Below are 112641 nucleotides of genomic sequence, written 5' to 3'. Positions count from 1 at the left end.
AAGCGGTGGGCTTCACCGGCTCGCGCGGCGGCGGCTTGGCCTTGATGGAAGCGGCGGCCCGCCGGCCCGAGCCGATCCCGGTCTATGCGGAGATGAGCAGCATCAACCCGGTATTCCTGATGCCGGCAGCATTGGCCGCGCGGGCCGAGGCGCTGGGCAAGGGCTTCGTGGCCTCGCTGACCATGGGCGCCGGCCAGTTCTGCACCAACCCCGGCATCCTGCTGGGCGTCGACGGGCCGGACCTCGACCGCTTCACCGCCGCCGCGCTGGACGCGCTGGGCGGCAGCGCCGCCTCGACCATGCTGACCCCGGCCATCCACGCCGCCTATGATTCGGGGGTGGCACGGCTGTCCGGCAGCGCCGCCGTGGCGACACTCGCCCGCGGGCTGGCCTGTTCCGGCCCCAACCAGGCGCAAGCCGCCCTGTTCGGGACGACGGCCGACGCCTTCCTCGCCGAGCCGGGTCTGCAGGACGAGGTGTTCGGGGCGGCGTCGCTGCTGATCCGCTGCCCGGACGCGGCGGCGATGCGGACCGTCGCCGAGCGGCTGGAGGGCCAGCTCACCGCGACCGTGCAGATGGAGCCGGCGGACGGCGACGCCGTGGCCGCGCTGCTGCCGACGCTGGAGCGCAAGGCGGGCCGCATCCTGGCCAACGGCTGGCCGACCGGCGTCGAGGTCTGCCACGCCATGGTCCATGGCGGCCCCTTCCCGGCGACCTCGGACAGCCGGACCACCTCGGTCGGCACCTTGGCGATCCGGCGCTTTCTGCGCCCGGTCTGCTACCAGGACATTCCCGCCGCCCTGCTGCCGGAGGCGCTGCGCGACGGCAATCCGCTCCGCCTGTCGCGACGGATCGATGGCGTGCCCGGACAAGGGTGAGGGAAGGACCGGCAAGGCTTTGCCCGCATCGGGCGATCATGCCGGTTTCGGTATCGCTTCGGTCGAGAATCGTATTGGACAGATATGGTTTTCGATGCCTAAAGTTGGCACAACGAACAGATACGAGCGGGCGCCGCCCGGATCGATGACAAGACACCCCAGGGGAGTGAAACGGTATGTCCAGGACATGGCTGATCTCCGCCGCTGCCGCCGCGGCCTTGTTGATCGGGCTCGGCGGCGCGCAGGCCGCCGACAAGAAGCTGGTGGTCGGCTTCTCGCAGATCGGCTCGGAATCGGGCTGGCGCGCCGCCGAGACCAAGACCGCCAAGACGGAGGCGGAGAAGCGCGGGATCGACCTGAAGATCTCCGACGCCCAGCAGAAGCAGGAAAACCAGATCAAGGCCGTGCGCTCCTTCGTCGCCCAGGGCGTGGACGCCATCTTCATCGCCCCCGTGGTGGCGACCGGCTGGGATTCGGTGCTGAAGGAGGCCAAGGAGGCGAAGATCCCCGTCGTCCTGCTCGACCGCCAGATCGAGACCAGGGACCCCGGCCTCTACATGACCGCCGTCACCTCCGATACGGTGCTGGAGGGCCGGGTCGCCGGCGAATGGCTGGCCAAGCAGACCGGCGGCACCTGCAACGTGGTCGAACTCCAGGGCACCGTCGGCTCCTCCCCGGCCATCAACCGCAAGAAGGGCTTCGACGAGGTCGTCGCCAAGACTCCCGGCATGAAGATCGTCCGCACCCAGTCCGGCGACTTCACCCGCGCCAAGGGCAAGGAGGTGATGGAGAGCTTCATCAAGGCGGAGAACGGCGGCAAGGGCATCTGCGCGGTCTACGCCCACAACGACGACATGGCGGTCGGCGCCATCCAGGCGATCAAGGAGGCCGGGCTGAAGCCGGGCAAGGACATCCTGGTCGTGTCCATCGACGGCGTGCCCGACATCTTCAAGGCGATGGCCGAGGGCGAGGCCAACGCGACCGTGGAGCTGACGCCGAACATGGCCGGCCCGGCCTTCGACGCGCTGATCGCCTTCAAGAAGGACGGCAAGGCGCCGCCGAAGTGGATTCAGACGGAGTCGGCGCTGTTCACCCCCGACACCGCCAAGGCCGAGTACGAACGCCGCAAGGACGCCTACTGACCCGGCCGTCCCACGGCACCGCCGGCGAGGCCCCCCGCATGACGGACCCCACCCCCACCGCGTCGTCGCCGCTACTGGCGGTGCGCGGCTTGTCCAAGGCCTTCCTGGGCGTCCAGGCGCTGGATGGCGTCGACTTCACCGTGCGCCACGGCGAGATCCATGCCCTGCTCGGCGAGAACGGTGCCGGCAAGTCGACGCTGATCAAGACGCTGACCGGCGTCTACCAGCGCGACGCCGGCACCGTGACGCTGGAGGGGCGGACCATAGCCCCCCGCGGCGTGGAGGAAGCGCAGCGCCTGCACATCGGCACCGTCTATCAGGAGGTGAACCTGCTGCCGAACCTGTCGGTGGCGGAGAACCTGTTCCTCGGCCGGCAGCCGATGCGTTTCGGGATGCGCTTCGGCTTGGTCGACCGCGGCGCCATGCGGCGGCGGGCGCGGGCGGTGCTGATCCCCTATGGCCTGACCCTCGACGTGACGGCGCCGCTCGGCCGCTTCTCGGTGGCGACCCAGCAGATCGTCGCCATCGCCCGCGCGGTGGACATGTCGGCCAAGGTACTGATCCTCGACGAGCCGACCGCCAGCCTCGACGCGCAGGAGGTGGCGGTCCTCTTCAAGGTGATGCGGACCCTGCGCTCGCGCGGCATCGGCATCGTCTTCGTCACCCATTTCCTCGATCAGGTCTACGCGCTGTGCGATCGCATCACCGTGCTGCGCAACGGCCGTCTGGTGGGGGAGCGGCGCACCGCGGAGCTGCCGCGCCTCGACCTCGTCGCCATGATGCTGGGGCGGGAGCTGGAGGCGGCGGCCCACCGCATTGCCCCGCCGGTCGACGACGCCGAGGAGGACGCCCGGCCGCCGCTGGTCCGCTTCCGCGGCTACGGCAAGGCGCGCAGCGTCGAGCCCTTCGACCTCGCCATCCGCCCCGGCGAGGTGGTCGGGCTCGCCGGTCTGCTCGGCTCCGGACGGACGGAGACGGCGCGGCTGGTCTTCGGTATGGACCGCGCCGACCGCGGCGAGGCGGCGGTGGACGGCCAAGCGGTGCGGCTGCGCGGGCCGCGCGACGCCATCCGGCTCGGCTTCGGCTTCTGCCCGGAGGACCGCAAGAAGGAGGGCATCGTCGGCGCGCTGTCGGTGCGCGAGAACATCATCCTGGCGCTCCAGGCGCGGCAGGGCTGGCTACGGCCAATCCCGCGCCGCCGCCAGGAGGAGATCGCCGACCGCTTCATCCGCCTGCTCGACATCCGCACGCCGCACGCCGAGCAGCCGATCCAGCTGCTGTCCGGCGGCAACCAGCAGAAGGCGCTGCTCGCCCGCTGGCTGGCGACCGAGCCGCGCCTGCTGATCCTCGACGAGCCGACGCGCGGCATCGACGTCGGCGCCCACGCCGAGATCATCCGTCTGATCGAGCGGCTGTGCGCCGACGGCATGGCCCTGCTGGTCGTCTCGTCGGAGCTGGAGGAGATCGTCGCCTACAGCCGCCGCGTCGTCGTGCTGCGCGACCGCCGCCATGTCGCGGAGCTGAGGGGAGGGGAGGTTGCCGTGGACCGCATCGTCGCCGCCATCGCGTCGGAGTCCGTTCCCGTGGAGCCGCGCCCATGACGCGGTCGGCCCCCGGCCCGTCGCGCAACCTGCCGCAATACGGCGCGCTGGCCGCCGTGCTGCTGGCCAACTGGCTGCTCTTCCCCGACTTCTTCTCCATCCGCCTGCAGGACGGCCGGCTGTTCGGCAGCCTGATCGACGTGCTGAACCGCGGCGCTCCGGTGGCGCTGCTCGCCATCGGCATGACGATGGTCATCGCCACCCGCGGCGTCGACCTGTCGGTGGGCGCGGTGATGGCGATCTCCGGCGCGGTCGCCGCCACCCTGACCCAGGCGGGCTGGGGGTTGCTCCCGGTTCTGGCAGCGTCGCTGGGCGCCGGCCTGCTCTGCGGCCTGTGGAACGGGTTGCTGGTGGCGGTCCTGCGCATCCAGCCGATCATCGCCACGCTGATCCTGATGGTCGCCGGCCGCGGCATCGCCCAGCTGGTCACCGAGGGGCAGATCGTCACCTTCACCAGCCCCGGCCTCGCCTTCATCGGCAGCGGGTCGTTCCTGACCGTGCCGATGCCGGTGGTCATCACCGCCGTCCTGCTGGGGGTGACCGCGCTGCTGGTCCGGATGACCGCGCTGGGGCTGATGATCGAGGCGGTCGGCGTCAACCGGCTGTCCAGCGCCGGGGCGGGCGTCAACACGCCGGTCGTGCTGATCGCCGTCTATGTCTGGTGCGGCCTGTGCGCCGCGGTTGCCGGTCTGGTGGTCGCCGCCGACATCCGCGGCGCCGACGCCAACAACGCCGGCCTGTGGCTGGAGCTGGACGCCATCCTGGCGGTGGTGGTCGGCGGCACGTCCCTGCTCGGCGGCCGGTTCGGGCTGCTGCTGTCGGTGGTCGGGGCGCTGATCCTCCAGGCGATGAACACCGGCATCCTGCTGAGCGGCTTCAAGCCGGAGTTCAACCTGATCGTCAAGGCGGGCGTCCTGATGGTGGTCCTGCTTCTGCAGTCGCCGACCCTGACCCTGTTCCTGCCGCGCCCGGCCGGCCCCCGGCCCGCCCAGCCGCCGGTCCGGCCGCCGACCCCGCCACGGGCCAAGCCCGAGAGCCCAAGCCCGAGCGCGGGAGCGTGACGCCATGATCCACCGTTTCCTTCCCCTGCTGGTGACCAGCGCCGTCCTGGTGGTCGGCTTCCTGCTCTGCGCCGCGCAGTTCCCCGCTTTCGCCTCGCTGCGGGTCGTCGGCAACCTGCTGACCGACAACGCCTTCCTCGGCATCACGGCGGTCGGCATGACGTTCGTGATCCTGTCGGGCGGCATCGACCTGTCGGTGGGGGCGGTGATCGGCTTCACCACCGTCCTGCTGGCGGTGCTGATCGAGCAGGGCGGCTGGCACCCCGTCTCCGCCTTCGCCGCGGCGCTGGCGGTGGCGGGCGGCTTCGGCGCGGCGATGGGCGCCGTCATCCACGTCTTCCAGATGCCGCCCTTCATCGTCACTCTGGCCGGCATGTTCGTCGCCCGCGGCCTCGGCTTCGTGCTGAGCACCGATTCCATCCCGATCAACCACCCGCTCTACGCCGAGCTGGGCGATCTGGCGCTGCGTTTCGACGGCGGCGGCAAGCTGACCCTGCCGGCGCTGCTGATGCTGGGGGTGGTTGCTGCCGCGGTGGTCTGCGCCCACTGGACCCGCTTCGGCGCCAACCTCTACGCGCTGGGCGGCAACCGCCAGTCGGCGGAGCTGATGGGCGTGCCGGTCGGCCGCACCACGGTGGCGGTCTACGCCCTGTCGGGGCTGCTGGCCGGGCTGGCGGGAATTGTCTTCTCGCTCTACACCGGGGCCGGCTACTCGCTGGCGGCGACGGGGGTGGAGCTGGACACCATCACCGCGGTGGTGATCGGTGGCACCCAGCTGACCGGCGGCTACGGCTACGTGATCGGCACCTTCATCGGCTTGCTGATCCAGGGCCTGATCCAGACCTACATCACCTTCGACGGCAGTCTGAGCAGCTGGTGGACGAAGATCGCCATCGGCGTCCTGCTGTTCGTCTTCATCCTGCTGCAGAAGGGCCTGCTGGCCGTCTGGACCGGCCGCGGCGGCACCCCGGCGGAGGCGTGACCCCTCCGGTTTGGTGACCGTGGCGACCAACGTTTCCAATTCTCGGGCGTAAGGCCCGCCAGATCGGGCTTTACGCCCGCCTTCCGTTCCTTGCCGCAAAACGAAAATGAGAATTCTTCGCATTTGACCGTGAGGCGACGGGTCGGTCCGGTCGTCTGGAGAGTCGGAGCGGTGGTTCCTTGCGGATGAGGACGAGATGAGCGTTGGCAAGTCGCGCACGCGGCTGTGGTTCCTGTGGCACTCCTGGCTGGCCATGCCCCTGTGGGCCTTCCTGTTCTTCGTCTGCCTGACCGGGACCGTCGCCGTGGTCAGCACCGAGATCATGTGGCTGGTCAACCCGGCCATGCGGGCGTCGGGCGCCGGGGAGCCGCTGCCGGCCAGCGCGCTGATCGCCGCCGCCGAGGCCGCGGCGCCGGGCGGGCGGGTGAGTTCGCTGAGCTGGGGCGGCTCCCACATGGCGGTCAGCGCCCGCATGTCGATGCCCGACGGCACCTCCACCACCGCCTGGGTCAACCCGGTCAGCGGGGCGGTGCAGGGGCTGTCCACCGGCAACTCGTTCCAAGCCTTCGTCCGCGCCCTGCACGGCTGGCTGATGACCTTCCCCGTGGGCTGGTACCTCGTGACCCTGCTGGCCATCCCCCTCGTCGGGTCGCTGGTCACCGGGCTGGTGGTCTACAAGCGCTTCTGGAAATCCTTCTACCAGCCGCGCATCCGCTGGCGGCAGGCGCCGCGGGTGATGTGGGGCGATCTGCACCGCGTCGCCGGCACATGGTCGATCTGGTTCATCGCGGTCATCTCGGTCACCAGCCTGTGGTTCCTCATCTACATGATGCTGTTCCATCTCGGGATGGGGCTGGGCGGCGGGAAGGCGCCGGTGCTGCTGGCCCGCGACCAGATCCCGGTGAGCGCGACCGCGCCGAGACCGGACGTTGACGCCGTCCTGGCCAGCGCCCAGGCGGCCCTGCCGGACATGCGGCTGCGCTACCTGTCGCTGCCCGGCACCGCCTATGATCCGGCCACGGTGGCGGCGTCCAGCGGGCAGGTGCCGCTGCTGCCCGACTATGTCCGGGTGAATCCCTTCACCGCCGAGGTGATCCTCATCGAGGGCGGGATGGAGGCGGCGTCCGGCATCGAGCTGACCCGCACCATCATGCGCGCCTTGCACACCGGCGATTTCGGCGGTCTGCCGGTCAAGCTGGTGTGGTTCGCCTTCGGCCTGCTGATGACCACGCTGGTCTTCAGCGGCATGCTGATCTGGATGAAGCGCACCGCCCGCGCCACGGTCGAGGCGGTGCGCGGCGTCCGGCGCGGGGCGCGGCTGGCGGAGGGCCCGTCCAATGCGTAATGACTCGATGCGGCATTACTGGCAACGCGGCAAGTTCCATCTCAGCGCCCTGATGATGCTGGTGCCGCTGCCCTTCCTGCCCGACTATTTCAGCCCGAAGCCGATTTTCGTCCCGCCCGAGATCCGGCGGGACATCGCCGTCGGCCCCTTTCCGGTGACGCTGGCGACCTACGACGAGGCGCCCGCCCGCATGCCGACGGGGGAGCGGATGAAGGAATACCGCATCCACATCCGTCCCGCCGACATCGACCGGGTGCGCGGCGTGTTCCTGCGCGTCGGCAAGCCGCGCAGTCTGCGCACCGCCGGCGCGCTCGCCTTCGGCAATCCCTATGAGCGGGAGGCCGACGTGACGGTTCCGGACGAGCTTGGCGGCCGGGAGGAGCTGTGGGTGACCATGGAGGATTGGAGCGGCGGGGTGCATCAGGCGTCCCTGCCGCTGGGCGAGATTTTCGGAGGAAAGCGATGAAGACCCACCGCCTGTTCGCCCTGGCGGGGCTGTTCGCCCTGTGCGCCGCCGGTGCGGCGCAGGCCCACTACCCGATCTGCGAATGCCGGATGGTGGAGGGTGAGACCGTGCAATGCACCGGCGGCTTCTCCGACGGCTCGAAGGCGCCCGGCGTCGTTCTGGACGTCATCGCCTACGACGAGCAGGTGCTGGTCAAGGGCAAGCTGGGACCGGATTCCACGCTGTCCTTCCAGCGTCCCGCGCAGGACTTCTACGTCCTGTTCGACGCCGGCCCCGGCCACACGGTCGAGATCGAGCACACGGCGATCAAGTAGCGCCCCCAGCGAAGCCGGAACCATGCATCACCAGATCGTCCGCCGCGCCGGGGCCGAGCGCGAGACCCTATGGGTCGCGTTGGCCGCCGGGGCCATTCTCGTGTCCGCCGCCCTGGCGGTCGGGCTGCGCGCCGTTCCGGAGGCGGACGCCCCGCTGGCCGCCCACCTCATCGACTCCCGCACCGGCCTGACCGCCGCCGAGCAGGGCCTCTACGCCGACCTGAAGGCGGCGGGGGAGGAGATCGCCGCTCTGCGGGAGGCGGAGGGCCGGGCGCCGACGCCGGAGGAGCTGGCCGCCGAGGCGCTGCCGCCCTTCGCCGCCGATCCCAGCGCGGCGGCGCGCGGCGGCCACGCCTGGACCTTTGCCGGGCCCTTCGCCGAAACCGGCGACGGGATCGCCTACGCCGGCGTTTCCGCCGCGCCGGAGCTGGCCGGGTCCCTGGTGCTGCGGCTGGACGGCCATGGGGCCGACATCTGGCTGAAGCGCGCCGCCGAAGCCCCTCCCGCCCCACCGGAGGACGCGGCCCTGGCCGCCGCCGGCTGGAAGCGGATCGTCTCCACCTTCACCGCCGGGGTGACCCGATGACCAGCACTCTTCCGAGCCGCCGCCTGATCCTGGCCGGCGCCCTGGCCGCCGCGGCCATGCCCGCCGCGACCATGCCCGTTCGCGCCGTCGCGGCTCCCGCCGGGCGTCGCCGCTTCGGGGTCACCTTGCACCCCTACTATTCCTACGTCGCCAACATCGTCGGCGACGCGGCCGAGGTCGTGCCGATCATCCCCGCCGGCTTCAACCCGCACGCCTACGAACCGCGCCCGGAGGACATCCAGCGCATCGGCGGGCTGGACGCCATCGTCCTGAACGGCATCGGGCACGACGATTTCGCCGGGCGGATGATCGCCGCCTCGGCGAAGCCGTCGCTGCCGGTGGTCGAATCCAACGCCGACGTGCCGCTGCTGCCCGCCGCGGGAACGGCGGCGCGGGCGGCGGGGAAGGTGGTCAACCCGCACAGCTTCCTGTCGATCACCAATTCGGTCCTCCAGGTTTCGACCATCGCGCGCGAGCTGGGGCGGCTCGACCCGGACAACGCCGCCGCCTACGCCGCCAACGCCCGCGCCTATGCCCGCCGCCTGCGCCAGCTGCGGGCCGACGCGCTGGCGAAGCTGGCGACGGCGGGCACCGCCAGCCTGCGCGTCGCCACCATCCACGGCGCCTACGATTACCTGCTGCGGGAGTTCGGGCTGGAGGTCTCCGCCGTCGTCGAGCCCGCCCACGGCATCGAGCCCAGCCCGGCCCAGCTCGCCGAGACCATCGCGACGATGCGCAAGCTCGACGTGCAGGTGATCTTCTCGGAGCTGAACTTCCCCAGCGCCTATGTGGAGACGATCCGGCGCGAGACCGGCATCCGGCTCTACGCCTTCTCCCACATCGCGCACGGCGACTACGCGCCCGACCTGTTCGAGCGCGAGATGGCCCGCAACCTCGACACGCTGGTTCTGGCGATGGTCGAGGCGGCGCCGTGACGGGTCCCGCCATCCTGTTCGACGCGGTGGGCCTGACGCTGGGCCGCACGGTGATCCTCGACGAGGTGTCCCTGCGCGTCGCGGCGGGCACCGTCCACGCGCTGGTCGGTCCCAACGGCGGCGGCAAGTCGTCGCTGATCCGCGCCCTGCTCGGTCAGGCGCCGCACCGCGGGACGATCCGGCTCGACTGGCCGGGCAACGGGCCGGGCACCGTCGCCTACGTGCCGCAATCGGTGGAGTTCGACCGCGGCCTGCCGCTGACGGTGGAGGACTTCCTGGCCGTGCTGTGCCAGCGCCGCCCCGCCTTCCTCGGGCCGGACCGCCGCATCGACTATGGCGCGGCGCTGGACCGCGTCGGCATGGCCGGCAAGGCCCGCCGCCGCTTCGGCGCCCTGTCGGGAGGCGAGCGGCAGCGCGTCCTGCTCGCCCAGGCGCTGATCCCGGCGCCGGACCTGATCGTTCTGGACGAGCCGATGACCGCGCTCGACGAGGCCGGGATCGCCATCTTCGAAACCCTGCTGGCCGAGCTGTCGGCCGCCGGAACCACCGTCCTGTGGGTGGAGCACGATCTGGCCCAGGTGCGCCGGCTGGCGACGCGGGTGACCGGCCTGAACCGGCGCGTGCTGTTCGACGGCGCCCCGCTGGAGATGCTGTCGCCGGAGCGGGTGTTCGACCTGTTCTCGGCGGTTCCGCGCCGCGCCGGAGCCGAGAGGATCGCGTCATGAGCTTCGAGGCGTTGCGCGCCCTGATCCAGGGCTGGGCCGGGGCCGGGCTGCTGCCCGCCGGCCTGACCCACGGCTTTCTCGTCAACGCGCTGCTGTCCGGGCTGGTCATCGGTCCGGTGCTTGGCGGGCTCGGCACGCTGGTGGTGACCAAGCGGCTGGCCTTCTTTTCCGAAGCGGTCGGCCACGCCGCGCTGACCGGCGTCGCCATCGGCATCCTGGTGGGGGAGCCCTACACCGGCCCCTACGCCAGCCTGTTCGGCTACTGCCTGCTGTTCGCGCTGCTGGTCAACTACACGCGCAACCGCAGCAACCTGACCGCCGACACGCTGATCGGCGTCTTCCTGTCGGTGTCGCTGGCGCTGGGCGCCAGCCTGCTGCTGATCCTGGCGAGCCGGGTCAACATCCACATCCTGGAGAATGTGCTGTTCGGCTCGGTCCTGACGGTGGACGACGGCGACCTGACCGTGCTGCTGGTGGTGGCCCTCGGGGTGACCGCGCTGATGCTGCCGCTGTTCAACCGGCTGCTGCTGGCCAGCTTCAACCCGGCGCTGGCGCGGGTGCGCGGCGTGCCGGTGAAGGGGCTGGACTATCTGTTCATCGTGCTGGTGACCGTGGTCACCGTCGCGTCGGTCAAGATCATCGGCGCGATCCTGGTTGGGGCGCTGCTGGTCATTCCCGCCGCCGCGGCGCGGGTCGTCGCCTCGTCGCTGCGCGGCTTCTTCCTGCTGTCGGTCGCCTTCGCCAGTGTGGCGGCGGTGGCCGGAATCCTGCTGCCCGTGCAACTCGCCCTGCCGGTGCCGTCGGGCGGCGCCATCATCCTGGCGGCGGGGCTGCTGTTTTTGGGCGCGCTGCTGGCGCGCCTGTTCATGAAAGGGGAAGAGGGATGAAGCGCGTCACGCTCGCGGCGCTCCTGCTGCTGTCCACGGTGGCGGGCGCCTCCGCCGAGACGGTGCTGGCCGGGCATCCGGTCACCGCCGGGCTGGCCCAGGCGCTGACGAAGGGCACGCCGGTGGCGGTGGAGGCGGTGGTTCCGCCGGCCATCCCCATGGGGCGCCAGCACGCCTTCCTGAGCGGGCGCGGCGAGGCCAGGCTGGCGGAGGCCGCCCGCAAGGCCGACGCGGTGCTGACCCTGCGCTCCGCCTGGGCCGAGGACCCGCTCTACCCGCTGGCGCGGCGCGCCAACATCCGCCTCGTCGAGATCGACGCCGCCCGGCCGGTGGACGGCGCCTTGCCGGGGATCGCGGTCAGCGGCGGTGCGGCCTTCCCCTGGCTGGGCATCGCCAACGCCGGGCGGATGGCCGACATCCTCGCCGCCGACCTGCGGCGCCTCTATCCCGCTTCCAAGGATGCCATCGACGCGAATCTCGCCGCCCTGAAGCGCGGGTTGCTGACTGTGTCCTCCCGGTCGGCGCAGGCGTTCGCCGCGTTGCCGGACCCGTCGGCGGCGGCGCTGTCCGACCGCTTCGCCACGCTGGCCGCCGACCTCGGGCTCGACCTGCGCCGGGTCTGGACCCGCGACGACCGTGACTGGACGCCGGAGCGTCTGGCCGAGCTGACCGCTACCCTGAAGGCCGAGGCGATTCCCGTCGTGCTGCACCACCGTCCGCCGGCACCGGAGATCGCCCGGGCGGTGGCGGACGGCGGCGCCCGGCTGATCGTGCTGGACAGTCTGGAGAGCGGCCCGCCGGCGGCGATGGACACGGCGCTGGCACGGATGGCGGAGCAGGTGGAGGCGGGGTTGCTCCCTCCCTGAAACTCATTGCCCCCTCCCTAACCCTCCCCCGCTTCGCAGGGGAGGGGACTTTTTTTCTCCCTCCCCTGCGAAGCGGGGGAGGGTTAGGGAGGGGGCAACACCCCGATCACTCGCTCGCCAGCGCCGCCACCGGGTCGAGCCGGGCGGCGCGGCGGGCGGGGATCAGGCCGAAGACCATGCCGGTCAGCACGGCGGACGCCACCGCCCCGGCGATCGCCGTCGCGGTGAAGACCACCGGCATCGCCAGCAGCCCGATCACCGCGCCGCCGGCCAGCCCCAGCGCCACCCCGGCCAGCCCGCCCAGCCCGGCGACCAGCGCCGCCTCCATCAGGAACTGCCGCTCGATGTCGGCGGCGCGGGCGCCGACGGCCATGCGGATGCCGATCTCGCGGGTCCGCTCGGTCACGCTGACCAGCATGATGTTCATGACCCCGATGCCGCCGACCAGCAGCGTGATGACCGCGGCGCAGCCGAGCAGCAGCGTCATGGTGTCCTGGGTCTCCGCCGCCGCCTGGATGCGCGCGGTCCCGTCGTGGATCTGGAAATCCTCCTGGCCGTGACGCCCGGCGATCAGGGCGTGGATGGCGTCGCGGGTCTGCGCGATCCGCCCCACGTCGTGCACCGAGACGAGGATCAACTCCAGGTCCGGCTTGCCGATCAGCCGTTGCACGCCGGTGGACAGCGGCACGAACACCCAGTCATCGGTGCTCTGGTTGCCGGTCAGGTCGCCCTTCTGCGCCATCACGCCGGTGACCAGGAAGGGGATGTTGTTGACCAGCACATGCTTGCCCAGCGGCGACTCCCCGCGCGGGAACAGCCGTTCGGCGACGCGGTGGCCGAGAACCGCCACCGCCGCCCCGGCCCGCTCGTCGGCGCGGGTGAAGAAGACCCCCTGGGCGACCGGCCAGCGGTGGGTCAGCGGCAGCGACGCCGAGGTCGCCAGGACTTCGGTGCGGTGGTCGATGTTGCCGTGGCGGGCCATCACCGGCGCGGCGAGGAAGGGCATCACGCTCTCGACGTTGGGCAAGTCCAGGATGGCCTCGCCGTCCGCCTCGGTCAGCGGCGTGGCCGGCAGGCGGGGATCGCCGCTGCCCGCCACGACATAGACCAGATTGACCCCCAGCGCGCCGACCCGCGCCATCACCGCCTGCTTGGCGCCCTCGCCGATGGCGAGCAGGGCGATCACGGACGCCACGCCGATGACGATGCCGAGCAGGGTCAGCGCCGTCCGGAAGCCGTTGGCTCCCAGCGACCGCAGCGCCGCCGACAGGGCTTCCCCTGCGTCGGTCCACAGGGAGGCGCCGACGTCCGGGCGTTCCGCCGGGGCGGGGGAGGGGGCCGCCGGCAACGGGGCCGGGCGGCCGCTGTCGGCGACGATGCGGCCGTCGCGCATTTCGATCACCCGGCCGGCGGCCTCCGCCACCTTGCGGTCGTGGGTGATGAGGATCACCGTGCGCCCGGCGGCGGACAGCTCGCGCAGCAGCGCCACCACCTCCGCCCCGCTGGCGCTGTCCAAGGCACCGGTCGGCTCGTCGGCCAGGATCACCGGGGCGTCGTTCATCAGTGCCCGTGCGATGGACACGCGCTGTTGCTGGCCGCCCGAAAGCTGGTTGGGGCGGTGATGGCGCCGCTCCTCCAGCCCCAGGCGGCCGAGCAACTCCACGGCGCGGCCTTCGCGCAGCGCGGCGGGCAGGCCCGCGTAGCGGCCCGGCATCTCGACATTCTCCTGCGCCGTCGTGCCGGGGATCAGATGGTAGTGCTGGAAGACGAAGCCGAAGCCGTCGCGCCGCAGCGCCGCCCGCTCGTCGCCCTCCAGCGCCGTCACGTCGCGCCCGTCGACGCGGTAGCGTCCGGAGGTCGGGCGGTCGAGCCCGCCGAGAATGTTCATCAGCGTCGATTTGCCGGAGCCGGAGCTGCCGACGATGGCGACGAACTCCCCCGCCTCGACGGTCAGGGAAACGCCGCGCAGCACCTCGACCGCCACGCCGCCGCCGCCGGGGCCACCGCTGATGTAGGTCTTGCGGATGTCCTCCAGGACGAGGAGCGGGCCGCTCACAGCCGGAACCCGATTTTGGGCGGGCGGCCGTCGTCGGTTTTCCAGCCGACCACGATCCGCTCGCCTTCGGCCAGACCCTCCAGGATCTGGGCGTTGAAGCGGTCGCGCACCCCGACGCGGACCTCGCGCGTCTCGATGGCGCCGCCGCTGCCGATCAGCGTCACGCGGTGCCGTTCCGCCGCCGTGTCGGCCGGGGGCGGGGCAACCGGGTTCAGGGCGGCGACCGGCACCGTGACGGCGTCCCTGGCCGCGGCGGCCACGAAGAAGACCTGGGCGGTCATGTCCGGGCGCAGCTCCCCCCGGTCGTTGGCGATTTCGAACAGCGCGGTGTAGAGCACGACGCTGTTGGTGGCCCCGCCGCCGCCGGACGCGGACGAGCCGCCGTTGCCCGAGGCCGGCGGCTTCGGCGGGGCGGGCAGAATCTCATGCAGGCGCGCGGTCCAGCGCCGTCCCGGATGGCCGAGCGTCGTGAAGTAGAGCGGCATGCCGTCGGTCAGCCGCGTCACGTCGGCTTCCGACACCTGGGTCCACACGGTCATCGCCGACAGGTCGGCGATCCGCATCAGCACCGGCGCCTCGTAGGCGGAATTGATGGTCTGGCCCTGGCGGGCGTCCACCGCGATCAGCGTGCCGCTCATCGGCGCGTAGATGCGGGTGTAGCCGAGCTGCGCCTCGTCGGCCTGGAGGGTCGAGTCCGTCTGGCGGATCTGCGCCTGGGTGGCCTCGACCTGGGCGGCGGCGATGCGCGCCTCCATCCGGGCCTGGTCGAAGGCCTCGCCGCGCCCCGACCCGCTGCGCCGCAGCGCCGCCTGACGGGCCAGCTGGGCCTCGGCGAAGTCGGCGCGCGCCCGCTGCTCGGCCAGCAGGGCGGTCAGGCGGGCGCGCTCGGCCCGCCCGGCCTCGACCTTGGCCTGTTGCAGGGCGGGGTCGATCTCGGCCAGCAGATCGCCCTCGCGGACCATCTGCCCGACCGTCACGTGCAGTCGGGTCAACTGGCCGGACACCTGGGCGCCGACATCGACGTAGGCGCGCGGCTGGATCTTGCCGAGCGCCGTGACCGTGTCCTCGACCGTGCCGCGGCCGACCACCGCCACCTCCGCCGAGGCGGCGGGATCGGCCGGGCGCAGCAGGGCGGCGGAGGCCAGCCCGCCGAGCACCAGCGCGGCGGCGGCGAGGCCGCGGCGGACACCGCGCCGGGAACCGGAAGCCGCCGCCGACCGCCGCGCCGCCATCACCACGTCGCCCGCAGGGACAGCAGGACGTTGCGCGGCTCGCCGTAGTAGCCGGAGACGTCGATGTTGCTCAGATACTTCTTGTCGAACAGGTTGTTGACGTTCAGCGTGGCCGACACCTTCTCGGTGATCTGATAGCGGGTCATCAGATCGACCACCGCGTAGCCGTCGCGGTCGTAGCGCTCGGCGCCGGTCCCGGCGTAGACGTCCCCTTCCCACCGGAGATTGCCGCCCACCGTCAGGCGGTCCCAGGCGCCCGGCAGGCGGTAGGTGGTGAACAGCTTGACGCTGTCGCGCGGCACATAGGTCATGATCCGCTGGCCGTCGGCGTTCTTGACCGAGGTGTGGCTGTAGCCGCCGCCGACCTGCCAGCCGGCCATCACCTCACCGGCGATCTCCAGGTCGAAGCCCTTGCTTTCCGCACCCTTCACCGCCCGGTAGGCCTGCGTGCCGTTCGGGGCGAAGCGGCCGGGATCGATCTCGCCCAGGTTGTTCTGCTTGATCAGGAACACGGCGGCGCTGGCGTTCAGGGCGCCGCCGAAGAACTCGGCCTTCACGCCGGCCTCGTAGGCGTCGCCGTCCAGCGGGTCGAGGGACCGGCCGCTGGCGTCCTTGTAGTTCTGCGGTTTGAAGATGCTGGTGTAGCTGGCGTAAACCGACCAGATGTCGGTCAGGTCGAGCATGACACCGGCGTAGGGCGTGAGCACGCCGTTCTCCGCCCGCTTGGTGTAGCTTCCCGCCCCCGCGTTCGGGCTGCTCTTCTCGATCTGCTCCCACCGGCTGATGCGGCTGCCGAGGATGATCGACAGGGGGTCGAGCGGGCGCAGGCGGGTCGCGGCGTAGGCGGCCATCTGGCGCTCGTCGGTCTGCGACCGGCCGGTCGGGTTGAGCGTCGGCTGGGCGATGCTGCCGTTCCAGGTGAAGTAGTTGGGGATCGAAGGATCGTAGCCGGGAATGTACCAGAGCGGATGGCTGAGCCCCTCGCGCTTGGCGTAATAGCCGCTGACGCCGGCCATCAGGTCGTGCCGCCGCCCGAACAGGTCGAAGCCGCCGTTCAGGTCGGCGCTGACCGAAGTCTGCTCCAGGTCCGAATTCCAGCGGCCCGCCCAGACGCCCAAGCCGGTGCCGTCCCGGTTCAGGTCGCCGCGGGTGCCGAAGCCGAGCAGGCTGTCGTATTCGCGGTTGTTGCGCTCCACGTTCAGCGTCGCCGTCCAGCCGTCCCCGAAGCGATGCTTCAGCTCGCTGAAGACCGTCAGGTTGTCGTGCATGTGGTAGGCCCAGCGGGCGCCGCTGTTGTAGGAGCGGGGGAAGTCCGTCTTCGTCCCGTCGCTGTAGAACAGCGGGAAGCCGGAGTTGGAGGCGTTGTCGGAGCGGTGCTTCTGGTACTCGACGCCGACCGTCCAGGTGGTGTCGTCGGTGACGTCGGCCTCCAGGACTCCGTAGAGCACCTTCTTGCGCCCGTGCAGGCGGTCGATGAAGCTCTCGTTGTCCTGATAGGCGCCGACGACGCGCCCGCGCAGGCGGCCGTTCCCGGTCAGCGGGCCCGACAGGTCGGCCTCGCCGCGGTAGCGCTCCCAGGAGCCGATCTGCCCCTCGGCGTAGCCCTGGAGGGTCGGGGTCGGACGCTTGCGGACCAGATTGACCGAGGCCGACGGCTCGCCGATGCCGTTCAGCAGGCCGGACGCGCCGCGCACCACCTCGACCCGGTCGAACACCGCCATGTCGGAGATGGAATCGTCGAACCCGTACACGGTCGAGCGCGGGATGCCGTTGACCTGATAGTTCGTTACCGGGAAGCCGCGGGCGTAGACCTCGTCCCCGTCGCTGCCCATCGCGCCGCGCTGCATCCGCGTCACGCCCACCGTCTGGTTGAGCACGTCGCGGATCTCGTTCAGACCCTGGTCCTCCATGCGCTGGCGGGTCATCACGCTGACCGACTGCGGCGTCTCGCGCGGGGACAGGTTCAGCTTGGTGGCGCTGTCGGTCGATCCGATGGTGTAGGAGCCGGTGCCCTCGCTGCGGCCGGGATCGCTGGACAGCCCGCCCTGAACGGTCACCGGGTCGAGCACCGCCGCTCCCCCGGCCTGGGTCGGCAGCTTCTCCAGCGTCACCGTGTCGGGATCGACGAAGCGCGCGATCAGGCCGGTGCCGGCCAGCAGCCGGATCAGCGCGTCCTGCGGAGCCAGGGTGCCCGTCACCCCCGGCGAGGAAACGCCCTGCGCGATCTCGGAGGGGTAGAGGACCTGGAAACCGGTGGCCTGCCCGTAGGCGGCGAGCACCCCCGGCAGCGGTCCGGCGGCGATGGCGAAGGCGACGGTCCGGCCCTGCTGGGCCACCTGCACGGGCGCCTCATGGGTCGTCGCGGGCGCCGCCAGCGCGCCGTGCAGTGCGGTCGATGCCAGCAGCATGCCCAACAACGCCGGAGTCCAACCGCCCCGCAGCCTGGTTCCCCACACCGTGTTCACGCGCGCCGTCTGCCCCCGCAGCCGGCGCCCCCCGCCATCGATCATCACCAGATCCCGCCTTTTTGCGAATGAGTTGCATTTTCGTGTATGCAGCTCATGACGATGGTCGGTGGGGTCTCCCTCACCTCGATTTGGAAAAAATTCGACGCGAACCGGCTAAACGGAACGGATGATGACCAAGCCGGGAACGGGACGCAGCGTGCGCAAGGGAAGCGTGCGGAGAATGGCGTTCAGGGCGGCGTCCGGCCGGCTGATGTCCACGCTGCCGTCGAAGCGCAGGCCGGCGAGCGGGCGGTCCCACAGCACGATGCGGGCGGGGTGGTAGCGGTTGAGGTCCGCGATCACCGCGTCGAGCGGCTGTCCCTGGAAGACCAGCCGGCCGTGCCGCCATGCGTTCTCCACCGCCACGCCCTGGCTCAGCAGCGGGCCAGGGCCCTCGGGGCCGTAGGACCGGCTTTGTCCGGCGGCGATGGGAAGGGGGGGCTCCATCCCGGTGGTCAGGCTGGTCGTTCCGGACTCCACCGCCACCACCACGGAGTCCAGGCAGCGGTGCACCACGAAGCTGGCGTCGGCGGTGGCGATCCGTCCCTCGGCGCAGGTGACGACGAAGGGGCGCCCTGGGTCCGGAGCGGTCACGAAATGCGCCCGCCCCCCGGTCAGACGGACGCGCCGTTCGCCGGCGGTGAAGGCGACGGACAGCGCGCTGTCGGCGTCCAGGGTGAGGACCGAGCCGTCGTCCAGTGTCACCGTCCGCCGTTCCCCGATCCCGGTCGTCAGGTCGCCCGGCCAGCCGGTCAGGACCACCGCGCCGCCCAGCGCCGCGGCGCAGGCCGCCGCCCCGCCGACGGCGGCGCCGGCCAGGAAACGGCGGCGCGTCGGTGCGGCCCGTTGGGCCCGGCGCGGATCGGGCACCCGGTCCAGATCGCCCCACAGCCCGGCCAGCCGGTCATATTCGCGGCGGTGGGCCGGGTCCTGCGCCAACCAGGCGTGAAAGGCCCGGCGGTCCGCCGCGTCGGCGTCGCCCGACTCCAGGCGCACAAACCACGCCAGGGCCGCGTCCCGCGGGTCGTCCGGCAAGTCCGGCTGGTCGCGCTCGCGCTCCATCAGAGCGCCAGCCGGTCGCGGCAATGGGCCAGGGCCTTCATGACATGCTTCTCCACCATGCTGCGCGAGATGCCGAGGCGCGCGGCGATGTCGGCGTGGCTCAGCCCGTCGAATTTGTGCAGCAGGAACACCTCGCGGCAGCGCGGCGGCAGTTCCGCCAGCGCGTGGCTCAGCCGCTCCAGCCGCTGCTTGTGCTCCAGCGTCGCCTCGGCGTCCGGTTCGTCGAGCGGCTGGTCGAGTCCAAGCTCCGCCGGGGCGAAGCGGCGCCCCCGGCGGGTTTCCGCGCGCAACCGGTCCAGCGCGATGTTGTCGGCCATGCGGTAGAGGTAGGAGCGCGGGTTGTCGATCTCCGGCAGCGCGGTCAGGCTGCGCAGGCGCAGGTAGGTGTCCTGCACGACGTCCTCGGCCAGGCACAGCGACCCCAGGCGCCGGGCCAGATGGCCCGTCATCTCCTCATAATGGTCGAGCAGCAAACCCAGCAGGGAAGACCGGTCTCGTTCAGCCATGACCTCGGCAACACCCGTTCCCAGACCCGTGAAAGCCACTCCTAACCATGAATGCGAATCATTCGCAATCGATAGATCGACCGGAGAAAAAATCTTTGCCGGGAGGGGGTGAGGGGGTGGCCGGCGGCGGACGTCCTGTCGTCGGGAGGTTTTGTCACGCGACCGGCCAGGGCCCGTCCGACCGGCGGGAGGCCCGCCTTTTCGCGGTCCGACACGGGCGGCACCCCGCCTCAGGGGGCCGTCGCCAGGGTGACCTTGTTCATGAAATTCTCGGGCTGCCCCTTCACGACCAGCGGAAAGGCGTCGGCGACGGCGTCGATCAGCGGGTCGAGCCAGCTCTGCTCGGCCTTGGCGAAGTCGTGGAGCACATAACCGCTGACCCGGTCCTTGTCGCCGGGATGGCCGATGCCCAGGCGGATGCGCCAGTATTCCTTGCCGAGATGCGCGTCGATGGAGCGCAGGCCGTTGTGCCCGCCGTGGCCGCCACCCTTCTTGACGCGGAGCTTGCCGGGCGGCAGGTCCAGCTCGTCATGGATGACGACAACGTCCTCGGGCTTCATCTTGAAGAACTGGACGGCTGCGGTGACCGACTGGCCCGACAGGTTCATGAAGGTCAGCGGCTCCAGCGCGATCACCTTCTCGCCGCCGATGGTGCCCTCGGCCGTCTGGCCCTGAAAGCGCTTGCGCCAGGGGCCGAAGCCGTGGCGGCGGGCGATCTCCTCCACCGCCATGAAGCCGATGTTGTGCCGGTTGCGCGCGTATTCGGCGCCAGGGTTGCCCAGTCCCACCAGCAGCAGCATGGCACAGTCTCCTCATCTCGGAACGGCGTGAGCCGGAAACGAAACAGGGGGCCGAAGCCCCCTGTCGCAAACACCCAAAGGTGGCTTCCGATCAGGAAGCGGCAGCCTCGGTGCCCTCGGCCTCTTCGGACTTCAGGCCCGACGGGGCGACGATCGTGGCGATCGTGAAGTCGCGGTCGGTGATGGTCGAGGCGACACCCTCCGGCAGCTTCACCGAAGAGATGTGGATCGAATCGCCGACGTCGTAGCCCTCGCAGGAGATCGTGATCTGCTCCGGGATGTTGCCGGCGGAGACGGTCACGTCCAGCTCGTGGCGGACGATGTTGAGCACGCCGCCGCGCTTCAGGCCCGGCGACTTCTCCTGGTCGACGAACTCGACCGGAACCTGCACGGTGGTGCGGGTTTCGGCGGAGACGCGCAGGAAGTCGACGTGCAGCGGGACGTCGGTGACCGGATGGAACTGCACGTCGCGCGGCAGGACCCGGTGGGTGGCGCCATCGACGGTGACGTCGAACAGGTGCGTGAAGAAGCCCGCCTGGTTCAGAACGCGGGTGAACGCGAACTTCTCCAGCGAAATCATGATGGGGGCCTGCTTGCCACCGTAGATCACGGCCGGGATACGGCCATCACGACGGGTCTGGCGGGCGGTCCCCTTGCCGGCCCGGTCGCGCGCTTCGGCGCTGAGCGGAACGATCTGCGTCATCGGAAAACTCCTTGAACGGAAAAAAGCGCCAGCCTCCAGGGGTGCTGACGCGTGGGCGCGGTGATTAAGCCATGCCGGGCGCGGCGTCAAGGACAGAGTCCGGAAACGCGCGGAGGACGGCCGGGAAGCCCAAGAAAAAAACCCTTCCCCCGCGAAGGGGAAGGGCTTTCCACGTGGGATGGAGCGCTGTTACGAGAACAGGCTCGACACCGAACGCTCTTCGCTGATGCGGGTGATCGCGTCGGCGAGCAGCGGGGCGATGGTGAGCTGGCGGATGTTGCGGGACACGCGCACGGCTTCGGTCGCCTGGATGCTGTCGGTGGTGACCAGCTGCTCCAGCGGCGACACGGCCACGCGGGCCACCGCACCGCCGGACAGCACGCCGTGGGTGCAGTAGGCGTGGACCGACTTCGCGCCGGCGTCCATCAGGGCGACCGCGGCGTTGCACAGCGTGCCGCCCGAATCCACGATGTCGTCGAGCAGGATGCAGCGGCGGTTCTTGACGTCGCCGATGATGTTCATCACCTCCGACACGCCGGCGCGCTCACGCCGCTTGTCGATGATGGCGAGATCGGCGTCCAGCCGCTTGGCCAGCGAGCGGGCGCGCACCACGCCGCCGACGTCGGGCGACACCATCGTCACCTCGCCGATGTCCTCGAAGGTCGCGCGAATGTCCTTCTCGAACACCGGGGCGGCCATCAGGTTGTCGGTCGGGATGTCGAAGAAGCCCTGGATCTGACCCGCGTGCAGGTCCATGGTCAGCACGCGGTTGGCGCCGGCCTGGGTGATCAGGTTGGCGACCAGCTTGGCCGAGATCGGCGTGCGCGGGCCGGTCTTCCGATCCTGGCGCGCGTAGCCGTAGTAGGGGAGGACCGCCGTGATGCGCCGGGCCGACCCGCGACGCAGGGCGTCGATGGTGACCAGCAGCTCCATCAGGTTGTCGTTGGCCGGGAACGACGTCGACTGGACCACGAACACGTCTTCGCCGCGCACGTTCTCCAGGATTTCGACGAACACCTCCATGTCCGAAAAACGGCGGATGCTCGCTTTGGTCAGCGGCACGCCGAGACAGGTGGAGATGGCCTCGGCCAGCGGACGGTTGCTGTTGCCGGCAAGCACCTTCATCGCAGTCGGCTCTCTCTGCAGGGAATAGGTTCCGGTGCGCCCGTCAGTCCCTTGCCGACGCCGCCCCTTGAAAACGCGGCGGACCATAACAAAGGGCCGCACCCATGTAAACGTTCCATGACGGGCGGTTCAAGACGCCGCAGCCAGCCGGCCCTGCGATTCCCGCATGGCGCAAGCGTGGCGGCAGGACGTCTGCGCATCACCGCACCGCGAACTTCGCAAGGTGCGTTTTCATGGGCAGGTCGGCCTTCACGAAATGGTCGAAGAACCAGAATTGCAGAAGCTCGTCCGCCTTGCCCTTCACGTAGGCGTACTCGAACGCCGACTCCTCGGCGTCCACCTGCCCGATGATGTCGTCCAGCAGGGTGGCCAGCCGGCGGTGCTGCGCCCGGTGCTCTTCCAGATGCGGGTAGCGCATCGAGGCCTGGACCCGCTCCTCCCGCAGGAAATGGCGGACCGAGACGCGGCGCAGCTCGTTCAGCAGAGCCAGCGCCGGCTTGCGTTCGGCTTCCTCGCCCGGCAGGGCGACGAAGCGGCGGATCAACTCGTGCTGCATCCGGTGATCGGCGTCCAGCCCGCCGTTGTCGAGCACCATCCGCGCGCTGCGCCAGTCGCTCCGCCCATCGCCGTTCCGTCCCTCGCCCCCCAGCGTCGCCTCCCGGTGCGCGTCCATCGTCATGCCGGCGTCCCCCTCCGGAATGTCCCTACCCATGAGACTTGATCTTACCCGAAATGGGTCGTATCGCAATCAGTCAGAGGTAAGAACAATTTTGGGGCGAGCAATTTCCCGCGCGCGGTCAGCCCTGGAGGACGATGGCCGACAGGCCGCGTCCATAGTCCTTTTCGCCGCGCAGGCAGGACCGGCGGTAGCTGAAGAAGCGGTCCTCCTCGACCACCGTGTCGTTGGGGCAGCGCTGAATGATCTCCACGCCGGTGTCGCCCAGGCGGCGGGTGATGTAGCCGGCCAGATCGAACAGGAAATGGTCCGGGCGGCGAGCCGGGGCGAAATAATCGCGGTTGCGCGGGTCCTCATCCAGGAAGGGCGCGGGAAATTCGGGCCCGACCTCGTAGGAGCGCTGGGCGATGCAGGGGCCGATGGCGGCGACGATGCGGTTGCGCTTGGCGCCCAGCTCCTCCATCCGCGCGATGGTCGCCTCCAGAACGCCGCCCTTGGCGCCCTTCCAGCCGGCGTGGGCGGCGCCGATGACGCGGGCCTTCTCGTCGGCGAACAGCACCGGGGCGCAGTCGGCGGTGAGGATGCCCAGCGCGATCCCCGGACGGTCGGTCGCCATGGCGTCGGCGTGCGGTGCCTGATCGGGCGCCCAGGGCTCGGTCACGGCGACGCAGGTCGGGCTGTGCACCTGATAGCAGGTGACGAGCCGCTCCGGCGGGACGTCCATGCGGGCGGCGGCGCGCGCGCGGTTCTCCGCCACGGCGGCGGGCGCGTCCCCGGAGCCGAAGCCGACGTTCAGCGAGGCGTACAGCCCCGTCGACACGCCGCCGGTGCGGGTGAAGAAGGCGTGTCGGATGTGGGTGATGTCGTTCAGCGCGCCAAGCGTAATCACGAACCCGTCCCTTTGCTGTCGCGGTCTCTTGTTCGGATGCCAGTGTTCAGGATGCCAGATCCGGGCTTTCGAAGCCCGCCGGAGGCCCGAGGCCGGGGGAGGCGAGGGCCAACACCTTGAAGAGGGTGCCCATTTGGTCGGGCGCGATCAAGCGGGCCAGCGCGGAGTCGATGTCCGCGGCCTGCTTCGTCGTGGCGCTGCGCTTCAGCGCTGCGGCGCGCGGCTGGATGCCCAGCCGGGCCAGCCAGTCGCCCTGATCCACCGGCCCGAAGCCCTCCGCACCGCCCTCGCGCGCGGCGGCGGCGATGGCGGCGAAATCCACATGGGCGGTCAGGTCGGCCTCGCCCGGCGCATCCAGCACCGGGGCGTAGGCGTGGCGGCGCAGCGCCTGGAGCGTGTCGCCGACCGCCGGCCCGCCGCGGTAGCCGTAGTCGATGACCAGGGCCGCTCCGGGATGGGCCGCCAGACGCTCCCCGATCAGCCGGGCCACCGCCTGGGAGGCCGGGGAGACCTCGACCACGCTGCCCTCCGGGGCGTCGCGCAGGGCCGGCGGGATCAGCCGGGCGCCGGCGCTGCCGAAGGCCTCGAGGACGAAGCGGAAGCGGGGCGTGTCGGCCGCCGTATCGGCGGGCGCGGCGGGATCGATGTCGATCAGCCGCTCGAACCAGCCGTGGTTGGTCTTCTGGACCTGACGGATGGGCAGGGCGTCGAAGAATTCGTTGGCGAGGATCAGGGTCGGGCCTTCGGGTACGTCCTCCAACCGGTTGTGCCACGCGACCGGGATGCCGGCCAGGGTTTCCTTCTGGCGGGCGCGCAGGGTCGGGCTGGTCTCCACCAGATGGACCTGGACGGCCTCGCGGAAGGCGGGGACCAGCGCGGCGGCGCGCAGGGCGTCCTGCATCAGCGTGCCGCGGCCCGGCCCCAACTCCACCAGGTGAAAGGGGGCGGGGCCGCCCAGCCGCGCCCAGCTGTCGACGCACCACAGCCCGGCCAGCTCGCCGAACATCTGGCTGATTTCCGGGGCGGTGGTGAAGTCGCCGGACACGCCGAAGGGGTCTTGGCGCATGTAGTAGCCGAAGCGCGGATGCCCCAGCGCCTCCGCCATGAAGGCGGCGACCGACAGCGGCCCGTCCATCAGGATGCGGCGGGCGAGGTGGTGGGCGAGGCTGTCCGGGGCGGCATCACTCATGACGGGACCTTCCGACCTCAGATGGCGGCGGGGCGGCGGCGGGCCTGGGCGACCAGCCACACACCGAACAGAACCATCGGCACCGACAGAAGTTGTCCCATCGTCGCCCCGGCGTAGAGGAATCCGAGCTGGGCGTCCGGCTCGCGGAAGAACTCCGCGATGATGCGCGACAGGCCGTAGCCGATGAAGAAGATGCCCGCGGTCATGCCGGCCCGCCCGCGCACGGCGGGCATCCGCACCAGGATGGCCAGCAGGACGAACAGCACCGCCCCCTCGAGGAAGGACTCGTAGAGCTGGCTCGGGTGCCGCGGCACCTGCAGCGGGTCGCGCGGGAACACCACCGCCCAGGACACGTCGGGCGCCGGGCGGCCGTACAGCTCGCCGTTGATGAAGTTGGCGATGCGGCCGAAGAACAGGCCGATGGGGGCCGCCGCGGCGATCAGGTCGCCGAAGGCCAGCGGCGACAGCCCGCGCTTCCAGCAGAACAGCAGGATGGCGCCCAACACGCCGATCAACCCGCCGTGGAAGGACATGCCGCCGTGCCAGACCATCAGCGCATCGAGCGGATTCTGGAGGTAGAAGGGCAGGTTGTAGAACAGCACGTAGCCGATCCGCCCGCCCAGGATGACGCCGACCACGGCCCAGGTCAGGAAGTCGTCGTAATCCTCCGCCGAGGGACGGCCCGGCGTGCTGCGGGCCAGCGCCAGGCAGTAGCGCCAGCCGAGCACGAAGCCCGCCAGATAGGCCAGCGCGTACCAGCGGATGACGATCGGCCCGAGTTCGAACGCCACGGGGTCAATGGCGGGAAAGGCGATGGCGAGCATGCGCGGCGGGTGCCTTATGTTGTTTGGGCCATGTTGTCGGGGCCGGTGTGCCGGCGCCCCCTTCACGGCGGGGGAGGCGGGGCCGTCAGCGGTAGGGGTCGGGCTGCGACAGGAAATCCTGGACGTAGCGGCGCACGCCCTCCTCCAGCTCGGTGAAGGGCTGGTCGAAGCCGGCGGCGCGCAGGCGTTCGGTGCGCGCCTCGGTGAAATACTGGTATTTGCCCTGAAGTTCGGTCGGCATGTCGAAATACTCGACGCGCGGCTCCAGCCCCAGAGCGGCGAAGGTGGCGAGCGCCAGATCCTTGAAGCTGCGGGCCTTGCCGGTGCCGACGTTGAACAGCCCGCTGACCTGCGGGTTGTCGTAGAGCCAGAGCATCACCGCCACGCAGTCGTCGACGAAGATGAAGTCGCGGAGCTGGCCGCCGTCCTCGAACTCCGGACGGTGCGACTTGAACAGCCGCGCCGGCTCGCCGGCCTTCAGCTTGGGGTGCAGCTTGGCGACGACGCTCATCATGTCGTCCTTGTGCCGCTCGTTCGGGCCGTAGACGTTGAAGAACTTCAGGCCCGCCCATTGCGGCGGCACGATGTCGCCCTCGGTCACCACGCGGGCGACGCGGCGGTCGATCAGGTGCTTGGACCAGCCATAGGCGTTGAGCGGGCGCAGTGCGGCCAGCGCCTCCGGCGACCCGTCGTCGTCGAAGCCGGCGGAGCCGTCGCCGTAGGTCGCAGCGGAGGAGGCGTAGATCAGCCGCGCCCCCCGCCAGGAGGACCAACGCCACAGATCCAGCGTCAGCGCCACGTTGTTGGCGACGATCCGGTCCACGTCGCGCTCCGTCGTCGCCGAGATGGCGCCGAGGTGGAAGATCACGTCGATCTCCGCGGCGTGCTGGTCGAGGAAGGCGAGCGCGTTCTCCGGCGCGACGAGGGTGGCGAGTTCCCGCTTGGCGAGATTCTGCCACTTCTCCCCGTCGCCGAAGCGGTCGATCACCGCGACGTTGGTGATCCCGCGCGCGGCCAGGGCCGCCACGAGGTTCGAACCGATGAAACCGGCCCCACCGGTGACCACGATCATGCGCTTTTCCTTGCCGCCGGACCGAAAGAAAGGACGAGCGTCCTTATAGGGTCCGGGGGGCGGGGCCGCAAGGTGGGGTGGGGCGTATGGCCGCCCTGCGGTTCCGAAAGAGGCGGTTTCGCAAGGTCTCGCGGCCCCTTACGCGCCCTTGCGCCGCGCCTCCTCCTCGTCGAGCAGGGCCTTGCGCGACAGCTTGCCGATCATCGTCTTGGGCAGTTCGCCGCGGAACTCGACCGCCTTGGGCATCTCGATCGGGGAGAGCTTGTCCTTGAGGAAGTCGATCAGTTCCTCCCGCGTCAGGGCCTTGCCGTCGTCGACGCGGATGTAGGCCTTCACCGTCTGGCCGCGGTACTCGTCGGGCAGCCCGGCGACCACGCATTCCGCGACGGCGGGGTGCAGGTAGATCGCCTCCTCGACGTTGCGCGGGTAGACGTTGAAGCCGCTGCACAGGATCATGTCCTTGATGCGGTCGACGATGTGGGTGTAGCCGTCCTCGTCCATGTAGCCGACGTCGCCGGTGTGCAGGCGCCCGTCCACCAGGGTCAGTGCCGTTTCGGACGGCTTGTTCCAGTAGCCCTTCATCACCTGCGGGCCGCGGATGCACACCTCGCCCTTCTCGCCGACGGGCAGGACGCGGCGCGGCTCCTCCAGGCTGACGATCTCGATCAGCGTGCCGGGCAGGGGCAGGCCGATGGAGCCGGCCTTGTTCAGCCCGGTCACCGGATTCGCCGTGGCGACCGGCGAGGATTCGGACAGGCCGTAGCCCTCCACCAGGACGCAGCCGGTGTTCCGCTCGAACGCCTCCTTGACCTCCACCGGCAGGGGCGCGCCGCCCGACAGGCAGTAGCGGATCGAGGAAAGGTCGTATTTCTCGAGATGCCTGTGGTGGTTGATCGCCGTGTAGATGGTCGGCACCGCCGGGAACAGCGTCGGCTTCCTGGCGTGGATGGTCTCCATCACCTGGTCCAGCTCGAAGCGGGGCAGCATGACGATCTCCGCCCCGATGCGGATGCTGAAGTTCATCACCACGGTCATGGCGAAGACGTGGAAGAAGGGCAGGACGCCCAGCATCCGCTCCTCCCCCTGCCGCGCGCCGACGAACCACAGACTGCACTGCTCGGTGTTGGCGTAGAGGTTGGCGTGGGTCAGCATGGCGCCCTTGGGCACGCCGGTGGTCCCGCCGGTGTATTGCAGCACCGCCACGTCCTCCGCCGGGTCGATGGCGACCGGCTTCGGGGCGCCGTCGTTGGCGACGAGCCGGCGGAAGGACAGGTGGCGGTCGTCCGCGGGGATGCGCGCCAGCTCCGCCCGCTTGACGATCGGGAACAGCCAGTTCTTGGGGAAGGGCAGGATGTCGGCCATCGGGCAGATCACCAGCCGCTTCAGTCCCGATTCGGCGAGCATCCGCGCCATCTTGCCGTAGAGCACCTTGAGGTCGAGCGTGACCATCAGCTCGACGCCGCTGTCGGTGATCTGGTGGTGCAGCTCCCGCTCGGCGTAGAGGGGGTTGAAGTTCACCACCGTCCCGCCGGCCTTTAGGATCGCGAAATAGCAGATCACGTAGTAGGGCGTGTTGGGCAGGAAAAGACCGACGCGCACGCCCTTGCCGACGCCGATCGCCTGGAAGCCGCGGGCGGCGCGGTCCACCATCCGCGCCACCTCCGCGTAGGTCGAGCGCTTGCCCATGAAGTCCAGGAAGGGGCGTTCGGCGAAACGGGCCGCCGCGTCCTCCAGCAGCGCGGTCAGCGGCTTCACCGGAATCGGCGCGTTCCAGTCCACGTCGGGCGGGTAGCCCAGGGTCCAGCTCTGCTCCGGCAGTTTGCGGGCCGCATCCCCCATCATCGTTTTCCCTCCCATGGTCTGTTTTTGTTCGGCCGCAGTGCCCCTTCGGGCTTGCTTGCGGGCCTTTGGCTCATTGTAGCCTTTTTCGTAACCCGTCCCTTGGAGAAATGGTCCCTGCAACGGGGGCGTCGCCAGAGGCAAACGGTGGTTGTGAAGAAAAAATTACGCTGGAACCCCTATTTTCTGTGTGGCTAAATTCACGCTTGGCGGACGATCCGGCGAAGCCGGGCGGCGCCGGCCCCGCTCACCGCGCTTGGCGCCTCGACCGAAAGGTTCGGACTCGTGTCTACAGCCGATTCGCACTCCAGCGGCGTCCTGGGAGTCGCCTTTCCGGGCGAAGGCGCCCAGGTCCGGGCTCTGGTGAAATGGTTCGATCCGGTCAAGGGCTTCGGCTTCGCGGCACCGCAGGACGGGACGACCGACGCCTTCCTGCACATCTCCGTCCTGAACCGGGCCGGGCTGCACGAGATCGGCGAGGGGGCGGAGCTTCTGTGCCGGGTGGTTCCGGGCGGCAAGGGTCCGCAGGTGGCCGACATCCTGGAGGTGCTGAGCACCGGCACGCCCGCCGAAAGCCGCAGCGCGCCCCCCACCGCGGCGTCCGGCCCCGAGGAGGAACTGACGGGCACCGTGAAGTGGTTCAAGCCGGAGCAGGGCTTCGGGTTCGTCACCGCGGACGACGGGGCCAAGGACGTCTTCGTGCACAAAAGCGTCCTGCGCCGCTGCAACCTGACCGGCCTGGACTCCGGCCAGCGGGTGCTGTTGCGGGCGCGCGCCGCGCCGAAGGGGCGGGAGGCCTCCTGGATCGTGCTGCTGTGACATGCGCTCCGGTGCCGGGCCGGTCGGCGGGGCATACGGATTTGTTGTATTTTCCTTAAGTACCACGGGTTACCGTCGTCGACGTTTCCCGCCTCATCCAGGCTGACGGTGATGCCCCTGTCCGGACCTTTCCACTTCCAATCCTCCGCCGGATTCGACGGCCGCGGCGCGGACGGCGACGGGGCTCGCGCGGACGGTAGCTATCTGGACCGCGAGTTCGGAGCTTATGTGGTGCCGGTGGTGCTCGGCCATCACCGGATCTCCGGCCGCGACGACGACATGCTGGTGACCACGCTCGGGTCCTGCGTCGCCGCCTGCATCAACGATCCGGTCGCCCGGATCGGCGGCATGAACCACTTCCTGTTGCCCGGCTCCCCGTCCGGTGGCGAGGGCTATGGGGTGGCGACCCGTTACGGCAGCGTGGCGATGGAGTGGCTGATCAACGACCTGCTGGAGCGCGGCGCCCGGCGCGAGCGGATGGAGGTCAAGCTGTTCGGGGCCGCCCGCGTCATCGACACCAGCCTGGACGTCGGCGCCGCCAACGCCGCCTTTGCGGTGGACTATGTCCAGCGGGAGGGGCTTTCCCTGGCCGTTCGCGACCTGGGCGGGGAGAAGGGCCGGCGCATCCATTTCTTTCCGGCCACCGGGCGGGCTTTCCGCCGCCTGCTGCGCCCCGAGGCGGAGCGGGAAACGGTGCATCAGGAAATGGACTATCTCCAGGCGCTGCGGCGCTCTCCCCTGGAGGGCGAGATGGAGCTGTTCGAGCGGCGCTGATCGAATGGCGCTGACGGGTCACTCGCGCAGGATTTCCGCGGCCTCCACGGTCATCCACTCCGCTTGGTCGTTGTCCTCGCCGTCGGTGAAGAGGGCGACGGTCACCGGCTCCTCGCCGGCGGCGCGGGCGGGGAAGTGGTAGGCGCAGGCCGACCCGCCCGGCCCGCCGCCGGTGTGCCCCCAATAGGGGCCGGCCTGCGCGTCGCGCTCCACCATCAGGCCGAGGCCGTAACCCGGCTCCACCCAGGGACGGCCGCGCATGGTGCCGGGAACCGGCAGGGAGTCGTGCATGCGCGCCGCCTCGGCGCCGGGCAGCAGGCCGCCGGCGAACAGCGCGTGGAGAAGATCGGCGATGTCCGCCGCCGTCGCCGCCACCACGCCATGGGCCACCCAGCCGGGATGGTAGCGGACGGCCACGTCGGCGGGCGGGCCGTCCTTGCCGCCGAGATAGGGGCTGGGGCCGGTCCACAGGCCGGACAGGTCGCCACGCTCCGTCGGCACAGACCAGCCGGTCAGGCCCAGCGGGGCGAACAGCTCGCGGTCGAGAGCCTGGGCGAAGGGCAGGTCGGTGACCCGCTCCAGCACCCGCTTCGCCAGCAGATAGCCGATGTTGGAATAGGAGAACTCGCGCCCCGGCGGGGCGAACAGGTCGGCGGCGCGGCAGCGCTCCAGGAAACCGTCCTCGCTCCAGGGGGCCTCGCCGGCCCGAACGGCGGCGTGGTAGGCCGGGCTGCCGCCGTAATTGCGCAGGCCCGCGCGGTGGGACAGAAGCTGGGCCAGGGTCATCCGGTCGGCCGCCGCGAAGTCGGGCAGCCAGCGGTCCAGCGGGGCATCGGGGTCGATCAGCCCTTGCGCGCACAGGCGCAGCAGGGCGGCGGCGGTCAGGGTCTTGGTGATGCTGTAGACGAGGAAGCGGGCGGTGACCGGCGGAGGCGCCGCATCGCCGCGGATCAGGCCGACGGTCCAGGAGCGTGAACCCGAACGGACCGCCACCACCGCGGCGTTGGCGGCGGCGGGCCCCTCACCCTCGTCGAGGCAGGCGCCGAGACGGTCGGTCAAACGGTCGATGTGCCGGGTCGGCAGGGCGGCGTCAGTGTCCACGGAACCATCCCTCAAAAAACGAAGGCCCCCAAGGGTGGGGGCCTTCGCGTCGTCGGGTACCGGTCAGTCGCGCTTCACCGTGTCGGCGTCGAGCGCCGCCTGGGCGGCGGCCAGACGGGCGATCGGCACGCGGTAGGGCGAGCAGGACACGTAATCCAGCCCAACCTTCTCGCAGAAGGAGATGGAGGCCGGGTCGCCGCCATGCTCGCCGCAGATGCCGAGCTTGATGTTCGGACGGACCTTGCGGCCGCGCTCCGTGGCGATGGCGATCAGCTCGCCGACGCAGTCCTGGTCCAGCGTCTGGAACGGGTCGTGCTCCAGGATGCCCTGGCGCTGGTACTCCGGCAGGAAGGCGCCGGCGTCGTCGCGCGACAGGCCGAAGGTCGTCTGGGTCAGGTCGTTCGTACCGTAGGAGAAGAACTCCGCCGTCTCGGCGATCTCATCGGCCTTCAGCGCCGCGCGCGGCAGCTCGATCATCGTGCCGACCATGTACTCGAACGTGACGCCGGTGGAGTCCATGACCTCCTTGGCGACGCGGTCGATGACCGCCTTGAGGATGTCCAGCTCCTTCTTGGTCACGATGAGCGGGATCATGACCTCCGGCATCACCGTCTCGCCCCTGGTCTTGGAGACCTCGGCGACCGCGCTGAAGATGGCGCGGGCCTGCATCTCGTAGATCTCGGGATAGGTGATGCCGAGGCGGCAGCCGCGATGGCCGAGCATCGGGTTGGCCTCGTGGAGCTGCACCACGCGGTGGTTCACCTTGAGCTGGTCGGTGCCGGTGGCCTTGGCGACCTCCGCCATCTCCGCCTCGGTGTTGGGCAGGAACTCGTGCAGCGGCGGGTCGAGCAGGCGGATGGTCACCGGCAGGCCCGACATGATCGTGAACAGCTCGACGAAGTCCTTCTTCTGGAAGGGCTCCAGCTTGGCCAGCGCGGCGCGGCGGCCGGCCTCGCTCTCGGCCAGGATCATCTCGCGCACCGCCAGGATGCGGTCCGGGTCGAAGAACATGTGCTCGGTGCGCGACAGGCCGATGCCCTCGGCGCCGAACTTCCGCGCGGTGCGGGCGTCCAGCGGGGTCTCAGCGTTGGTGCGGATCTTCATGCGGCGCAGCGAATCGGCCCAGCCCATCAGCGTGGCGAAGTCGCCCGACAGCTCCGGCTGGATCGTCGGCACCTGGCCCAGCATCACCTCGCCGGTCGAGCCGTCGATGGTGACGATGTCGCCTTCCTTGATGGTGACGCCGCGGACCGACATGATCTTGGACTTGTAGTCCACGCGCAGGTCACCGGCGCCCGACACGCAGGCGCGGCCCATGCCGCGGGCCACCACGGCGGCGTGGCTGGTCATGCCGCCGCGGGTGGTCAGGATGCCGCGGGCGGCGTGCATGCCGTGGATGTCCTCGGGCGAGGTCTCCACGCGGCAGAGGATGACCGCCTCGCCCTGGCCGGCCAGCGTCTCCGCCTCGTCGGCGGTGAAGACGACCTTGCCCGAGGCCGCACCCGGCGACGCCGGCAGGCCCTTGGCGATGACCTTGCGCTCCGCCTTCGGGTCCAGCGTCGGGTGGAGGAGCTGGTCGAGCGAGGCCGGGTCGATGCGGCGCACGGCCTCCGCCTTGTCGATCAGCCCTTCCTCGGCGAGGTCGACGGCGATCTTCAGCGCCGCCGGGGCGGTGCGCTTGCCGTTGCGGGTCTGCAGCATGAACAGCTTGTTCTGCTGGACCGTGAACTCGATGTCCTGCATGTCGCGGTAGTGCTTCTCCAGCGTGAGGCGGACCTCATTGAGCTGGTTGAAGACCTCCGGCATGACCTCTTCCATGGCGGGGAGGTCGGACTTGTTGGCCTCCTTGCCGGCGATGGTCAGGTGCTGCGGCGTACGGATGCCGGCGACCACGTCCTCGCCCTGGGCATTGACGAGGTACTCGCCGTAGAAGGCGTTCTCGCCGGTGGACGGGTTGCGGGTGAAGGCCACGCCGGTTGCGCAGTCGTTGCCCATGTTGCCGAACACCATGCACTGCACGTTGACGGCGGTGCCCCAGTCGGCGGGGATGTCGTGCAGCTTGCGGTAGGTGATGGCGCGGGCGTTCATCCACGAGCCGAACACGGCGCCGACGGCGCCCCACAGCTGCTCCTGGACGTCCTGCGGGAAGGGCCTGCCGAGCTCGTGCTCGACGGCCTTCTTGTAGTCCTCGATGACGGCCTGCCAATCGGCGGCGCTCAGGTCGGTGTCGAGGTTGTGGTTCTTGTCGCGCTTGTGGTTGTCCAGGATCTCCTCGAAATGGTGGTGGTCAACGTCCAGCACCACGTTCGAGTACATCTGGATGAAGCGGCGGTAGCTGTCGTAGGCGAATCGGGCGTCGCCCGAGCGCTTGGCGAGGCCGGCGGCGGTCGCGTCGTTCAGCCCGAGATTCAGCACCGTGTCCATCATGCCCGGCATGGAGGCGCGGGCGCCGGAGCGCACCGAGACCAGCAGCGGGTTGGCCGGATCGCCGAAGGTGGCGCCCATGGCCTGCTCCAGCCCCTTCACCGCGGCTTCCACCTGGGCCTTCAGCTCCGGCGGATAGTTGCGGCCGTTGGCATAGAAATAGGTGCAGACCTCGGTTGTGATGGTGAAACCCGGAGGAACCGGGAGGCCCAGATTGGCCATCTCGGCCAGATTGGCTCCCTTGCCGCCGAGCAGGTTCTTCATATCCGCCCGGCCTTCGGTGGCATCGGCACCGAAGCAGTAAACCCACTTGTTCTCGCCCTGGCTCGCCATCGTGAAATCCTCGTTCACCTCTATGGTCGTCCGGCCGTCGGCTGTGCGGGGAACCGGTGAAGATCCGTCCTGCGAACGGGTGTCCTTCTGGTATGACCGCGCAACCGCATCCGATGGAGCCCCTTCTAGCCCCCCGCGGAAGGAGAACACAAGACGATCCGTTGCATAGCGTGAGCGCGACGGTGCTGATCCCATTTATGCCACGGCGCGCAAAAGGGGCAGGCCGGACGGAAAACTACCCCTTATCCATTGCGCGAAAAGGGAAATCCGCCGCGGCCCTCACGGCCCCCGCGCCAGATCGAGCACGGCGTCGGTGGCTGGCGGGGGCGGGCGTTCGCGGTCGGCGCCGCGGCGGCTGCGGAAGGTCCGGAAGGCGATGGCCATCCAGGTGCCGTGGAAGGCGAGGCCACACAGCAGGACGATCTCCCCCGGCACCGGCCCGATGGTCGCCCGCGCGAACAGTTCCTCCAGGCTCGACAGCGGGACCGGATGGATCATCAGCTTGCCCAGATAGGCCACCACCTGGATCAGGAAGATCCAGCCGTAGTTCCGCCGCAGCCGGCGCCCCACCGCCTCCAGGTAGGTGATGTGCAGGTTGGGGTGCTGGTAGTCCTGGAACAGCGTCTCGTTCCAGCCCCGGGCGAACTGGTCGCCCTGGCCGCGCAGGATGGGGCCGAGAAAGTACAGCTCCAGCACATGGGCGCGGATTCGCCAGAAGTCGAAGAAGCGGTAGCGCCGCGCCTCGATGTAGAGGAACACGGCGACCAGAAGCCCCACCAGCACCAGCGGCAGGGGGGAGGCGGTGGCGCTGCTGAAGGTCAGCGACAGGGCGATCCCGGTGGTCACCACCGCCCAGTTGGTGGTGGCGTCCAGCCGGGTGCGCCAGACGGTGCTGCGGTAGATCTCGGCCCTGTAGAGATGCGACAGGGCCGTGACCTCCGCCGAGGTGTAGTGGGTCTTGGGTGCTTTGGCGGCGATGTCATCCATGCTCGGCGTCCTCCCCTTGGCTTTTCTTGCGCAGGGGCCGGGGACGCCGGCGCGTCAGTGGGCGCCGCCGTCGGCCTCCAGCCCCAGCCGGTCGAACAGCCGCCGGTCGGCCTCATGCTCCGGGTTGCCGGTGGTCAGCAGCTTGTCCCCATAGAAGATGGAGTTCGCGCCGGCGTAGAAACAGAGCGCCTGCCCCTCGTCGCTGAGCGAGCGGCGGCCCGCCGACAGGCGGACGTAGGAGCGCGGCATCAGGATGCGGGCGACCGCGATGGTGCGGATGAACTCGAAGGCGTCCAGCGCGTCGACGCCGCCCAGCGGGGTGCCGGCGACCGACACCAGCTTGTTGATCGGCACGCTCTCCGGCTGCGGCGACAGGTTCGCCAAAGTCTCCAGCAGGCCGGCGCGGTCGGTGCGGCTCTCCCCCAGCCCGACGATGCCGCCGGAGCAGACCTTCAGCCCGGCGTCGCGGACGTTGGCCAGCGTGTCCAGCCGGTCGCGGTAGCTGTGGGTGGAGACGATCTGCTCGTAGAACTCCTCCGACGTGTCGAGGTTGTGGTTGTAGTAGTCGAGGCCCGCGTCCTTCAGCGCGTCGGCCTGCGGGCGGGTCAGCATGCCCAGCGTCATGCAGGCCTCCAGCCCCAGGTCCTTCACGTCGCGGACGATGTTCGCCAGCTTCTCGACGTCACGGTCCTTCAGCTCGCGCCACGCAGCACCCATGCAGAAGCGGCCGGCGCCCGCCTGCTTGGCCTTCTCCGCGGCGGCGCGCACCTGGGCGCGGTCCAGCAGCTTCTCCGCCTCGACGCCGGTGTCGTACTTCACGCTCTGCGCGCAGTACTTGCAGTCCTCCTGGCAGCCGCCGGTCTTGATGTTCAGCAGGGTGGAGAGCTGGACCTTGTTCGGGTCGTGGTGCTGGCGGTGCGTCTCGTGGGCGCGGTGCAGCAGCTCCATGAAGGGCAGCTCGAACAGGGCCAGGATGTCCTCGCGGGTCCAGCGCCGGGCGATGGTGGAGGCGGCGGCGTCCGCGGTCTGCATGGCGGTGTCGGGCATGGTCGGTCCTCGGGAAAAAGGCAGATCAGAGAAGGGTATCGGCGGCGTCGCGGATCGCGGCGTAGGCGCGGTCCAGCTGCCCGTCCGTCACGCAGTAGGGCGGCAGCAGGTATATCACGGGGCCGAGCGGGCGCAGCAGCAATCCCCGCTCCAGGAAGAAGCGCTTCAGCGTCTGCCCGACCGCGGCGGTGTAGCCCTGCGCGTCGGTCACCTCGATGGCGGCGATGGTGCCCATGACGCGCCCGCGCGACAGCTTCGGGTGCCGAGACAGGTCGGCGATGGCGGCGCGGTGCTGCGCCTCGATGCGCGCGAGGTTGGCGGCGGTCTCCGCCGAGGTGGTCAGCTCCAGCGAGGCCAGGGCGGCGGCGCAGCCCAGCGGGTTGGCGGTGAAGCTGTGGCCGTGGGCGAAGGCGCGGTCGAAGCCGGCGCCGAGGAACGCCTCGTAGATCGAGGCACCGCAGGCGGTGACCGACAGCGGCAGGAAACCGCCGGTCAGCCCCTTGGACAGGCAGATCAGGTCCGGGGCGACTCCGGCCCTGTGGCTGGCGAACAGGGCGCCGGTGCGGCCGAAGCCGGTCATCACCTCGTCGAAGATCACCAGACCGCCCGCCGCCCGCACCCGCGCCGCCATGGCCCGCAGGAACTCCGGACGGCAGAAGCGCATGCCCGAAGCGCCCTGGACCAGCGGTTCGATGATGACGGCGACCATCTCCGTCCCGTTGGCAGCCAGCCAGCGGTCGAGCCAGTCCAGCGCCGCGGCCTCCTTCTCCTCGACCTCCGGGTCGCCGTCCCAGGTGGCGGGGTAGGGCATGCGGTCGACGGCGAAGAGAAGCTCCTGGAACGGCGCGTAGAAGCCGGAGCCGACCCCCGCCGCCATCGCGCCAAAGGTGTCGCCGTGGTAGCTGCCCTCGAAGGCGAGGAAGCGGCGGCGCTGGCCCTTGCCGTTGTTGCGCCAGTACTGCCAGGCGAGCTTCAGCGCCACCTCCACCGCGGTCGAGCCGTTGTCGGAGTAGAAGACGCGGTCGAGATTTCCCGGCAGCACCTCGGCCAGCCGGGCGGCGAGGCGCGCGGCGGGGCTGTGGGTGAAGTCGGCGAAGATCACCTGCTCCAGCCGGTGCGCCTGCTCCGCGATGGCCCCGGCGATGGCCGGGTGGGCGTGTCCGTGCAGGTTCACCCACCAGGAGGAGATGAGGTCGAGGATTTCCCGCCCGTCCTCGGTGAACAGGCTGACCCCTTTGCCGTGGGTGACCGCCAGCGGCTCCGGCGCGGTCTGCGCCTGGGTGAAGGGGTGCCAGACGTGAAGGCGGTCGAGAGAAACGGTGTCGGTCATGAAAACACGCTGTCGAAGGAAGGGATGAGCGCCGCCGCTTCCGCGACGGTTTCGGCGTCGATTCGGTCGAGCGTTGGGATCTCGGCCAGCACGCGGACCTTGCCGAACCGCTCGATGGCGGCGCGGTTGCCGGGGTTGAGCGGGCCGTTCAGCACCACCCCGGCCACCGCCAGCCCGCGCGCCCGCAATGCCTCCAGGCTGAGCAGCGTGTGGTTGATGGTGCCGAGCGTGCTGCGCGCCACCAGCACCACCGGCAGGCCGAAGCGGGCGATCAGGTCGATGATGAAGACGTCCTCCGTCACCGGCACCATCAGCCCGCCCGCCCCCTCCACCACCAGCGGGCGGCCGGTGTCGGGCAGGGCCAGGGCGCCGGGGTCGATGGCGACGCCCTCCAGCTCCGCCGCGGCATGCGGGGACAGCGGCTCGGCCAGCGCGTAGGCCGGCGGATGCACGCGTTCCGCAGGCAGGGCGGCGAGGGCGGTGACGGTGGGGGTGTCGCCCGGTTCGTCCTTCAGGCCGGTTTGCAGCGGCTTCCAATAGGCGGCGTCCCAGGCCCGCGCGAGGCACGCGGAGACCAGCGTCTTGCCGACGCCGGTGTCGGTGCCGGTGACGAACACCCCGCGGGGCCGGGCGCCGTCCTTGCGGAACAGGCCGTAGGCGATGTGGTGGGTCATGGTCAGTCCTTCGGGCCGTTCCAGCCGGCGCAGCACGCGGCGCAGGGCGCCCGGCGGCAGGGGGCGGCGGCCCTCCGCCGGCAGGTGGGCGCCGATGCCCTTCAGTTCGGCCAGGAACTCCAGACCGTCGGCGTGACGGCGGAGCAGCCGCTCCTCCTCGACCGATCCGCTGCCCCCGGCGGGCCACAGCCGGTCGAGGTCATGGCGGGTGGGGTAGGCGGGAATCCCGGCCTCCAGCCCCAGCGCGTGATGGGCCTCCCGCCACTCACGGAAGCTGTCGGCGGCGAGCGTGGCGACGGCGATTCGCCCGCCCGGCGCCAGCAGCCCCACCCAGCGCGCCAGGGCGGCGGCGGAGTCGCGGAACCATTGCAGGGCGAGACTTGAGACGATGAGGTCGAAGGGGCCGTCGAGGTCCGGCTGTTCCCCATCCATGATCCGGAATTCGGAATCGGCCGGGTCGCCCAGCGCGGCGCGGCAGCGCGCCAGCATGTCCGGCGACAGGTCGGTGAACAGCCAGTCCGCCGGTCCGATCCGCTCGCGCAGGGCGCGGCTGAGGAAGCCGGTGCCGCAGCCGATCTCCAGCACGCGGGGGCGGGGCGGCAAGGGCAGGCGGGCGACGCGCTCCGCCAGACGCTCCGCCGCGATGCGCTGCACGGCGGCGTGTTCCTCGTAGCAAGGGGCGGCCTTGCCGAAGGCGGCGGCGATGGCGGCCTTGCGCGGGTCGGCGGTCATGCGGTCAGTCCGGCGGCAAAGGCGGCGATCCGCTCGGCGCACCAGCCCGGCGCGGTCAGCGGCAGCAGATGCCCGCCTTCGGTGTGCCATTCGACCGAAATCCGACCGCATCCATCATCCCCTCTCCCCTCTGGGGAGAGGGTTAGGGTGAGGGGGTTGCGCAATGCCTGATCGTCCGGTTCCCCGAGCCCCCCCTCACCCGGCGCCTTCGGCGCCACCCTCTCCCCGGAGGGGGGAGGGACAGAGTGGTTGCGAAACGCCTGTTCGGTCATGGTCGGGGGGACGATGGGGTCCTGCGCTCCCGCCAAGGCCAGCACCGGGCCGGTGAGCGCAGCGCGGGCGTCCCAGTCGCGCAGCGCCCGCAACGCCTCACCCAGCCGGGCCGTGTCCAGGCCCTCAGTCAGCGGAGCTTCGACGCCGCAGCGGCGCAGGAAGTCGGCGGTCACCGACTCCGGCGCGGCGGCGAAGCGCGCGAGCATGCGGTCCAGCAGCCGGCGCGGCGTGGCGGGGGCGAAGCCGTCGCCCTCGGTGAAGCGGGGGAAGCCGTTGACCAGCACCAGCCCGTCCCAGGCGAAGGGCCGCTCGTGCAGCAGCCATAGCCCCCCGAAGGAGTGGCCGACCGCGACGACGGGGCGCCCGGCGGGAAGATCGGGAAGCGACGGCGGGCCATAGAAGCCGAGATCCACCGCCACGCTCTCCCCCTCGGAAAGAGCGCTCCGCACCCCGTCCCAGACGGCGGGGCCGAATCCCCAGCCATGGGCGAACACGAACAGCGGTGCGGTCATTATGGGCTGGGTCATCGCCGGCTCCAGGCGTCGGCCACCGCGCTCACCAACGTCTCCAGATCGGCGTCCGTGTGGGCGGCGGACAGGGCGAAGCGCAGACGGCTGGTGCCCGGTGGCACGGTCGGCGGGCGGATGGCGATGCCCAGGATGCCGCGCTCCTCCAGCCGCCGGCTGAGGGCGAGCGCGTCCTCCTCCGCCCCGATCATGGCTGGGACGATCTGCGTGCTCGACCCCGCCGTGGCGATGCCCAGCCCGTCGAAGGCGGCACGCAGCCGTTCCGCCATGGCCTGGAGCCGGGCGCGCTCGGCGTCCAACGTCGGCACGAGGTCAAGCGCGGCGTCCATCGCCCCCAGCACGGCGGGCGGCAGGGCGGTGGCGTAGATCAGCCCGCCGCAGCGGTTCACCAGATAGTCGCAGAGCGCCCTCGACCCCGCCACATAGGCGCCGAAGCCGCCCAGCGCCTTGCTGAAGGTGCCCATGGCGAGGTCCACGCGCCCGCCGCCCAGCGCCGCCAGCCCCATCCCGCGCGGGCCGAGCACGCCGGTCGCGTGCGCCTCGTCGAGGAACAGGAAGGCGCCGTGCCGCTCCGCCAGCGCGGCCAGCGCCGGCACATCGGCGCGGTCGCCGTCCATGCTGAAGACGCTCTCCGTGACGATGAAGCGCGTGCCGGGCTCGCCCGCGCGCTGGGTCAGCAGGGTTTCCAGATGGTCGAGGTCGTTGTGACGGAAGCGGATCTGCCGCACTCCGGCGGCGGCGCAGCCATGGTGCAGGCTGGCGTGGTTCAGCCGGTCGGTGAAGACCAGCGCGTCGCCGCCCAGAAGCTCCCGGTCGAACAGCGCCGGCAGGACCGCGGCGTTGGCCTGCCAGCCGGAATTGAACAGAAGCGCCGCCTCCGTGCCCTTCAGCCGGGCGAGCTTCACCTCGACCTCCGCGTGAAGCTCCAGCGTGCCGCAGACGAGGCGCGACGCCGTCGCCCCGGCACCCCAGCGCCGCGCCCAGTCGCCGGCACGCTCCACCAGCAGCGGATGGGAGGCGAGGCCGAGATAGTCGTTGCTGGAGAAATTCAGCAGCGTCCGCCCGCCGCGCCGGATGCGCCCAGCCCCCTCCGGGCGCACGGGCAGCAGATGGCGGCGCGCGTGGCGCCGGTCGAGGCGGTCGAGATGCTGGCGGAACAGCGGGTCGAGCAGGGACATGATGCGGGCGTGATAGCAGAGCGCGCCGCTGGGGCGAAAGGTCCGAATGGCACAGGTGCCCCGACGGCCCGGCGGGCGTAGACTGGCGCGGCCATGCCGTCCGATCCGCGCTTCCACGACCGCCCCGACAATCTGCCGCCCGATCCCGGCGCCTATGTGCTGCTGATTGCGCTGGAGAAGGATCTGCCGCTTCGCCTCCCCGGCCGGCCGGAACGCGTTCTGGCGCCGGGCCGCTACCTCTATTGCGGCAGCGCGCGGGGGCCGGGGGGCCTGCGAGCGCGGGTCGGGCGCCATTTCCGCCAGGGCAAGCCGGAGCGCTGGCACATCGACCGGCTGACCGCGGCGGGGCGGATGCTCGGTGCCTGGATCGTTCCTGGTGGTGACGAATGCGCCCTGGTCGCCGCCCTGTCCGGGCTTCCCGTGCCGGTTCCCGGCTTCGGCAGCAGCGACTGCCGTCGCTGCGCCAGCCACCTGCTGCATTGGCCGGACGGGACGCTGGTTCCGCTGCGCGATGCGCCTTTTTGAGGCGCCGGACGGGCGTCGGCGTGGGAATTGAGGCGAATTGCTTGGTCTGACCATCCTCCAAGGGTTATAGTCCCCCGTCATCGGGAGGCGGGCATGAAGACAGTGACCCATAACCGCCGGGATGTCCTCCGGGCGTTCGGGGGCGCCTTTGGGGCCGCGGCCATGCTTCTGACGGCGCCCCAGGCGTTGGGGCAATCGGCACCCTCGGCATCGTCCGCCCTTGGATCGTCGGACTTGGGCGTCGGCGTCCTCTATTGCGGCGACCGGGCGGATTTCGGCTTCAATCAGGCCCATGCGGAGGCCGCCCGCGCCCTGACCAGCCTGCCCGGCCTGCGGCTGGAGGAGCGGGAGCACGTCGCCGGCACGCTGGCCGCCACGGCGGAGGAGCTGGTCGGTCCCGAGGGCTGCCGGGTCGTCATCGTCACCGCCGCAGGCGACGCCCTGCCGGGGCTGCTGGCCCAGGCCGACGCCCACCGCGACACGGTGTTCCTGTTTTCCGGCGCGCCGCTGGACCGCGACCGGCTGCCGATCAACACCGGCTTCTTCGAAGGGTATATCGAGGAAGCGCAGCACATCTCCGGCCTCGTTGCCGGCTACGCCAGCCGGGCGAAGATCATCGGCCTCGTGGCCTCCCACCCCGCTCCGGACGTGCTGCGCTGCGTGAACGCCTTCGCGCTGGGCGCCCGGCGCGCTGATTCCGCCACCGCGCTGCGCGTCGCCTTCGTCGGCGAGGCGGCGACGCCGCGGCAGGTCGCCGAAGCCGCGCGCGCGCTGGCCGACGGCGGTGCCGACGTGCTGGCTGCCCAGCTCGACGGAGCGCGTCCGGTCTGCGAGGTGGCGGAGGCGCACGGCATCCTGTGCTGCGGCTTGCACACCGACCTGACCGCCTTCGCGCCGCAAGGCTTCCTGACCGGGGCCGAATGGGCCTGGGAGAAGGCCTACGCCGAGGCCGTCGCGCTGATCGCCGCGGGAAAGCCGTGGAAACATCTGCGCCAGGGTGGCTTCGACCAGGGCTTCGTCCGCAACACCGCCTATGGGCCGGCGGTGGGGGTGGAGGCGCGGGCCCACGCCGACGCGGCGCGGATGCAGCTCGCCAATGGCAACGCCGCCGTCTTCCGCGGGCCGATCCAGGACAACACCGGACGGACGGTGGTCGCCAAGGGCAAGGCCCTGCGCGGCGGCGACGCAGAGCTTGGCCGCATGGTCTGGCTGGCCGACGGCGTCACCGAGGTCGCGCGCTGACCCTTACGCCCCGCTTTGCTCCGTCCAGCCGCAGGCGGCCAGCGCGTCGCGCATGTGCGGCGGGGGCGGCGCCACGGCGGTGACCGGTTCGCGGTCGAAGGCCATGGTGAAGGTGACCGACCGCGCCAGCAGGTGCAGGTTTCCCGGCGGCACGCGCACCGGACCGTAATAGGGCTCTCCCACCAGCGGGCAGCCGATGGCCGCGCTGTGGACGCGGAGCTGGTGGGTGCGCCCGGTCCGCGGCCGCAGCTCCAGCCAGGCCCGCCCGTTGCCGGTTCCCAGGACCTTGTACTCGGTGACGGCGGGCTGGCCGGTGGGGTGCGTCACGATGTTCCAGGCGCCGGGGTTCAGCAGCTTCAGCAGCGGGAAGTCGATGACTCCTTCCGCCGCCTCCGGAATGCCCTCGCTGACCGCCCAGTAGGTCTTCTCGACATGGCCGGCGGCGAACATGTCGCCCAGCCGCTTCAGCGCCCAGAGCGACCGGCCGAGCACGAGGCAGCCCGCCGTGTCGCGGTCCAGCCGGTGGGCCAGCCGCGGCGGCGTGCCGTCCCCCTCCGCCAGGAAAGGCAGGTAGAGGTCGAGATGGTCGGTGATCCGCCCGGCCTTGTGCACGGCCAGCCCGGCGGGCTTGTCGATGATGAAGACGTCCGAATCCTCGTGCAGGATCCGGTCGCGCAGCGTGGTGGGGGTGAAGGTGGTGCCGGCGTCGCTCATGGGCGCCACCCAAGCACGGCGCGGGGGGAGGGGCAAGCCCGCCGGCGGTGTTGCGCCGCGGAACCCTATCGGCGCGCGGCCTGTTGCCCAACGGGCGGCGCCGTGGACGAAGTCTGGATGGACGAGTCTGGACCCATGCCGCCGCGCCGCCCATCTGTACGGAATGACGACTCACCGTGGCGAAGGGATGCGTGCAATGGCTGAACGCGACAATCTCCCGGCGCAGCAGCGGTCCACGCAGAGCGAGGTGGATGATTTCCTGAGCCGCGTGGCGGCCCTGCCGCGGGCGACGGGGGGGCCGCGCGGGCGGCTGATGTTCGCCATGGACGCCACGGCCAGCCGCGAGCCGACCTGGGACCGCGCCTGCCAGATCCAGGGCGAGATGTTCCAGGCGACCTCCGCGCTGGGCGGGCTGGATATCCAGCTCGTCTACTACCGGGGATTCCGTGAATGCCAAGCCAGCCCGTGGGTTGGCAACGCGCAGGACCTGCTGCGGCGGATGACCGCGGTGTCCTGCATGGCCGGGCAGACCCAGATCACGCGTGTGCTGGGGCATTGCATCAAGCAGACGCGGGACCGCAAGGTCAACGCGCTGGTCTTCGTCGGCGACTGCATGGAGGAGGACGTCGATCAGCTCGCCCATCAGGCGGGCCAGTTGGGGTTGCTCGGCGTCCCGGTCTTCATCTTCCACGAGCGTGGGGACCTGATCGCCAAGCGCGCTTTCCAGACCATCGCGCGGCTCAGCGGCGGCGCCTATTGCCCGTTCGACGGCTCCTCCGCGCAGCAATTGCGGGATCTGCTGAGCGCGGTTGCCGTCTACGCGGCGGGCGGCCGGGCGGCGCTGGAGCATTACAGCCGCGGGCGGGGCGACGCGGTGCGGCTGCTCACCAGCCAGCTTGGCAACGGTCAGGGGGGACGCGGCGGGCAAAGCCATGCATCATAGGGCAGGATTCGGCTAGGGAAGGAACAGAGCGGGATGTTTGGGTTTTTCCTCCTGGGCATCGCGCTGGTGGCCGGTCTCGCCATGCTGGCCCGCGTCTTCGTGTCCGCGGACCCGAGGACGCTCGCCACCGCGGTGCGCTATGGCGGAATCGCGCTGGCGGCGGTGACGGTCGTCGTGCTCACTCTGACCGGGCGGCTGGGCACCGCCATGATGCTGGGGGCGCTGGCCTTTCCGCTGCTGACGCGCTGGCGGACGTTGCGCGACGCTTTCCGCCCCGCGTCCTACGGAGCGGCAAGCGGCGGGCAGACCTCGCAGATCGAGACGCTCTATCTGCGGATGACGCTGCAGCACGACACCGGGGCGATGGCAGGAGAGGTTTTGCACGGGCCGTGGCGTGGGCGGACGCTGGAGTCGCTGACGCTGGGGCAGGTGCTGGCGCTGCTGGAGGAGTGCCGGCGCGACGATCCCCAATCGGCCTCCGTCCTGGAAGCGTGGCTGGAGCGTTCCCATCCCGGCTGGCAGACGGCGGAGGAACAATCTGCTGGGTCGTCAAACAATTCCGGTTCGAAGGACAGTGGCGGCCGCGGTGGCGGCGGTTCTATGACCCGTGACGAGGCCTATGATATTTTGGGGTTGTCGCCCGGAGCCACACCCGAACAGGTAAAGGACGCCCACCGACGGCTGATGATGAAAGTGCATCCAGATCATGGGGGGTCCACCTATTTGGCAGCCAAGATCAACCAAGCGAAGGATTTGCTGCTGCGCAACTAACCTTTTGCCGGGTTACGGAAGGGGAGTTGCGTCACCGAATTGCCTGTGGCAGAAAGCTGGACGAGCGTTTTGCAAATCTGCGAATCGTCTCCATATTCGAAGTATTTCCTCAAGCAACCACAAGAGAACCCCAATGCGAAAGCCTGTGCGCAAGGTGGTGTTCCCCGTCGCCGGTCTCGGTACGCGCTTTCTGCCGGCGACCAAGGCGATTCCAAAGGAAATGCTGCCTTTGGTCGATCGGCCTCTGCTTCAGCATGCCGTGGAAGAGGCGCGGGCCGCCGGCATCGAGGATTTTGTGTTCGTCACGGGCCGCAGCAAGCGCGCCATCGAAGACCATTTCGACACCGACACGGAGCTGAACCGCACCCTTGAGGAGCGCGGCAAGCAGGATGCCCTCGATGTGGTGCGCCACAGCGAGATCGCGCCGGGCCGCTGCTTCTACACGCGCCAGCAGGTCCCGCTGGGCCTCGGCCACGCGGTGTGGTGCGCGCGGGCGGTGATCGGCAACGATCCCTTCGCCATCGTCCTGCCCGACGACTTCGTCCAGGGCGACACCCCCTGCCTGAAGCAGATGGTCGACGCCTACAACGAAGTGGGCGGCAACATCGTCGCCGTCGTGGACGTCCCGCGCGAGCGGACCAGCAGCTACGGCATCCTGGACGTGGAGAAGGACGACGGCCGTCTGGCCACCGTGCGCGGCCTCGTCGAGAAGCCGAAGCCGGAAGAGGCGCCCTCCACCCTGTCCATCATCGGCCGCTACATCCTGCAGCCGGAGGTGTTCGATCATCTGGAAAAGCAGCAGCGCGGCGCCGGCAACGAGATCCAGCTGACCGACGCCATGGCCAAGCTGATCGGCACGCAGCCGTTCCATGGCCTGCGCTTCGAAGGCACCCGTTACGACTGCGGCGACAAGGTCGGCTTCATCGAGGCCACGCTGGCCCACGCGCTGCGCCGTCCGGACATGGCGGACAAGGTCCGCGACATGCTGCGCAAGTACTGCTGACGCGGAAGCGCTGATGAGGCATTCGGCTTGCGGGGAGGGGCGCCGCCCTTTCCCCGCGGGCCGGATGCCCGTCAACGGCCGGCGGCGGCCCGGCGGGGAGCGCGCGCTGCTTCCTCCGGCGGGGCGGAGCGCCGGAAGGTGCTGAGTTCGGGGATGCGGTTCACCGACAGGCCGGCGACCCGGCAGGGCACCACCTCCAACACCTGGAATCCCGCCTTGCGCGGGTAGCGGGCGCTGACGCGCTCGCGCACCTCCCGTTCCGTTTCGGCGGTCAGGAGGCAGCGGCGGATGCCCATCCAGCCGCGCTGCCCCGTCATCACCGTCGCGTCGCTCGGCACGTGGCGCACCGCGGCCTCCCAGAAGCGGCCCGGACGGGGCTCGGAGCGGTCGAAGACGTGATAGCGCACGACCGGTGCCGCCTGCCGCGCCTCCAGTTCGTTCAGGGCGGCCTGCATGTCCTGCTCCGCCTTCAGGGCGCGCTTCTCGGCCTCGGCGTGCTTCTGGGTAATCTGGGAATAGGCGTTGGCGATGTCCTCCACGTCCTTCCCAACTTCCTCCATCTTCTCGCGGATGCGCAGCTGGCCCTGCCGCAACCCCTCCAACTGGCGCCGCCAGTAGCGGTTGGACAGCACCGTCAGCACCATCAGCCCGAGGCTGAGGTAGAGCATCATCCCGGTCATGCCGCCTCTCCTTGCGCGTCGGGGTCGGGGGCATGGGCGAGCGGGACGACCATGGTCGGCAGGACGCCGTTCTTCACGGTGAAGGCGACGCGCGCCATCGCCGCAGCCTGATCGGCCGAATAGGTCCAGACATGGGCGACGTTCGAATAGCTCCAGATCTGGCGGGCGAAGATCACGTCGCGCCGTTCGATGGCGGGGAATTCGTCCTGCACGGTCAGCCGGACCCAGAAGGCGCTGGCCTCCTCGCCGTCCCCCAGCTCGTGGACGAACTCCACCTTGGTGAGTTCCAGCGCCCGGATTTCCGACAGCGCCTTCTGCCGCCGCCCGTTGCATTCGGTGGTGCGGGCCAGGAAGGCGGTCATCTCCTCCTGCCGCTGCTCCAGCTTGCGGCTCCATTCGCCCAGCGCGGTCTTCTTCCGGTCGTGCTGGCGCATCATCATGGTCTGGCGCGCCTTCTCCGACGTGATCTGCCCGACGTCGATGACGATGGACAGGCCGAGCGCCGCGGCGCTGGTGACCAGCAGAAGCATGCCCAGGAACTCGGCCGATAGAACCATTGGTGTACCTTATGGTTGCGGCGGAAGCTTCGCGTTGTCTTCATTGAGGACCGGGTTTTACCGCTTGGCATTGCGGTATTCCGTCGCATGGGCCGGTGGATGCAGACAGGAATATGTCTCGCGATTGCAACAACAGGTCGTTCGGCCTGAATTCCATTGATCTTTTCTGACCCATGCGCAAGCGTTCGGCCACAATGTCGCAGTGCTTGGACACAGTCCTGAAATGTTGCGCACCCCTGGTCACAGGACTGACATTTCCACCGTTTGAAGGGAGGACCCATGCTGGACCTGATGACTCGCAGCGACGAGGCGCTGGACACCATCCGCCGCACCTTTCCGGTGGCTCTCGGCGATTACGCCATGCCGGCCGGGGGCACCGGGCTGGTGATCATCGACGAGGTGAAGGGGTTCGCCGCCGTCGGTTGCGGTCCGCTCGCCCCGGCGGCGCCGAACGCCCAGGTGGAGCGCATGATCGCCGAGACGGACCGGCTGGCCCGCCGCTTCGCCGGGGCCGGCTGGCCGATCTGCGTTTCCCTGGACCGTCACGACCCGGACAGGCCGGAGCCGCCCTATCCCCCGCACTGCCTGGTCGGCACCGGCCATGACGAACTGGTGTCCGAACTGGCTTGGCTCGAGTCGGAGCCGTCGGCCACCCTGATCGCCAAGGACTGCATCAATTTCTTCATCGGTGCGACCGAGTTGGGCGCGGCCGGCAAGGCCGGGCGCAACCGGCTGGTGGACTGGGTCAACGGCAACCGGCTGGTGTCGGTCGTCACGGTCGGCATCTGCACCGACGTCTGCGTGATGGATTTCGTCCTGACCCTGCTGTCCGCGCGCAACCACGGCATGATGCCGACGCTGAAGGACGTGGTGGTCTACGAGCCGGGCTGCGCCACCTACGATCTGCCGGCGGAGGTCGCGGAGGAGCTTGGCCTGCCGGAGACGGCCGCCCACCCGCAGGAGCCGGCGCACCATATGGGCCTCTACATGATGGCATCGCGGGGCGCGCGTCTGACCGACACGCTGCGCTGAAGTGCGGCGGATCAGGGCTTTCGCTTTTTGCCGACGGCTCTGGTAACATCCCAGCGTGGCAAGGGTCCCGAACGTTCAACCGGCGTGCGATGCCGGTGGAGACGGCCGGACGGCGCGGAGACGTCGCACGTGGAAGAGCGATATCTGAGGGCGATCCGCAACGCGCTGGTCCGGCATCAGCAGTGGCTGACGCGCGACCCCAGCATGAAGGGCCGTTGCGCCGACCTCAGCTTTCACAACCTGTCGGGCCTGGGCCTGCGCCGCATCAACCTCAGCAGCGCCAAGCTCAGCGGGGCGAACCTGAGCAGCGCCCGGCTGACCGGCGCCGACCTGTCGCGCACCGATCTGTTCGGCGCCGACCTGTCGAAGGCCGAACTCACCGGCGCGTCCCTGGAAAGCGCCGATCTGCGCGGCGCGCGGGTGGAGGGCGCCACGCTGGAGGAGGCGAACCTGCGCGGCGCCGACCTGCGCAAGGGCATGATGCTGGGAGCCGACGAGCGCAAGCCGGCGGGCAACGCCGACGGCAGCACCACCTTCATCGGCTCCAAGATGGCCCGCGCCATTCTGTCCGACGCCCGTCTGGCGCAATGCGACTTTTCCGGCTGCGACATGGCCGGAGCGACCTTTTCCGGCAGCGACATGACCGGGACGATCCTGATCGGCGCCAATCTGATCGGCGCGGTGATGGAGCGGGTGGAGATGCAGGGCGCCCTGCTGTGCGGCGCCCGGCTGGACGACGAGCTGCGCCAGACGCTGGAGCGGCGCGGCATCGACGTGGACGGCACCGGACTGGTCAGCCTCGCCGGGCGGATGGCCGACAGCATTTCCGCCCACCAGCTCTGGGTCGAGCGCAACGCCGCCGCCGGCCTGAGGCTGGAGATGCAGCGCGTCGACCTGCGCGGCTACAACTTCGCCAACCAGCTTCTGGCCGGCAGCGTGATGCGCTTTTGCGGGCTGCGCGGGGCGGATTTCTCCGGGGCGAAGCTGGTCATGGCGGACCTGTCCTACTGCGACCTGCGCGAAGCGGACTTCACCAGCGCCGACCTGTCCGGCTGCAACCTGCGCGGCGCCAATCTGGCGGGGGCGAAGCTGTGGCGGGCGCGGCTGCGCCCGGTGGACCTCGCCGGGGACGGCAGCCGCCTGTGGCCGACCAACCTCGCCGAGGCCAGCCTGACCGGCGCCGACCTGCGCGACACCAGCCTCGCCCGCGCCATCCTGCACGGCACCGACCTGACGCGCATCCGCGCCACGGCGGAGACCCTGCGCGGCGCCGACCTGAGCTTCGCCGTCGGGGTCGAGCCGCAATACGCCTGAGACGGTTTTACGAAGCCTCCGCCACCCGGATGCGGCCCTGGATGATCGCCTCGCGCGCCTCCTCCAGCCGGTCCTTCATGGCGGGGGTGACCAATGCACGGTTGTTGTCGTCCAGCGCGTAATCGACGCCGCGCTCGGCCAGCCCGAGGGCGCGCGGGCCGGGGGTCCAGGTGCCGCTGCGGCCCTCCCCGAAGGCGCGCTCCACCGCCAGATCCACCCGCTTCAGCATCGAGGTCAGGATGGTGCCCGGGTAGAGGTGGTTCTGGTTGCTGTCCACCCCGATGGCGAGACGCCCGCCGTCCTTGGCCGCCGCGAAGATGCCGAAGTTGGAGACGCCGGCCCCGGCGAACACCACGTCGGCACCGCGCTGGAACTGGGCCTTCGCCACCTCGGCCCCGGTGGTCGGGTCGTTGAAGGCGTCGGGGGTGGTGCCGACGAAATTGACCAACAGGCCGACGTCCGGGCGGGCGTGGCGGGCGCCCTGCTGGAAGCCGGCGATGAACTTGCGGATCAGCGGGATGTCCAGCGCCCCGATGAAGCCGACGGTTCCCGTCCGCGAGGCCATGGCCGCCAGCATGCCGACGAGGAAGGACCCCTCCTGCTCCTTGAAGGTCACGGACTGGACGTTTGGCGCCTCCACCACCGCGTCGACGAGGGTGAAGCGGACGGCGGGGTGTTTCGGCGCGAGGCTGGCGAGCGGGGCTGCGTAGTAGAAGCCGATCAGCGCGAGGTCGGTCACGCCGCGGCGGAGCAGGGCGGCCACCGCCTGTTCGAACTGCGCCGTGCTGGCCGGCAGATAGTCGCGGTAGGCGACCCCGGTGGCCTCCTTGAACCGCTCCGCGCCGGTGAAGGCGCCCTCGTTGAAGCTCTTGTCGAACTTCTGCCCGACCGCGTAAAGCAAGCCCGGCGCAAAGTTCTGCGCCCGCGCCGGAGCGGCGAGCGTGGCGAGGCCGGCAGCACCGAGCGCCAGGACGGAACGGCGGGAGAGATGGGTCGTCATCGGGCGGGCTCGGCGCTCAGGATTTCGGACACCAGCGCCGCGTGCCGCGCCCGCAGCGGGGCGAGGGCAGGGCTGTCGGGCTGGGGCGGCTGGAGGACGAGACGCGCGTCGGCGCGTCCGGTCGCGGCCAGGGCCGCACCGGGGAAGGCGGCGGCGGCGCGGCGCAAGAACTCCGCGAAGGCCTCGTCGGGCAGGCCGCTGTCGGGCGTCCCGTCGTCGCCGCGCAAGTTGAGGAACAGCAGCGTGTCGCCGAAGGCGGTGTAGCCGCCACCGAGCCCCTCATGCTCCGCCGCGGCGGCGAGGAAGAAGCGCTGGGCGCGCTCCGGCGTCAGGCTGTCGGCGGGAAAGCGGACCAGGGCGTAGCCGGTGGCGCCGTCCGCGCTGTCGAAGTCCGCCACCAGGACGCTCTCCTGTTCGAGGCTCCAGGCGATGGCCCCGGCCAGCCGGTCGGCGGGCGCGTCCTCCAGCCGCAGGGTCAGGTGGAGCGATGGGTTGGTCTGGAGCCGGTAGCCGCCCATCCGCAGGTCGGCCACCGCGACCGCTCCACCCAGGCCGGCGGCGTCGAGGATGGCGGGCAGCAGCTCGGTCCGGGCTTGCTCGGTCAGGCGCTGCCGCGCCTCGTAGGACGCTCCGGGCGGGGCGCCTGCCGGCACCGCTTCAAAGAACAGGTGCTGCGCCACCGCCTGCGCGAAGGCGGGCGCCGCAGTGAGGATCAGCGCGAAGGCAAGGGCAAGACGACGCACCGGCCGGGGTTCCCGAGCGAGAAGGGCAAGCGCAGTCTAGACGGGATGGGTGTGTTGACGCATAGGTTAATTGAATGACGCATGCGTCTGGACGAGCCCCGGGTGATCTGTGCTAGCATCGCCGACAAACAGGGCGGCCGCGGCGGCCAGCCCCGACGGAAGAACCATGGGGAGGGCAAGCGATATGACGGACGCGCGCACGCTGACGGGCAAGACCCTGTTCATCACCGGCGCCAGCCGGGGCATCGGCAAGGCGATCGCGCTGCGCGCCGCCCGCGACGGCGCCAACGTCGTCATCGCGGCCAAGACGTCGGAGCCGCACCCCAAGCTGCCCGGCACCATCTTCTCCGCCGCGGAGGAGGTCGAGGCTGCCGGCGGCAAGGGGCTGCCGATTCTCTGCGACATCCGCGACGATGCCCAGGTGGCCGAGGCGGTGGCCCGCACGGTGGAGGCGTTCGGCGGCATCGACATCCTGGTCAACAACGCCAGCGCGATCAGCCTGACCGGCACGCTGGACACCCCGCTGAAGCGCTGGGACCTGATGATGGGGGTCAACGGGCGGGGCACCTTCGCCTGCGCCCAGGCCTGCCTGCCGCATCTGCTGAAGGCGGAGAACCCGCACATCCTGACCCTGTCGCCGCCGCTGAACCTCAATCCGCGCTGGTTTCAGCACCACACCGCCTACACCATCGCCAAATACGCGATGAGCCTGTGCACGCTGGGCATGAGCGCCGAGTTCCGCGGCAAGGTCGCCGTGAATTCCCTGTGGCCGCGCACGATCATCGGCACGGCGGCCATCGCCATGCTGAAGGGCGCCGCCGAGTTCGACAATTGCCGCAAGCCGGAAATCCTGGCCGACGCCGCTCACGCCATCCTGACCCGCGACGCCAGGACCTGCACCGGACACTTCTTCATCGACGACGAGGTGCTGGCGGAGGAGGGCGTCACCGACCTGGAGCCCTACGCGGTCAAGCCGGGCGCCCCGCTGGCGCCGGACATCTTCCTGGATTGAGGGCGGTCCGACGGAGCCGTAACATGTTGCGGGGTGGCCGGGCCACGGCTACCCCTTTTGCGTCCCGTGAGCGCTCTTGGCGCAGAGCAGCGTTCCCACGATATCACAAGCATCGGCCGCCGATTTCGATTACACTGCGGTTTGTTTGCTCCCCAAATCGAAAGGGACCCTTTTCGCCGATCGGCTGATCCCCGGATTCAATCCGCCAACCGGCAAGTGTCCGCACGTCCCTTTCCAGCTTGTTTTCACACACCGTCCGGTTGGGGCGGAGCGGATGCTCGAACAGCGTCAAACACTGAGCTTGTCCCAGAACAATCGGTTCATTCCGGAGCTCTTATGACCATCGAGCTGCACACCTTTACCGTTACCCTGAATCACTCGGAAGCAACGGCGTACAAGAGTCTGGCCGAGCATCGGGCTTGGGTCCGCACCGCGGTGTCCGACCTGTCGGAGGTGCTGCGCACCGCCGGCATGGGCGCGGAGGCCCGCCTGCGCGGGCACGACCGCTGTGGTCACCTCGTCGTCGAGGCGACCGACACGGGTGCGAATTTCCTGCGCACCCTGCCGGCCATCGTCAGCGTGGAGGTCCACTGACCGGCGAAGCGCAACGGTCTACGGACAGTTTAAAAAAGGGGGCCGGAGCGGCAACGCTCCGGCCCTTCCGCGTTGCAGGCCCTCTTGTCACAAGCCCTTCTTCGCGGCGTCCCTCAGCCGGTGCAGGAAGCGCTCGGCGCGGGCGAGTTCGCTCAGCTCCACATACTCGTCGGGCTTGTGGGCCTGCTCGATGTCGCCGGGGCCGCAGACCACGGCGGGGATGTTGGCGATGCTGGTGAACAGCGCGCCCTCCGTGCCGAAAGCCACCTTGCCATGGCCGTTCTGCTCGGCGAGGTTCTTGACCAGCGTCACCTCCTCCGACTCCGGTGGGGTGTCGAGCGCCGGGCTGTCCGACAGCGTTTCCCAGGAGAAGCCGGCGTCGGGGCGGACGGCGCGCATTTCCGGCTCCAGCGTCTTGGCGAAGTCCCGCAGCTCCTTCAGCATCGGCGCCACGGGGTGGTCGGCGAGATGCCGGATCTCGAACTCGAAGGAGGCGTCGGAGGGGACGATGTTGCGGGCGGTGCCGCCCTCCATCACCCCGGTGTGCACCGTGGTGTAGGGAATGTCGTAATCGTGGTCGAACGGCCCCTGCTCGGCGAAGCGGCGGCCCATGCCGCGCAGGAAGGACACCAGCTCCGCCGCGTACTCCACCGCGTTCACCCCATGCGGGGCGAGCGAGGAGTGGCAGGCGTGGCCGTGGACGCGGCAGCGCAGCGCCACCTTGCCCTTGTGGCCGACGATCACCCGCATCCGCGTCGGCTCCCCAACGATGCACAGGCGCGGCTTTACCGTCATCCCGGCAAGCTGGGTCAGCAGGCCGGGCACGCCGAGGCAGCCCAGCTCCTCGTCGTAGGAGAAGGCGTAATGGACCGGCGTCGTCAGGTTGGCGGCCAGGAAATCCGGCGCCATGGCCAGCGCCGCCGCGATGAAGCCCTTCATGTCCGCCGTGCCGCGCCCGAACAGCTTGCCGTCGCGCTCGGTCAGGGTGAAGGGATCGCTGGACCAGTCCTGGTCGTCCACCGGCACCACGTCGGTGTGGCCGGACAGGCAGACGCCGCCGCGGTCCATCGGGCCGATGGTGGCGTAGAGGTTGGCCTTGGTCCGCTCCTCGTTGAACACCAGCGTGCTGGACACGCCCAGCGCCGCGAGATGGTCGCGGATGTAGTGGATCAGGTCGAGGTTGGAGTTGCGGCTGGTCGTGTCGAAGGCGATCAGGTCGCGCAGCAGCTCCAGCGTGCGCGGGCTGCACGCGGATGGGCCGGCGGGATCGGGTGAGGGCATCATGGACCTGTGGTTTCGTTCAGATGGCAGGCGGACCAGCGCCGGGGCGCGATCGCGCGCAGGGCCGGGCGTTCCGCCGAACAGCGTGGCATCGCGTGCGGGCAGCGCGGGTGAAAGGCGCAGCCCGACGGCGGGTCGAGGGGCGATGGAATCTCTCCGCGGATCGGCGCGAACCGCCGCTTCTCCACGGACACGCGCGGCGCCTCGTCCAACAGCGCCTTGGCATAGGGATGATTGGGTTTGTCGAACAGCTCCGGTGTCGGGGCCAACTCCACGATCCGTCCAAGATACATGATCGCGGTGCGGTCGGAAATGTGTTCCACGACGCCCAGGTCGTGGCTGATGAAGAGATAGGTCAGCGACAGCTCTTCGCGCAGGCGCATGAACAGGTTGATGATCTGCGCCTGGATCGACACGTCGAGCGCCGCGACGGACTCGTCGCAGACCAGCACGTCCGGCTTCACCGCCAGGGCGCGGGCGATGCCGATGCGCTGCCTCTGCCCGCCGGAGAACTGGTGCGGGTAGCGCCGCAGATAGGCGGGGTCCAGCCCGACCTGCCGCAGGGTCGCGGCCACATAGTCCTCCGCCTGCCGCCGGGGGACCAGCCCGTGGACCACCGGCGCCTCCCCGACGATGTCGGCCACGCGCAGGCGCGGGTTGAGCGAGGCCATGGGGTCCTGGAAAACCATCTGGATCTTCAGGTTGGCGTGGTGGCGGTCGGCGGGGGACAGCTCCCGCAGGTCGCGGCCGCGCCAGCGCAGGGTGCCGGCGCTGGGCGGCAGGATGCCGGCGACCATGCGGCCCAGCGTGCTCTTGCCGCAGCCGGATTCGCCGACCAGCCCGACCACCTCGCCCTCGGCGATGGACAGGTCCACGCCGCTGACCGCCTGCACCGCCCGGTCGTCGATGGCCGCCCCCAGCCGGCGGGCGAAGCGCTCCACCACGTCCAGCTTGCGCGAGAAGCGCTTGGTCAGCCCGTCCAGTTCGATGATGGATGCGGTGCTCATGCGGCGTCTCCCCGCGCTTCGGCTCCGACGGGGTTCCAGCAGCGCCAAGCCCGATCCTCCCGCTCTCCCACCAGTTCGGGCATGGTCGTGCAGGCTCCGGTGGACCGGTCGCAGCGCGGGCGGAAGGCGCAGCCCTCCGGCAGGTCGAGGACGGAGGGCGTCATGCCGGGGATGGAGCGCAGCGGCACGCCGCGCCGGTTGCGGCTGGGCACCGATTCCAGAAGGCCGCGGGTGTAGGGGTGGCGCGGGTTGCCGATGATCTCGGTCACCGTCCCGGTCTCCACCACCCGGCCGGCGTACATCACCGCCACCCGGTCGGCCAGAGCCGACACAACGGCGAGGTCGTGGGTCACCCAGATCAGCGCCGTCCCCGTCTCGCGGCAAAGCGTCTGCACCTCGAACAGGATCTGCGCCTGGATGGTCACGTCGAGCGCGGTGGTCGGCTCGTCGGCGATGATCAGGTCGGGGGAGTGCAGCAGCGCGATGGCGATGGCCACGCGCTGGCGCATCCCGCCGGAGAACTGGTGCGGGTAGGACGCCAGCCGCTCGTCGGGCGAGGCGATGCCGACACGGGCCAGCGCCCGGCGCGAGCGCTCCCACGCCTCGGCCCGGCCGACCGTCTCATGGGCCTGCACGGCCTCGACCATCTGCGTGCCGATGCTCAGCACCGGGTTCAGCGTCATCATCGGGTCCTGGAAGATCATGGCGATGCGCCGCCCACGGATGGCGCGCAGCCGCTTCTCCCCGGCGCCCACCAGATCCTCGCCCTGGAACAGCACCCGGCCGCCGACCACCCGCCCCGGCGGATCGACGAGGCCGAGGATGGATTGCCCGGTCACCGACTTGCCGGAGCCGGACTCGCCGACCAGCCCGAGGATCTCGCCGCGGTCGAGCCGCAGGTCGACCCCGTCCACCGCCTTCACGGTGCCGGCGCGGGTCAGGAAATGGGTCTTCAGCCCGTCGACGCGCAGCAGGGGTTCGGTCATCGCGTGCCCCCTTTCAATGATTGATCTTCAATGGTTGAGCCGCGGGTTGAGGACGTCGCGCAGCCGGTCCCCCACCAGATTGATCGCCACGATGGTGACCAGCAGGGCAAGGCCGGGGAACAGGCTGACCCAGTAGTCGCCCGAGAGCATGTACTGGTAGCCCGACGCGATCAGCATCCCCAGCGACGGCTGGGTCACCGGCACGCCGACGCCGAGGAAGCTCAGCGTCGCCTCCAGCGCGATGGCGTGGGCGACCTGCACCGTCGCCACGACGATCAGCGGCGGCAGGCAGTTGGGCAGCAGGTGGCGCATCATGATCCGCCGGTGGGGCAGGGCAAGACATTGCGCGGCCTCGATGTATTCCTTGCGCCGTTCCACCAGGGCGGAACCGCGGATGGTCCGCGCGTAGTAGGCCCACTGCACGGCGGCCAGCGCGACGATGACCTTGTCGACGCCCTTGCCCAGCAGGGCCAGCAGGATCAGCGCGATCAGGATGGCCGGGAAGGAGAGCTGGATGTCGACCAGCCGCATGACCAGCCCGTCCACCCGGTCCCCCGCATAGGCGGCGAGCAGCCCGACCGCCACCCCGACGGCGAGCGCGATCAGCGTCGCGACCACCCCGACCAGCAGGCTGGTGCGCAGGCCGAAGACGATGGCCGACAGCATGTCGCGCCCCTGGTCGTCGGTGCCCAGCCAGTAGGTCCAGCCGCCGCCGCCCAGCGACCCCGGCGCCATCATGCCGTCGAGGATGTCGAGCTGGGCGAGGTCGTAGGGGTCTTGCGGCACCACCCAGCGGGCGAGCAGGGCGGCCAGCACGATCAGCGCCAGCACCGCCAGCCCGGCCAGCGCCGTGCGCGACCGCGCGAAGTCCCGCGCCAGCCGCAGGAAGGGGGTTTCGACCGGCGGGGCCTTGGCCGTGATGGTGCTCATGCCCGTCCCCCGCCCAGCCGGATTCGCGGGTCGAGCAGCGAATAGACCAGATCGACGATCAGGTTGATGACGACGAACAGCAGCACCGTCACCAGCAGATAGGCGATCACCACCGGCCGGTCGAGCTGCAGGATGCTGTCGATCAGCAGCTTGCCCATGCCCGGCCAGGCGAAGACCGATTCCGTGACCACGGAAAAGGCGATGACGCTGCCCAACTCCAGCCCCAGGACGGTGACCACCGGGATCATGATGTTCTTCAGGATGTGAACCCCGACCACACGCGCGGGCGCCAGCCCCTTGGCGCGGGCGAACTTCACATAGTCCTGCAAGGCGACCTCCCGCGTGCCGGCGCGGGCCAGACGGATGACCAGCGACAGCTTGAACAGGGCCAGATTGACGGCGGGCAGGATCAGATGGGCCAGCCCGTCGGCGGTCAGGAAGCTCCACGGCACGCCGAACAGGCCCGCCGTCTCGCCGCGACCGCCCGCGGGCAGCCAGCCCAGCGTCACCGCGAAGGCCATGATGAGCATCATGCCAACCCAGAAGGTGGGCAGCGAGAAGCCGAGGATGGAGCCGGTCATGATGACCCGCCCGGCCAGGCTGTCCGGTTTCAGCCCGGCCCACAGCCCCAGCGGGATGCCCAGCACCACCGCCACCAGCATGGCGCAGAGCGCCAGCTCCAGCGTCGCCGGGAAGCGCTGCAGCACGAGGCCGAGCGCCGGCACCCCATGGACGAAGCTGGTGCCGAGGTCGCCGCCGAGCGCGCTGTCCACGAAGCGCAGGAACTGTTCGTGCATGGGCTTGTCGAGGCCCAGCCGCGCGATGGCGGCGGCGCGTTCGAACTCGTCGGCCTCGGGGCTGATGAGCACGTCGATGGGATTGCCGATGGCGAAGATGCCGGCGAAGACCAGCACCGACATCGCCATCACGACGACCGCGCTCTGCGCCAGCCGCCGGAGGATGAAGACAAGCATGGCGCTCCGCTACTGTCTAACCCTCTCCCCTCCGGGGAGAGGGTGGCCCGGAGGGCCGGTGAGTGGGATGCGCGTTACGGAGCGTTCGATAGAAGCGCAACCCCCTCACCCTAACCCTCTCCCCAGAGGGGAGAGGGAAAGAGGGCGGCGCTCGCTCCGCTCACTTCGCGGGGGTCACCTTCTGCGCCAGTGTGTACTGGTCAGCGCGCGGTTCGTAGCTCAGCCCCTTCTTCATCGCCCAGACCGTCACCTCGTAATGCAACGGGATGATGATGTCGGCGTCCACCGCCCGCTTCACCGCGGCCTGGAGCAGCTTTTCCCGCTTCGCGTCGTCCACCGTTGCCAGCGCCGTGTCCAGCATCCCGTCCAGCTCCGGGTCGGAGTAGCTGGTGTAGTTGGTGGTGCCGTAGCCCTTCTCCTTGATCGGCGTGGCGATCAGCGCCTTCAGCGGCGAGGACATCTCGCCCGAATCCGCTCCCCAGCCGGCCAGGAAGACGCTGTATTCCTGCTTGTTGCGCTTGGAGAAGAAGACGTTGGCGGTGGTCGCGTCGACCTGCGTCTGCACGCCGATGCGGGTGAACATCTGGGCGACCGCCTGGGCCACCTTGTCGTCGTTGATGTAGCGGTCGTTCGGCGTTCCGAGCGTGAGCTGGAAGCCCTTCGGGTAGCCGGCCTCGGCGAGGAGCTGCTTGGCCTTGTTGGCGTCGGTGGCGACGGTGATTTCCGGGTTGTTGCCGTAGAAGCCCGCGGGGAGGTACTGGTTCGCCGGCTCCGCCACGCCCATCATGATGCGCTTCACGATGGCGTCGCGGTCCACCGCCAGCGACAACGCCTTGCGCACCTTCGGGTCCTTCAACGGATTCTTGCCGTCGGTCCCGGTGATGGTCGGCGGGGTGTCCTGGACGCCCAGCGCCAGATAGATCACGCGGTTCGACTGGGCCTGGGCCAGGGAGACGTTGGGGGCGGACTTCAGCCGCTCGATGTCCTGCACCGGGGGCGATTCGATCATGTCCACGTCGCCCGCCAGCAGGGCGGCGACGCGCGGCCCGTCGCTGGTGATCGGGCGGAAGACCACGGTATCCCAGGCCGGTTGCGGGCCCCAATAGTCGGGGTTGCGCTCCAGCACCTGCCGGTCGCCCTTGGTGTAGGACTTGTGCCTGAACGGCCCGGTGCCGATCATCAGCGAGCCGTCGTTGAAGGCCTGGGTGGTCGGCCAGGAGTCAGCCTTGCAGCCCGCCTTGTCGAAGGTGACGGCCTCGCCGCCCGCCGCCTTGGCGGAGATGATGCCGAAGGTCGACAGCTCCACCGGCAGAAGCGGGTAGGGCTTGGCGGTCTTGATGACGAGGGTGTGCGGGTCCGGCGCCTCGATCCCCGCGATGCCCTTGGTGTAGACGGTGAAGGAGGACGGGCTGTTGGCGACGTTCGGGATGCGGCAGACCGAGTAGATGAAGTCCTGCGCGGTGAACTCCGTGCCGTCGTGGAATTTCACGCCCTTGCGCAGCGTGAATTCCCAGGTCGTCTCGTCGACGGCGCGCCAGCTTTCCGCCAGTTCGGGCTGGAGCCGCATCTTGGCGTCCATGCTGACCAGCGATTCGAACACATGCTTGCGGGCGCGCGTGTTGGGGCCGAGGTTGTGGTAGTGCGGATCGAGCGCGCTCGGCTCCGCCGAGGTGCCGACCGTCAGGGTCGCCGCCCGCACCGGCGCCGGGACGGCGGCCAGCAGGGCCAAGGCGGCCACCGCCGGCAGGGTGTGTTTCAAGGTTCCTGAACGCAGCGCATCCGCAAGACGCCGATGCCGATCACGTAAGGCCATCCCTCGTCCCCCTGATTGTACGTTTGAATTGTACCCGTGAAGCAGGCTCCCAGCCCTTGGACCGCGGTTGTTGCAGCCCGATTCTTGTCGTTCGGCTCGCCGTGACTGTGGCGGCGGCACGTATGTGTTCAACGATCAGAGCTTGAAACCATTGATCTGTCAACAGGGTCCGGTCTTCTGACCTATCCGGTTTTTCCCGATGGAAAGCTTTGGCAAACGGCGCCGGACGGGGCAGGATCGGATCACCCGAAAACGCCAACGACAAGAGAGCGAGGGGATTAGAGATGAAGACCTGCCAATCCTTCTACATCGGCGGCGCCTGGACCGACCCCGCGGCCGGCGCCACCGTGATGGAGGTGTTGAACCCGGCGACGGAGCAGGTGTCGGGCACCGTGGCGCTCGGCGGGCCGGAGGACGCGCAGCGCGCGGTGGCGGCGGCCCATGCCGCCTTCGACGGCTTTTCCCGCACCCCCCTGAACGAGCGGCTGGAGCTGCTGGCCGCCGTCTGCGCGCTCTTCGAGAAGCGCATGGACGAGGTCGCCGACGCCATCACCGAGGAGATGGGCGCGCCGCTGGCGGCGCTGTCCAAGCCGGCGCAGGCCTTCATGGGGCTGGCCCATTTCAAGACGGCCCTGGAGGCCGCCCGCGAATACCCGTTCGAGCGGACCCGCGGCACCACCCGCATCCTGCGCGAACCGGTCGGCGTCTGTGCCATGATCACGCCGTGGAACTGGCCGATCAACCAGATCGCCTGCAAGGTCGCCCCGGCGCTCGCCACCGGCTGCACGATGGTGCTGAAGCCCAGCGAGTTCTCCCCCTATTCGGCCTGGATCTTCGCCGAGATCCTGCACGAGGCCGGCGTGCCGGCGGGCGTCTTCAACATGTTCTACGGCGACGGCGCGGTGGTCGGCCCGGTGCTGGCCTCGCACCCGCTGGTCGACATGGTGTCGCTGACCGGCTCCACCCGCGCCGGCGCGTCGGTCTCCCACAACGCCGCCGACAGCATCAAGCGCGTGTCGCTGGAACTGGGCGGCAAGTCCGCCAACATCATCTGCGAGAGCGCCGACCTGACGAAGGCGGTGACCCACGGCGTGCGGTCGATGATGTCCAACACCGGGCAGAGCTGCAACGCGCCGTCGCGCATGTACGTCCCGGCCTCCCGCCTGGACGAGGCGGAAAAGATCGCCGCCCAGGTCTGTGCCCGTCTGGTGGTCGGCGACCCGCGCGGCGACCGCACGGGCGTCGGCCCGATCGCCAACCAGCGCCAGTACGAGCGGGTGCAGCGCCTGATCCAGGCCGGCATCGAGGAGGGGGCGTCCCTGCTGTGCGGCGGTCCGGGCCGTCCGGAGGGGCTGGAGCGCGGCTTCTTCGCCAAGCCCACCGTCTTCAGCCGCGCCACCGACAGCATGACCATCATGCGCGAGGAAATCTTCGGCCCGGTGCTGACCATCCGCCCCTACGAGGACATCGAGGAGGCGATCCGCAGCGCCAACGACTCGCTCTACGGCCTGTCCGGCTACGTCTACGCCGGCACGGTGGACGAGGCGCGGGCGGTGGCGAAGCGTCTGCGCACCGGCATGGTGCACCTGAACGGCGCGTCCATCGACCTCGCGGCGCCCTTCGGCGGTTACAAGCAGTCCGGCATCGGCCGTGAGTGGGGCGAGGTCGGTTTCGAGGAGTTCCTGGAGACCAAGTCCGTCTACGGCAGCGAGCCGGCCGCGTAAGGGGCTGAAACAGCGTCTTGAATTCCCTCTCCCCGCCGGGGAGAGGGTGCCCGCGAAAGCGGGCGGGTGAGGGTAAAGCCGAGGATCAGGGCGCTGCTCCTCGCCGAACCCTCACCCGCCCGCCACTGCGTGGCGGGTCCCTCCCTCTCCCGGGGCGGGAGAGGGTTATGCCTCCGCGGTTTTGGCGGCGGCGACGAACTCCTCGCTGGTCGCTTTGCCCAGCCCGTTGAAGAACAGGTTCAGCAGGACCGCGGCGATGGTGCCGAGCAGGATGCCGCTGTGCAGGAGCGGCGACAGGAAAGGCGGCATCTTCTGGAAGATCTTGTCGGCGACCAGCGGCACCATGCCCAGGCTGATGCTGATGGCGACGACGTAGATGTTGCCGCGGTTGGTCGTGTAGTCGACCTTCGCCAGGATCTTGATGCCGGTCGCCGCGACCATGCCGAACATCACCAGGCCGGCTCCGCCCAGCACATAGGTCGGGACGGAGGCGACGACATGCGCCAGCTTCGGAAACAGGCCGAAGGCGACCAGGATGGCCCCACCGGCCACGCAGACCCAGCGGCTGCGCACCCCGGTGATCCCGACCAGCCCGACATTCTGCGAGAAGGAGGTGTAGGGGAAGGTGTTGAAGACGCCGCCGATCAGCGTGCCCAGCCCGTCCGTGCGCAGGCCGCGGGTCAACTGCTCCGGCGTCACCGGGCGGCCGACCATCTCGCCGACCGCCAGGAACATGCCGGTGGATTCGATCATCACGACGATCATCACCAGCGACATGGTCAGGATCGACCAGAACTCGAACACCGGCATGCCGAACTGGAACGGGTAGATCACGTCCACCCACTTGGCCTGTCCCACCCCGTCGAAGCTGACCAGCCCGAGCACCATGGTCAGGGCGAAGCCCGCGACGATGCCCAGCAGGACCGAGATGTTGGCCCAGAAGCCCTTGGCGTATTTGGTCACCAGCAGGATCACCGCCAGCACGAACAGCGCGACGCCGAGATAGAGCGGATCGCCGAAATTCGGGTTCCCGGCCCCGCCGCCGGCCCAGGTGATGCCCACCCGCATCAGCGAGATGCCGATGATGGCGATTACGGTCCCCGTCACCACCGGCGGGAACAGCGGCAGCAGGCGCCCGACCAGCGGGGCGGCCAGCGTGGCGAAGACGCCGGCCCCGATCACCGCGCCGTAGATGCCGAGAAGCCCCAGCGACGGGTTCCCCGCCATGGCGACCATCGGCCCGACCGCGGCGAAGGTGACGCCCATCATCACCGGCAGGCGGATGCCGAACTTCCAGAAGCCCAGCGTCTGGACCAGCGTGACGATGCCGCAGGCGAACAGGTCGGCGTTGATGAGCAGGGCGATCTGGTCCTTGGGCAGCTTCAGCGCGCCGCCGATGATGAGCGGCACGGCGATGGCGCCCGCGTACATCACCATCACATGCTGCATGCCCAGCGCCAGCAGGCGCAGCAGCGGAAGCGTCTCGTCAACCGGGTGGGGTCGGGTTGGTGATTCCAGCGACGACATGATCCATGACCTCCGCGAATGAACAGGCGCGAAATGCATGGCCCGTGCCACAACCGGCGGGACGGAGGATCGTGGTGGAGCCCGCCCGGATGTGCCGCGAAAGACGGCGGTGCTCGGGAGGGATGCTCAATCCATGGGCAGCCCCATATCCCCTCTCCCCTCTGGGGAGAGGGGTAGGGTGAGGGGGTTGCGCGTGGCGGATCGTCCGGCAAAAGCGCACCCCCCTCACCGGCCCTTCGGGCCACCCTCTCCCCGGAGGGGAGAGGGCTAATGCGCTGCAAGCGAAGGGCGTTCGCTCAGGGCCGCGCGCTGGACAGCGGCTGCGCCGCTTCCGCCACCACCGCCTTGCGGACGGGCAGGCCGGCGCCGCGCAGGGCTTCGGTGATGCGGTCGCCGTGGCCCTCGTCCTCGACCTCGATCAGCAGGGCGACCTCGGCGGACTTGACGGAGAAGGCGCCGAACAGGCGCTGGTGCTGCACGTCGATGATGTTGCCGCCGCATTCCGCCACGATGCGGGCCACCTGGGCGAGCGCGCCGGGCTGGTCGGCCACGTCGATGTCCAGGTTGATCAGGCGCCCGTCGCGGGCAAAACCGCGCATCAGCACGTTGGCGAGCGTGCGCGTGTCGATGTTGCCGCCCGACACGATCAGGCCGACCCGCTTGCCGCGGAAGCGCTCGGGGTGGAAGAGCAGGGCGGCCAGACCGGCGGCCCCGGCGCCCTCCGCAACGGTCTTCTCCACCTCGATCAGCATGGCGATGGCGCGTTCGATCACCGCTTCGGGCACCAGCACCACGTCGCAGCCGTTCTGCTTCAGGATGTCCATGGGCCGGTCGCCGACGTCGCGCACGGCGATGCCCTCGGCCACGGTCGGGCCGCCGACCTTGACCGGCTGCCCGGCGAGGCGCTGCGCGGCGGCGGGGTAGGTCTCCACCTCCACCCCGACGACCTCCAGGCCGGGCCGCAGCGCGCGGGCGGCGACCGCGGCCCCGGCGGCCAGTCCGCCGCCGCCCACCGGGATGGCCAGCGCGTCGAGGTCCGGCACCTCCGCCAGCATCTCCAGCACGACGGTGCCCTGGCCCGCGATCACCGCGTCGTCATCGTAGGGATGGACGAAGACCAGCCCGTCCCGCTTGGCGAGGTCGTGGGCGAAGGCCGCGGCTTCGGCCAGGGAGTCGCCCTCCAGGATGACGGTGGCGCCGTGGTAGCGCGTGCGCTTGACCTTCACGAAGGGAGTGAAGCGCGGCATGACGATGGTCGCCGCGATGCCCAGCCGCTTCGCGTGGTAGGCCACGGCCTGGGCGTGGTTGCCGGCCGACATGGCGATCACCCCGGCCCGCCGCTCCTCCGGCGTCAGGTGGAGCAGCCGGTTGGCCGCCCCGCGCTCCTTGAAGGACGCGGTGAACTGGAGGTTTTCCAGCTTGACCCAGACCTCGGCGCCGGTGATCTGCGACAGGGTTTCCGAGCGCAGGAAGGGCGTGCGGCTGATGCGTCCGGCCAGCCGTTCGGCGGCGGCGTGAATGTCGTCGATGGTGACCGGCATATTCCTGTGCTTCCTCTACGAACCGCCCTTCCCAGGCGCGCTGGAGACCGCACCGTACAGGTCCGGACGGCGGTCCGCCAGATGCGTGCCGACCCGGCGCAGGACGGGGTCAAGATTGACGGTCAACAAAGCTTCGCCGTCGCCGGCCCGCGCCAGCACCGATCCGTCCGGCGCCGCCACGCTGCTGAGCCCGCAATAATCGAGTGTCCCCTCGCGCCCGCAGCGGTTGGCGTAGGCGACGAAGATGCCGTTCTCGAAGGCGCGGGCCGGGACGATGGTGGTGGCGACTATCTCGTAGGGGGCCATCAGCGCGGTCGGCACCAGCAGCGCGTCCACCCCGGCCAGCGCGTGGCGGCGCACCAGCTCCGGGAACTCCACGTCGTAGCAGATCGCCACGCCGACCCGCATCCCGCCGGCCTCCGTGGTCGGGAAGGTGTTGCCGCCCGGCGCGAAGGAGCCGCGGTCGAGATCGCCGTAGAGATGGGTCTTGCGCTGGTTCAGCCGGGGCCGACCGTCCGACCCGATCAGCTGCGCGGCGTTGTAAACGGCGCCGTCCGCTCCCCGCTCCGGATAGCCATAGAGCAGCGCGATGCCATGCCGCCGGGCGATGGCGGCAACCCGCGCGGCCATCGGCCCGTCCGCCGGCTCGGCCAGGGCGCGCACCGTCTCGGCGCCGATGTCGTAGCCGGTCAGGCCCATTTCCGGACCGACCAGCAGGGTGGAGCCGTTCTGTGCCGCCTCCGCCGCCGCCCGTTCCAGACGGTCGAGGTTGCGGTGCAGCGCACCGGGCTCCGCGTCCGTCTGGAAGAGGGTTAGCCGCATGCGGTCAGCCTCGGCCCTGGCGGTTGGCGAGGGCGCGCACCGACAGGCAGAGGATTTCGAACAGCATCTGCGCGCCGGCGTGGGCGGTGTTGGTCGTCGCGTCGTACTGGGGCGCCACCTCCACCACGTCGCCGCCGATGATGTCCAGCCCGTCCAGCCCGCGCAGGATTGCCAGCGCCTCCCGCGTGGTCAGGCCGCCGACCTCCGGGGTGCCGGTGCCGGGGGCGTAGACCGGGTCCAGGCAATCCACGTCGAAGGAAACGTAGACCGGCCCGTCGCCCACCACCTTGCGCGCCGTCTCGATGACGTTCGCGATGCCGCGCTCCGGGATGTCCTCCGCGTGGATCACGGTCATGCCGCTGTCGTAGGAGAATTCCCACAGATACTCGGTGCTGCCGCGGATGCCGATCTGCACCGTGCGCTCCGGATCCAGCACGCCGTCCAGCACCGCCTGACGGAACGGGCCGCCGTGGTGGAACTTGGCGCCCTCGTAGGGGCCGCCGGTGTCGCAATGGGCGTCGAAATGGATCATGCCCACCGGACGCTCGCGGCCCAGCGCCTTGAGGATCGAATAGGTGATGGAATGGTCGCCGCCGACCGACAGCGGGATGACGCCGGCGTCCATCACGCGGTTGTAGAAGGCCTGGATGTCGCCGTGGCAGGACTCCAGGCTGAAGCGGCTGGACAGCGGCACGTCGCCCACGTCGGCGAGCTTGCAGGAGGCCGCCGGGACCATGCGCAGGGCGTGCTCGTAGGGGCCGATGCGCTCCATCCCGCGCACGGCGCGCGGGCCGAGGCGGGCGCCGGCCCGGTTGGTGACGCCGAGGTCCATCGGCACGCCGATCAGCGCGATGTCCAGCCCGCCGAAGTCCGCGGCGTCGGCCGCGTCGGGGCGGTAGGGGGCGTCGAGCAGGGTGGACACCCCGGCGAAGGGCTGCACCCGCTTGCCGCCGGAGAACTGGAGGGCGGCCACCCGCTGGAACTCCGGATCGTGGAAGTCGTCGCCGCCGGAGCCGCTGTACTTCGTACGCAAACGATCAAGCTTCTGAGGGTCGATCATCGTCCGAATCTCTCTGAGGAAAAGGGTATCAGTCGTTTTTGGATGTCAGTCGTTCTTGGCCCAGGCGCCGAGCAGGCGGGGCAGGTCGCCGAACCACGCGATCAGCCCGAAGACCACCGCCGTCAGCGTCACGAACAGCACCGTCACGGCGGCCATGGTCGGCGTGTAGCCGTAGCGGAGCGCGTTGAAGATCTTGATGGGCAGCGTTTCCAGCGTGAAGCCGACCACCATGTAGGCGACGATGTACTCGTTCAGCGACAGCACGAAGGCGAAGGCGAAGCCGGAGATCACGTAGGGCCGCACCAGCGGCATCACCACCGTGCGCAGCACCGTCCGGTCGTCCGCCCCCATGGTCGCCGCCGCCTCGACGTAGGAGCGGTCCACCGCGCCGAAGCCCAGCGACAGCGTGACCAGCGGCAGCGTCACGAAGAACACCGCGTGGCTGACCACCACCGTCCAGGGCGACCCGTACTCGCCGACCGCGGCCCAGAAGCTGAGGAATCCCAGCGCGGTGATGACCGGCGGCAGGATGAAGGGCGTCATGCCCAGCACCTCGAACGCCCGCGCCCAGGGGGCGCGCCAGCGCCACAGGAACCAGGCCAGTGGGAAGGCGATCAGCACCGCCAGTGCCGCCGACAGGGTGGCGACGACGAGGCTGGTGATCAGTGCGCCGCGCCAGCCGGGATCGGTGAAGACCTCCGCGTACCAGGCGAGCGAGAAGCCCTGCGGCGGGAAGGTCAGCGATTTCTTCTCGTTCACCGAGACGCCGGCCACCACCAGGATGGGGGCGGCCAGGACCAGGGCGATCAGGCCGGCGGCCAGGGAATTCAGCGTGCGCATCAGCATCAGGCCGTCTCCTCCCGCCGCCCGGCGAGCAGCGCCAGCCCGACGAGGGCGAGGCTGACCAGCACCAGGAAGACGGCCATGGCCGCCGCGAAGGGCATGTTGGACTGGTAGATCGCCTGATCGGTGATCAGCACCGACAGCGTCCAATGCTGGGGCCGTCCGAGAAGCTGCGGCAGCAGGTAGGAGCCGAGCGCGAAGACGAACACCATGATCGTGGTCGCCACGATGGTGTTGCGCAGCGCCGGCACCACCACCGTGAAGAAGGCGCGCAGCGGCGAGGAGCCGAGCGTGCGTGCCGCCTCCTCCAGATAGGGGTCGAGGCGGGCGAGCGCCGGGTAGAGGACCAGCACCGTGTAGGGGAAGGCCTGATAGACCAGCCCGGCCAGCAGCGCACCGAAGCTCGGGCTGAGCGATTGCGGCTCGGCCATCAGGCCCAGCGCCACGAACAGGTTGGTGATGCCCGCGGTGCGCGACAGCAGGGTGGACCAGGCGAAGCCGATGATGACTTCCGACAGCGACAGGATCGACAGCAGGAAGACCAGCCAGCGGATCTGTGCCCTGCGCGGCAGCTTGACCAGCCGGTAGGTGAAGGGGAAGGCGATGCCCACCGACAGCGCCGCGACCAGCGCCGCCAGCCCCAGCGAGAAGGACATCACCCCGCCGAAGAAGGCGGTCAGAAACCGCTCGTAATTGGCGAAGACGAGGTCCGGCTCGTAGAAGCCGCCGGGCACGCGCCGGAAGACGCTGACCGCGATCATCAGGCTGAAGGGGATGACGAAGAAGACGACCAGCATCAGCGCCGGGAAGAGGATCGGCGCGTGCTCGGCCAAGCCACGGGGCGCGCGGCGGATCATTGCGGACGCTCCGCCATTGGCGGCAGCACGACGCAGGCCGCCGGGGGGAACTCCACCGCCAGGGCGCCGCCGGGGGCGACCGGCGGGCGGTCCTGCGGGCGCGACAGGGCGACGATCTCCTTCCCGGCCACGTCGATGCGGAACTCCACGCTGGCGCCTAGGTCGCGCATGAAGGACAGCGTGCCGGTCAGCCGATTCGGCCCGTCCATCCCCGCGGGGTGGACGATCACGTCCTCCGGCCTGACGGACAGCAGGACGCGGCCCGTCGGCGGCAACTCGGGCAGATGCAGGGTGCCGCCGGGCACGGCGGCAGTGCCAGGGGCGGTGACCTCGCCCTCCAGCAGGTTGGTCATGCCGATGAAGTCGGCGACGAAGGCGTCGGCGGGCTGGCGGTAGACCTCCATCGGCGGGGCGGCCTGATGGATGCGGCCTTGCGACATCACCACCACGAGGTCGGCCATGGTCATCGCCTCCCGCTGGTCGTGGGTGACGACGATGGTGGTGATGCCCAGCCGCTGCTGAAGCTGCTTCAGCTCGATCTGCATGGCCTCGCGCAGCTTGGCGTCGAGCGCCGACAGCGGCTCGTCCAGCAGGAACAGCTTGGGCGACAGGGCCAGCGCGCGGGCGATCGCGACGCGCTGCCGCTGCCCGCCCGACAGCTTGGAGACCGGCCGGTCGGCGACGCCGGGCAGGCGGACCAGCTCCAGCAGTTCGTCGGCGCGCTTGCGCTGCTCGGCCTTCGGGACGCCGCGGATGCGCAGGGGGTAGGCGATGTTCTCGCCCGCCGTCAGGTGCGGGAAGAGGGCCAGCGACTGGAACACCATGCCGAATTCCCGCGTGTGGGCGGGGGCCGTGGTGATGTCGCGCCCGTCGATGACCAGCCGTCCGCCGGAGGGGTCCTCCAGCCCGGCGATCATGCGCAGCAGCGTCGTCTTCCCGCAGCCGGACGGGCCGAGCAGGCAGACGAATTGCCCGTGCGGGATGCGCAGCGACGCGCCGTGCACCGCGGTCACGGGACCGTATCGTTTGGTGAGACCGTCGAGGACAAGGGCTGACATGGGATGGCTTTTTGACTGTCGTTCACAACGGGCTTTTCCCCTCGCCCCTCTGGGGAGAGGGTTAGGGTGAGGGGGCGCCCATAGGGCGTCAACGCAGCCTCATTGCAGTGCGTGTCCGGCCTGCGGCCGCCCCCTCATCCCATACCCTTCTCCCCACAGGGGAGAAGGGCTGTCACTTACCCGACGATCATTTCCGTCCACTTCTGGTTCAGCCAGTCGGACTTGCTCGTGTAGAGGTCATAGCGCGGGATGATCGGCGCGATGTCGGAGGACACGGCGGCGAACTCCTGGTCCGTCAGGTCGGTCATCTTGCGGTCGATGGTCGGGGCGGTGCCGACCTTGCGCGACAGCAGGGCCTGGATCGACGGCTGGCACATGTAGTCCACGAAGACATGCGCGAGGTCGCCGGCCTTGGAGGCGCGGGTGACCGCCCAACTGCCGGAGTCGAGGATGCCGCCCTCCTTCGGGAAGGTCGAGCGCACCGGCTGCCCGTCCGCGGCGGCGAGGCCGGTCACGTCGTGGTAGTACTGGCCCATCGGAATCTCGCCGGACTTCAGCGAGGCCTCGAACTGCGCCTCGTCGCGGTACCAGAGCTTCACGTTGGACTTCAGCTCCGCCAGCTTCTTGAAGCAGTCGAGCTGCCCCTGCTCGCTGTCGAGATGCTTGGTGCCGCCGAAGAAGGTCGCCGCCGTGACCTCCAGCAGGAAGCTGTTGCTGACCAGCGCCAGCAGGCCGAGCTTGTCCTTGTTCGCCGGGTCCCACAGGGCCGCCCAGCTGTCCGGAGCCTGCGGGTAGCTCTTGGTGTTGGTGACCAACGTGATGTACCAGGACACCGCGCCGATGCCGCTGACCTTGCCGTCCGGATACTTGTTGACGAGGTGCGGGACGACCTTGGCGGCGTTGGGGATCTTCGACAGGTCGAAGGGCGCCCACAGCTCTGCCGAGGCCCCCTTCAGCATCGCCACCTGCGACATCATCGAGACGTCGGCGGGCGCCTGACGGGCGCGGGCCGCCTGTTCGAGCTGGACCAGCCACGCTTCGCCGGTCGGCTCGGCGATGGCCTCCACCGTGATGCCGGTGGCCTTGGAGAATTCCGGGAAGATGTGCTTCTCGAAGGATTCCTTGAAGTAGCCGCCGTAGACGCCGACCTTCAGCGTCTTCGACTGGGCGCGGACGATGTTCGGAAAACCGATGGCGGCCACCGTGGCCAGCGTGCCCGCTCCGGCCAGAACGGCGCGGCGGCCGATGCCGCCGGTCAAAGCGGCGTGAAGTCCCTGCTTACCCGTCGTCTCGTTCATGGATGCGACCTTTCCTTGCGGACGAGCTTATCTGTTCGTGAGGCCAGCATTGTGGCCTGCGATCATTAGACCCCCGGCGCCGTTGCCCGAAAATCAGAAAGTTTTGTATCTTACTTCGATCCGGGTCGAAGTATGGGGCGTGCCGGACGCGGCGGGCGGGGCAGGGGAGGGCGGCGTCGTGGCGATGATTCAGCTGGAAACCGTGGATCTGCGCCTGTTGCGGTTGTTCATGACCATCGTCGAGGCCGGCGGATTCAGTGCGGCGCAGAGCGAACTGAACCTGTCGCTGTCCACCATCTCCACCCATTTCGCCGATCTGGAGACCCGGTTGGGCCTGCGGCTGTGCCGGCGGGGACGGTCGGGATTCCAGCTCACCCCGGAAGGGCAGGCGGTCTATGACGAGGCGCGGCGCGTGTTCGACTCGCTGGACCGCTTCCGCGGGCGGGTGCGCGGCCTGCGCGAGCGGCTGACCGGCACGCTGGCGGTCGGGCTGGTCGACAACACGCTGACCGACCCGCGCGCCCCGCTGGAGCGCGTCTTCGCCCGCTTCACCGAGGCGGCACCGGAGGTCTCGCTGATCATCAACGTGCGCCCGCCGAACGAACTGCTGCGCGACGTCATCGGCGGGCAGTTGCAACTCGCCATTGCCAGCTTTCCGCGCATCGTGCCGAGCCTGTCCTACCAGGACCTCTACAACGAGACGATCCACTTCTGCGTGGCGGACGGGCACCCGCTGTTCACCCTGCCGGACGAGGCCATCGACCTGGACGAGATCCGCCGCTACCGGCTGGTCGCGCGCAGCTATTGGGGATCGCGCGACCTGAAGATCTTCGCCATTTCAACGCCCAAGGCGACGGTCAGCGACATGGAGGGGGCGGCACGGCTGATCCTGTCCGGCGCCTACGCCGGCTATCTGCCGGACCATTACGCGGCCCCCTACGTCAAGGCCGGGCGGCTGCGGATTCTGCTGCCGAAGGTGCTGTCCTATCAGGCGCCCTTCCAGGTCGCCTTCGACGCCAACCGCTCCAAGAGCCCGGTGGTGGACCTGTTCATCGCCCTGACCCGCGAGGAGATGACCGCTCCGGAGTTCCGGAGCGGTCCCGTCGTCCGACCGGCCTGATCGTGGTCCGGTGCGAGGCGATGTAAAGCATGCTTGACAGTGGTAAGGCGTCGTATGTAAAGCTTCCTTGTCATTGGGCGGAATGGTAAGGGGCGGGGGATGTTCAGCATCAAGCGCTACGGCGTCGAATTGTCCGGGGCTCTGGCTCTCTACGCGGCGCTTCTGCTCGGCGCCAACGCGGCGGCCCGGTTACTCCAACCGGAAGGCGCGATGAAAATGGCGCTCGCGCTTTTGCCGATCCTCGGCACGGTCGCCGTCGCCTGGACGGTCTTGCGTGGGCTGCGGCGAATGGATGAGTTTCAGCGCCGCATCCAGTTCGACGCGATCGCCCTGTCCTTCACGGGCACGGCGTTGGCGACCTTCGCCTGGGGCTTTGCGGAAGGTGCCGGCGCGCCGGAACTGCGCGCCTTCCATGTCTGGCCGCTCATGGCGGTGTTGTGGGTCGTCGGGGTGTGCATCGCCCAGTGGCGCTACCGATGAGAAACGCGGTGAAAGACATCCGCACGGCCCGCGGCTGGAGCCAGAGTGAGCTGGCGGAGCGCCTTCAGGTGTCCCGCCAGACGGTCAATTCGATCGAGAATGGGCGCTACGACCCCAGCCTTCCGCTGGCCTTCGCCATCGCCCGGACGTTCGGCCTGACCATCGAGGAGATCTTCTTTCCCTGAAGGATGTTCGGCCCGGAATCCGCCGGTTCCGTCAGATGTGATACTCCGGCTCCGGCACCGTCTGGTCCATGGCAAGGGCCGGCACCGTGTCGCGGCACCAGCCGACGATCCGCGCCGGGACGCCGACCACGGTGGCGCAGGGCGGCACGTCCTTCAGCACCACGCTGCCGGCTCCGACCTTGGCGCGGCTGCCGATCTCGATGTTGCCCAGAATCTTGGCCCCGGCGGACAGTAGGACACCGTCGCGCACCTTCGGGTGGCGGTCGCCATGCTCCTTGCCGGTGCCGCCGAGCGTGACCTCCTGAAGGATCGACACGTCGTTGCCGACCACCGCGGTCTCGCCGATCACCACGCCGGTGCCGTGGTCGATGAAGACGCCGCGCCCGACCGGGACCGCCGGGTGGATGTCCACCGCGAACACTTCCGATACCCGGCTTTGCAGGAAGTGGGCGAGGTCGCGCCGCTCGCGCCGCCACAGCCAGTGGCCGATGCGGTGCCATTCCAGCGCGTGGAAGCCCTTGTAGTAGAGGAACGGCGTCAGGCAATTGTCGGCTGCCGGGTCGCGCGTGCAGATGGCCTGGAGGTCGGAGCAGGCCTCCTCGACGATGCAGGGCGCGTCGGCGACCGCCGAGCGCACGAGCATGGCGAGCTGGTCGGCGGAGATGTAGGAGTCGCCCAGCTTGCGCGCCAGCAGGCTGCCCAGCGCCGACGGGAAGTCATGGTGCAGCAGGATGGCGGTGTCGATGAAGGGGCGCAGCCACGGCTCCTTGACAACGACGTTCTCCGCCTCGGCACGCAGCATCGCCCACATGCCGTCGACGCCCTCCAGAAGGGGCGATTCCGGGTGGTCCAACCCCTTGAGGTTCTGGTCCTTGAGGCCCCGATCCTGAAAGCAGGGGGCGACGATGTGATTCATGGTAGGCTTGTCCTGATGTTCCCGACCGGTCCGGCCGTCGGTCCGGTCATGGGCCTTTCAACAGGCCGGATGAAAGCCTAGCACGCCGCTTTCCGGAAGGGGAGCCATGTCGTGGGAAATGAAGGGCCACTACGAATTTTTGCACATTTCCACGCTGTGAAAATTGCCTGCCCACTCAGGCAGCCCCATCCGCGCAGCGGGCGGGTTTACCAAGTGATCACATAGTCGCCGGTGTAGGGGCTGGACCCGACCTGCATGTTCCTTGTGCCGAACGTCTCCTGCAAGGCGGCGGCGTTGCCGTTCACCGTGATCCCACGGGCGCTCCAGCCATTGCCGTCGCGGGCGACCGTGAACTCGCCCTTGGACTGCACAAGGTTCGAGTCGTTCACGGCGTGTATTGTCATCGTGCCTTGCCGGGCCGCGGCAAGTTCGGACTCGCGGCTGGCGATGATGTCCTCCCAGCCATCCTCCTTCTTCAGGGAGCCGGAGGCGAGGCCGCTTCTCATGCGGTTGATTTCATCCGGATAGGCTTCGAGCACCACCGCCTTCCGGTCGGCCAGGGCTTGGTCCATCGTTTTCGGCATGCCGTCATAGAGCCCCTGGAGAGACCGGACCGTGCCGTAGACGTTCCGTTCCGCCTCGCTCAACTGATTCAACTGGTCGTCATCGAGGGCAGGCAATTGGGAAAGCCGGCCGTCGCGAACCAGGGGTCGGACCTGATCATCGGCAACGGCGTTGGCGGCGTTCCGGAAGACGTCCGACTTGGCCCATTCCTTGACGGCGGCGATGCTCTCCAACGCTTGCTTCGACGCGGATGGTTTCGAGGACACGCCATCGGTGTCGGTCCATTGTGTCGCGTCGAGAGGGGGCATGGGAGCCGCCGGATTGCGGCCGCCTCCGGCCAGATGCGCCGCAAGCCGGCTGGCAACAGCGCTCTCATGCTCGGCTTTCGCCAGCAGCGCCTTGGCGCGATCCGACAGCTCGACCGTGGAGGCTGGTCTGAAACCAGTCGTGGCGTTGTCCGCTTTCTTTGCAAACACGTCCGTGGCTGGGCCGGGGTTCGGACGAATCGGACGAAGGAAGCCCGCTTGCGAACCCGCAGCGTTGATGACGCTCATGAGTCCCGATCCTTGTTGCCAGCTTCGATGAGTGACGACGCGGAAACACGGTCCCAGGCCTACATCGCCAAACCCGCATCGCTGGATTGAGAACATACCACACAAAAACCCTCATGGGTAGTTGTGCCAGTATATTTTCCATAAGACACCTTATGGAATTTTTGCGACAACTTACACAAACACCCGTCATGCATACACCCAACACCGGATTCGTGCATCGGCTTACCGTGCTCCGGGGTTCGGCCCCCCCTTTCCGCTCGGGAGCGTGTTCTCGCGGCTAGAGTGTCCCGCCGGGCCGGGCAGCGGTGGCTCCGGAGCGGTCGCGGCGCGCCATGGCGTCCACGAAATGGCCCATCGCCAGTTTCATGTCGTTGAAGACCGTGCCCGGCGACACGCCCAGATGGGCGGCGATCTGGGGATAGGACAGGCCCTCGACCCGGTTCAGGAGCCACACCTGACGGGCCCGCGCCGGCAGACGGTCGAGAGCGTCCATGAAGCACGACACCCGCTCGCGGTGCAGCAGGCGCTCCTCCGCCGACGGGGTTTCCGACGCGATGCCCAGCGCCTCGGCGGTGTCCGCCGGGCCGGCTTCGAACCGCTCCTGGGTCCGGCAGCGCCGGAGATGGTCCAGCGCGAGGTTGTGGACCGTCCGGTGAAGAAAAGCCCCGACGTTGTCGATGGGTCCCCTCTCCACCGCCTTGCAGGCGCGCAGGTAGCTTTCCTGCAGCACGTCCTCGGCAATCTGAAAATCGCGAACGATCTTCATCGCGCACCCGAACAACGAGCGGCGGTGATCGAGATAGATCGCAATCAGGCTTGCGGACATGATAGCCCTGTCGGTACGACGGCGGAGGAGACACCACCGCGGTCGGTGCGACATCGGCGGCCTTGCAACGCCGAAATTGATAATGATTCTCAATTTCAGATGTCAAGCCGGTTGGACGGGTGCGGGAGCGATCACCATCGGGGGGCTGCGGTTTGCGGATTGTGGCCCGGCGGGCGATGAAACGTCTCAACCTTACGTGAGTCCGATCACAGGAAGAGTGGAAGGCCAGCGTGGAGCAGGACAAGGCAGGCGGCGGACAGGATGCCGGGGCCTACCGGCATGCGGATCCGATCACGGACGAGGCGCTCACCTGGTTCGTGACGCTTCTCGACGCGCCCGTGGACCCAGACGCCCGCGCCGCCTATCAGGCATGGCGGAACCGCGACCCGCGCCACGCCGCTGCCTTCGATCGCCTGTCGTCGCTCGGAAGCATGCCCGAACTCCAGCAGGCGTCGACGCTCGCCCATTTCCCGCAGGCGACCCCTTCGCCGTCGGCCATCCGGTCCGCGACGCGGCGGAGGTCCGGGCGGTTTGGCGGATGGCGGGCCTCGCTGGCCGCCGCCGCGCTGCTGCTGGCCATCGGCGTCCATCTCCAGCCCACATTGGCGCTCCGCCTGACCGCCGACCACCGCACCGCCGCCGGGGAGCGGCGGGAGGTCGCCCTGCCCGACCGGTCGCGGCTGATCCTCGACACCGACTCCGCGGTCGCGCTCGATTTCGCCGAGGGCCGGCGCCACGTCCGGCTGCTGCGCGGGCAGGCCTACTTCGACGTGGTCAGCGACCCCGCCCACCCCTTCCGCGTCACCGCCGGCTTCAGCGAGGTGGAGGTGACCGGCACCGCCTTCACCGTGCGGGCGGACGGCGGGCAGGACGCCGTCTTCCTGGAGCGCGGGCGGGTGTCGGTCAGCCGGAGGGAAGCGCCGGGGCAAACGGTGTCTCTCGTTCCGGGTGACCGGGTGACGGCCACGGTGGACGGCCTGTCGGCGCCCGCCCGCCCGGACCCGGCGGAAGCGCTGGCCTGGAAGGACGGTCGCTGCGTGTTCCACGACCAGCCCTTCGCCGCGGTCGTCGACACGCTCCGGCGTTACCACGGCGCACCGATCGTCCTGATCGGCGACCGGCTGGCCGGCGCGCGGGTCAGCGGAAACTACCGGCTGGACGATCCCGTGGCGGCAATCCGCTCGCTGGCCGACGTCGTGGGAGCCCGCGTGACCGAGCTTCCTGCCGGACTCATCCTGCTTCGATAGGGTTTGTCGTTCTTTCGGGATTTTTTTGTGAGACGCCACGCCCCCGTGCGTCTGCCGAAAAGAGGGGGCACGGTTCATACGCCGGTCATCACGCCCCCGCCACCAGCGCAGACGGGAGTTGTGAGGAATGGAAGGCCGGACGGTTTCGACAGGCAAGTTCTTGGTATGCGCGCGGGGAACCGCCGCCCGGCATCTGATCCTGGCCCTGATGGCGACCACCGCGCTCGGCGGCGTCCTGGCCCTCCCCTCCCCGTCCCTGGCCCAGCCGGCCGCTCCCGCCCCTGGCGCCGCTCAGACGATGACCTTCGCGCTGCCGCCACAGCCCCTGCCCGCGGCGCTCGACGCCTTTGCGCGCCAGACCGGCTGGCAGATCGGCTATTCCGCCGATCTGGCCGCCGGGCGCAGCTCCCGCCCGGTGTCGGGCAGCATGACGCCCGCCCAGGCGCTCGACACGCTGCTGTCCGCAACGGGCGTCGGCTACCGCATGACCGGCACCGGCACCGCGACGCTGGTTCCGGCCCCGACCGGCGACGCCACAATGCTGGCGCCGGTGTCGGTCACCGCCTCGACCGGCGCCGGCAGCGGAAACGGCACCGTCACCATCACCAGGGAGGATCTGGAGCGCAAGAATCCCAGCGACCTCCGCGACGTCTTCTCCGGCGAGCCGACGATCCGCGTGGGCAGTTCCGTGCCGATGTCGCAGAAGGTCTATGTGAACGGCGTCGAGGAAACCAATCTGGCGGTCACCATCGACGGCAGCCGCCAAAACAACAAGGTCTTCCACCACAACGGCACCACGCTGATCGATCCGGCGCTGCTCAAGGTGGCGCGGGTGGACGCCGGCGTCGCCCCCGCCGACGCCGGGCCGGGCGCGCTCGCCGGCTCCATCGCCTACGAGACCAAGGACGCCAGCGACTTCCTGGCGAGCGACGGCATCGGCGGCTTCGGCAAGACCACCTTCAACAGCAACGGCTCCGGCCTGACCACCAACCTCGCCGGCTTCGGGCGCCACCAGGGGCTGGAGGCGCTGGGCACCGTGACCTACGGCAAGGGCGGCAAATACACCGCGGGCAACGGGCGCAAGGTGGACGGCACCGAGACGGACGTGGTCAGCGGCCTCGGCAAGGCGGCGGTGCAGACGGAGAGCGGCCACCGCTTCCAGGCCAGCTACGAGCGGGTCTACGACGACGCGCCGCGGCCCTTCCGCGCGAACATCGGGTCGCTGGCCGGCCGCCCGGCCTGGGAGCCGCGCGTGCGCGACTACACGCTCGACCGCCAGAACATGGTCTTCACCTACACCGACGCCCTGCCGACGGAGCTGTGGAACCCCAAGCTGGTGCTCGCCTACGGCCGCACCGACGTGGAGACGCCGATCTTCACCCGCCCGGTCGGCAGCAGCACCGTGCCGGGGAGCTATCCGGGCAAGGGGGCGACCAGTTCCTTCAACGGCAAGCTGGAAAACACCTTCGGCTTCCGGATCGGCACCGTCACGGCGGGCACTGACTTCTATGTGGACCGCGCCAACTACCGGGACCGGACGATGACCGCGACCGAGCGGGCGCGCAACAATGGCCTGTACGGTCAGGCCCGGCTGGAACCGATGGAGCGGCTGCGCCTGTCCTTCGGCCTGCGCGGCGACCGCCAGACCTTCGAGGGGACGACCGGACGGGAATGGACCAACCACGGCCTCAGCCACAATCTGTCTGGTGAGTTCGACCTGCTGCCCCGTTTCCTGACCGCCAAGGCCGGTGTGTCCCGCGGTTGGGGCGGCGTCCAGATGGCCGAGAACTACATCATGAACCCGGCCTGGAACTACGGCACCGGCCCGCGCCCGGTGACGGCCTACAACAGCACCGCCGGGCTGGAGGCCCGTTACGAGGGCTTCACCGCGGAAGGCCGGATCTTCCGCACCAAGCTGGACGACGCCCGCGCCGCGCGCTTCGCCGCCACGAGCGCCACCCTCGCCCGCGACGTGCGGTCGGAAGGCTATGAGCTGGGTCTCGGCTACGCCTGGACGAACGGCTTCATCCGCGCCAAATACGCCGACATCGACGTCAAGATCGACGGGCTGCCCGCCGATTCCGACACGGGCACCTACCTCGCCACACCGATCGGGCAGGTCTTCACCGTCGGCGGCGCCCACACCGTGCAGTCCTGGAACCTGACCCTGGGCGCCGACCTGGAGTTCGTTCTCGATTACGACAAGGTGCAGGCCGGGCAGCGGCCGCTGAAGGGCTATCAGACGGCCAACCTGTTCGTGGAGCACCGGCTGCCGGAGCACGCCAACCTGGCGCTGCGCCTCGACGTCCGCAATCTCTTCGACGAGACCTACGCCGACCGCGCCACCTACGGGCAGGAGTTCGGCACCGTCACCCCGCTCTACCAGCCGGGCCGGGCCTTCCTGCTGAGCGCCTCGGCGCAGTTCTGATCCCGCGCCGCGGCGGCTGCGGCAAGGTCATGGCCAACGCGGGCCATGACCGGCCCCCAGTCGCCGGGCGAGTCCTGCCGGTAGAGGCGCATCGTCGGGTACCACGGGCTGTCGTCGCGCCCGCGCAACCAACGCCAGCAGGCATCGGAGCGCGACAGCATCCACACCGGGCGCCCGATGGCGGCGGCGAGGTGGGCGACCGACGTGTCCACGGTAACGACGAGGTCGAGATGCGCCGCGATGGCCGCGGTGTCGGCGAAGTCGCTGACGCCCGTCATGGGGTCGATGAGCAGACCCGCCGCGATGGCCGCCCGCGCCTGTTCCGCCGCGTCCCCGACCTGGAGGCTGACCGCCGCGATCCCCGGCACCGACAGCAGCGGCTCCATCAGCGCGAAAGGCACGCTGCGGCGGCGGTCCATCGCGTGGGAGGTGGGGTCGTGGCGCCGCGGGTTGCCCGACCAGACGAGTCCCACGCGCAACGGGCGCTTCCCGGCGGAGTCTCCGGTCTGGTTCCAGCCGAGCCGCTCCGCCCAGGCCGCCACCAGATCGGGGGGCGGCGTGATGTAGGGGACCCCGGAGGGTATCCCGTCGATGCGCGTGCCGAAGGCGAAGGGCAGGCTCATCAGCGGGCAGCACAGGTCGAAATCCGGCAGCGCCGCTGCGTCGTCGTAGGTGGCCAGACGGTCGATGCCCCGCACCGAGGCCAGCAGGCGGCGCAGCTCCGGCTGGACGATCAGCAGCACCCGCGCGCCGCGGTCGGCCAACAGCGGCGCGTAGCGGACGAATTGCAGCGTGTCACCCAGGCCCTGCTCGTAATAGAGGAGGATGGTTCTGCCGGCGATGTCCTCGCCCCGCCACACCGCCTTGCCGGACACCGCGGCGGTCTGGCCGGTGTAGTCCCAGCGCCGTTCGTAAAGCGCCAGCCCCTCTTCGAAATCGCCGAGCGCCAGCTTCAGCACCGCCAACTCACAGACCGGGTGCGGATGGTCCGGGCGCAGGGCCTTGGCGGTTTCCAGCGCCGCTTCCGCCTCGTCGAACCGGCCCGCGTCGCGCAACGCGATCCCCAGATTCAGGAACGTCTCAAACTGCGCCGGGTCAAGGGCGGCGGCGCGTCCCAGCCAGGGCACGGCCTCGCCGATCCGGCCATCGGCGGCCAAGGCGGAGCCGAGATTGCCCGGGACGCCGCGCGCCGCCGGCTCCAGCGCCAAAGCGCGGGCGAGGTGACGGATGGCCTCGTCGCAGCGACCGGCCGCCTTCAACGCCGCGCCCAGATTCCCAAGGAAGTCGGTGTTCAGCCCGTCCCGCGCCACCGCGGCGCCGATCAGCGCGACGGCTTCGCCATGACGGCCCTGTTGGCCGGCAACGATGCCCAGCAGGTGCGCGGCGTGGGCCTGCTCCGGATCGGCGTCCAGGATGCGCTGGTAGATGATCGCCGCCTCGTCCAGCCGACCGGCCTGATGGTGGTCGATGGCAACCCCATAGGCTTCCTCGATTGTCGCCATGCCGCGAACCTTGCATTGCAATCGCCAAGAGAATTCTCTCCGGAGTAAACCGGAAGCGGCATGGCGCGCAAGTTTTCGCGAGACCAGGAGGGAATATCCACCCGTATCAGGCGCCTTTTTTCACCCGAGTGGCGGAGGGCAGGCGGACGACGAAGCGGGCGCCGCCGGCCTCCTCCGCATCCTCCAGAGCGATGGTGCCGCCGAGCTGGTTGACGGTGTTGTGAACGATGTGCAGGCCGAGCCCGGCGTGGCCGCGGTCGCGGCGCGTCGTGAAGAACGGATCGAAGATCCGCGTCCGCAGCTCCGGCGGGATGCCCCGCCCGTCGTCGGTGACGGCCAGTTCCACGACCCCCGCCGCGGCCTTGCCGGCGCAAACCGTTACGGTGCCCCGCTGCCGGACCTCTCCCTGCCCGGCGTCCCCCTGCCCGGCGTCCCCCGCGCCGTCCGCGAAGGCGTGGTTGACCGCGTTCAACAGCAGGTGGGAGACGATCTGCGCGATGGCCTGCGGGTAGCCGTCCATCATCAATCCCGGCGGGCAATCCACGACAACCCGATGCTCCCCGGGTTCCCAGAAAGGCCCCAACGCTTCGACGGCCTGCATCAGGCAGAGGCGGAGGTCGAATCGGCGGCGCGTTTCGCCCGCCGGGTCCACCGCCAGCTCCTTGAAGCGCTGGACCAGTTCCGCCGCGCGGACGGTGTTGTTGACCAGCAGTTCGGACACATCGCCCATGTCGGTCAGGAAGCGTTCCAGCTCGCGGCGGCGGAGGTGCCCGGATTCGAGAAGATGCTTCATCTTCGGCACCTTCTCGCTGATCAGGGTCGAAGTGGTGAGTGTGATGCCAAGCGGCGTGTTGATCTCGTGCGCTACGCCGGCCACCACCTGCCCCAGCGCGGCCAGCTTCTCCGCCTGGACCAGATGGGCCTGGGTCCGCCGCAGTTCCGCCAGGGTCGAATCCGCCTGCTCCTTGGCGCGGCGCAACTCGTCCTCGCGGCGGGTGATCTCGGCGGCGAAATGATGGACGGCGCGGGCCATGTCGCCCAGCTCGTCCCGCCGCTCCAGGTCGGTCACCAACCCGTCGCGCGGGTCGCGGGCCAGCCGCCGCGTCGCGTTCTGCAGCCGGCGCAGGGGCCGCGTGATCCCGCCGGCCACCAGCAGCGCCGCGCTTGCGGCGAACAGCAGGCCGACGGTCGCCCCGATGAGCAGGGTCGAGCGCAGAAGGTCGGCGCTGCCCACCGCGCTGTCCTGGAACAGGTCGTTCAGGCGGCGGGCGGTGCTCATCACCGCCGCGGCGTCCATGTCCATGGCGGCGATGGCGCCGTTCTGCCGGGCCAGCCCATCGGTGGTGCGCTCCAGCCCGTCGCGCCACGCCGTGATGGCGGCCAGCATCCCGTCCTGGATCAGCGGGGAGATGGGAAGCCCCGACACCCGGTCGCGCAGCCGACCGCTGTCGGTGACGACGTCGCGCAGACTGCGGGAATCGCGCCGCTCCAACGCCCTCAGCGTCCGCCCGCTGAGCGTCAGGGCGGTCATGGCGAGCGTCTGGGTCTCCTGCTCCATGGCGTGGGCCGACATGGTGCGGCGCAGAAGCTCCGCCACCTCGTCCTGGACGGCGCCGTAGCCGGCGTCGGCGGCTTTCAGCAGCCGCCCGGCGAATGCGTCGTAGCGCGGCGCCAGCTCCGGAAGCGTGGTCCGGTCCAGCCGCTCGGCCCGCAACCGGGTCAGCTCGTCCAGCGCCGCCCCATGGGCGGTGTCGGCGGCGAGCGACGCGGCGAGACCGTCGGCGGTCCGCTCCACCCGGTCCAGCCAGAGGGCCAAGCCGCCGGAGCGCGGCGGTGATCCCGGCGGGGAAGCGGGAGGTTCGGCGATGGCCGCCCCATCCATGGCGGCCAGCCGGGCGTTCAACAGCGCCTCCCGCAGCGCGTGCAGGCCGTCGACCAGGTCGCGACCGGCATGCATCCGCCGGTCGGACTCGGCCAGGGAGGCGACGAGCGCCGCGTTGACGGCGTGCTGCCGCTGGCGCGCCTGTTCGGCCAGGGCGAGCAGGCGCGCCTCCTGCTCCGCCATGCCGCGGGCACGGGCGTCGCTGACGGTGATCGCCTCGACCAGCTCCTCCAGCCGGGCGGCGTGACGGTCGGACGCGCGGCGCGCGGTCTCCACGGCGTCGGCCTGGATGCCCTGGTCCGCCAGCCCGCCGAGCGCGTCCAGCGCCGCCCGCGCGCCGTGGGTGGCGCGGCGGAAGGTGACCTCATGGGGAAGCCGGCTTTCCGGAGCGGAATGGATGAAGTCGTTGCGGGCCGCGGTGGCGGCGATCATCTCGCGGTAGACGGTGCCGGCCAGGACCGCGGCCTCGCGCGAGCGGCCGGCACGCTCCAGCAGGATCCAGGCCGACACCGCGATCAGCGCCGCGATGACCACCGGGATTCCACCCACCGTCGCTATGCGATACGAGATCCTCATCACGCTCCGCCGGCTGCCGTTCCTCCAGGGGACTGCGGAACAGACCGGCGGCGGAACAACGCAAAGCTAGCGATAGCACTCTGGAGTTGTCGAGTTCTTTCAATTTTGGCGAAAATTAAAACTAATTTGTGGTAAGGCCGGCAATCAGCGGCTGTGACGGTCCTGCCCTCTCAGCGCCCGGCCCCACTGGGCGCGGGGCTGGTCGGGGTCGGCGCGGCGGTGCCGAGCGTCGGCGCCGCGGTCGGGTCCGCCTCGACGCGGCGCTTCAGGATCATCAGGCCGAGCGTCGTGACGATGGTCCCGGCGACGATGGCCAGGACATAGGGGCCGAGCGGCGCCACCGCGTTGGGGATCGCCAGCACGAAGACGCCGCCGTGCGGCGCCCGCAACCCGCAGCCGAACCACATCGACAGGGCGCCGGCCACCGCCGACCCGGCCATGGCCGCGGGGATGACGCGCAACGGGTCCTTGGCGGCGAAGGGAATCGCCCCTTCCGTGATGAAGGCGAGGCCGAGCACGCCGGCGGCCTTGCCCGCCTCGCGCTCCTGCATCGTGAAGCGGCTGGGCACGACCATGGTGGCGAGCGCCAGCCCGAGCGGCGGCGTCATGCCCGCCGCCATCACCGCGGCCATCGGCGTGTAGGTGTTGGAGGCGAGAAGCCCGACCGCAAAAGTGTAGGCCGCCTTGTTGACCGGCCCGCCCATGTCCAGCGCCATCATGGCGCCGAGCAGCGCGCCCAGCGCCACCGCGTTGGCCCCGGTCATGCTCTGCAGGAAGGCCGTCAGCCCGTTCATGATCGCGGCGACCGGCGTCCCGATGACGTAGACCATCAGCAGACCGACCGCCAGCGTGCCCAGGAGCGGGATGATCAGCACCGGCTTCAGCCCCTCCAGAGTCTGCGGCAGCCGGATGGTGTCGCGCAGCCAGCGGGCGATGTAGCCGGCCAGGAATCCCGCCACGATGCCGCCCAGGAAGCCGGCGCCGATCTTGGCCGCCAGCATCCCGCCGATGAACCCGGGGGCGAGGCCGGGCCGGTCGGCGATGGAATAGGCGATGTAGCCCGCCAGCACCGGCACCATCAGCCCGAAGGCCGCCTCCCCGCCGATCTGCATCAGCGCCGCCGGCAGGGTGCCCGGCTCCTTGAAGGCCTCAATGCCGAAGACGAAGGACAGGGCGATGAGCAGACCGCCGGCCACCACGAAGGGCAGCATGAAGGACACGCCGGTCAGCAGATGCTTGTAGGGGCCGGACTGCGCCTCCTTCTGCCGCGCCTTGGCGCCCGACACCGCGTCGGCATAGGCCGGCGCGGCGCCGCCCCCCGTCGCGGCCGGGGCCGGCAGGGCGAGCGCCTCGTCGATCACGCGGGCGGGCTGTTTCAGCGCCTCCCCCACCGAGGTCTTGAGCAGGCGCTTGCCGGCGAAGCGGTCGGTGGCGACGTGGGTGTCGGCGCCGATGATGACGGCCTCGGCCTCGGCGATCTCCTCCTCGGTCAGCGCGTTCTTGGCACCGACCGAGCCCTGGGTCTCGACCTTGATGCGGTAGCCCTTGGCCTGGGCGGCCTGTTTCAGCGCCTCCGCCGCCATGAAGGTGTGGGCGATGCCGGTCGGGCAGGCGGTGATGGCGACCAGCAGGCCGGGACTGCGCACCGCCGTTGGGGTCGGCTTCGGAGCGGGGTGCGAAGCGGCGGTTTTGGGTTGCGCACCGGGGGCATGGCCCAGGGCGTTGCCGATCACCGATTTGGTGTCGCGAATGGCGGCGGCGGTGGAGGTGCGCAGGATCGGTTTGCCGGCGAAGCGGGAATCGTCCACGGCGATGTCGGTGGCCAGGATCACCGCGTCGGCCGCCGCGATGTCGGCGGCGGAAAGCGGCGTCTGCACACCGTTCGACCCCTGGGTCTCCACCGCGATGGCGTGGCCCATCAGCGCGGCGGTGCGGCGCAGCGCCTCGGCCGCCATGACGGTGTGGGCGATCCCCGTCGGGCAGGCGGTCACAGCCACGAGCTTTGCCATCGCGATCCCTCCGGCGCTGAAAGCGCCTTACAGTTCTTCCACCCGCGCGTCTTCCACCCGAACGGCCCGCATCAGTTCAGCGAGCCGCTCCGGCGGCGGCAGTTCGGGGCCGAGGCGGGACAGCGTGCCGGCGGCGAAGGCGGTGCCGCGCCGCGCGCACTCCTCCAGCCCACCGCCCTCCAGACGGGCGGCCACGACCCCGGCGACCATCGCGTCCCCGGCGCCGACCGTGCTGGCGACCTCGACGGGCGGCGGCACGGCCAGCAGGGCGCGGCCACCTTCCACGAAGACCGCCCCTTCGGCCCCCAACGACACGACGACCAGCGCGATGCCGGACTCCGACAGCTCACGGGCGGCGCGCATCACCTCGGCCCGATCCTTCAGCGGGCGGCCCAGCAGTTCGGCCAGCTCCGCCGCGTTGGGCTTCACCATGTCCGGGCGGGCGGCCACGGCGTGGCGCAGCGGCGGGCCGCTGGCGTCCACCACCACGAAGGCGCCGCGCCGGTGCAGGGCGGTGACCATCTCGGCATAGGCGGTGTCCGGCACGCCCGCCGGAACGCTGCCCGACAGGACGAAGGTCCGGTTGGTGACGGCGAGGTCGTCCACCACGGTCAGCAGCCCGCGCCAGCTTTCCGCCGGAACATGCAGGCCCGGCAGGTTGATGTCGGTGACGGAGCGCCCTTCCCGGTCCACCAGCTTGATGTTCACCCGGCTGCGGCCGGCCAAGCGCAGGCAGCGGTCGCGGATGCCGCGGCGGCGGAACAGCGTGTCGAAGACGGCGCTGTTCTCCTCGCCGAGGAAGCCGGTGGCGGTGACGGGGATGGCGGCGCCGGCCAGGAAGGCGGCGACGTTGATGCCCTTGCCACCCGCCGTCCGCGTCTCGGCGACCGCCCGGTTGACCGCTCCCGCGGCGAAACCCGGCACGTCGAGCGTCTGGTCGATGGCGGCGTTCAGCGTCACGGTGACGACGCCGGGGTGTGGGGTGGACAGTGCGCTCATGACACGCCTCCGGCGTCGGCGAAACGGTGACGGACCAGTGCCCGAACCTCCGCCGCGTCGGCGCAGTCCAGCGCCTCCCGGGCGGTGCGCTCGGCGTCGGCCATGGCGATGGCGCGCAGCCGCGCCTTGACCGAGGGGACGGCGGGAATGGCGACGCTCAGCTCGGCGACGCCCAGCCCGGACAGCAGCACCGCCCCGGCCGGGTCGCCGGCCACCCCGCCGCAGGCGCCGACCCAGATTCCGGCACGGCGGGCGGCGTCCACCGTGCGCTCCACCATGCGCAGGACGGCGGGGTGCAGCCCGTCGGCCTGCGGGGCCAGCACCGGGTGCAGCCGGTCCATCGCCAGCACATACTGAGTCAGGTCGTTGGTGCCGATGGAGAAGAAGGACACCTCCCGCGCCAGCCGGTCGGCCATCATCACGGCGGACGGCACCTCGATCATGATGCCGAGTTCGACCGGCGGCACGTCCAGTTCCCGCCGCACCGCCTCGGTGATCGCCTTGGCGCGCTCCAGCTCCGCCGGAGCGGCGATCATCGGGTACATGATGCGCACCGGCCCCTCCGCCGAGGCCCGCAGCATGGCGCGGAGCTGGGTGCGGAACAGGTCCTCCCGCTCGAAGCACAGGCGGATGCCGCGCACGCCCAGGAAGGGGTTGCCCTCCGCCGGCATGCGAAGATAGGGGACGTTCTTGTCGCCGCCGATGTCCAGCGTGCGCAGGATGATCGGCAGCCCGTTCATCGCCCGCACCATGGTCCGGTAGGCGACGAACTGCTCCTCCTCGTCCGGCGGCAGGTCGCGCTGGAGGAACAGGAACTCGGTGCGCATCAGTCCGACGCCCTCGCCGCCCGCCTCCACGGCCTGCACCGCCTCCGCCGGATCGGAAATGTTGGCGGCGACCTCGACGCGCCGTCCGTCCGTGGTGATGGCCGGCTTGTAGCGGTCGAGCCGCTCGGCCTCGCGCCGCTCGCCCACCTTGATCCGGGCCTCGGCGGCGCGTCCGCGGTCGCGCTCGCTGGGGTCGGCGACCAGCACGCCGCCGTCGCCGTCGAGGATCGCCGTGCGCCCGTTCTCCAGGTCGAGCACCGACGGCCCGGCGGCGACCACCGCGGGGATGTCCAGCGAGCGCGCGATGATCGCCGTGTGGGAGGTGGCGCCGCCGCCCGCCGTGCACAGCCCCAGCACCTTGGCCGGGTCGAGTTTCGCCGTGTCGGACGGTTCCAGATCCTCGGCCAGCAGGATGACGGGGTGGTCCGGCAGCGCCGCCACTCTCTCCGTCACCACGGCGAGCAGCCGCAGCACGCGGCGTCCGACGTCGCTGAGGTCGGCGGCCCGCCCGGCCAGCAGCGGGTCGGCGAGCTGGGCCAGCGTGCCGGCGCGCTCCTCGTAGACCGCGCGCCACGCCCAGCCGGCGCTCTTGCCCTGGCCGATCAGGGCATGCGCCTCAGCGACCATCTCGGGATCGTCAAGAAGCTCCTGATGCGCCTTGAAAATGGCCGCCTTGGCGGCGCCGGCCTTCTTCCAGAACTCCTCATACAGGTTGCGCAGGTCGGCGGCGGCGGCGGCGAGCGCCTGATCGAGCCGGCGGTGCTGCGCCTCGGGATCGGGGGCGGTCTCGGCGACCGTCAGCTCCTCCCGCTGGAACTTCCAGACCGGGCCGGTGGAGACGCCGGGGGAGGCGGAGATGCCGGCGATCACGCGCCCATCGTAATCGAGATCGGCCGGGACGGTCCGTGGCGCCGCCTCCTCCGCGGGCGCCGCCGCGGTGACCGGCTCGTCCAGCCCCTCCTCGAAGGCGGCACGGATGGCCTGGAGCGCCGCCGCCGCGTCCTCGCCCGACGCGGTGACGGTCAGCGGCTGGCCGCCCGACGCGCCAAGCCGCAGCAGGGAAATCAGGCTCTTGGCGTTGGCCGTGGCGCCGCCATGCCGGACGGCGACCTCCGCGCGGAAGCGCTTGGCGACCTCGACCAGCGCCGTCGCCGGGCGGGCGTGCAGGCCGTGGGGCGAGGGAGCGGTGACGTCTATGGAGTCCCCATCGATGGGAGCCGCGACCGACTCGTTCGCGGGCACGGCGGGCGCCTCGCCGTTCAGCACGGCCATGATGGCGCACGGGTCGCCCGTGCTGCCCAGCCGTGCGGCCTCCGCCGGGTCGCCAAGCACGCCGGTCAGCCGTTGCAGCACGGCGATGTGCTCGTCCGACTTGGCGGCGATGCCGACGACCAGCCGCGCCGGCTCCCCGCCGCCCCAATCCACGCCCTGCGGGAACTGGACGACGACCACGCCGGTCCGCCGCACCAGATCACGCGCCTCGGGAAGCCCGTGGGGGATGGCGATGCCGCTGCCGAGATAGGTGCCGGACACCGCCTCGCGGCCCAGCATGCTGTCGATGTAGCCTGGCTCGATCAGGCCACTGTCGACCATCGCCCGCCCGGCGATGCGGATGGCCTCCGTCTTGTCCGGCGCCGAAAGCCCAAGGCGCACCTGCGATTCGGAGACCTGAAGCATCGCCCGTCCTCCCCCCGCGCGGAGTCCATGCGCGGGGCCGGACTCGTCCTTAGAGGAGGATAACGCATCAGTCGCAGTGGCGTTCCGGGACAGATTCGCGCAGGGTGCCAGCACCTCCCGCACCGCCGCCACCGCGCATGTTGGCCAGCATGCCGGTGACGCGGGCGACCAGCGCCGTCGTCTCGAAGGGCTTCTGCAGCACCTCGCAGCCGGGCTCCAGGATGCCGGTGCCGAGCGTGGCGTCGTAGGCATAGCCGGTCATGAACAGCACGCCCAGCTCCGGCCGCCGCTCCCGCACCGCCTCGGCGAGCTGCCGGCCGTTCATGCCGGGAAGCCCGACGTCGGTCACCACCAGATCGGCGCGCAGGCCGCCATCCAGCAGTTCCAGCGCCTCGGTCCCGTCCGACGCCTCGACAACGTCCAGACCGGCGTCCTCCAGCGCCTGAACCGCGACCATGCGGACCAGCGCCTCGTCCTCGACCAGCAGAACGGTTCCGGCGGTGTTGTCCGCCACACCATCCATCGCGCCGTCAGCGACCGGCGCCGCAGCGCCCCCCTGCGGGAGTCCAACGCCCTCCTCTCCGTCGCAGCGCGGCAGGTAGAGGCGCACGGCGGTGCCCCGCCCGGCTTCGCTGTCGATGCGCACCAGCCCGTGCGACTGGCTGACGAAGCCGTAGACCTGCGACAGGCCCAGCCCGGTCCCCTGCCCGATCGGCTTGGTGGTGAAGAACGGGTCGAAGGCGCGCTTGATGATGTCGGGCGGCATGCCCATGCCGGTGTCGGCGACGGTCAGGACCACATAGTCGCCGGGTGCCGCCCCGGAGGCGTCGCCCGCCACGTCGGCCGCCGTCAGACGGGCGTTGGCGGCGGTGATGGTGATGCGCCCGCCGTCCGGCATGGCGTCGCGGGCGTTGACCACCAGATTCAGGAGAGCGATCTCCAGCTGGTTGGAATCGCACCACGCCGCCCAGACGTCGGGCGGGCAGTCGGTCGCGATGGACACCTGCTCGCCCACCGTGCGGCGCAGCAGGTCCTCCATCCCCTCGACCAGAACGCAGGGCTCCGTCGCGTCGGGGCGCAGCGGCTGCCGCCGGGCGAAGGCGAGCAGGCGCTGCGTCAGCCCGGCGGCGCGGGTCGCCCCGACCTTGGCGTGGCTGGCGTAGTCGCGCAGATCGCCCCGTTCCGCCGTGTCCAGACGGGACAGCAGCAGGTCCAGGTTGCCGGAGATCGCCGTCAGCAGATTGTTGAAATCGTGGGCGATGCCGCCGGTGAGCTGGCCCAGCGCGTCCATCTTCTGGGAATGGCGCAGCGCCTCCTCGGCCCGCTCGCGCTCCGCCTCGGCGCGCAGCCGGGCGGAAACGTCGACCACGGCGGCCATGGTGCGCAGGAAACCGCCCCACCCGTCCCGCTCGATCCGCGCGGACACCAGGACGTCGGCGACCTCCCCTGACCGCTTGACCAAGCGGTAGGGCATGTCCTGGAAGGCGCCGAGCCGCAGCAGCTCCGGCCAGCGGTGCTCCCGGTGCTCCCGCGCGACGTCCGGCGGCATGAACTCCGTGATGTTGCGGCCGAGCACCTGGCCCCGGCTCTCGTAACCCATGAACTCCAGCCAGCGGTCGCTGACGCTCAGCAGCCGGCCCTCGGCGTCCAGGGAGTGCAGCGGCACCGGCGTCTTGGTGTAGAGCGCGCTGAGGTCGGCCTGGGCGCGCTGGCGCTCCGCCACCTCGCCCAGCAGCCGGCGGTTGGCGGCCACCAGCTCCGCCGTGCGCTCGGCCACCTGCCGCTCCAGATCCTCGCGGGCGTCGGCCTGGGCCGCGCGGGCCTTCACCGCGTCGTCGATGTCGGTGCAGGTGCCGAACCAGCGGGTGATCCGCCCGTCGCCGTCGCGCAGCGGCACCGCCCGCCCAAGGAACCAGCGGTAGCGGTCCTCGGCGCCGCGCAGCCGGTACTCGACCTCGTAGGAGCCGCCGGACCGCACCGCGCTGGTCCACAGGGCGGCGGTCCGCGCCCGGTCGTCCGGATGGACCACCTCCATCCAGGCGGTGCCGGTCATCGCTTCCGGCCGGGTGCCGGTGTAGGCGAACCAATGCAGGTTGTAGTAGTCGGGAAGCCCGTCGGGCGGGGCCGACCAGACGAGCTGCGGCATGCTTTCCGCAATGGCGCGGAACTTGGCCTCGCTGTCGCGCAGCGCGATTTCCGAGGCGCGACGGTCGGTGATGTCGCGCACCACCACCGAATAAGCGGCCAGCGCGCCCGTGGCGTCGCGCGCCACGGTCAGCACGGTGGAGCCGAAGAAGCGCCGCCCGTCGCGCGCCGCGTGGATCCATTCGACCTCGCAACGCTCCTTCTCCGCCACACTGGCCAGAAGGCCGCGGATGTTCTCCGCGCAGCGTTCCTCCGGCGCGAAGAGCAGGGACAGCGGATGCCCCAGCGCCTCTTCCTCGGTATGGCCGAACAGGCGGCGGCTGCCCTCGTTCCACGAGGTGATGCGGCCCTCCGGATCCAGCGTGACGATGGCGTAGTCGCGGATGTCGTCGATGGCCTGCCGCAGCCGGCGCAGATTCTCCTCGGCCAGCCGCCGCTCGGCCAGGGTGCGCGCCTCGACGATCGCCCGCTCCACCGCGGCGGGCAGGTGGGCCAGCCGCTGCTTCAGCACATAGTCGCGCGCGCCCAACTTCAGCGCCGACACCGCCGTCTCCTCCCCCATGCGGCCCGAGAGGAACAGGAAGGGGGTTTCCGGAGCGCGGGCCTTGGCGATGCCCAGCGCCTCCAGCCCGTCGAAGTCGGGCAGCGAGAAGTCGGCCAGGATCAGGTCGAAGCGCCGCCCGTCCGCCGCCGCCTTGACCAGCGCCGCCTCGAAGGCCGCGCGGGTGTCCACGCGGGTCACGTCGCAGGAGATTCCCGCCTTGCGCAGGCGTGCGCAGGCCAGCTCGCAGTCCAGCGGGCTGTCTTCCAGATGCAGGATGGTCACCGCCGAGGGCATTGCGGAGGGCATTCCGTCAGGCGCCTTTTCCCACGGGCGGGGTTCCGGCCGGGCGGCGGGCGCAGCCGACCGGGGGTTCGTTCAGGATCGCCCAGAAGGCGCCCAGGTCGCGGATCGCCTGGAAGAAGGCCTTGAAGTCCACCGGCTTCACCACGAAGGCGTTCACGCCCAGCTTGTAGCTGCGCACGAGGTCGCTCTCCTCGCGCGACGCGGTGAGCATCACGATGGGGACGTGCCGGGTCTCGGGGTCGTTCTTGACCCGCTCCAGAACCTCCAGCCCGTCGATCTTCGGCAGTTTGAGGTCGAGCAGGACGACCGCGGGAAGCTGGGTCGGCTTGCCCGTCTCCGGGTCGCGCCGGGTCAGCATGCCAAGAGCCTCCTCGCCGTCGCGGGCGACGATCACGTCGTTGGCGAGCTGGCATTTCTCCAGCGCCGCCAGGGTCAGCTCCAGGTCCCGCGGGTTGTCTTCGACCAGCAGGATGGGTTTCAGGTCACTCATCGAGGTCTCGCAGATCGGGTTTCGCCGCCCCGGCCTTCGGCAGCGTGAAGTAGAAGATGGCCCCCTTGTCGAGCCGCCCATCGGCCCAGGTCCGTCCGCCATGGCGGTCCACGGCGCGGCGCACATTGGCCAGACCGATGCCGATGCCTTCAAACTCCTCGTTGCGGTGCAGCCGTTGGAACACCCCGAACAGCTTCTTCTCGTAAGCCTGGTTGAAACCGACCCCGTTGTCCCTGACGAAGAAGAGGGTTTCGGTGGGTCGGTCCTCGCAACCCACGGCGATGCGCGCCGGTTCCCGGTTGCGGGAATATTTGATGGCGTTCGACAAAAGATTCTGCAGAACCAGCCGCATCATCACGGGATCGCCGCGCACCGTGGGCAACGGGGCGATGTCCCACTCGATGGCCCGCCCGGCGGTGTCGGGGGCCAGCGTCTCCCGCACCTCCGCCACCAGATCGTTCATGTTCACCGAGACGGGGGTCAGCTCGCTGCGCCCCATCTGGGAGAAGTGCAGCAGATTGTCCACCAGGGTGCCGGCGCTGTTGGCCGCGTCCACGATGACGTTCAGATAGCGCTTTCCGGTGTCGCTCAACCGGTCCGATTCCAGCTCCTGCAACAGCTCGGCGTAGCCGACGATGTGGCGGAACGGCGCGCGCAGGTCGTGGGAGACGGAGTAGGAGAAGGACTCCAGCTCCTTGTTGGAGCGCGCCAGCTCCCGCGACAGGGCGGCCAGTTCCTCCGCCTTGCGCAGGACGATGCCGATGACGGCGTGGCGCAGCGCCGCGGCGGTGTCGCGCTCCGCCGCGGTCCAGGGCAGCGCACGGTGACGCACCGTCTCCTTCCACGTCTCGAAGGAGGCGCGCGGGCTCAGGCCCACCCCGTCGCGGTCGAGCGGCTTGCGCGGGTCGCCGCCCCAGCGGACGGTGCGCACCACCTCGGGCCGGAACCACAGCACGTAGCTGGCGTGCAGCTTCGACACGGCAATGGCCAGCAGTCCCGCCGCCTTGCCCTCGAAGCCGGCGGCAGCCGGATAGAGAGCGGGCAGGCTGTCGGTCTCGAACTGCTCCGGCTCGCCCTGGCTGGCCAGCCAGTCCACGAGGTCGCGCACCTGCTCTTCCGTCGGGGTGTCGCCGACCAGCGTGCAGCGCCGTTCGAAGACGACGGCGGCCCCGCTGGCGTTGGCAAAGCGCAGCAGGTCGTCGGGATGCTCGGTCAGGCCGGCGATGAAGGGGTCGGCCTGGGCCATGGCGGCGAGCAGCCGCGCCTGGATGGATTGCAGGGCGATGCGGTGCTCCGCGTCGCGCCGGTCCTCCACCGCGGCGATGCGCACCGACAGGATCTGGGCGATCAGGTCGCAGGCCGAGCGCACGGCGTAGGACACCGCCTTTGGCTCGTGGTGGTGGCAGGAGACCAACCCCCACAGGGCGCCATGCAGCAGGATCGACACCGACATGGAGGAGGCGGTTTCCATGTTCCGCATGTACTGGACATGCACCGGCGACACGCTGCGCAGGACGGAGAAGCTGAGGTCGAGCGGCGGCGCGCCATCGGGGACCGGGGACAGCGCGACCAGGGGCACCGGGGCGTAGCCGGCGTCGGGGATCAGCCGCAGGCGGTTCAGCCGGTACAGCTCGCGCGCCTGGGTGGGAATGTCGGAGGCGGGGAAGCGCAGGTCCATGTAGGAGGGCAGCCGCCCGTTCCCGTCCTCCGCCACCACCGTGCCGTGCCAGTCGGCGTCGAAGCGGTAGATCAGCACGCGGTCGAAGCCGGTCAACGCCCGGACCTCCCGCGCGGCGCAGCTCAGAAGGTCCGCTGGCGCGTTCAGCGCATCCAGCCGCTCCAGCGCTTCGCGCATGCGCGGGTAGACGTGGTCGAGGAGGTTGGTCTCCAACCCGTCCAGCCGCTCCAGCTCCAGGATCACCACGCGGTTGCCCGCCGCATCATTGACGGCATGGGCGAGAAGCTGGTGACGGCCGGCACCGGGCAGGTCGGTCAAGATGACCGGCACCGGGCGGGAGGAAACCGGACCGGCGGCGAGGAAGGAGCGCACGGCGGTGGCGATCTGCGGGTGCAGCGCCTGGTCCAGCGGCTGACCCAACGCCTGCGCCAGCGGCAGCGACAGCGCCGGCGCGGCGTTGGCGCTGGCTTGGATCAGGGTGTCGCCGGCGTCGCTTCCGGAGACGGCCAACAGGATGCCGTGGGGCTGGATGCTGCCGGGGCGATGGATCGGTTCCCGGCTGCAGGCGTCGAGGTCCAAATCACCAACGGTCATGGCGCTGATCCTCGCGGCAGCGTTCACTCCGAAACCAAAGACAATCCAATAGGTCGCTCCTTAATGCCCTGCTCGCCGTCCGGTCTATTCGATGATTCCAGATAATGTCGAATGTTTGACGTGGCGGGCATCTCTTTGGTTATCAACGGTGGGGAACTGAGACAATACCACTTCGGAACAAGGGCATAAGCGATTGGTCATATGGATTGCCTTTCGCTGCGCGCAACGTGGGAAGAAGGGGTAGGACAGGATACGGGATGTCGCCCGGGGCGGATCCACGCAGTTGGAACTTTTCGACCGGATCGCGTAAAATTCGCTCCGGAGCTTCGGGCGGAACCGGAACGGGTCCGGCGGACGGAAGGCGGGCAGGGGTGCATCGGAACGGAATCGACGCCGCGCGGCTGGGCGCCGCGCGCTGCAGCAGCTGCGCCATCCGGGACCTCGTCCTGTTCGGCGACCTGCGCGACCAGGATTTCGACCTGATCCACATCCCCATCGACGAACTGCGCTTCCAGCCCGGCGCCACGCTCTACAGCGCCGGGGACGAGGGCGGCTCCCTCTACACGATCCGCGGCGGTCTGGTGAAGCTGGTCCAGTTCCTCCCCGACGGCACGCAGCGCATCGTCCGGCTGCTCCGCCAGGGCGCGGTCGCCGGGCTTGAGGTTCTGGTCGGCAAGCCCTACGAGCACACCGCCGTCGTGCTCCAGGAAGCCGAGACCTGCCGCCTGCCCCGCGCGGTGGTCGAGCGGCTGAGCAAGGAGACGCCGCGCCTGCACGGCCGCCTGATGGAACGCTGGTACCAATCCCTGCACCAGGCCGACGAGTGGCTGACCGAGCTGTCCACCGGCAGCGCCCGGCGGCGGCTGGCCCGCCTGTTCCTGAAGCTCGCCGCCGACGCCCCGGACGAACCGGTCCTGTTGTCGGGCCGCGAGGATCTGGGCGCCATGCTCGGCGTCGGCATGGAGACGGCCAGCCGCACCATCGCCGAGTTCAAGCGCGCGGGCTTGGTCGTCGAGCAGGCGCCGAACGTCTTCGCCTGCGACCTGCCGGCGCTGGAGGCGGTGGCGCTGGACGGTTGAGCGGCGGCGTCCCCACCCTACCCCTGATCCCATTCCCGTCAAAGCAAAGGCTCATGCGTCCGAACGGCGCGATGCGATGCCCCGGTTTTGCGCGGAGGCCTCGAATCCATGGCGCACGCCACGACTTTCATGGAATTGGTTGCGTATGAATGCAATCGCAAAGAATTGAATGTTCAGATTCAATACAAATACACGATATGCTCTTGAGCACTTGCACAACCGATACTAAGATACACTCGGGTATGCAGGAGGGGTGCATGACGGGCCTGGTGCACGAGCGACCGGGACGCGTCGCGCACACGAACGCAGCCTTGGCGGTTTGTCCCCGGCGGCAGCCGGACCAAGCCCGGCCGGTGCCGCGCCCAGGCCCCGGCCGGCGGAGCGCCGCCAGCCACCTCTCCTCGATCGAACCGGCCCGGACGGGCCGGAGGCCGCCGTCCCGCCGCGACGGACCGGCCGGCGTCATCGGGTGGAGGCCATCCAGGACCGCAGTGACCCTCATTCCCTTCTGAAAGGATCATCGAGAATGAACGACAACAGCGAACGCCTCCCGTCCGTGCCGCCGGCGAACCTGGACCTCTCCTTCATCAACGCGCGGCTCGAGACGGCCGGCTACACGGCGGAGCAGGCCACGGAATCGGTCGAGGCCTACCGCCAGTTCCTCGTCGTCGTGGCGGCGAAGCCGAACCTGATCCTGGTGCCGACGAAGGCGGCGGACGCGGCGTGGCACGAGCACATCCTGTTCATGGACCGCTACGAGGCGGACATGAAGCGGCTGGTCGGCGCCCGCGTCCATCACCATCCGGACGCTCCCGACGCCGCCGCCTGGCAGAAGGCCGTCGCCAACACGCAGGACGCCTTCCGGACGACGCTCGGCGTGGAGCTGCGGACGGAGGAGCTCGCCGGCTGCTATCTCACGGTCGAGGCGGCCTGAGCGTCATACCATCGTATTGACCGTTGCATGATGCCGGCGGTTTTCTGCTAAATTCATTCCAACGGCAGTGCATTGCACGCCCCTCGACCGGCGCCCCGGGCCCTGGTCGGGGGGCGCTCCGTCAACCCCGCGGTGAAGGGAGGAATGAGTGATGTCCGATCTCGTCCATGACCTCTCCAGCCGCGCCCGGGACATGAACGCGGCGCTCACCGTCTTCGACAAGAGCGACACGCTCCTGGCGACCAACGACAAGCAGAAGACGATCTATCCCTTCATCGACTTCTCGCGCTCGGTGACGTTCCGCGACATCGTGTGGGAGTGCGTGAAGCACAAGAAATTCAGCTCGGACACCATCTATTCCGACCCGGCGCGGTGGATCGGCTACGCCGAGGACCTCCGCCGCTTCAACCGGTTCTGGCAGTCCTTCACGCTCCACTCCGACGGGCGGGTCATCCAGATCACCTACGAACGGTTGGACGACACGGACGGCTGGTGGTACCAGATCCGGCGCGACGTCACCAGCAACGTCCAGGACAGCGTCCGGGGCGGCTACGACAGCCTGATTTCCCTGAACGGCGGCAGCGTGCTGCCGCAGTCCGGCCGGCCCTCCTTCGTCGTCCGGCTTCTCGACGCCCTGCCCTACCCGGCGGCGCTGCTGACGCCGCGCTGCCAGATCATCGACGGCAACGCGTCCTTCGCCTCGATCCTGTCGCGGGGCGACGCGCTGTCCGTGGTCGGCGGCCGGCTGTGCATCCCCGACGCCCCGACCGAGCAGGCGGAGCTTTCCAAGCGGGCCGCCGGCTTCTTCCGCCGCCGCACCCGCACGCCGATCACGCTGCGCGTGTCGCGCCTGGACCAGCCGGCGCCCTATTTCGCCACCCTGTCGGAGCCACCGGCCCAGAGCGTCGGCGGTGGCGGTCCGATGAACGGCATCCTGCTTCTGACCCTCGTCGATCCGGAGGTGATGCCCGACGTCTCGGCGCGCACCGTCGCCGAGCTTCTCCAGATCACCGGCTCGGAGGCCGAGATCGCGCTGGCCCTGTGCAGCGGGCGGAGCGTCGACGAGATCGCCGAGGATCGCGGGGTGGAGCGGCGCACCGTCTACAATCAGGTCTCGTCCATCCTGGGCAAGACGGGGCTGCGCAACCAGGCGGGAATCGTCCGGCAGGTGACGACGATCTGCTGGCATTTCGGGTCGCGCGCCTGATCGAATCCGGGTATGGTGCCTGACGCATCGCCGACCGCGCGAATACCTGGATATGAACGCACTCTTGTGCATACATATGGCGGACGTCCGGCGCGGTTCCGGCTCCGCTCTGGCTGGAGGCCATGACGGAGGCAGGGGCGTCTGATTCTCCCACTCCCCGGCAACCGCCCTGCAGCGTCCCGCACCATGCCTCTGCCCGCCCCTCTCCGCCTGCTCCTGACCGCTCTGGCCATCGTGGCCGGCGTCGCGGGCCCCGCTTTTTCAGCCGCTGCGGGGACCTTGCGGGCCAGCCTGTCCGACGATCTGACGACCATCGACCCGTTCGCCTTTCCCGGGCTGATCTCGTCCGGCGTCCTGCGGCAGGTCTATGAGGGCTTCACCGCCATCGACGCCGCCGGCAACGCCGTTCCGGCGCTGGCCACCCAGTGGGAGACGCCGGACGGCGGGCGGACCTGGCGCTTCACCCTGCGCCCGGACGTGCGCTTCCATTCGGGACGCCCCTTCACGGCCGCCGATGTGCTGTGGACCTGGGAACAGCATCTGACGCGCAAGCCGCAGCCCGGCTACAGCGCCTTCTACCTGCGCGGCGTCGAGGGGGCCGCGGCGCTGCAGCAGGGGACCGCCGCCGCGCTGTCCGGCGTCGCCATTCCCGGTCCCCACACGCTCGTCGTGCGGCTGACCAAACCCGACGCGCTGTTCCCGCTCTACCCGTTCCTGTTCGTCGACCGCGGGATGGCGGACGAGTTCGGGCCGGCGTGGCACGAGCGGACGTCCGGCGGCACCGGGCCGTTCCGCCTCACCTCGTGGCGGCGCGGCGAGTCCGTGCGCCTGGAGGCCCATGCCGGCTATTGGGACGGCGCGCCCGTCGTGGACGCGGTGTCGCTGGCGGTGCTGCCCGACACCAACACGATGCTGGCGCGCTACGACGCTGGAGAGCTCGACGTCGCGCCGCTTCCCGACAACGCCGTGCGCACCGTGGTCCGCCAGCCGCGCTACGACGGGCAGGTCGCTGCCTTTGCCCGCGCGCAGGTGCGCTATCTCGCGCTGAACCAGGATCTGTACCCGCCCTTCCGCGACCGCCGTGTGCGCGAGGCGGTCGGCCTCGCCCTGGACCGCGTCGCCACGGTGAACGGTCTCCACGCCGGGCGGGCGCTGCTGACCAACGGCTTCGTCACGCCGGGCCTGGGGAGCTACCAGCCCGACGCGCCGCCGCCACCGCCGGCCGATCCGGGCCGGGCCAAGGCGCTGCTGGCGGAAGCCGGCCATGCCGGGGGGCGCGGCCTGCCGCCGCTCCAGATCGCCGGCGGCCCCAACGTGCGGGAGGAGGCGACCTATTTCGCCGCCCAGCTCACCGCCGTTCTGGGAATCCCGGTCGGCGTGCGCATCCAGGAGCGGGCGGCCTTCGTGGCGGCGATCAACGAGGGGCGCGAGGCGCTGTTCATCAACGGCTGGACGGCGGATTTCCCCGATCCCATGGACCAGCTCGCCAGCCAATGGCACAGCGCCAGCCCGACCAACCGCACCCACTGGCGCAACCCGGACTTCGACCGGCTCATGGAGCGGGCGCGCGGCCTCGCCGACCCGGCCGCGCGCAACGCGCTCTACCGGGACGCCGAGGCCCTGCTCCGCGAGCAGGCCGTGGCGCTGCCTCTGCCGGTGCCGCAGTTCGTGGCGCTGGTGCGGCCGGGCGTGTCCGGGCTGGTCATCCGGCCCGACGGCACGACCGACTACCACGCCGCCCGGTTGCCATGACGGAACGCCGGCCCGGCCGCCGCCTTGCGCTCTGGCGACTGGGTGGGCGACTGGCCCGGCGTCTGCCGGGGCTGCTGATTCTGGCCGGAGCCGCCGTGCTGGCGAGCTTTCTCGCCTCCCACGCGCTTCCCGGCGACCCGGTGATGCTGATGGTCGACGGGCGGGCCGCCGACCCGGAGATGATCCGCCGGCTGCGGGAAGAAGCCGGGCTGGACCAGCCTCTGGCCGTTCAATTCCTGTCCTACGCGCTGGACCTGCTGCGCGGCGACCTCGGCCACTCGCTGCGCTACAGCGGCGTCCCGGTGACGGCGCTGCTGGGCGACGCCCTGCCGGTAACGCTCGGTCTGATGGCGGGCGCCGCGGCGCTCGCCCTGCCCCTCGGCCTCGCGCTGGGCCTCGCCGCCGCCGACGTCCGGCGGGCGTGGCCGGGCACGGCCCTGACCATCGGGTCGGTGCTCGCCCTGTCGGTGCCGCCGCTGGCGCTGGCGACGTGGCTGATGCTGGCAGGGTCCGGCACAGCGCCCTGGGCAGTGGCGGCGCTCGCCCTGCCGGCGGCGGCGGTGGTCGCCCGCCTGACGCGGACCCAACTGATGGAGGTGCTGGAGCGCGACTTCATCCGCACCGCCCGGGCCAAGGGGCTGGGGCGGCCCGCCGTCCTGCTGCGCCACGCCCTGCCCAACGCCCTGGTGCCACTGGCGGCGGCGGTCGGATCGGTGGCCGGAACGATCCTCACCGCCACGGCGGCGGTGGAGAGCGTCTTCGCCCTGCCTGGAATCGGGCGGCTGACCGTCCAGGCGGTGCTGGCGCGCGACCACACGGTGGCCGGGGCCGCCGTTCTGGTCTTCGTCCTGCTGCAGGTCGCCATCAGCCTGATCGCCGAGCTGCTGATCGGCCTCGCCGATCCCCGGCTGCGCGCCGATGGCGAGGCGCCGTGAGACTGGCGGCCTCATGCTCCGGACGCGCCGGCCTGCTGCTCAGCGCGGCGCTGGCGGTGCCGCTGGCCATCGCCGTCCTTTTCCTGCCGCTCGACCCGTCCACCATGGACCTCGGGCAGGCCTGGACCGGGCCGTCCGCCGCCCACCCGCTGGGCTGCGACGGGCTGGGCCGCGACGTCGCCGCCCGGCTGATCGCCGGGACGGGAACCTCCTTCGCCATCGCCGGGCTGGCGCTCGCCCTGGCGGTGGCGCTGGGCGCCGCGTCGGGCGGGGTGGCGGGGTGGATCGGCGGGCGCACGGACGCCGTGGTCCTGCGGCTCGCCGACCTCCTGCACGGCTTTCCCGAGCTGTCGCTCGCCATCGTCGCGGCAGCGCTGCTGGGCCCGGGGACGGAGGCCATGGTGCTGACGCTCGCCCTGGCGGCGTGGCCCTCGCAGGTCCGCTGGTGCCGGGCGCTGGCCCTGTCGAACCGGACCGCCGAGCATGTCCGCGCCGCCGCCGCCCTCGGCGCGGGGCCGCGGCACACGATCGGCCGCCATCTCCTGCCGGCGGTCGCCGGGCCGGTCGCCATCCGCGCCGCCCTGTCCATCGGTCCCGTCATGGTGGCGGAGGCGACGCTGAGCGGCCTGGGACTGGGCATCCAGGAGCCGGCGGTGTCGCTGGGCACCCTGATCCGCGACGGGCTGGCCGACCTGCGCGAGGCCCCCCACCTGATTGCCGCGACGACGGTCACCGTCGCCGCCATCGCGCTGGCCGTCAACCTGCTGGCCGAAGGGCTGCGCGAGGGCCTCGACCCGCGACGGCGTTAAGGGCGCGCGGCGGCCCCGCGCTCGTACCAACCGCGAGTCCGCTTCACGATCCGGACCACCGACAGCATCACCGGCACCTCCACCAGCACGCCGACCACGGTGGCCAGCGCGGCGCCGGAGCCCAGACCGAACAGGCTGATGGCGGCCGCCACCGCCAGCTCGAAGAAGTTCGACGCTCCGATCAGGGCCGCCGGAGCGGCGACGCACCAAGCCACGCCGAACCGGCGTGACAGCCAGTAGGCCAGCCCCGCGTTGAAATAGACCTGGATCAGGATCGGCACGGCCAGCAGCAGAATGACCAGCGGCTGCGCCAGGATCGCCTCGCCCTGGAAGCCGAACAGCAGGACCAGCGTGGTCAGCAGGGCGAGAAGCGACAGCGGCTGAAGCACGCCCAGCGTCCGATTCAACGCCCCCTCCCCGCCCGACGCCAGCAGGCCGCGCCGCCACAGCTGGGCCGCCGCCACGGGGATGACGATGTAGAGCAGCACCGACAGCAGCAGCGTGCCCCACGGCACGGCGATCGAGGCGACGCCGAGCAGCAGCCCGACCAGCGGCGCGAAGGCGAAGACCATGATGAGGTCGTTCAGCGCCACCTGGCTCAGCGTGTAGTGCGGCTCCCCCTCGCACAGGTTTGACCAGACGAAGACCATGGCCGTGCAGGGCGCGGCGGCCAGTAGGATCAGCCCGGCGATGTAGGAGGGAATCTGGTCCTGCGGCAGCAGCGGCGCGAACAGATGGCCGATGAACAGGCTGCCCAGGAGCGCCATGGAGAAGGGCTTGACCGCCCAGTTGATGAACAGCGTCACGCCGACGCCACGCCAATGCTCCCTCACCCGGCCCAGCGCGCCGAGGTCGATCTTCAGCAGCATCGGCACGATCATCAGCCAGATCAGCACCGCCACCGGCAGATTGACCTGGGCCAGTTCCGCCGCCGCGATCGCCCGGAACAGACCCGGCGCCACGGAGCCGAGGGCGATCCCCGCGACGATGCACAGGACCACCCAGACGCTGAGATAGCGCTCGAACAGGCCCATCGCCGGACGGGGAGCCGGCTCCCGATGAACGTCCGCGGTCATGCCGGTCCATCCGCGCGCCGGGCCTGGCCGATGGGCCGTCCGGAACTGTCCACCACCGCCTCGCCGTCCTCCTTGGCGAAGGCGCCGCGCTGTGGGTCGGGGAGAATGTCCAGCACCCGTTCCGACGGCCGGCACAGCCGCACGCCGAGCGGCGTCGCCACGATCGGCCGGTTGATGAGGATGGGGTGGGCAATCATGGCGTCGAGCAGCCGGTCGTCACCGAGCGCCGGATCGCCGAGGCCGAGGTCCGCGTAGGGCGTGCCCTTCTCGCGCAGCACGGCGCGCACCGGCACGCCCATGCGGCGGATGAGATCGGCGAGGTCCTGGCGGCTCGGCGGCGTCTTCAGATACTCGATGACGACCGGCTCGACGCCGCTGTTGCGGATCATGGCCAGCGTGTTGCGCGAGGTGCCGCAATCCGGGTTGTGGTAGATGGTGATGGCTGTCATGGGGGTGTCCGCCAGGGCCGTTGGGGCCCTAATATTTCCATATTTGCCAAAATATGGAAGAGTGGATTCGTGGGTGACCGGCGGCGCGCTTGCTGGCGGGGTGCCCGTCCGATAGGCTGCGCGCCATGAACGACAAGGATGTCATCGCCGGGCTGGGAGCGCTGGCGCAGGAACACCGGCTGGCCGCGTTCCGGGAACTGGTGCAGCAGGGGCCGGACGGTCTGCCGGCGGGCGTTCTGGCGGAGCGGCTGGGTCTCGCCCCGGCGACCCTGTCGTTCCACCTCTCGCAATTGAGCAACGCCGGGCTCGTCGCGTCGCGCCGCCAGGGCCGGCTGATCATCTACAGCGTCGATGTCGAACGCTTCCAGGCGCTGCTCGGCTTCCTGACCGAGAATTGCTGCCAGGGAAACCCGGACCTCTGCCGGCCGCGCCCCGGCGGCTGCGCGCCCGAAAGCGGCTGAGGCGCGGTCAGCGCCGCTGCAGGGCCATGGTGTAGCGGAAGCCGGCGCCGGGATGGGTGTTCACCGCGATCTCCACCAGACGCCCGTCCTCGGTGAAATAGCGCCGGGTGATGACGAGGATCGGCGACTGCGGCGGGACATGCAGGCGCGAGGCGACGTTCAGGCTGGCGGGGGCGGCCTCGATGTCCTGCATCACCTCGGCGATGCGGACGCCGTAGCGCTGCTCCAGCACCGTGTAGATGGCGTACTGCACCACCTCCAGGTTGCGCACCACGTCGGAAAAGGCGGCGTCGATGTAGACCTCGACGTAGGAGAAGGGCTCCGACGTCTCGCGGGTGCGGCGCAGGGCGCTGACGCGGAACCACTGCGTGTCCGGGCGGCAGCCCAGCCGGCCGGCCAGTTCCTCCTCCACGATGATGCGGTCCACCGAGAGGATTTCCAGCCGGGTCGAGGTGGCATACTGGACCAGCTCGTCCAGGGAGCTGATCGAATTGACGAAGCGTCCGTCGGCGCGGCGCGCCGCCAGGACCGATCCCGATCCCTGGCGGCGTAGGATGTAGCCCATCTCCTGAAGCCGGCGCAGCGCCTCGCGCACCGTGTGGCGGCTGACGGCGAAGCGGCTGCACAGCTCCTGCTCGGTCGGCAGGCGGTCGCCGACGGCGTAGGCGCCGGCGTCGATCTCCTCCAGCAGGGTGCGGACGATCTCCTGGTAGAGCGGGGTCTCCCCCCGCTCCACCGCGCCATCCGTTCCGCTGGTTTCCTTCAGGCTGTCCGCTTCTTCCGACATCGCATCCCTCATGATGCCGGAAGATGGACGAGGCGGGGCGCCGATGCAACCGGCGTACGAGGATGATCCGCGAGGGACGGCTTACTTCAGCAGGACCAGCGACAGGGCCGGAAAGGCGTTGATGACGAGCAGGGCCACCACCCGCATCCCGTAGAAGGGCAGCACCCCCTTCACGATGGAATGGAGCGGCATCTTGGTGATGCGGCTCATCACGAACAGGTTCAGCCCGACCGGCGGCGTCAGGGTCGCCACCTCCACCAGAGCGGTCATGATGACGGCGAAGTGGATCGGGTTCACCCCCACCGCCTGCGCCATCGGGAACAGGATCGGCGCCAGCAGCACGATCATCGACACGCCGTCCAGGAACATGCCGATGACGAGCAGCAGCAGATTGACGGCCACCAGGAACTCGAAGGGGGAGACCTGCGCCTCCTTCAGCATGGCGGTCAGTTCGGCGGACAGGCCGAGGCGGGTCAGCACCGCGGTCAGCAGGCCGGAACCGAGCAGCACGCCGTAGATCATCACGGTCTGGAGCACCGACTCCCGCGCCGTCTCCCACACCGCGGCGAGGTTGGCCGTGCGGTAGACCACAGTCACCAGGATCACCGCGTAGATGGCGGCCAGCGCCGACACCTCGGTCGGGGTGAACCAGCCCATGTAGATCGTGCCGATGATGAGCACCGGCATCATCAGCGCCCCGGCGGCACCCGGCAGACGCTGGCCGAAGCCCTTCCAGTCCGGACGCTCGCCGACATGGCCGTAGCCCTTGAGCCGGCTGACGATCAGCGTGGTGAGACCGAGCAGGAACGCCTCGAACAGGCCGGGCACGATGCCGGCGATGAACAGGTCGGTGATCGGCAGCCCGACGATGGAACCGATCAGGATGAAGGTCAGCGACGGCGGGATCATCAGTCCCAGCGTGCCGCAGACCGCCACCAGCGAGGCGGCGAAGCGGGGCGGGTAGCCCTCCTTCGGCATCAGCTTCACCGCCGCCGGGCCGAGCGCCACGGCGCAGGCCACCGACGAACCGTTGACCGCCGCGAAGAACACGCTGGACATGGCCAGCGCCAGGGCGATGCCGCCGCGGAAGTAGCGGATGATCGTCCCGACCAGCTCCAGGATGACCAGCGCGAGGTTGCCGCGCGACATCAGGTTGCCGGCGAAGATGAAGAACGGGATGCAGACCAGCGCGTATTTGTCCACGGAATCCCAGGCCATCTGCGCGACCAGGACGACCGGGATGTTGAAGTTGAAGGTCAGCAGGCCGACCGCGATGACGCCCAGCGCCAAGGCGATGTGCACGCCCGCCGCCACGAAGAACAGCAGGCTGACGACGGCGATGATGGTGGTCATGGTGTTTCCTCCCCTTTTTCAGCCGTCGTTCAGAGATTCTCGCCCTCGACGGGCGGATCGGGATCGTGGCCGCGCAGCAGCAGGACGATGTTGCCGACGAAGGCGAAGCCGTAGAGCACCCCGCCCAGCGGCAGCACCAGCCGGACCGTCCACAGCGGCAGATCGAGGTTGGATTCGGTGAACATGCCGATGGCCTGGAGATGCGCGACCTCCTGGAACCCGGCGATCACCAGAAGCACGCTGAAGGCCAGCCCGATCAGGCTGTTCAGCCAGGCGAAGGCCAGCCGCACCCGGTGCGGCAGCATGTTCAGCAGCAGGTCCATGCGGATGTAGTGGCCGTGCCGCGTGCCGACGCCCAGCGACAGCAGGACGCTCCACACCACCAGGAAGCGGACCAGCTCCTCCGCCCACCAGTGGCTTTCCGACAGGAGGGAACGGCTGGACGCCTCGTAGAACATGATGCCGATGGCCGCCATCATCAGGATCGTGGCGATGTTCAGGAGGAGACGGTCCTCGATGAAGCTCCACCAGCCCGGCAGGCCGCGGCCCGGCGGCAAGGCGTCGTCCACCGCCTGGGTCTGGGGGGGCGCCGCGGGGGGTGCCGCGGAGGTCAAAGTATCGGTTCCCGGCATGGGTGGAACTCCCTTCACGAGAAGACCTGTGTCTGGGGGACGCGGCTCAGCCAGCCGGTGGCGCGCTCGTAGGCGTCGGCGATGCGCAGCAGCGTGGCTTCCGCCTGCGGGCGGGCGATGAGCTGCATGGCGATCGGCATCCCGTCCGGATCGAAGCCGGCGGGCGTGACGAGCGCCGGCAGGCCGAGGTAGGAAACCGGGCGGGTCAGCGCCGCCACCCCGGCGACCACCGCGGCCATCGCCGGCCCGGCGCCCACGTCGGTCTGGGCGGCGGTCGGCACGCGGCTCCGCAAAGCGGGGACGAACAGCGCGTCGCATTGGGCGAAGGGGCCGTCGATCATCGCCCGGAGATGAAGGGCGCGAAGCTGCTTCGCCTGGAGGTAGGAGGCCGCCGGCACCATCAGCCCCTGCAGAAGCCGCGCGCGGACCTGCGGGCCGTAGTCCTGCGGACGCTCGCGCAGCCAGGGCGCATGGACGGCCGCCGCTTCCGGCGTGAAGACGAGGTTGGCAAGGTCGCCGTAGGGCTCGTGGTCGGGGATGTCCACGTCCACGACGCGGGCGCCGGCGCGCTCCAGCACCGCCCGCGCCCGCTCCAGCGCGTCGGCCACGGCGGGGTCCAGGCCGTCGTAGTAGAATTGGCGCGGGATGCCCAGCCGCAGCCCCTCGACCCCCTGACCGATGGCCGCCGCTGCGTCCGCCCGCCCGGTGATGACCGAGAACAGCATCGCCGCGTCCTCCGCGCTGCGCGCCAGCGGGCCGACACAGTCCAGGCTTTCCGACAGCGGCATCACGCCGTCCATCGGCGTCGCCCCTTGCGTCGGCTTCAGCCCGACCACGCCGCACAGCGCCGCCGGAAGCCGAACCGACCCGCCGGTGTCCGATCCCAGCGAGCCGAAGGCCAACCGCCCCGCCACCGCCGCTCCGGAACCGGAGGAGGAGCCGCCGGTGATGCGGTCGGGGTCCCAGGGGTTGCGGCAGCGCCCGAGATGGGCGTTGTGGCCGGTCGGCCCCATGGCGAACTCGGCCATGTGCAGCGTGCCGAGCGTCACCGCCCCCGCCGCGTCCAGCCGCTCCAGCACCGTGGCCGTCCGCTCCGGGCGGAAGCCGCCGCGGATGGTCGGGGAGCCGCAGGTGCAGCGCTTGCCGGCACGGTGGAACATGTCCTTGTGGGCCAGGGGCACGCCGTGCAGCGGCCCGCGCAGCCGCCCGGCCCGAACCTCCGCGTCGGCGGTGCGGGCGGCGGCCAGCGCCTCCTCCGGCTCGACCGACAGGAAGGCGTTGAGCGTCGGGTTCAGCCGGGCGATGCGGTCCAGGCAGGCGTCGGCCAGGGCTTCCGCCCGCAGCATGCCGTCGCGGACCGCCCTTGCGGCCTCCGTCAGGGTCAGCGATGTGGGATCGGTCATGCCCGCTCCCCGGCAATCACCACGGCATGGGCGCCCAGCGGCACGTCGAACAGCGAGCCGCCGGGATGCGCCGCGGCCAACAGGCCCGGCACGGCGGCCAGCAGACGCCCGCACAGGGCGGCGTCGGCATCGTCCAGGGTCACCCCCTGAATCCTGGCCAGGGTCCGCGCGCAGGCGGCGGCGTCCCCGATGAGGTTTTCCGTCATTCCTTCCCTCCCTTCCGGTGCTGTCCCGCGCGGCTCTTCCGGCCGTTCGCCGCGGGCAGGGCCTTGAACGGCCCCCTTACCCGGATCGTTGCAGCGTCATTTCATAGCGGTATCGTCCGGCCGCGTGGCTGCTGACCGCAACCTCCAGCGCGTTTCCGTCGGCGTCCAGATAATGGCGGATCACCACCAGGATCGGGGTGCCGACCTCCACCGACAGGCGGGACGCGAGATTGGCGTCCGCCGAGGTGGCCTCGATCGACTGCACGACCTCCTCGATGCGCAGGCCGTAGCGGCTTTCCAGCACCGCGTAGACGGCGACCGGAAAGGTGCCGATGGCCTGGGCCACGTCGTCGAAGGCGGCGGGCAGGAACACCTCGGTGTAGCAGAGCGGGGTCCGCTCCCCCGGCTGGCGGCGCAGCGCCACCACCCGGACCCAGGGCGTGTCCGGCTGGGAGCGCAGAAGCTCCGCCGTCCGCCCCTCCACCAGGATCTTCTCCACCGCCAGCACCTCCAGCCGGGTGGAGGAGGCGTACTGCCCGATCTCCGCGAGGCTGGACAGCGTGTTGTGGAACCGCCCGTCGGGGCGGGCGGCGGTCACCACCGATCCCGAGCCCTGCCGGCGCGCGATCAGGCCGAGATCCTGGAGCCGGCGCAGCGCCTCCCGCACCGTGTAGCGGCTGGCGGAAAAGCGCAGGCACAGCTCCTGCTCGGTCGGCAGCCGTTCGCCGACCCCGACCCGCCCGTCCGAAATGTCGGCGCGCAGCGCGTCCAGGATCTCCTGGAAGCGCGGCCCCTCCGCGGCGGACGGGCGAACGGAGGCCGGGCGAACGGCGGCTTTCACAGCGCCCCCTGCTCGCGCAGGGCGGCGATGCGCTCCGGTCCGATGCCGATGCGGCCCAGCACGTCCTCGGTGTCGGCGCCCAGCGCCGGGGCGGTGCGGGTGGGAAGCGTCTCGCCGCCGATGCGCACCGGCCCGGTCAGCATCCGCACACCGCGGGACCCGTCCGGCTGGGCGAAGTCGGCCACCCGGTCGCTGTCGCGGACAAAGGGGTTCTCCAGCGACTGCGCAATATCGAGGACCGGGGCCGCGGGAACGGCGCCGCCAAGGATCTCCACCCACTCCGCCGTGTCGCGCTGGCCGAGCACCTCGTCCAGAAGGACGGTGAGCAGCTCGCGGTTGGCGAGCCGGTCCTTGAAGCTGCGGAAGCGCGGGTCGTCGCCCCATTCCGGCTTGCCGATCTTGTCGCAGAAGACCGGCCAGAACTTCTCCTTGTTGCACATCACAAACAGCCAGCCGTCGCGTGTCCGGTAGAGCTGCGACGGGGTCAGCGAGGGATGCGCGGAGCGCGGCTCCCGCCCCTGGTTGTGGCCGCCGTTGAGATACCAGGTGGCGAGGTAGGTCATGTTGTGCAGCGCCGTGTCGAACAGGCTGACATCCACGTCCGAGCCCTTGCCGCTGGCCCGCGCCCCGACCACGCCGGAGACGAGGCCGAAGGCGGTCATCAGGCCGGTCATCATGTCGACCACCGACATGCCGAAGCGGGCGGGCGGGCCGTCCGGCTCGCCGGTCACCGACAGGTAGCCGGCCTCCGCCTGCATCAGATAGTCGTAGCCCGGCCAGGCCCGCCGCGGCCCCGTGCGCCCGTAGGCGGACAGGTGGGCGCAGACGATCTTCGGGTTGACCGCCTTCAGATGCTCGTAGGTCAGGCCGAGCTTGTCCGGCAGGTCGCCGCGCAGGTTGTCCAGCACGGCGTCGGCGTGGCGCACCAGCTCGTGCAGCACCGCCATGCCCTCGGGGTGCTTCAGGTTGAGGGTGATGCTGCGCTTGTTGCGGTTGAAGGACTGGTAGAAGTGGCTGTTGCCGGGGCCGAAGAAATGGGGGCCGACATGCCGGCCGACCTCGCCGCCTTCGGCGGGATTCTCGACCTTGATGACTTCGGCCCCGAGATCGGCCAGCAGCATGGTGCCGAACGGGCCGGCGCCGTATTGCTCCACGGCGATGACGGTGACGCCTTCGAGGGGTAGCACGCGGTGTCTCCCTGATGGGGGTGTGCGGGGTGTGTGGGGAGTGGTTGCAGCGGGCCCCCACCCAACCCTCCCCCGCTTTCGCAGGGGAGGGCTTTTGTCCTCACACCGGATTCTGCTCGATCAGCCGCTTGGCGATGATGATGCGCTGGATCTCGTTGGTGCCCTCGCCGATGCACAGCAGGGGGGCGTCGCGGTAGAGCCGCTCCACCACGAACTCCTTGGAATAGCCGTAGCCGCCGTGGATGCGCATGGCGTCCAGGGAGTTCTCCACCGCCGCTTCGGAGGCGAAGAGCTTGGCCATGCCGGCCTCGTAGTCGCAGCGCTCGCCGCGGTCGAGCGCCTTGGCCGCCTGCTGCACGAGAAGCCGCGCCGCGGAAACGCGGGTCGCCATGTCGGCCAGCTTCATCGCCACGGCCTGATGCTCGTGGATCGGCTTGCCGAAGGTCTTGCGCTGCTGGCTGTACTTCACGGATTCGTCCAGCGCCGCCTGGGCGACGCCGACGCCGCGCGACGCCACGTTGACGCGGCCCAGCTCCAGGCCGGAGATCGCGCAGGCCATGCCGCGGCCCTCGACCCCACCGATCAGCCGATCGGCCGGGACGCGGTAGTCCTCAAAGACCAGCTCGGCGGAATCGATGCCCTTGTAGCCCAGCTTCTCCAGCTTGCGGCTGACCTTGAAGCCCGGCCCCTTCTCGGCCAGGAACATCGTCATGCCCTTGTGGCGGGGCTGCGCCGTCGGGTCGGTCTTGACCAGCAGGGCGAAGCAGCTTCCCTGGATGCCGTTGGTGATCCAGGTCTTCGAGCCGTTGATGACGTAATCGTCGCCGTCGCGCTTGGCCACCGTGCGGATGGCCTGCAGGTCGGTGCCGCAGTCCGGCTCGGTCAAAGCGAGGCCGCCGCGCAGCTCGCCGGTGGCGAAGCGCGGCAGGAAGGCAGCCTTCTGCTCCTCCGTCCCCGTCTTGGTGACGATGAAGGCCATGATGAGGTGCGAGTTGATGATGCCGGACAGCGACATCCACACCGACGAGATGCGCTCAATCATCTTGGCGTAGGTGGAGGGGCGCAGGCCCAGCCCGCCGTACTCCTCGGGGATCGTCGCCCCGAAGAGGCCCAGCTCCTTCATCCGCTCGACGATCTCGTCGGGGTATGCGTCGTCATGCTCCAGCTTCAGGGCGACCGGCCGGACGTGGCGGTCGAGGAAGCGGTCCACGCTGTCGAGGATCAGGCGGTCCTGCTCGTCGCGTTCCGCGTCGGTCATGGTGTTGGCGTCGCTCATGGCGTGTTTCCCGGAATGGATGGTCAGCGGACGGACGGCGACAGGACGGACAGCGAGTCCGCCGCGCGCGGGCTGGCGTCGAGGCCGAGGACGGCGTCGGCGATGCGCGCCGCGGCGGTCTCGTTCACGGCCATGGCGGCGTTGCCGCGGTACTTGTCCACGATCTCGGCGTTGGACAGCGGGCGGTCGGCGGCGCCCCGGTTGATGTGCTCGCGGTGGCGCAGCTCGCGCCCGTCGTCGAGCGTGATGACCAGCTCGCCCGAATAGGCCTTGGGGAAGGGCGAGTCGGGGTCGTGGCGGTAGGACACCTTCGACGCGATGTCGAGGATCGCCGCGTCGCCCAGCGCGTCGTTCTCCAGCTCCGCCAGGGTCAGGCGCCCGCGCACCAGCGCGGCGGCGACCAGGAAGGGCACGCTGAACTGCGCGTCGTAGGAGTTGGACGGCCGCTTCTTGTTGGCCTCCGGCTCGCAGACGGTCTTGACCACCTGCTCGGGCACCAGCGCCTCGATGCGGCGGATGCGCGCGAGGTCGAGGCCGTCGCGGCGCAGCTCCAGGGCGGCGTCCACGCAGGCGTGGGTGAAGTGGCAGGCCGGATAGGGCTTGATCGCCGTCGCCATCAGCTCCCACGTCTCGCCGAGGCCGGCGGTGGCGATGCCCAGCTCGGCGCGCCCGGCCTCCTTGCCGAGATAGGCGTTGAACAGGCCGAAGCGGCCCTCGTAGGGGCGGGTGACGCCGTTGAAGCCCTCGCGGGCCAGCGCCGCCGCGGTGATGCCCGCCGCCGCCGCCCAGCCGGGATGCAGGCGCTTGTTCCAGGCGCCGTCCTCCAGGAACTCCAGGCTGCCGCTCGCCATCGACAGGGCGATGCCCTGGGCGGCGGCCATCTGCGCGCGGGTCAGGCCGAGCAGACGGCCGGCGGCCAACGCGCAGCCGAACACGCCGATCATGCCCGTCGGGTGGAAGCCCACCTGATGGAAGCCGCCGCGCGCCACCGCGCCGAGCCGGGCCGCCACCTCGACGCCCAGCACGTAGGCGGTGACCACGGAACGGCCGTCCGCCCCGGTCATCGCCGCCGCCGACAGGACGGCGGGCATCACGCTGGCGGTCGGGTGGATGACGCCGCCGATGTGGGTGTCGTCGTAGTCGAGGCCGTGGCAGAGCAGCCCGTTGACCGTCGCCGCGTCGCGGGCGGGCAGCGAGGCGGGCATGCCGATCACCGGCACCGGCCCCTCCCCCGCCAGCCCGCGCAGGGCGGTCAGCGTCTTGTGGGCAAAGTCGTAACGCGTCGAGGCGAGCGCGATGCCCACGGCGTCCAGCATATGGTGCGGCGCGCGGGTGCGGACCTCCGCCGGGATGGCGTCGTCGGGGGTATCGGCGACGAAGGCCGCCAGCGTGTTGGCGATGGATGTGGTGGTCGGATCGGTGGCGGGCATGGTTCCTCCCTTTTGTTCTTTTCAGGCCATCTGTCGGTTCCGGATTGTGCGGATCAATCGCCGATGCCGTGGCCCCGCTTGGGGACGAGGCTGGCCCGCTCGAAGGTCACGAAGACCGTGCCGTCGGCCTTGTAGCCCTCGGTGTAGGTGGTCACGATGCCCTGGGTCGGGCGCTTCTTGGATTCGCGGACGTCCAGCACCTTGGAGCGCGCGTAGATCGTGTCGCCGGGGAAGACCGGGGCGACCAGCTTGATCTCCTTCCAGCCGAGGTTGGCGACGGACTTGTAGGAGACGTCGTCCACCGTCATGCCCAGCACCATGGCCAGCGTCAGGCCGCTGTTGACCAGCGGCTTGCCGAACTCCGACTTCTCGGCGAAGGCGTGGTCGCAGTGCATGGGGTGGCGGTTCATCGTCAGCAGGCTGAACTGGATGTTGTCCGCTTCGGTGATGGTCCGGCCGGGGCGGTGCTCATAGACATCGCCGACGGTGAAATCCTCAAGGTAGCGGCCAAGGTCGGCGACGATGGTCCGCGGTTCCTGAACATCGGGCATGGGCGGGCGTCTCTTGTCTGCGGATCGGAGGGATGATTGCGGGGCGCCGATCATTTCAAGGTGACATGTTCAGCGCGTGTGATAGCATGTTGTACGTACAAATAACACGCCCCCTCACCCTTGGAAAGCGTTTTCATGCCCAACAATCCGCAGAACGCAGCAACGGCGCCGGAATCGCCGGTCCGCCGCTCCTACCTGTTCGTTCCCGGCGCCCGCCCGGACCGTTTCGCCAAGGCCCTGGGGGCCGGCGCCGACGCGGTCATCATCGACCTGGAGGACGCGGTGGCCCCCGGCGACAAGGACAGCGCCCGCGCCGCCATCGGTGCCTTTCTTCGGGAACATGACGGCGCGGGCGGCCCGGCGGTTTTCGTTCGAACCAATTCGGTGCGCAGCCGCACCGGCCTGCTCG

General features: G+C 70.1%; 102 protein-coding genes (2 of these 102 running past the window's edge). 38 read left to right on the top strand and 64 right to left on the bottom strand.

All coding sequences use genetic code 11. The annotated features are described in order from the left end of the window. The 13 genes from FBZ83_RS19870 to FBZ83_RS19810 all read left to right on the top strand — a co-directional run. Window positions 1–878, top strand: partial view of an aldehyde dehydrogenase (NADP(+)) gene (locus FBZ83_RS19870; RefSeq protein ID WP_145687516.1) — the 3' portion only. It extends 703 nt beyond the left edge of the window; the window shows 878 of its 1581 coding nt (coding positions 704–1581); the start codon falls outside the window, past its left edge; the stop codon is at window positions 876–878. A 176-nt stretch (window positions 879–1054) separates the two neighbouring features. Continuing rightward, window positions 1055–2020 (top strand): galactofuranose ABC transporter, galactofuranose-binding protein YtfQ, encoded by a 966-nt coding sequence (gene ytfQ, locus FBZ83_RS19865; protein ID WP_145687290.1) that lies wholly within the window; start codon window positions 1055–1057, stop codon window positions 2018–2020. A 38-nt stretch (window positions 2021–2058) separates the two neighbouring features. Next, complete coding sequence (gene ytfR, locus FBZ83_RS19860) at window positions 2059–3621, top strand: galactofuranose ABC transporter, ATP-binding protein YtfR (protein WP_145687288.1); 1563 nt, start codon at window positions 2059–2061, stop codon at window positions 3619–3621. Then, window positions 3618–4682, top strand: a complete 1065-nt coding sequence (locus tag FBZ83_RS19855) for an ABC transporter permease (RefSeq protein WP_145687286.1) — start codon at window positions 3618–3620, stop codon at window positions 4680–4682. Before ytfR ends, FBZ83_RS19855 begins: the two co-directional genes overlap by 4 nt. Before the next feature lie 4 nt (window positions 4683–4686). Beyond that, window positions 4687–5664, top strand: a complete 978-nt coding sequence (gene yjfF / locus FBZ83_RS19850; protein ID WP_145687281.1) for a galactofuranose ABC transporter, permease protein YjfF — start codon at window positions 4687–4689, stop codon at window positions 5662–5664. Window positions 5665–5860: 196 nt separating this feature from the next. Beyond that, entirely contained in the window at window positions 5861–7009 is a 1149-nt protein-coding gene (locus FBZ83_RS19845; RefSeq protein WP_145687280.1) for a PepSY-associated TM helix domain-containing protein, read from the top strand. Next, window positions 7002–7475: a hypothetical protein gene (locus tag FBZ83_RS19840; protein WP_247888384.1), complete on the top strand. Its 474-nt coding sequence runs from the start codon at window positions 7002–7004 to the stop codon at window positions 7473–7475. Before FBZ83_RS19845 ends, FBZ83_RS19840 begins: the two co-directional genes overlap by 8 nt. Next, window positions 7472–7789 (top strand): hypothetical protein, encoded by a 318-nt coding sequence (locus FBZ83_RS19835; RefSeq protein ID WP_035681963.1) that lies wholly within the window; start codon window positions 7472–7474, stop codon window positions 7787–7789. Before FBZ83_RS19840 ends, FBZ83_RS19835 begins: the two co-directional genes overlap by 4 nt. Window positions 7790–7811: 22 nt before the next feature. Beyond that, complete coding sequence (locus tag FBZ83_RS19830) at window positions 7812–8375, top strand: DUF6162 family protein (protein ID WP_145687279.1); 564 nt, start codon at window positions 7812–7814, stop codon at window positions 8373–8375. After that, window positions 8372–9310, top strand: coding sequence for a metal ABC transporter solute-binding protein, Zn/Mn family (locus tag FBZ83_RS19825; protein ID WP_145687277.1), 939 nt, complete (start codon window positions 8372–8374; stop codon window positions 9308–9310). Before FBZ83_RS19830 ends, FBZ83_RS19825 begins: the two co-directional genes overlap by 4 nt. Next, the gene (locus FBZ83_RS19820; protein ID WP_145687275.1) at window positions 9307–10035 is read left to right on the top strand and encodes a metal ABC transporter ATP-binding protein; all 729 of its coding nucleotides are present in this window, start codon (window positions 9307–9309) and stop codon (window positions 10033–10035) included. Before FBZ83_RS19825 ends, FBZ83_RS19820 begins: the two co-directional genes overlap by 4 nt. Continuing rightward, entirely contained in the window at window positions 10032–10922 is an 891-nt protein-coding gene (locus FBZ83_RS19815) for a metal ABC transporter permease (RefSeq protein ID WP_145687273.1), read from the top strand. The genes FBZ83_RS19820 and FBZ83_RS19815 overlap by 4 nt, the downstream gene beginning before the upstream one ends. Next, entirely contained in the window at window positions 10919–11788 is an 870-nt protein-coding gene (locus tag FBZ83_RS19810) for a metal ABC transporter substrate-binding protein (RefSeq protein WP_145687271.1), read from the top strand. The genes FBZ83_RS19815 and FBZ83_RS19810 overlap by 4 nt, the downstream gene beginning before the upstream one ends. A 106-nt stretch (window positions 11789–11894) precedes the next feature. Here the strand turns inward: FBZ83_RS19810 and FBZ83_RS19805 are convergent, their stop codons facing one another. From FBZ83_RS19805 to FBZ83_RS19740, 14 genes are all read right to left on the bottom strand, one after another. Then, the gene (locus FBZ83_RS19805) at window positions 11895–13844 is read right to left on the bottom strand and encodes a MacB family efflux pump subunit (RefSeq protein WP_145687269.1); all 1950 of its coding nucleotides are present in this window, start codon (window positions 13842–13844) and stop codon (window positions 11895–11897) included. Beyond that, on the bottom strand, window positions 13841–15076 hold the full coding sequence (locus tag FBZ83_RS19800; RefSeq protein WP_247888383.1) for an efflux RND transporter periplasmic adaptor subunit: 1236 nt from the start codon (window positions 15074–15076) through the stop codon (window positions 13841–13843). The genes FBZ83_RS19805 and FBZ83_RS19800 overlap by 4 nt, the downstream gene beginning before the upstream one ends. Then, window positions 15076–17586 carry a TonB-dependent siderophore receptor gene (locus FBZ83_RS19795; RefSeq protein ID WP_145687265.1) on the bottom strand — a complete coding sequence of 837 codons (2511 nt, stop codon included), beginning with the start codon at window positions 17584–17586 and terminating at the stop codon, window positions 15076–15078. The genes FBZ83_RS19800 and FBZ83_RS19795 overlap by 1 nt, the downstream gene beginning before the upstream one ends. A 111-nt stretch (window positions 17587–17697) precedes the next feature. Further along, a complete protein-coding gene (locus FBZ83_RS19790; protein WP_145687263.1) occupies window positions 17698–18645 on the bottom strand; it encodes a FecR family protein in 948 nt (315 codons plus the stop codon). Then, on the bottom strand, window positions 18645–19151 hold the full coding sequence (locus FBZ83_RS19785) for a sigma-70 family RNA polymerase sigma factor (protein ID WP_145687261.1): 507 nt from the start codon (window positions 19149–19151) through the stop codon (window positions 18645–18647). Before FBZ83_RS19785 ends, FBZ83_RS19790 begins: the two co-directional genes overlap by 1 nt. A gap of 230 nt (window positions 19152–19381) precedes the next feature. Beyond that, window positions 19382–19951: an aminoacyl-tRNA hydrolase gene (pth, locus tag FBZ83_RS19780; protein WP_145677923.1), complete on the bottom strand. Its 570-nt coding sequence runs from the start codon at window positions 19949–19951 to the stop codon at window positions 19382–19384. 91 nt (window positions 19952–20042) lie between these two features. After that, window positions 20043–20654, bottom strand: a complete 612-nt coding sequence (locus FBZ83_RS19775; protein ID WP_145677922.1) for a 50S ribosomal protein L25/general stress protein Ctc — start codon at window positions 20652–20654, stop codon at window positions 20043–20045. 189 nt (window positions 20655–20843) lie between these two features. Beyond that, a complete protein-coding gene (locus FBZ83_RS19770; protein ID WP_014199935.1) occupies window positions 20844–21779 on the bottom strand; it encodes a ribose-phosphate pyrophosphokinase in 936 nt (311 codons plus the stop codon). 199 nt (window positions 21780–21978) lie between these two features. Then, complete coding sequence (locus FBZ83_RS19765; protein ID WP_145687259.1) at window positions 21979–22458, bottom strand: bacteriohemerythrin; 480 nt, start codon at window positions 22456–22458, stop codon at window positions 21979–21981. 118 nt (window positions 22459–22576) lie between these two features. After that, entirely contained in the window at window positions 22577–23344 is a 768-nt protein-coding gene (gene pgeF, locus FBZ83_RS19760) for a peptidoglycan editing factor PgeF (RefSeq protein ID WP_145687257.1), read from the bottom strand. A gap of 46 nt (window positions 23345–23390) precedes the next feature. Further along, complete coding sequence (locus FBZ83_RS19755; protein ID WP_145687255.1) at window positions 23391–24533, bottom strand: class I SAM-dependent methyltransferase; 1143 nt, start codon at window positions 24531–24533, stop codon at window positions 23391–23393. A gap of 17 nt (window positions 24534–24550) precedes the next feature. Beyond that, window positions 24551–25357: a prolipoprotein diacylglyceryl transferase gene (gene lgt / locus FBZ83_RS19750; protein WP_035682583.1), complete on the bottom strand. Its 807-nt coding sequence runs from the start codon at window positions 25355–25357 to the stop codon at window positions 24551–24553. 85 nt (window positions 25358–25442) lie between these two features. Further along, the gene (gene rfaD / locus FBZ83_RS19745; RefSeq protein ID WP_145687253.1) at window positions 25443–26429 is read right to left on the bottom strand and encodes an ADP-glyceromanno-heptose 6-epimerase; all 987 of its coding nucleotides are present in this window, start codon (window positions 26427–26429) and stop codon (window positions 25443–25445) included. Window positions 26430–26567: 138 nt separating this feature from the next. Continuing rightward, on the bottom strand, window positions 26568–28268 hold the full coding sequence (locus tag FBZ83_RS19740; protein ID WP_247888393.1) for a long-chain-fatty-acid--CoA ligase: 1701 nt from the start codon (window positions 28266–28268) through the stop codon (window positions 26568–26570). A gap of 285 nt (window positions 28269–28553) precedes the next feature. Between FBZ83_RS19740 and FBZ83_RS32375 the strand changes: the two genes are divergently transcribed. Together FBZ83_RS32375 and FBZ83_RS19730 are read left to right on the top strand one after the other, a co-directional pair. Continuing rightward, on the top strand, window positions 28554–29087 hold the full coding sequence (locus tag FBZ83_RS32375) for a cold-shock protein (RefSeq protein ID WP_282186907.1): 534 nt from the start codon (window positions 28554–28556) through the stop codon (window positions 29085–29087). Window positions 29088–29198: 111 nt separating this feature from the next. After that, window positions 29199–29861, top strand: coding sequence for a chemotaxis protein (locus FBZ83_RS19730; RefSeq protein WP_145687250.1), 663 nt, complete (start codon window positions 29199–29201; stop codon window positions 29859–29861). 18 nt (window positions 29862–29879) lie between these two features. Here the strand turns inward: FBZ83_RS19730 and FBZ83_RS19725 are convergent, their stop codons facing one another. The 8 genes from FBZ83_RS19725 to bioF form a co-directional block, all read right to left on the bottom strand. Further along, the gene (locus FBZ83_RS19725) at window positions 29880–30962 is read right to left on the bottom strand and encodes a serine hydrolase domain-containing protein (protein ID WP_145687248.1); all 1083 of its coding nucleotides are present in this window, start codon (window positions 30960–30962) and stop codon (window positions 29880–29882) included. A 63-nt stretch (window positions 30963–31025) separates the two neighbouring features. Next, window positions 31026–33719, bottom strand: a complete 2694-nt coding sequence (ppdK, locus tag FBZ83_RS19720; RefSeq protein WP_145687509.1) for a pyruvate, phosphate dikinase — start codon at window positions 33717–33719, stop codon at window positions 31026–31028. A gap of 279 nt (window positions 33720–33998) precedes the next feature. After that, window positions 33999–34706, bottom strand: coding sequence for a DUF2270 domain-containing protein (locus tag FBZ83_RS19715; protein ID WP_145677913.1), 708 nt, complete (start codon window positions 34704–34706; stop codon window positions 33999–34001). 54 nt (window positions 34707–34760) lie between these two features. Continuing rightward, window positions 34761–35753, bottom strand: a complete 993-nt coding sequence (bioB, locus tag FBZ83_RS19710) for a biotin synthase BioB (RefSeq protein ID WP_145687246.1) — start codon at window positions 35751–35753, stop codon at window positions 34761–34763. 25 nt (window positions 35754–35778) lie between these two features. Further along, window positions 35779–37083: an adenosylmethionine--8-amino-7-oxononanoate transaminase gene (bioA, locus tag FBZ83_RS19705; RefSeq protein ID WP_145687244.1), complete on the bottom strand. Its 1305-nt coding sequence runs from the start codon at window positions 37081–37083 to the stop codon at window positions 35779–35781. Beyond that, window positions 37080–38489 (bottom strand): dethiobiotin synthase, encoded by a 1410-nt coding sequence (gene bioD / locus FBZ83_RS19700; protein WP_145687242.1) that lies wholly within the window; start codon window positions 38487–38489, stop codon window positions 37080–37082. The genes bioA and bioD overlap by 4 nt, the downstream gene beginning before the upstream one ends. Next, entirely contained in the window at window positions 38486–39289 is an 804-nt protein-coding gene (locus tag FBZ83_RS19695) for an alpha/beta fold hydrolase (RefSeq protein ID WP_145687240.1), read from the bottom strand. The genes bioD and FBZ83_RS19695 overlap by 4 nt, the downstream gene beginning before the upstream one ends. Then, window positions 39286–40467 (bottom strand): 8-amino-7-oxononanoate synthase, encoded by a 1182-nt coding sequence (gene bioF, locus FBZ83_RS19690; protein ID WP_145687238.1) that lies wholly within the window; start codon window positions 40465–40467, stop codon window positions 39286–39288. Before bioF ends, FBZ83_RS19695 begins: the two co-directional genes overlap by 4 nt. A gap of 93 nt (window positions 40468–40560) precedes the next feature. Here bioF and FBZ83_RS19685 point away from each other — a divergent pair, with 93 nt between their 5' ends. Together FBZ83_RS19685 and FBZ83_RS19680 are read left to right on the top strand one after the other, a co-directional pair. After that, the gene (locus tag FBZ83_RS19685; protein WP_145687235.1) at window positions 40561–40992 is read left to right on the top strand and encodes a GIY-YIG nuclease family protein; all 432 of its coding nucleotides are present in this window, start codon (window positions 40561–40563) and stop codon (window positions 40990–40992) included. Between the two features lie 234 nt (window positions 40993–41226). Next, window positions 41227–42234: a BMP family ABC transporter substrate-binding protein gene (locus tag FBZ83_RS19680; protein ID WP_247888382.1), complete on the top strand. Its 1008-nt coding sequence runs from the start codon at window positions 41227–41229 to the stop codon at window positions 42232–42234. 3 nt (window positions 42235–42237) lie between these two features. Here the strand turns inward: FBZ83_RS19680 and FBZ83_RS19675 are convergent, their stop codons facing one another. Further along, entirely contained in the window at window positions 42238–42948 is a 711-nt protein-coding gene (locus tag FBZ83_RS19675) for an RluA family pseudouridine synthase (RefSeq protein WP_145687230.1), read from the bottom strand. A gap of 196 nt (window positions 42949–43144) precedes the next feature. Between FBZ83_RS19675 and FBZ83_RS19670 the strand changes: the two genes are divergently transcribed. From FBZ83_RS19670 to galU, 3 genes are all read left to right on the top strand, one after another. After that, window positions 43145–43891, top strand: coding sequence for a VWA domain-containing protein (locus FBZ83_RS19670; RefSeq protein ID WP_145687229.1), 747 nt, complete (start codon window positions 43145–43147; stop codon window positions 43889–43891). Between the two features lie 33 nt (window positions 43892–43924). Next, window positions 43925–44662 (top strand): DnaJ domain-containing protein, encoded by a 738-nt coding sequence (locus tag FBZ83_RS32000; RefSeq protein WP_145687227.1) that lies wholly within the window; start codon window positions 43925–43927, stop codon window positions 44660–44662. Between the two features lie 133 nt (window positions 44663–44795). Next, complete coding sequence (gene galU / locus FBZ83_RS19660) at window positions 44796–45665, top strand: UTP--glucose-1-phosphate uridylyltransferase GalU (protein WP_145687224.1); 870 nt, start codon at window positions 44796–44798, stop codon at window positions 45663–45665. 71 nt (window positions 45666–45736) lie between these two features. Here the strand turns inward: galU and FBZ83_RS19655 are convergent, their stop codons facing one another. Next, the gene (locus FBZ83_RS19655) at window positions 45737–46345 is read right to left on the bottom strand and encodes a hypothetical protein (RefSeq protein WP_145687223.1); all 609 of its coding nucleotides are present in this window, start codon (window positions 46343–46345) and stop codon (window positions 45737–45739) included. Further along, window positions 46342–46902, bottom strand: coding sequence for a hypothetical protein (locus FBZ83_RS19650; RefSeq protein WP_145687221.1), 561 nt, complete (start codon window positions 46900–46902; stop codon window positions 46342–46344). Before FBZ83_RS19650 ends, FBZ83_RS19655 begins: the two co-directional genes overlap by 4 nt. A gap of 279 nt (window positions 46903–47181) precedes the next feature. Here FBZ83_RS19650 and FBZ83_RS19640 point away from each other — a divergent pair, with 279 nt between their 5' ends. Both FBZ83_RS19640 and FBZ83_RS19635 read left to right on the top strand, forming a co-directional pair. Beyond that, window positions 47182–47934, top strand: coding sequence for an isochorismatase family protein (locus tag FBZ83_RS19640; RefSeq protein WP_145687217.1), 753 nt, complete (start codon window positions 47182–47184; stop codon window positions 47932–47934). Between the two features lie 129 nt (window positions 47935–48063). After that, window positions 48064–49248: a pentapeptide repeat-containing protein gene (locus tag FBZ83_RS19635; RefSeq protein ID WP_145687215.1), complete on the top strand. Its 1185-nt coding sequence runs from the start codon at window positions 48064–48066 to the stop codon at window positions 49246–49248. Window positions 49249–49255: 7 nt separating this feature from the next. Here the strand turns inward: FBZ83_RS19635 and FBZ83_RS19630 are convergent, their stop codons facing one another. Both FBZ83_RS19630 and FBZ83_RS19625 read right to left on the bottom strand, forming a co-directional pair. After that, window positions 49256–50248, bottom strand: a complete 993-nt coding sequence (locus tag FBZ83_RS19630) for a BMP family lipoprotein (protein WP_145687213.1) — start codon at window positions 50246–50248, stop codon at window positions 49256–49258. Further along, on the bottom strand, window positions 50245–50991 hold the full coding sequence (locus FBZ83_RS19625) for a hypothetical protein (protein ID WP_145687211.1): 747 nt from the start codon (window positions 50989–50991) through the stop codon (window positions 50245–50247). The genes FBZ83_RS19630 and FBZ83_RS19625 overlap by 4 nt, the downstream gene beginning before the upstream one ends. Window positions 50992–51175: 184 nt before the next feature. On the opposite strand from FBZ83_RS19625, the gene FBZ83_RS19620 reads away from it, so the two are divergent. After that, entirely contained in the window at window positions 51176–52003 is an 828-nt protein-coding gene (locus FBZ83_RS19620) for an SDR family oxidoreductase (RefSeq protein WP_145687209.1), read from the top strand. A 336-nt stretch (window positions 52004–52339) separates the two neighbouring features. After that, complete coding sequence (locus FBZ83_RS19615; protein WP_109072703.1) at window positions 52340–52597, top strand: hypothetical protein; 258 nt, start codon at window positions 52340–52342, stop codon at window positions 52595–52597. An 87-nt stretch (window positions 52598–52684) separates the two neighbouring features. On the opposite strand, the gene argE is transcribed toward FBZ83_RS19615, so the two are convergent. From argE to FBZ83_RS19585, 6 genes are all read right to left on the bottom strand, one after another. Continuing rightward, the gene (gene argE, locus FBZ83_RS19610) at window positions 52685–53881 is read right to left on the bottom strand and encodes an acetylornithine deacetylase (protein WP_145687207.1); all 1197 of its coding nucleotides are present in this window, start codon (window positions 53879–53881) and stop codon (window positions 52685–52687) included. Continuing rightward, entirely contained in the window at window positions 53878–54885 is a 1008-nt protein-coding gene (locus tag FBZ83_RS19605) for an ABC transporter ATP-binding protein (RefSeq protein ID WP_145687205.1), read from the bottom strand. Before FBZ83_RS19605 ends, argE begins: the two co-directional genes overlap by 4 nt. Continuing rightward, window positions 54882–55871 carry an ABC transporter ATP-binding protein gene (locus FBZ83_RS19600; RefSeq protein ID WP_145687203.1) on the bottom strand — a complete coding sequence of 330 codons (990 nt, stop codon included), beginning with the start codon at window positions 55869–55871 and terminating at the stop codon, window positions 54882–54884. The genes FBZ83_RS19605 and FBZ83_RS19600 overlap by 4 nt, the downstream gene beginning before the upstream one ends. 27 nt (window positions 55872–55898) lie before the next feature. Further along, the gene (locus FBZ83_RS19595) at window positions 55899–56801 is read right to left on the bottom strand and encodes an ABC transporter permease (RefSeq protein WP_145687201.1); all 903 of its coding nucleotides are present in this window, start codon (window positions 56799–56801) and stop codon (window positions 55899–55901) included. Beyond that, a complete protein-coding gene (locus tag FBZ83_RS19590) occupies window positions 56798–57775 on the bottom strand; it encodes an ABC transporter permease (RefSeq protein ID WP_145687199.1) in 978 nt (325 codons plus the stop codon). The genes FBZ83_RS19595 and FBZ83_RS19590 overlap by 4 nt, the downstream gene beginning before the upstream one ends. A gap of 160 nt (window positions 57776–57935) precedes the next feature. Continuing rightward, window positions 57936–59534 (bottom strand): ABC transporter substrate-binding protein, encoded by a 1599-nt coding sequence (locus tag FBZ83_RS19585; protein WP_247888381.1) that lies wholly within the window; start codon window positions 59532–59534, stop codon window positions 57936–57938. A gap of 338 nt (window positions 59535–59872) precedes the next feature. Between FBZ83_RS19585 and FBZ83_RS19580 the strand changes: the two genes are divergently transcribed. After that, window positions 59873–61312: an aldehyde dehydrogenase family protein gene (locus tag FBZ83_RS19580; RefSeq protein ID WP_145687189.1), complete on the top strand. Its 1440-nt coding sequence runs from the start codon at window positions 59873–59875 to the stop codon at window positions 61310–61312. A gap of 165 nt (window positions 61313–61477) precedes the next feature. Here FBZ83_RS19580 and FBZ83_RS19570 read toward each other — a convergent pair whose 3' ends face one another. The 8 genes from FBZ83_RS19570 to FBZ83_RS19530 form a co-directional block, all read right to left on the bottom strand. After that, entirely contained in the window at window positions 61478–62839 is a 1362-nt protein-coding gene (locus tag FBZ83_RS19570) for a nucleobase:cation symporter-2 family protein (protein ID WP_145687182.1), read from the bottom strand. Between the two features lie 296 nt (window positions 62840–63135). Continuing rightward, complete coding sequence (locus FBZ83_RS19560; protein WP_114861229.1) at window positions 63136–64380, bottom strand: threonine ammonia-lyase; 1245 nt, start codon at window positions 64378–64380, stop codon at window positions 63136–63138. A 15-nt stretch (window positions 64381–64395) separates the two neighbouring features. After that, window positions 64396–65202 carry a carbon-nitrogen hydrolase family protein gene (locus tag FBZ83_RS19555; RefSeq protein WP_145687178.1) on the bottom strand — a complete coding sequence of 269 codons (807 nt, stop codon included), beginning with the start codon at window positions 65200–65202 and terminating at the stop codon, window positions 64396–64398. 4 nt (window positions 65203–65206) lie between these two features. Further along, the gene (gene speB, locus FBZ83_RS19550) at window positions 65207–66262 is read right to left on the bottom strand and encodes an agmatinase (protein ID WP_145687175.1); all 1056 of its coding nucleotides are present in this window, start codon (window positions 66260–66262) and stop codon (window positions 65207–65209) included. Between the two features lie 45 nt (window positions 66263–66307). After that, the gene (locus FBZ83_RS19545; protein ID WP_145687174.1) at window positions 66308–67108 is read right to left on the bottom strand and encodes an ABC transporter permease; all 801 of its coding nucleotides are present in this window, start codon (window positions 67106–67108) and stop codon (window positions 66308–66310) included. Further along, the gene (locus FBZ83_RS19540) at window positions 67108–67962 is read right to left on the bottom strand and encodes an ABC transporter permease (protein ID WP_145687171.1); all 855 of its coding nucleotides are present in this window, start codon (window positions 67960–67962) and stop codon (window positions 67108–67110) included. The genes FBZ83_RS19545 and FBZ83_RS19540 overlap by 1 nt, the downstream gene beginning before the upstream one ends. Next, window positions 67959–68975, bottom strand: a complete 1017-nt coding sequence (locus tag FBZ83_RS19535; RefSeq protein WP_247888380.1) for an ABC transporter ATP-binding protein — start codon at window positions 68973–68975, stop codon at window positions 67959–67961. The genes FBZ83_RS19540 and FBZ83_RS19535 overlap by 4 nt, the downstream gene beginning before the upstream one ends. Window positions 68976–69196: 221 nt before the next feature. After that, window positions 69197–70318 (bottom strand): ABC transporter substrate-binding protein, encoded by a 1122-nt coding sequence (locus FBZ83_RS19530; RefSeq protein WP_145687167.1) that lies wholly within the window; start codon window positions 70316–70318, stop codon window positions 69197–69199. 184 nt (window positions 70319–70502) lie between these two features. On the opposite strand from FBZ83_RS19530, the gene FBZ83_RS19525 reads away from it, so the two are divergent. The 3 genes from FBZ83_RS19525 to FBZ83_RS19515 all read left to right on the top strand — a co-directional run bounded on the left by FBZ83_RS19525 (window position 70503) and on the right by FBZ83_RS19515 (window position 72103). Then, entirely contained in the window at window positions 70503–71438 is a 936-nt protein-coding gene (locus FBZ83_RS19525; protein ID WP_247888392.1) for a LysR family transcriptional regulator, read from the top strand. A gap of 99 nt (window positions 71439–71537) precedes the next feature. Then, window positions 71538–71918 carry a hypothetical protein gene (locus FBZ83_RS19520; protein ID WP_145687163.1) on the top strand — a complete coding sequence of 127 codons (381 nt, stop codon included), beginning with the start codon at window positions 71538–71540 and terminating at the stop codon, window positions 71916–71918. A gap of 8 nt (window positions 71919–71926) precedes the next feature. Then, window positions 71927–72103 (top strand): helix-turn-helix transcriptional regulator, encoded by a 177-nt coding sequence (locus FBZ83_RS19515; RefSeq protein WP_282184623.1) that lies wholly within the window; start codon window positions 71927–71929, stop codon window positions 72101–72103. A 31-nt stretch (window positions 72104–72134) separates the two neighbouring features. On the opposite strand, the gene cysE is transcribed toward FBZ83_RS19515, so the two are convergent. From cysE to FBZ83_RS19500, 3 genes are all read right to left on the bottom strand, one after another. Next, window positions 72135–73019 carry a serine O-acetyltransferase gene (gene cysE / locus FBZ83_RS19510; RefSeq protein ID WP_145687161.1) on the bottom strand — a complete coding sequence of 295 codons (885 nt, stop codon included), beginning with the start codon at window positions 73017–73019 and terminating at the stop codon, window positions 72135–72137. A gap of 206 nt (window positions 73020–73225) precedes the next feature. Further along, window positions 73226–74137 carry a hypothetical protein gene (locus FBZ83_RS19505; protein WP_145687159.1) on the bottom strand — a complete coding sequence of 304 codons (912 nt, stop codon included), beginning with the start codon at window positions 74135–74137 and terminating at the stop codon, window positions 73226–73228. A 277-nt stretch (window positions 74138–74414) separates the two neighbouring features. Next, on the bottom strand, window positions 74415–74963 hold the full coding sequence (locus FBZ83_RS19500) for an RNA polymerase sigma factor (protein ID WP_145687157.1): 549 nt from the start codon (window positions 74961–74963) through the stop codon (window positions 74415–74417). Window positions 74964–75193: 230 nt separating this feature from the next. Between FBZ83_RS19500 and FBZ83_RS19495 the strand changes: the two genes are divergently transcribed. Beyond that, entirely contained in the window at window positions 75194–76210 is a 1017-nt protein-coding gene (locus tag FBZ83_RS19495; protein ID WP_145687155.1) for a FecR family protein, read from the top strand. Window positions 76211–76337: 127 nt separating this feature from the next. Further along, complete coding sequence (locus FBZ83_RS19490; RefSeq protein ID WP_145687153.1) at window positions 76338–78638, top strand: TonB-dependent receptor; 2301 nt, start codon at window positions 76338–76340, stop codon at window positions 78636–78638. Here FBZ83_RS19490 and FBZ83_RS19485 read toward each other — a convergent pair. The 8 genes from FBZ83_RS19485 to FBZ83_RS19450 all read right to left on the bottom strand — a co-directional run bounded on the left by FBZ83_RS19485 (window position 78590) and on the right by FBZ83_RS19450 (window position 93864). Next, window positions 78590–80140, bottom strand: coding sequence for a tetratricopeptide repeat protein (locus tag FBZ83_RS19485; RefSeq protein WP_145687151.1), 1551 nt, complete (start codon window positions 80138–80140; stop codon window positions 78590–78592). The two genes, FBZ83_RS19490 and FBZ83_RS19485, sit on opposite strands and share 49 nt — an antisense overlap. A 106-nt stretch (window positions 80141–80246) precedes the next feature. Next, window positions 80247–82598, bottom strand: a complete 2352-nt coding sequence (locus FBZ83_RS19480) for an ATP-binding protein (RefSeq protein ID WP_247888378.1) — start codon at window positions 82596–82598, stop codon at window positions 80247–80249. A 170-nt stretch (window positions 82599–82768) separates the two neighbouring features. Next, window positions 82769–84607, bottom strand: coding sequence for a PTS fructose-like transporter subunit IIB (locus FBZ83_RS19475; protein ID WP_145687149.1), 1839 nt, complete (start codon window positions 84605–84607; stop codon window positions 82769–82771). A gap of 27 nt (window positions 84608–84634) precedes the next feature. Beyond that, window positions 84635–85606, bottom strand: coding sequence for a 1-phosphofructokinase (gene pfkB / locus FBZ83_RS19470; RefSeq protein WP_145687147.1), 972 nt, complete (start codon window positions 85604–85606; stop codon window positions 84635–84637). Next, window positions 85603–88110: a phosphoenolpyruvate--protein phosphotransferase gene (gene ptsP, locus FBZ83_RS19465; RefSeq protein WP_145687145.1), complete on the bottom strand. Its 2508-nt coding sequence runs from the start codon at window positions 88108–88110 to the stop codon at window positions 85603–85605. The genes pfkB and ptsP overlap by 4 nt, the downstream gene beginning before the upstream one ends. 67 nt (window positions 88111–88177) lie before the next feature. Next, window positions 88178–91105, bottom strand: a complete 2928-nt coding sequence (locus FBZ83_RS19460) for a PAS domain S-box protein (RefSeq protein ID WP_145687143.1) — start codon at window positions 91103–91105, stop codon at window positions 88178–88180. A 4-nt stretch (window positions 91106–91109) separates the two neighbouring features. Continuing rightward, entirely contained in the window at window positions 91110–91592 is a 483-nt protein-coding gene (locus FBZ83_RS19455; protein ID WP_145687141.1) for a response regulator, read from the bottom strand. After that, on the bottom strand, window positions 91585–93864 hold the full coding sequence (locus FBZ83_RS19450; protein WP_145687139.1) for an ATP-binding protein: 2280 nt from the start codon (window positions 93862–93864) through the stop codon (window positions 91585–91587). Before FBZ83_RS19450 ends, FBZ83_RS19455 begins: the two co-directional genes overlap by 8 nt. A 371-nt stretch (window positions 93865–94235) precedes the next feature. Here FBZ83_RS19450 and FBZ83_RS19445 point away from each other — a divergent pair, with 371 nt between their 5' ends. The 6 genes from FBZ83_RS19445 to FBZ83_RS19420 all read left to right on the top strand — a co-directional run bounded on the left by FBZ83_RS19445 (window position 94236) and on the right by FBZ83_RS19420 (window position 100580). Then, the gene (locus FBZ83_RS19445; RefSeq protein ID WP_145687137.1) at window positions 94236–94943 is read left to right on the top strand and encodes a Crp/Fnr family transcriptional regulator; all 708 of its coding nucleotides are present in this window, start codon (window positions 94236–94238) and stop codon (window positions 94941–94943) included. A 526-nt stretch (window positions 94944–95469) separates the two neighbouring features. Next, window positions 95470–95877, top strand: a complete 408-nt coding sequence (locus FBZ83_RS19440) for a glycine-rich domain-containing protein (protein WP_145687135.1) — start codon at window positions 95470–95472, stop codon at window positions 95875–95877. Window positions 95878–96028: 151 nt separating this feature from the next. After that, window positions 96029–97084: a helix-turn-helix transcriptional regulator gene (locus FBZ83_RS19435; protein WP_145687133.1), complete on the top strand. Its 1056-nt coding sequence runs from the start codon at window positions 96029–96031 to the stop codon at window positions 97082–97084. A 186-nt stretch (window positions 97085–97270) separates the two neighbouring features. Next, the gene (locus FBZ83_RS19430; RefSeq protein WP_145687131.1) at window positions 97271–98836 is read left to right on the top strand and encodes an ABC transporter substrate-binding protein; all 1566 of its coding nucleotides are present in this window, start codon (window positions 97271–97273) and stop codon (window positions 98834–98836) included. After that, window positions 98833–99771 carry an ABC transporter permease gene (locus FBZ83_RS19425; protein WP_145687129.1) on the top strand — a complete coding sequence of 313 codons (939 nt, stop codon included), beginning with the start codon at window positions 98833–98835 and terminating at the stop codon, window positions 99769–99771. The genes FBZ83_RS19430 and FBZ83_RS19425 overlap by 4 nt, the downstream gene beginning before the upstream one ends. Further along, complete coding sequence (locus tag FBZ83_RS19420; RefSeq protein WP_145687128.1) at window positions 99768–100580, top strand: ABC transporter permease; 813 nt, start codon at window positions 99768–99770, stop codon at window positions 100578–100580. Before FBZ83_RS19425 ends, FBZ83_RS19420 begins: the two co-directional genes overlap by 4 nt. Here FBZ83_RS19420 and arsB read toward each other — a convergent pair. Beyond that, complete coding sequence (arsB, locus tag FBZ83_RS19415) at window positions 100577–101656, bottom strand: ACR3 family arsenite efflux transporter (RefSeq protein WP_432612497.1); 1080 nt, start codon at window positions 101654–101656, stop codon at window positions 100577–100579. The two genes, FBZ83_RS19420 and arsB, sit on opposite strands and share 4 nt — an antisense overlap. Next, window positions 101653–102105 (bottom strand): arsenate reductase (glutaredoxin), encoded by a 453-nt coding sequence (gene arsC / locus FBZ83_RS19410; protein WP_145687125.1) that lies wholly within the window; start codon window positions 102103–102105, stop codon window positions 101653–101655. Before arsC ends, arsB begins: the two co-directional genes overlap by 4 nt. A gap of 125 nt (window positions 102106–102230) precedes the next feature. Between arsC and FBZ83_RS19405 the strand changes: the two genes are divergently transcribed. Continuing rightward, complete coding sequence (locus FBZ83_RS19405) at window positions 102231–102566, top strand: ArsR/SmtB family transcription factor (RefSeq protein ID WP_186466136.1); 336 nt, start codon at window positions 102231–102233, stop codon at window positions 102564–102566. A 7-nt stretch (window positions 102567–102573) separates the two neighbouring features. On the opposite strand, the gene FBZ83_RS19400 is transcribed toward FBZ83_RS19405, so the two are convergent. The 10 genes from FBZ83_RS19400 to FBZ83_RS19355 form a co-directional block, all read right to left on the bottom strand. After that, window positions 102574–103353 (bottom strand): GntR family transcriptional regulator, encoded by a 780-nt coding sequence (locus FBZ83_RS19400; RefSeq protein WP_145687122.1) that lies wholly within the window; start codon window positions 103351–103353, stop codon window positions 102574–102576. Window positions 103354–103434: 81 nt separating this feature from the next. Next, window positions 103435–104706 carry a TRAP transporter large permease gene (locus tag FBZ83_RS19395; protein ID WP_145687120.1) on the bottom strand — a complete coding sequence of 424 codons (1272 nt, stop codon included), beginning with the start codon at window positions 104704–104706 and terminating at the stop codon, window positions 103435–103437. A gap of 29 nt (window positions 104707–104735) precedes the next feature. Beyond that, entirely contained in the window at window positions 104736–105338 is a 603-nt protein-coding gene (locus FBZ83_RS19390) for a TRAP transporter small permease (RefSeq protein WP_114859892.1), read from the bottom strand. A gap of 14 nt (window positions 105339–105352) precedes the next feature. After that, on the bottom strand, window positions 105353–106741 hold the full coding sequence (locus tag FBZ83_RS19385) for an amidase (RefSeq protein ID WP_145687118.1): 1389 nt from the start codon (window positions 106739–106741) through the stop codon (window positions 105353–105355). After that, window positions 106738–106947: a hypothetical protein gene (locus FBZ83_RS19380; protein WP_145687116.1), complete on the bottom strand. Its 210-nt coding sequence runs from the start codon at window positions 106945–106947 to the stop codon at window positions 106738–106740. The genes FBZ83_RS19385 and FBZ83_RS19380 overlap by 4 nt, the downstream gene beginning before the upstream one ends. A gap of 76 nt (window positions 106948–107023) precedes the next feature. Further along, window positions 107024–107788, bottom strand: a complete 765-nt coding sequence (locus FBZ83_RS19375) for a GntR family transcriptional regulator (RefSeq protein ID WP_145687114.1) — start codon at window positions 107786–107788, stop codon at window positions 107024–107026. Then, a complete protein-coding gene (locus tag FBZ83_RS19370; protein WP_145687112.1) occupies window positions 107785–108975 on the bottom strand; it encodes a CaiB/BaiF CoA transferase family protein in 1191 nt (396 codons plus the stop codon). The genes FBZ83_RS19375 and FBZ83_RS19370 overlap by 4 nt, the downstream gene beginning before the upstream one ends. 100 nt (window positions 108976–109075) lie before the next feature. Then, a complete protein-coding gene (locus FBZ83_RS19365; protein WP_051140958.1) occupies window positions 109076–110251 on the bottom strand; it encodes an acyl-CoA dehydrogenase family protein in 1176 nt (391 codons plus the stop codon). Window positions 110252–110274: 23 nt separating this feature from the next. After that, window positions 110275–111681 carry an MmgE/PrpD family protein gene (locus FBZ83_RS19360; RefSeq protein ID WP_145687110.1) on the bottom strand — a complete coding sequence of 469 codons (1407 nt, stop codon included), beginning with the start codon at window positions 111679–111681 and terminating at the stop codon, window positions 110275–110277. A gap of 53 nt (window positions 111682–111734) precedes the next feature. Beyond that, window positions 111735–112232 carry a MaoC family dehydratase gene (locus FBZ83_RS19355; RefSeq protein WP_094306085.1) on the bottom strand — a complete coding sequence of 166 codons (498 nt, stop codon included), beginning with the start codon at window positions 112230–112232 and terminating at the stop codon, window positions 111735–111737. A gap of 135 nt (window positions 112233–112367) precedes the next feature. On the opposite strand from FBZ83_RS19355, the gene FBZ83_RS19350 reads away from it, so the two are divergent. Then, a protein-coding gene (locus FBZ83_RS19350) for an HpcH/HpaI aldolase/citrate lyase family protein (RefSeq protein ID WP_145687108.1) crosses the window boundary here: on the top strand, window positions 112368–112641 show its beginning. Its footprint extends 623 nt past the window's final position; the window shows 274 of its 897 coding nt (coding positions 1–274); the start codon lies at window positions 112368–112370; the stop codon falls past the right edge of the window.

The sequence above is a fragment of the Azospirillum brasilense genome (genome assembly GCF_007827815.1).
In the GTDB taxonomy this organism is placed as follows: Bacteria; Pseudomonadota; Alphaproteobacteria; order Azospirillales; family Azospirillaceae; genus Azospirillum; species Azospirillum brasilense_C.
The sequence above is the reverse complement of the archived record's forward strand: the minus strand, read 5'-3'. Positions and strand labels throughout refer to the sequence as shown.

Excerpts from the sequence above, each read along its gene's own strand:
- ytfQ (WP_145687290.1), top strand. The coding sequence starts at position 1,055 with ATGTCCAGGACATGGCTGATCTCCGCCGCTGCCGCCGCGGCCTTGTTG.
- FBZ83_RS19775 (WP_145677922.1), bottom strand. The coding sequence starts at position 20,654 with ATGACGCAGATCGTTCCGCTCAGCGCCGAAGCGCGCGACCGGGCCGGC.
- FBZ83_RS19590 (WP_145687199.1), bottom strand. The coding sequence starts at position 57,775 with ATGCTTGTCTTCATCCTCCGGCGGCTGGCGCAGAGCGCGGTCGTCGTG.
- FBZ83_RS19800 (WP_247888383.1), bottom strand. The coding sequence starts at position 15,076 with ATGGCGGCGCGGCGGTCGGCGGCGGCTTCCGGTTCCCGGCGCGGTGTC.
- FBZ83_RS19715 (WP_145677913.1), bottom strand. The coding sequence starts at position 34,706 with ATGGATGACATCGCCGCCAAAGCACCCAAGACCCACTACACCTCGGCG.
- FBZ83_RS19655 (WP_145687223.1), bottom strand. The coding sequence starts at position 46,345 with ATGACCGGGATGATGCTCTACCTCAGCCTCGGGCTGATGGTGCTGACG.
- FBZ83_RS19385 (WP_145687118.1), bottom strand. The coding sequence starts at position 106,741 with ATGACCGATCCCACATCGCTGACCCTGACGGAGGCCGCAAGGGCGGTC.
- FBZ83_RS19650 (WP_145687221.1), bottom strand. The coding sequence starts at position 46,902 with ATGGTTCTATCGGCCGAGTTCCTGGGCATGCTTCTGCTGGTCACCAGC.
- FBZ83_RS19785 (WP_145687261.1), bottom strand. The coding sequence starts at position 19,151 with ATGGCTGAACGAGACCGGTCTTCCCTGCTGGGTTTGCTGCTCGACCAT.
- FBZ83_RS19380 (WP_145687116.1), bottom strand. The coding sequence starts at position 106,947 with ATGACGGAAAACCTCATCGGGGACGCCGCCGCCTGCGCGCGGACCCTG.
- FBZ83_RS19540 (WP_145687171.1), bottom strand. The coding sequence starts at position 67,962 with ATGATCCGCCGCGCGCCCCGTGGCTTGGCCGAGCACGCGCCGATCCTC.
- arsB (WP_432612497.1), bottom strand. The coding sequence starts at position 101,656 with ATGACCGCGGACGTTCATCGGGAGCCGGCTCCCCGTCCGGCGATGGGC.
- FBZ83_RS19795 (WP_145687265.1), bottom strand. The coding sequence starts at position 17,586 with ATGATCGATGGCGGGGGGCGCCGGCTGCGGGGGCAGACGGCGCGCGTG.
- FBZ83_RS19400 (WP_145687122.1), bottom strand. The coding sequence starts at position 103,353 with ATGTCGGAAGAAGCGGACAGCCTGAAGGAAACCAGCGGAACGGATGGC.
- FBZ83_RS19545 (WP_145687174.1), bottom strand. The coding sequence starts at position 67,108 with ATGCTGATGCGCACGCTGAATTCCCTGGCCGCCGGCCTGATCGCCCTG.
- rfaD (WP_145687253.1), bottom strand. The coding sequence starts at position 26,429 with ATGATCGTGGTCACCGGTGGGGCCGGTTTCATCGGTTCGAACCTCGTG.
- FBZ83_RS19505 (WP_145687159.1), bottom strand. The coding sequence starts at position 74,137 with ATGAGCGTCATCAACGCTGCGGGTTCGCAAGCGGGCTTCCTTCGTCCG.
- FBZ83_RS19615 (WP_109072703.1), top strand. The coding sequence starts at position 52,340 with ATGACCATCGAGCTGCACACCTTTACCGTTACCCTGAATCACTCGGAA.
- FBZ83_RS19630 (WP_145687213.1), bottom strand. The coding sequence starts at position 50,248 with ATGACGACCCATCTCTCCCGCCGTTCCGTCCTGGCGCTCGGTGCTGCC.
- FBZ83_RS19595 (WP_145687201.1), bottom strand. The coding sequence starts at position 56,801 with ATGAGCACCATCACGGCCAAGGCCCCGCCGGTCGAAACCCCCTTCCTG.
- FBZ83_RS19570 (WP_145687182.1), bottom strand. The coding sequence starts at position 62,839 with ATGTCGTCGCTGGAATCACCAACCCGACCCCACCCGGTTGACGAGACG.
- FBZ83_RS19855 (WP_145687286.1), top strand. The coding sequence starts at position 3,618 with ATGACGCGGTCGGCCCCCGGCCCGTCGCGCAACCTGCCGCAATACGGC.
- FBZ83_RS19830 (WP_145687279.1), top strand. The coding sequence starts at position 7,812 with ATGCATCACCAGATCGTCCGCCGCGCCGGGGCCGAGCGCGAGACCCTA.
- FBZ83_RS19845 (WP_145687280.1), top strand. The coding sequence starts at position 5,861 with ATGAGCGTTGGCAAGTCGCGCACGCGGCTGTGGTTCCTGTGGCACTCC.
- FBZ83_RS19500 (WP_145687157.1), bottom strand. The coding sequence starts at position 74,963 with ATGTCCGCAAGCCTGATTGCGATCTATCTCGATCACCGCCGCTCGTTG.
- bioF (WP_145687238.1), bottom strand. The coding sequence starts at position 40,467 with ATGTCCCTGCTCGACCCGCTGTTCCGCCAGCATCTCGACCGCCTCGAC.
- FBZ83_RS19740 (WP_247888393.1), bottom strand. The coding sequence starts at position 28,268 with ATGGGGGATGCGGCCCGCAAACTGCCGGAGCAGAGCTGGACCCTGGGC.
- bioB (WP_145687246.1), bottom strand. The coding sequence starts at position 35,753 with ATGCCCGACACCGCCATGCAGACCGCGGACGCCGCCGCCTCCACCATC.
- galU (WP_145687224.1), top strand. The coding sequence starts at position 44,796 with ATGCGAAAGCCTGTGCGCAAGGTGGTGTTCCCCGTCGCCGGTCTCGGT.
- FBZ83_RS19620 (WP_145687209.1), top strand. The coding sequence starts at position 51,176 with ATGACGGACGCGCGCACGCTGACGGGCAAGACCCTGTTCATCACCGGC.
- FBZ83_RS19355 (WP_094306085.1), bottom strand. The coding sequence starts at position 112,232 with ATGCCCGATGTTCAGGAACCGCGGACCATCGTCGCCGACCTTGGCCGC.
- arsC (WP_145687125.1), bottom strand. The coding sequence starts at position 102,105 with ATGACAGCCATCACCATCTACCACAACCCGGATTGCGGCACCTCGCGC.
- FBZ83_RS19440 (WP_145687135.1), top strand. The coding sequence starts at position 95,470 with ATGAACGACAACAGCGAACGCCTCCCGTCCGTGCCGCCGGCGAACCTG.
- FBZ83_RS19490 (WP_145687153.1), top strand. The coding sequence starts at position 76,338 with ATGGAAGGCCGGACGGTTTCGACAGGCAAGTTCTTGGTATGCGCGCGG.
- FBZ83_RS19815 (WP_145687273.1), top strand. The coding sequence starts at position 10,032 with ATGAGCTTCGAGGCGTTGCGCGCCCTGATCCAGGGCTGGGCCGGGGCC.
- pfkB (WP_145687147.1), bottom strand. The coding sequence starts at position 85,606 with ATGAGCGCACTGTCCACCCCACACCCCGGCGTCGTCACCGTGACGCTG.
- FBZ83_RS19365 (WP_051140958.1), bottom strand. The coding sequence starts at position 110,251 with ATGAGCGACGCCAACACCATGACCGACGCGGAACGCGACGAGCAGGAC.
- pth (WP_145677923.1), bottom strand. The coding sequence starts at position 19,951 with ATGCTGCTGCTGGTGGGACTGGGCAACCCTGGCGCCGAATACGCGCGC.
- ytfR (WP_145687288.1), top strand. The coding sequence starts at position 2,059 with ATGACGGACCCCACCCCCACCGCGTCGTCGCCGCTACTGGCGGTGCGC.
- FBZ83_RS19520 (WP_145687163.1), top strand. The coding sequence starts at position 71,538 with ATGTTCAGCATCAAGCGCTACGGCGTCGAATTGTCCGGGGCTCTGGCT.
- FBZ83_RS19455 (WP_145687141.1), bottom strand. The coding sequence starts at position 91,592 with ATGAGTGACCTGAAACCCATCCTGCTGGTCGAAGACAACCCGCGGGAC.
- FBZ83_RS19765 (WP_145687259.1), bottom strand. The coding sequence starts at position 22,458 with ATGACGATGGACGCGCACCGGGAGGCGACGCTGGGGGGCGAGGGACGG.
- FBZ83_RS19360 (WP_145687110.1), bottom strand. The coding sequence starts at position 111,681 with ATGCCCGCCACCGATCCGACCACCACATCCATCGCCAACACGCTGGCG.
- FBZ83_RS19825 (WP_145687277.1), top strand. The coding sequence starts at position 8,372 with ATGACCAGCACTCTTCCGAGCCGCCGCCTGATCCTGGCCGGCGCCCTG.
- FBZ83_RS19600 (WP_145687203.1), bottom strand. The coding sequence starts at position 55,871 with ATGACCGAACCCCTGCTGCGCGTCGACGGGCTGAAGACCCATTTCCTG.
- FBZ83_RS19435 (WP_145687133.1), top strand. The coding sequence starts at position 96,029 with ATGTCCGATCTCGTCCATGACCTCTCCAGCCGCGCCCGGGACATGAAC.
- lgt (WP_035682583.1), bottom strand. The coding sequence starts at position 25,357 with ATGCTCGCCATCGCCTTTCCCGCCATTGACCCCGTGGCGTTCGAACTC.
- FBZ83_RS19790 (WP_145687263.1), bottom strand. The coding sequence starts at position 18,645 with ATGGAGCGCGAGCGCGACCAGCCGGACTTGCCGGACGACCCGCGGGAC.
- FBZ83_RS19560 (WP_114861229.1), bottom strand. The coding sequence starts at position 64,380 with ATGCCGGTCACCATCGACGACATTCACGCCGCCGCCGAACGGCTGGCC.
- FBZ83_RS19480 (WP_247888378.1), bottom strand. The coding sequence starts at position 82,598 with ATGAGGATCTCGTATCGCATAGCGACGGTGGGTGGAATCCCGGTGGTC.
- speB (WP_145687175.1), bottom strand. The coding sequence starts at position 66,262 with ATGATCGACCCTCAGAAGCTTGATCGTTTGCGTACGAAGTACAGCGGC.
- FBZ83_RS19580 (WP_145687189.1), top strand. The coding sequence starts at position 59,873 with ATGAAGACCTGCCAATCCTTCTACATCGGCGGCGCCTGGACCGACCCC.
- FBZ83_RS19675 (WP_145687230.1), bottom strand. The coding sequence starts at position 42,948 with ATGAGCGACGCCGGCACCACCTTCACCCCCACCACGCTGCGCGACCGG.
- FBZ83_RS19425 (WP_145687129.1), top strand. The coding sequence starts at position 98,833 with ATGACGGAACGCCGGCCCGGCCGCCGCCTTGCGCTCTGGCGACTGGGT.
- FBZ83_RS19605 (WP_145687205.1), bottom strand. The coding sequence starts at position 54,885 with ATGAGCACCGCATCCATCATCGAACTGGACGGGCTGACCAAGCGCTTC.
- FBZ83_RS19530 (WP_145687167.1), bottom strand. The coding sequence starts at position 70,318 with ATGAACGAGACGACGGGTAAGCAGGGACTTCACGCCGCTTTGACCGGC.
- bioD (WP_145687242.1), bottom strand. The coding sequence starts at position 38,489 with ATGACCGCCGACCCGCGCAAGGCCGCCATCGCCGCCGCCTTCGGCAAG.
- ppdK (WP_145687509.1), bottom strand. The coding sequence starts at position 33,719 with ATGGCGAGCCAGGGCGAGAACAAGTGGGTTTACTGCTTCGGTGCCGAT.
- FBZ83_RS19695 (WP_145687240.1), bottom strand. The coding sequence starts at position 39,289 with ATGACCCAGCCCATAATGACCGCACCGCTGTTCGTGTTCGCCCATGGC.
- FBZ83_RS19430 (WP_145687131.1), top strand. The coding sequence starts at position 97,271 with ATGCCTCTGCCCGCCCCTCTCCGCCTGCTCCTGACCGCTCTGGCCATC.
- FBZ83_RS19460 (WP_145687143.1), bottom strand. The coding sequence starts at position 91,105 with ATGCCCTCCGCAATGCCCTCGGCGGTGACCATCCTGCATCTGGAAGAC.
- FBZ83_RS19840 (WP_247888384.1), top strand. The coding sequence starts at position 7,002 with ATGCGTAATGACTCGATGCGGCATTACTGGCAACGCGGCAAGTTCCAT.
- yjfF (WP_145687281.1), top strand. The coding sequence starts at position 4,687 with ATGATCCACCGTTTCCTTCCCCTGCTGGTGACCAGCGCCGTCCTGGTG.
- FBZ83_RS19640 (WP_145687217.1), top strand. The coding sequence starts at position 47,182 with ATGCTGGACCTGATGACTCGCAGCGACGAGGCGCTGGACACCATCCGC.
- FBZ83_RS19730 (WP_145687250.1), top strand. The coding sequence starts at position 29,199 with ATGCCCCTGTCCGGACCTTTCCACTTCCAATCCTCCGCCGGATTCGAC.
- FBZ83_RS19835 (WP_035681963.1), top strand. The coding sequence starts at position 7,472 with ATGAAGACCCACCGCCTGTTCGCCCTGGCGGGGCTGTTCGCCCTGTGC.
- FBZ83_RS19685 (WP_145687235.1), top strand. The coding sequence starts at position 40,561 with ATGCCGTCCGATCCGCGCTTCCACGACCGCCCCGACAATCTGCCGCCC.
- FBZ83_RS19770 (WP_014199935.1), bottom strand. The coding sequence starts at position 21,779 with ATGAAGGTGCTTGCCGGCAACAGCAACCGTCCGCTGGCCGAGGCCATC.
- FBZ83_RS19390 (WP_114859892.1), bottom strand. The coding sequence starts at position 105,338 with ATGCCGGGAACCGATACTTTGACCTCCGCGGCACCCCCCGCGGCGCCC.
- FBZ83_RS19670 (WP_145687229.1), top strand. The coding sequence starts at position 43,145 with ATGGCTGAACGCGACAATCTCCCGGCGCAGCAGCGGTCCACGCAGAGC.
- FBZ83_RS19810 (WP_145687271.1), top strand. The coding sequence starts at position 10,919 with ATGAAGCGCGTCACGCTCGCGGCGCTCCTGCTGCTGTCCACGGTGGCG.
- FBZ83_RS19485 (WP_145687151.1), bottom strand. The coding sequence starts at position 80,140 with ATGGCGACAATCGAGGAAGCCTATGGGGTTGCCATCGACCACCATCAG.
- FBZ83_RS19525 (WP_247888392.1), top strand. The coding sequence starts at position 70,503 with ATGATTCAGCTGGAAACCGTGGATCTGCGCCTGTTGCGGTTGTTCATG.
- bioA (WP_145687244.1), bottom strand. The coding sequence starts at position 37,083 with ATGACCGACACCGTTTCTCTCGACCGCCTTCACGTCTGGCACCCCTTC.
- FBZ83_RS19405 (WP_186466136.1), top strand. The coding sequence starts at position 102,231 with ATGAACGACAAGGATGTCATCGCCGGGCTGGGAGCGCTGGCGCAGGAA.
- FBZ83_RS32000 (WP_145687227.1), top strand. The coding sequence starts at position 43,925 with ATGTTTGGGTTTTTCCTCCTGGGCATCGCGCTGGTGGCCGGTCTCGCC.
- argE (WP_145687207.1), bottom strand. The coding sequence starts at position 53,881 with ATGATGCCCTCACCCGATCCCGCCGGCCCATCCGCGTGCAGCCCGCGC.
- FBZ83_RS19450 (WP_145687139.1), bottom strand. The coding sequence starts at position 93,864 with ATGACCGTTGGTGATTTGGACCTCGACGCCTGCAGCCGGGAACCGATC.
- FBZ83_RS19395 (WP_145687120.1), bottom strand. The coding sequence starts at position 104,706 with ATGACCACCATCATCGCCGTCGTCAGCCTGCTGTTCTTCGTGGCGGCG.
- FBZ83_RS19755 (WP_145687255.1), bottom strand. The coding sequence starts at position 24,533 with ATGAGTGATGCCGCCCCGGACAGCCTCGCCCACCACCTCGCCCGCCGC.
- FBZ83_RS19555 (WP_145687178.1), bottom strand. The coding sequence starts at position 65,202 with ATGCGGCTAACCCTCTTCCAGACGGACGCGGAGCCCGGTGCGCTGCAC.
- ptsP (WP_145687145.1), bottom strand. The coding sequence starts at position 88,110 with ATGCTTCAGGTCTCCGAATCGCAGGTGCGCCTTGGGCTTTCGGCGCCG.
- cysE (WP_145687161.1), bottom strand. The coding sequence starts at position 73,019 with ATGAATCACATCGTCGCCCCCTGCTTTCAGGATCGGGGCCTCAAGGAC.
- FBZ83_RS19475 (WP_145687149.1), bottom strand. The coding sequence starts at position 84,607 with ATGGCAAAGCTCGTGGCTGTGACCGCCTGCCCGACGGGGATCGCCCAC.